This is a genomic window from Janthinobacterium sp. LPB2021202312-11-4 (assembly GCF_037049705.1).
Lineage (GTDB): Bacteria > Pseudomonadota > Gammaproteobacteria > Pseudomonadales > Pseudomonadaceae > Aquipseudomonas.
This window is the reverse complement of the sequence record NZ_JBAGKV010000017.1, coordinates 1-114475: the sequence shown is the minus strand read 5'-3', so window position 1 is coordinate 114475 and position 114475 is coordinate 1. Positions and strand designations below refer to the sequence as shown.

106 protein-coding genes (1 of these 106 cut by a window edge) are annotated in these 114475 nt (G+C 60.0%); 53 read left to right on the top strand and 53 right to left on the bottom strand.

Annotated elements, in window-relative coordinates; all coding sequences use genetic code 11:
* On the bottom strand, positions 1-8993 hold the 5' portion of the coding sequence (locus tag V5E99_RS18935; protein WP_499803801.1) for a non-ribosomal peptide synthetase. Its footprint begins 3991 nt before the window's first position; only the first 8993 of its 12984 coding nucleotides appear in the window; it begins with the start codon at positions 8991-8993; its stop codon lies beyond the left edge, outside the window.
* A 370-nt stretch (positions 8994-9363) separates the two neighbouring features.
* Between V5E99_RS18935 and V5E99_RS18930 the strand changes: the two genes are divergently transcribed.
* Positions 9364-9912, top strand: a complete 549-nt coding sequence (locus V5E99_RS18930) for an RNA polymerase factor sigma-70 (protein ID WP_149661803.1) — start codon at positions 9364-9366, stop codon at positions 9910-9912.
* Between the two features lie 134 nt (positions 9913-10046).
* Here V5E99_RS18930 and V5E99_RS18925 read toward each other — a convergent pair whose 3' ends face one another.
* The 3 genes from V5E99_RS18925 to V5E99_RS18915 all read right to left on the bottom strand — a co-directional run bounded on the left by V5E99_RS18925 (position 10047) and on the right by V5E99_RS18915 (position 12675).
* Entirely contained in the window at positions 10047-11060 is a 1014-nt protein-coding gene (locus V5E99_RS18925) for a GNAT family N-acetyltransferase (RefSeq protein WP_499803800.1), read from the bottom strand.
* Positions 11061-11160: 100 nt separating this feature from the next.
* Positions 11161-11955, bottom strand: a complete 795-nt coding sequence (locus V5E99_RS18920; protein ID WP_499803799.1) for a substrate-binding periplasmic protein — start codon at positions 11953-11955, stop codon at positions 11161-11163.
* A gap of 93 nt (positions 11956-12048) precedes the next feature.
* Positions 12049-12675 carry a TetR/AcrR family transcriptional regulator gene (locus V5E99_RS18915; protein WP_499803798.1) on the bottom strand — a complete coding sequence of 209 codons (627 nt, stop codon included), beginning with the start codon at positions 12673-12675 and terminating at the stop codon, positions 12049-12051.
* Positions 12676-12865: 190 nt separating this feature from the next.
* Here V5E99_RS18915 and V5E99_RS18910 point away from each other — a divergent pair, with 190 nt between their 5' ends.
* From V5E99_RS18910 to ppnP, 8 genes are all read left to right on the top strand, one after another.
* The gene (locus tag V5E99_RS18910) at positions 12866-14656 is read left to right on the top strand and encodes an acyclic terpene utilization AtuA family protein (RefSeq protein ID WP_499803797.1); all 1791 of its coding nucleotides are present in this window, start codon (positions 12866-12868) and stop codon (positions 14654-14656) included.
* 12 nt (positions 14657-14668) lie between these two features.
* Positions 14669-15538, top strand: coding sequence for an SDR family oxidoreductase (locus V5E99_RS18905; protein WP_499803796.1), 870 nt, complete (start codon positions 14669-14671; stop codon positions 15536-15538).
* A 3-nt stretch (positions 15539-15541) separates the two neighbouring features.
* Complete coding sequence (gene atuC, locus V5E99_RS18900) at positions 15542-17158, top strand: geranyl-CoA carboxylase subunit beta (protein ID WP_499803795.1); 1617 nt, start codon at positions 15542-15544, stop codon at positions 17156-17158.
* 22 nt (positions 17159-17180) lie between these two features.
* Positions 17181-18338 carry a citronellyl-CoA dehydrogenase gene (atuD, locus tag V5E99_RS18895; protein ID WP_499803794.1) on the top strand — a complete coding sequence of 386 codons (1158 nt, stop codon included), beginning with the start codon at positions 17181-17183 and terminating at the stop codon, positions 18336-18338.
* On the top strand, positions 18335-19132 hold the full coding sequence (locus V5E99_RS18890) for an enoyl-CoA hydratase/isomerase family protein (RefSeq protein WP_499803793.1): 798 nt from the start codon (positions 18335-18337) through the stop codon (positions 19130-19132). The genes atuD and V5E99_RS18890 overlap by 4 nt, the downstream gene beginning before the upstream one ends.
* A 109-nt stretch (positions 19133-19241) precedes the next feature.
* Positions 19242-21203 (top strand): acetyl/propionyl/methylcrotonyl-CoA carboxylase subunit alpha, encoded by a 1962-nt coding sequence (locus V5E99_RS18885; RefSeq protein WP_499803792.1) that lies wholly within the window; start codon positions 19242-19244, stop codon positions 21201-21203.
* 71 nt (positions 21204-21274) lie between these two features.
* Complete coding sequence (locus V5E99_RS18880; protein ID WP_499803791.1) at positions 21275-21817, top strand: 3'-5' exonuclease; 543 nt, start codon at positions 21275-21277, stop codon at positions 21815-21817.
* Between the two features lie 69 nt (positions 21818-21886).
* A complete protein-coding gene (ppnP, locus tag V5E99_RS18875) occupies positions 21887-22171 on the top strand; it encodes a pyrimidine/purine nucleoside phosphorylase (RefSeq protein WP_201191215.1) in 285 nt (94 codons plus the stop codon).
* 70 nt (positions 22172-22241) lie between these two features.
* Here ppnP and V5E99_RS18870 read toward each other — a convergent pair whose 3' ends face one another.
* A complete protein-coding gene (locus V5E99_RS18870; RefSeq protein WP_499803790.1) occupies positions 22242-23048 on the bottom strand; it encodes an MOSC domain-containing protein in 807 nt (268 codons plus the stop codon).
* Positions 23049-23233: 185 nt separating this feature from the next.
* Positions 23234-24169, bottom strand: coding sequence for a chemotaxis protein CheV (locus V5E99_RS18865; RefSeq protein ID WP_054052105.1), 936 nt, complete (start codon positions 24167-24169; stop codon positions 23234-23236).
* Positions 24170-24610: 441 nt separating this feature from the next.
* Here V5E99_RS18865 and V5E99_RS18860 point away from each other — a divergent pair, with 441 nt between their 5' ends.
* From V5E99_RS18860 to V5E99_RS18850, 3 genes are all read left to right on the top strand, one after another.
* Complete coding sequence (locus tag V5E99_RS18860) at positions 24611-25081, top strand: hypothetical protein (protein ID WP_499803789.1); 471 nt, start codon at positions 24611-24613, stop codon at positions 25079-25081.
* Positions 25082-25599: 518 nt separating this feature from the next.
* On the top strand, positions 25600-26424 hold the full coding sequence (locus V5E99_RS18855) for a sensor histidine kinase (RefSeq protein WP_499803788.1): 825 nt from the start codon (positions 25600-25602) through the stop codon (positions 26422-26424).
* Positions 26421-27080 (top strand): response regulator, encoded by a 660-nt coding sequence (locus V5E99_RS18850; RefSeq protein WP_499803787.1) that lies wholly within the window; start codon positions 26421-26423, stop codon positions 27078-27080. The genes V5E99_RS18855 and V5E99_RS18850 overlap by 4 nt, the downstream gene beginning before the upstream one ends.
* On the opposite strand, the gene yegS is transcribed toward V5E99_RS18850, so the two are convergent.
* On the bottom strand, positions 27064-27981 hold the full coding sequence (yegS, locus tag V5E99_RS18845; RefSeq protein ID WP_499803786.1) for a lipid kinase YegS: 918 nt from the start codon (positions 27979-27981) through the stop codon (positions 27064-27066). The two genes, V5E99_RS18850 and yegS, sit on opposite strands and share 17 nt — an antisense overlap.
* Before the next feature lie 307 nt (positions 27982-28288).
* Between yegS and V5E99_RS18840 the strand changes: the two genes are divergently transcribed.
* Positions 28289-28483, top strand: coding sequence for a hypothetical protein (locus V5E99_RS18840; RefSeq protein WP_499803785.1), 195 nt, complete (start codon positions 28289-28291; stop codon positions 28481-28483).
* 66 nt (positions 28484-28549) lie between these two features.
* Here V5E99_RS18840 and V5E99_RS18835 read toward each other — a convergent pair whose 3' ends face one another.
* Entirely contained in the window at positions 28550-29776 is a 1227-nt protein-coding gene (locus V5E99_RS18835; RefSeq protein WP_499803784.1) for a molybdopterin molybdotransferase MoeA, read from the bottom strand.
* Positions 29760-30299: a molybdenum cofactor biosynthesis protein B gene (gene moaB, locus V5E99_RS18830; RefSeq protein WP_092279602.1), complete on the bottom strand. Its 540-nt coding sequence runs from the start codon at positions 30297-30299 to the stop codon at positions 29760-29762. The genes V5E99_RS18835 and moaB overlap by 17 nt, the downstream gene beginning before the upstream one ends.
* 81 nt (positions 30300-30380) lie before the next feature.
* Between moaB and mobA the strand changes: the two genes are divergently transcribed.
* Complete coding sequence (mobA, locus tag V5E99_RS18825) at positions 30381-30983, top strand: molybdenum cofactor guanylyltransferase MobA (protein ID WP_499803783.1); 603 nt, start codon at positions 30381-30383, stop codon at positions 30981-30983.
* Between the two features lie 77 nt (positions 30984-31060).
* Complete coding sequence (locus V5E99_RS18820; protein ID WP_499803782.1) at positions 31061-31282, top strand: YgdI/YgdR family lipoprotein; 222 nt, start codon at positions 31061-31063, stop codon at positions 31280-31282.
* 77 nt (positions 31283-31359) lie between these two features.
* Here V5E99_RS18820 and V5E99_RS18815 read toward each other — a convergent pair whose 3' ends face one another.
* The 3 genes from V5E99_RS18815 to V5E99_RS18805 all read right to left on the bottom strand — a co-directional run bounded on the left by V5E99_RS18815 (position 31360) and on the right by V5E99_RS18805 (position 33030).
* On the bottom strand, positions 31360-32250 hold the full coding sequence (locus tag V5E99_RS18815) for a pseudouridine synthase (RefSeq protein ID WP_499803781.1): 891 nt from the start codon (positions 32248-32250) through the stop codon (positions 31360-31362).
* A gap of 71 nt (positions 32251-32321) precedes the next feature.
* Positions 32322-32642 (bottom strand): transcriptional regulator, encoded by a 321-nt coding sequence (locus tag V5E99_RS18810; RefSeq protein WP_192227859.1) that lies wholly within the window; start codon positions 32640-32642, stop codon positions 32322-32324.
* Between the two features lie 151 nt (positions 32643-32793).
* The gene (locus tag V5E99_RS18805) at positions 32794-33030 is read right to left on the bottom strand and encodes a glutaredoxin family protein (protein ID WP_499803780.1); all 237 of its coding nucleotides are present in this window, start codon (positions 33028-33030) and stop codon (positions 32794-32796) included.
* Positions 33031-33242: 212 nt separating this feature from the next.
* Between V5E99_RS18805 and V5E99_RS18800 the strand changes: the two genes are divergently transcribed.
* Positions 33243-34955: a cation:proton antiporter gene (locus V5E99_RS18800; protein WP_499803779.1), complete on the top strand. Its 1713-nt coding sequence runs from the start codon at positions 33243-33245 to the stop codon at positions 34953-34955.
* Here the strand turns inward: V5E99_RS18800 and V5E99_RS18795 are convergent.
* Positions 34952-36160 (bottom strand): ammonium transporter, encoded by a 1209-nt coding sequence (locus V5E99_RS18795; RefSeq protein ID WP_499803778.1) that lies wholly within the window; start codon positions 36158-36160, stop codon positions 34952-34954. The genes V5E99_RS18800 and V5E99_RS18795 overlap by 4 nt on opposite strands.
* A 306-nt stretch (positions 36161-36466) precedes the next feature.
* Between V5E99_RS18795 and V5E99_RS18790 the strand changes: the two genes are divergently transcribed.
* The 8 genes from V5E99_RS18790 (at position 36467) to V5E99_RS18755 (ending at position 47839) form a co-directional block, all read left to right on the top strand.
* On the top strand, positions 36467-36781 hold the full coding sequence (locus tag V5E99_RS18790) for an ElaB/YgaM/YqjD family protein (protein ID WP_201191240.1): 315 nt from the start codon (positions 36467-36469) through the stop codon (positions 36779-36781).
* 1 nt (position 36782) lies between these two features.
* Entirely contained in the window at positions 36783-37172 is a 390-nt protein-coding gene (locus V5E99_RS18785) for a phage holin family protein (protein ID WP_499803777.1), read from the top strand.
* The gene (locus V5E99_RS18780) at positions 37169-37510 is read left to right on the top strand and encodes a hypothetical protein (protein WP_499803776.1); all 342 of its coding nucleotides are present in this window, start codon (positions 37169-37171) and stop codon (positions 37508-37510) included. Before V5E99_RS18785 ends, V5E99_RS18780 begins: the two co-directional genes overlap by 4 nt.
* Positions 37511-37644: 134 nt before the next feature.
* On the top strand, positions 37645-38808 hold the full coding sequence (locus tag V5E99_RS18775; protein ID WP_499803775.1) for an EAL domain-containing protein: 1164 nt from the start codon (positions 37645-37647) through the stop codon (positions 38806-38808).
* Between the two features lie 70 nt (positions 38809-38878).
* Positions 38879-40210 carry a deoxyguanosinetriphosphate triphosphohydrolase gene (locus tag V5E99_RS18770; protein ID WP_499803774.1) on the top strand — a complete coding sequence of 444 codons (1332 nt, stop codon included), beginning with the start codon at positions 38879-38881 and terminating at the stop codon, positions 40208-40210.
* A gap of 354 nt (positions 40211-40564) precedes the next feature.
* On the top strand, positions 40565-41191 hold the full coding sequence (locus tag V5E99_RS18765; protein WP_499803773.1) for a response regulator: 627 nt from the start codon (positions 40565-40567) through the stop codon (positions 41189-41191).
* Positions 41192-41262: 71 nt separating this feature from the next.
* The gene (locus tag V5E99_RS18760; RefSeq protein WP_499803772.1) at positions 41263-44844 is read left to right on the top strand and encodes a transporter substrate-binding domain-containing protein; all 3582 of its coding nucleotides are present in this window, start codon (positions 41263-41265) and stop codon (positions 44842-44844) included.
* Positions 44845-44893: 49 nt separating this feature from the next.
* Positions 44894-47839: an HD domain-containing phosphohydrolase gene (locus V5E99_RS18755; RefSeq protein WP_499803771.1), complete on the top strand. Its 2946-nt coding sequence runs from the start codon at positions 44894-44896 to the stop codon at positions 47837-47839.
* Between the two features lie 135 nt (positions 47840-47974).
* Here V5E99_RS18755 and V5E99_RS18750 read toward each other — a convergent pair whose 3' ends face one another.
* Together V5E99_RS18750 and V5E99_RS18745 are read right to left on the bottom strand one after the other, a co-directional pair.
* A complete protein-coding gene (locus V5E99_RS18750; protein WP_499803770.1) occupies positions 47975-48457 on the bottom strand; it encodes a GAF domain-containing protein in 483 nt (160 codons plus the stop codon).
* Positions 48454-49344, bottom strand: coding sequence for an ATP-binding protein (locus tag V5E99_RS18745; protein ID WP_499803769.1), 891 nt, complete (start codon positions 49342-49344; stop codon positions 48454-48456). Before V5E99_RS18745 ends, V5E99_RS18750 begins: the two co-directional genes overlap by 4 nt.
* Before the next feature lie 153 nt (positions 49345-49497).
* Here V5E99_RS18745 and V5E99_RS18740 point away from each other — a divergent pair, with 153 nt between their 5' ends.
* Entirely contained in the window at positions 49498-51819 is a 2322-nt protein-coding gene (locus tag V5E99_RS18740; RefSeq protein ID WP_499803768.1) for a hybrid sensor histidine kinase/response regulator, read from the top strand.
* On the opposite strand, the gene V5E99_RS18735 is transcribed toward V5E99_RS18740, so the two are convergent.
* The 3 genes from V5E99_RS18735 to msrB form a co-directional block, all read right to left on the bottom strand.
* Positions 51803-52264: a MarR family winged helix-turn-helix transcriptional regulator gene (locus V5E99_RS18735; RefSeq protein WP_499803767.1), complete on the bottom strand. Its 462-nt coding sequence runs from the start codon at positions 52262-52264 to the stop codon at positions 51803-51805. The genes V5E99_RS18740 and V5E99_RS18735 overlap by 17 nt on opposite strands.
* Positions 52261-52746, bottom strand: coding sequence for a glutathione peroxidase (locus tag V5E99_RS18730; RefSeq protein ID WP_499803766.1), 486 nt, complete (start codon positions 52744-52746; stop codon positions 52261-52263). The genes V5E99_RS18735 and V5E99_RS18730 overlap by 4 nt, the downstream gene beginning before the upstream one ends.
* A 202-nt stretch (positions 52747-52948) precedes the next feature.
* Positions 52949-53344 (bottom strand): peptide-methionine (R)-S-oxide reductase MsrB, encoded by a 396-nt coding sequence (msrB, locus tag V5E99_RS18725; protein ID WP_499803765.1) that lies wholly within the window; start codon positions 53342-53344, stop codon positions 52949-52951.
* 226 nt (positions 53345-53570) lie between these two features.
* On the opposite strand from msrB, the gene V5E99_RS18720 reads away from it, so the two are divergent.
* A complete protein-coding gene (locus tag V5E99_RS18720; protein WP_054052048.1) occupies positions 53571-54782 on the top strand; it encodes a pyridoxal phosphate-dependent aminotransferase in 1212 nt (403 codons plus the stop codon).
* 316 nt (positions 54783-55098) lie between these two features.
* The gene (gene htpX / locus V5E99_RS18715; protein ID WP_059403635.1) at positions 55099-55986 is read left to right on the top strand and encodes a protease HtpX; all 888 of its coding nucleotides are present in this window, start codon (positions 55099-55101) and stop codon (positions 55984-55986) included.
* A 148-nt stretch (positions 55987-56134) separates the two neighbouring features.
* Here htpX and V5E99_RS18710 read toward each other — a convergent pair whose 3' ends face one another.
* Positions 56135-56788, bottom strand: coding sequence for a thiopurine S-methyltransferase (locus V5E99_RS18710; protein ID WP_499803764.1), 654 nt, complete (start codon positions 56786-56788; stop codon positions 56135-56137).
* A gap of 103 nt (positions 56789-56891) precedes the next feature.
* On the opposite strand from V5E99_RS18710, the gene V5E99_RS18705 reads away from it, so the two are divergent.
* Positions 56892-57659 (top strand): DODA-type extradiol aromatic ring-opening family dioxygenase, encoded by a 768-nt coding sequence (locus tag V5E99_RS18705; RefSeq protein ID WP_499803763.1) that lies wholly within the window; start codon positions 56892-56894, stop codon positions 57657-57659.
* 155 nt (positions 57660-57814) lie between these two features.
* Here the strand turns inward: V5E99_RS18705 and V5E99_RS18700 are convergent, their stop codons facing one another.
* Positions 57815-59488, bottom strand: a complete 1674-nt coding sequence (locus V5E99_RS18700) for a DEAD/DEAH box helicase (RefSeq protein ID WP_092279556.1) — start codon at positions 59486-59488, stop codon at positions 57815-57817.
* 421 nt (positions 59489-59909) lie between these two features.
* Between V5E99_RS18700 and V5E99_RS18695 the strand changes: the two genes are divergently transcribed.
* Positions 59910-60701 (top strand): crotonase/enoyl-CoA hydratase family protein, encoded by a 792-nt coding sequence (locus V5E99_RS18695; RefSeq protein ID WP_499803762.1) that lies wholly within the window; start codon positions 59910-59912, stop codon positions 60699-60701.
* Between the two features lie 111 nt (positions 60702-60812).
* On the opposite strand, the gene V5E99_RS18690 is transcribed toward V5E99_RS18695, so the two are convergent.
* The gene (locus tag V5E99_RS18690) at positions 60813-61568 is read right to left on the bottom strand and encodes a spermidine synthase (protein WP_475267990.1); all 756 of its coding nucleotides are present in this window, start codon (positions 61566-61568) and stop codon (positions 60813-60815) included.
* 161 nt (positions 61569-61729) lie between these two features.
* On the opposite strand from V5E99_RS18690, the gene V5E99_RS18685 reads away from it, so the two are divergent.
* The gene (locus V5E99_RS18685) at positions 61730-63076 is read left to right on the top strand and encodes a class II 3-deoxy-7-phosphoheptulonate synthase (protein ID WP_499803761.1); all 1347 of its coding nucleotides are present in this window, start codon (positions 61730-61732) and stop codon (positions 63074-63076) included.
* A 90-nt stretch (positions 63077-63166) separates the two neighbouring features.
* Here V5E99_RS18685 and V5E99_RS18680 read toward each other — a convergent pair whose 3' ends face one another.
* The gene (locus V5E99_RS18680) at positions 63167-64396 is read right to left on the bottom strand and encodes a winged helix-turn-helix domain-containing protein (RefSeq protein ID WP_499803760.1); all 1230 of its coding nucleotides are present in this window, start codon (positions 64394-64396) and stop codon (positions 63167-63169) included.
* Positions 64397-64460: 64 nt separating this feature from the next.
* Complete coding sequence (locus V5E99_RS18675) at positions 64461-64679, bottom strand: DUF1127 domain-containing protein (RefSeq protein WP_499803759.1); 219 nt, start codon at positions 64677-64679, stop codon at positions 64461-64463.
* Between the two features lie 93 nt (positions 64680-64772).
* Between V5E99_RS18675 and V5E99_RS18670 the strand changes: the two genes are divergently transcribed.
* Complete coding sequence (locus V5E99_RS18670) at positions 64773-65627, top strand: LysR substrate-binding domain-containing protein (RefSeq protein WP_499803758.1); 855 nt, start codon at positions 64773-64775, stop codon at positions 65625-65627.
* Here the strand turns inward: V5E99_RS18670 and V5E99_RS18665 are convergent.
* On the bottom strand, positions 65617-66366 hold the full coding sequence (locus tag V5E99_RS18665; RefSeq protein WP_499803757.1) for a sulfite exporter TauE/SafE family protein: 750 nt from the start codon (positions 66364-66366) through the stop codon (positions 65617-65619). The two genes, V5E99_RS18670 and V5E99_RS18665, sit on opposite strands and share 11 nt — an antisense overlap.
* A 110-nt stretch (positions 66367-66476) precedes the next feature.
* On the opposite strand from V5E99_RS18665, the gene V5E99_RS18660 reads away from it, so the two are divergent.
* The 4 genes from V5E99_RS18660 to V5E99_RS18645 all read left to right on the top strand — a co-directional run bounded on the left by V5E99_RS18660 (position 66477) and on the right by V5E99_RS18645 (position 69768).
* A complete protein-coding gene (locus tag V5E99_RS18660; RefSeq protein WP_499803756.1) occupies positions 66477-67433 on the top strand; it encodes a LysR family transcriptional regulator in 957 nt (318 codons plus the stop codon).
* Between the two features lie 69 nt (positions 67434-67502).
* On the top strand, positions 67503-67964 hold the full coding sequence (locus V5E99_RS18655) for a MarR family winged helix-turn-helix transcriptional regulator (protein ID WP_499803755.1): 462 nt from the start codon (positions 67503-67505) through the stop codon (positions 67962-67964).
* Positions 67965-68302: 338 nt separating this feature from the next.
* On the top strand, positions 68303-68722 hold the full coding sequence (locus V5E99_RS18650) for an organic hydroperoxide resistance protein (RefSeq protein WP_499803754.1): 420 nt from the start codon (positions 68303-68305) through the stop codon (positions 68720-68722).
* A 32-nt stretch (positions 68723-68754) separates the two neighbouring features.
* On the top strand, positions 68755-69768 hold the full coding sequence (locus V5E99_RS18645; protein ID WP_499803753.1) for an alpha/beta hydrolase: 1014 nt from the start codon (positions 68755-68757) through the stop codon (positions 69766-69768).
* A 158-nt stretch (positions 69769-69926) separates the two neighbouring features.
* On the opposite strand, the gene V5E99_RS18640 is transcribed toward V5E99_RS18645, so the two are convergent.
* Both V5E99_RS18640 and earP read right to left on the bottom strand, forming a co-directional pair.
* Entirely contained in the window at positions 69927-70496 is a 570-nt protein-coding gene (locus V5E99_RS18640) for an elongation factor P (RefSeq protein ID WP_032626910.1), read from the bottom strand.
* Between the two features lie 48 nt (positions 70497-70544).
* Complete coding sequence (gene earP / locus V5E99_RS18635; protein WP_499803752.1) at positions 70545-71687, bottom strand: elongation factor P maturation arginine rhamnosyltransferase EarP; 1143 nt, start codon at positions 71685-71687, stop codon at positions 70545-70547.
* A gap of 124 nt (positions 71688-71811) precedes the next feature.
* On the opposite strand from earP, the gene V5E99_RS18630 reads away from it, so the two are divergent.
* Both V5E99_RS18630 and V5E99_RS18625 read left to right on the top strand, forming a co-directional pair.
* A complete protein-coding gene (locus tag V5E99_RS18630; RefSeq protein ID WP_499803751.1) occupies positions 71812-72219 on the top strand; it encodes a hypothetical protein in 408 nt (135 codons plus the stop codon).
* Positions 72220-72221: 2 nt separating this feature from the next.
* Positions 72222-72704: a GreA/GreB family elongation factor gene (locus tag V5E99_RS18625; RefSeq protein WP_499803750.1), complete on the top strand. Its 483-nt coding sequence runs from the start codon at positions 72222-72224 to the stop codon at positions 72702-72704.
* A 9-nt stretch (positions 72705-72713) separates the two neighbouring features.
* Here the strand turns inward: V5E99_RS18625 and cysB are convergent, their stop codons facing one another.
* From cysB to V5E99_RS18600, 5 genes are all read right to left on the bottom strand, one after another.
* Complete coding sequence (cysB, locus tag V5E99_RS18620; protein ID WP_054052018.1) at positions 72714-73688, bottom strand: HTH-type transcriptional regulator CysB; 975 nt, start codon at positions 73686-73688, stop codon at positions 72714-72716.
* Positions 73689-73822: 134 nt separating this feature from the next.
* Positions 73823-74326, bottom strand: a complete 504-nt coding sequence (locus V5E99_RS18615; protein WP_499803749.1) for a universal stress protein — start codon at positions 74324-74326, stop codon at positions 73823-73825.
* A gap of 94 nt (positions 74327-74420) precedes the next feature.
* Positions 74421-75326: a 5'-nucleotidase gene (locus V5E99_RS18610; RefSeq protein ID WP_499803748.1), complete on the bottom strand. Its 906-nt coding sequence runs from the start codon at positions 75324-75326 to the stop codon at positions 74421-74423.
* A gap of 24 nt (positions 75327-75350) precedes the next feature.
* Entirely contained in the window at positions 75351-76304 is a 954-nt protein-coding gene (locus V5E99_RS18605; RefSeq protein WP_499803747.1) for a putative 2-dehydropantoate 2-reductase, read from the bottom strand.
* On the bottom strand, positions 76301-76687 hold the full coding sequence (locus tag V5E99_RS18600) for a thioredoxin family protein (protein ID WP_499803746.1): 387 nt from the start codon (positions 76685-76687) through the stop codon (positions 76301-76303). Before V5E99_RS18600 ends, V5E99_RS18605 begins: the two co-directional genes overlap by 4 nt.
* Here V5E99_RS18600 and V5E99_RS18595 point away from each other — a divergent pair.
* Together V5E99_RS18595 and V5E99_RS18590 are read left to right on the top strand one after the other, a co-directional pair.
* Positions 76686-77129: a PilZ domain-containing protein gene (locus V5E99_RS18595; protein ID WP_499803745.1), complete on the top strand. Its 444-nt coding sequence runs from the start codon at positions 76686-76688 to the stop codon at positions 77127-77129. The two genes, V5E99_RS18600 and V5E99_RS18595, sit on opposite strands and share 2 nt — an antisense overlap.
* Positions 77130-77257: 128 nt before the next feature.
* Positions 77258-78334 (top strand): 3-deoxy-7-phosphoheptulonate synthase, encoded by a 1077-nt coding sequence (locus tag V5E99_RS18590; RefSeq protein WP_499803744.1) that lies wholly within the window; start codon positions 77258-77260, stop codon positions 78332-78334.
* Positions 78335-78394: 60 nt separating this feature from the next.
* Here V5E99_RS18590 and V5E99_RS18585 read toward each other — a convergent pair whose 3' ends face one another.
* Positions 78395-78682 (bottom strand): GNAT family N-acetyltransferase, encoded by a 288-nt coding sequence (locus V5E99_RS18585; RefSeq protein ID WP_020800382.1) that lies wholly within the window; start codon positions 78680-78682, stop codon positions 78395-78397.
* A gap of 86 nt (positions 78683-78768) precedes the next feature.
* Here V5E99_RS18585 and V5E99_RS18580 point away from each other — a divergent pair, with 86 nt between their 5' ends.
* Together V5E99_RS18580 and oprI are read left to right on the top strand one after the other, a co-directional pair.
* Entirely contained in the window at positions 78769-78957 is a 189-nt protein-coding gene (locus tag V5E99_RS18580) for a hypothetical protein (protein ID WP_499803743.1), read from the top strand.
* A gap of 365 nt (positions 78958-79322) precedes the next feature.
* Positions 79323-79574, top strand: coding sequence for an outer membrane lipoprotei OprI (gene oprI, locus V5E99_RS18575; protein WP_002553018.1), 252 nt, complete (start codon positions 79323-79325; stop codon positions 79572-79574).
* A 126-nt stretch (positions 79575-79700) separates the two neighbouring features.
* Here oprI and V5E99_RS18570 read toward each other — a convergent pair whose 3' ends face one another.
* From V5E99_RS18570 to V5E99_RS18560, 3 genes are all read right to left on the bottom strand, one after another.
* Entirely contained in the window at positions 79701-80597 is an 897-nt protein-coding gene (locus V5E99_RS18570) for a L,D-transpeptidase family protein (RefSeq protein WP_499803742.1), read from the bottom strand.
* A gap of 243 nt (positions 80598-80840) precedes the next feature.
* Positions 80841-81134 (bottom strand): hypothetical protein, encoded by a 294-nt coding sequence (locus V5E99_RS18565; protein ID WP_003226812.1) that lies wholly within the window; start codon positions 81132-81134, stop codon positions 80841-80843.
* A gap of 56 nt (positions 81135-81190) precedes the next feature.
* Positions 81191-81796: an arylesterase gene (locus V5E99_RS18560; protein ID WP_499803741.1), complete on the bottom strand. Its 606-nt coding sequence runs from the start codon at positions 81794-81796 to the stop codon at positions 81191-81193.
* Positions 81797-81806: 10 nt separating this feature from the next.
* Between V5E99_RS18560 and V5E99_RS18555 the strand changes: the two genes are divergently transcribed.
* The 4 genes from V5E99_RS18555 to V5E99_RS18540 all read left to right on the top strand — a co-directional run bounded on the left by V5E99_RS18555 (position 81807) and on the right by V5E99_RS18540 (position 86548).
* A complete protein-coding gene (locus tag V5E99_RS18555) occupies positions 81807-82490 on the top strand; it encodes an ABC transporter ATP-binding protein (RefSeq protein ID WP_213940745.1) in 684 nt (227 codons plus the stop codon).
* Positions 82490-84994 carry an ABC transporter permease gene (locus V5E99_RS18550; RefSeq protein WP_499803740.1) on the top strand — a complete coding sequence of 835 codons (2505 nt, stop codon included), beginning with the start codon at positions 82490-82492 and terminating at the stop codon, positions 84992-84994. The genes V5E99_RS18555 and V5E99_RS18550 overlap by 1 nt, the downstream gene beginning before the upstream one ends.
* Positions 84995-85028: 34 nt before the next feature.
* The gene (gene greB / locus V5E99_RS18545; RefSeq protein ID WP_499803739.1) at positions 85029-85526 is read left to right on the top strand and encodes a transcription elongation factor GreB; all 498 of its coding nucleotides are present in this window, start codon (positions 85029-85031) and stop codon (positions 85524-85526) included.
* Positions 85527-85678: 152 nt separating this feature from the next.
* The gene (locus V5E99_RS18540; protein WP_499803738.1) at positions 85679-86548 is read left to right on the top strand and encodes a PI-PLC domain-containing protein; all 870 of its coding nucleotides are present in this window, start codon (positions 85679-85681) and stop codon (positions 86546-86548) included.
* A 7-nt stretch (positions 86549-86555) separates the two neighbouring features.
* Here V5E99_RS18540 and V5E99_RS18535 read toward each other — a convergent pair whose 3' ends face one another.
* From V5E99_RS18535 to V5E99_RS18525, 3 genes are all read right to left on the bottom strand, one after another.
* Positions 86556-86864, bottom strand: coding sequence for a hypothetical protein (locus tag V5E99_RS18535; protein WP_499803737.1), 309 nt, complete (start codon positions 86862-86864; stop codon positions 86556-86558).
* 248 nt (positions 86865-87112) lie between these two features.
* A complete protein-coding gene (locus tag V5E99_RS18530) occupies positions 87113-87547 on the bottom strand; it encodes a DoxX family protein (RefSeq protein WP_499803736.1) in 435 nt (144 codons plus the stop codon).
* Positions 87548-87652: 105 nt separating this feature from the next.
* Entirely contained in the window at positions 87653-89074 is a 1422-nt protein-coding gene (locus tag V5E99_RS18525) for an MltF family protein (protein ID WP_499803735.1), read from the bottom strand.
* Between the two features lie 237 nt (positions 89075-89311).
* Between V5E99_RS18525 and V5E99_RS18520 the strand changes: the two genes are divergently transcribed.
* The 3 genes from V5E99_RS18520 (at position 89312) to V5E99_RS18510 (ending at position 92386) form a co-directional block, all read left to right on the top strand.
* Positions 89312-90121 (top strand): TatD family hydrolase, encoded by an 810-nt coding sequence (locus V5E99_RS18520; protein WP_499803734.1) that lies wholly within the window; start codon positions 89312-89314, stop codon positions 90119-90121.
* Between the two features lie 230 nt (positions 90122-90351).
* On the top strand, positions 90352-91836 hold the full coding sequence (locus tag V5E99_RS18515) for a methyl-accepting chemotaxis protein (RefSeq protein WP_499803733.1): 1485 nt from the start codon (positions 90352-90354) through the stop codon (positions 91834-91836).
* Positions 91837-92023: 187 nt separating this feature from the next.
* A complete protein-coding gene (locus V5E99_RS18510) occupies positions 92024-92386 on the top strand; it encodes an Mpo1-like protein (RefSeq protein WP_499803732.1) in 363 nt (120 codons plus the stop codon).
* A gap of 1 nt (position 92387) precedes the next feature.
* Here V5E99_RS18510 and V5E99_RS18505 read toward each other — a convergent pair whose 3' ends face one another.
* From V5E99_RS18505 to V5E99_RS18495, 3 genes are all read right to left on the bottom strand, one after another.
* Positions 92388-93185, bottom strand: a complete 798-nt coding sequence (locus tag V5E99_RS18505) for an acyl-CoA thioesterase (protein ID WP_499803731.1) — start codon at positions 93183-93185, stop codon at positions 92388-92390.
* Positions 93186-93397: 212 nt separating this feature from the next.
* The gene (locus V5E99_RS18500; protein WP_499803730.1) at positions 93398-94165 is read right to left on the bottom strand and encodes a CHAD domain-containing protein; all 768 of its coding nucleotides are present in this window, start codon (positions 94163-94165) and stop codon (positions 93398-93400) included.
* An 89-nt stretch (positions 94166-94254) separates the two neighbouring features.
* Complete coding sequence (locus V5E99_RS18495; RefSeq protein ID WP_054051974.1) at positions 94255-94533, bottom strand: hypothetical protein; 279 nt, start codon at positions 94531-94533, stop codon at positions 94255-94257.
* Between the two features lie 222 nt (positions 94534-94755).
* On the opposite strand from V5E99_RS18495, the gene V5E99_RS18490 reads away from it, so the two are divergent.
* Entirely contained in the window at positions 94756-95793 is a 1038-nt protein-coding gene (locus tag V5E99_RS18490) for a patatin-like phospholipase family protein (protein WP_499803729.1), read from the top strand.
* A gap of 81 nt (positions 95794-95874) precedes the next feature.
* On the opposite strand, the gene V5E99_RS18485 is transcribed toward V5E99_RS18490, so the two are convergent.
* The 6 genes from V5E99_RS18485 to kdpF form a co-directional block, all read right to left on the bottom strand.
* Positions 95875-96570: a response regulator gene (locus V5E99_RS18485; RefSeq protein ID WP_499803728.1), complete on the bottom strand. Its 696-nt coding sequence runs from the start codon at positions 96568-96570 to the stop codon at positions 95875-95877.
* A 48-nt stretch (positions 96571-96618) separates the two neighbouring features.
* A complete protein-coding gene (locus V5E99_RS18480) occupies positions 96619-99270 on the bottom strand; it encodes a DUF4118 domain-containing protein (RefSeq protein ID WP_499803727.1) in 2652 nt (883 codons plus the stop codon).
* Between the two features lie 163 nt (positions 99271-99433).
* A complete protein-coding gene (kdpC, locus tag V5E99_RS18475) occupies positions 99434-99979 on the bottom strand; it encodes a potassium-transporting ATPase subunit KdpC (protein WP_499803726.1) in 546 nt (181 codons plus the stop codon).
* A gap of 156 nt (positions 99980-100135) precedes the next feature.
* Positions 100136-102187, bottom strand: a complete 2052-nt coding sequence (kdpB, locus tag V5E99_RS18470; RefSeq protein WP_499803840.1) for a potassium-transporting ATPase subunit KdpB — start codon at positions 102185-102187, stop codon at positions 100136-100138.
* 16 nt (positions 102188-102203) lie between these two features.
* Complete coding sequence (gene kdpA / locus V5E99_RS18465; RefSeq protein WP_499803725.1) at positions 102204-103898, bottom strand: potassium-transporting ATPase subunit KdpA; 1695 nt, start codon at positions 103896-103898, stop codon at positions 102204-102206.
* A gap of 8 nt (positions 103899-103906) precedes the next feature.
* On the bottom strand, positions 103907-103996 hold the full coding sequence (gene kdpF, locus V5E99_RS18460) for a K(+)-transporting ATPase subunit F (protein ID WP_007899818.1): 90 nt from the start codon (positions 103994-103996) through the stop codon (positions 103907-103909).
* 396 nt (positions 103997-104392) lie between these two features.
* Here kdpF and eat point away from each other — a divergent pair, with 396 nt between their 5' ends.
* Positions 104393-105757, top strand: a complete 1365-nt coding sequence (gene eat / locus V5E99_RS18455; RefSeq protein WP_499803724.1) for an ethanolamine permease — start codon at positions 104393-104395, stop codon at positions 105755-105757.
* Positions 105758-106005: 248 nt separating this feature from the next.
* Positions 106006-106173, top strand: a complete 168-nt coding sequence (locus V5E99_RS18450) for a DUF2897 family protein (protein ID WP_123406749.1) — start codon at positions 106006-106008, stop codon at positions 106171-106173.
* Between the two features lie 97 nt (positions 106174-106270).
* On the opposite strand, the gene V5E99_RS18445 is transcribed toward V5E99_RS18450, so the two are convergent.
* Together V5E99_RS18445 and V5E99_RS18440 are read right to left on the bottom strand one after the other, a co-directional pair.
* Positions 106271-107122, bottom strand: a complete 852-nt coding sequence (locus V5E99_RS18445) for an urea carboxylase-associated family protein (protein WP_499803723.1) — start codon at positions 107120-107122, stop codon at positions 106271-106273.
* 15 nt (positions 107123-107137) lie between these two features.
* Positions 107138-107791 carry a GntR family transcriptional regulator gene (locus V5E99_RS18440; RefSeq protein ID WP_499803721.1) on the bottom strand — a complete coding sequence of 218 codons (654 nt, stop codon included), beginning with the start codon at positions 107789-107791 and terminating at the stop codon, positions 107138-107140.
* A 175-nt stretch (positions 107792-107966) separates the two neighbouring features.
* Between V5E99_RS18440 and V5E99_RS18435 the strand changes: the two genes are divergently transcribed.
* Positions 107967-108524, top strand: a complete 558-nt coding sequence (locus tag V5E99_RS18435; RefSeq protein ID WP_499803719.1) for a TetR/AcrR family transcriptional regulator — start codon at positions 107967-107969, stop codon at positions 108522-108524.
* Here V5E99_RS18435 and fabF read toward each other — a convergent pair.
* Positions 108521-109795 carry a beta-ketoacyl-ACP synthase II gene (gene fabF, locus V5E99_RS18430; RefSeq protein WP_499803718.1) on the bottom strand — a complete coding sequence of 425 codons (1275 nt, stop codon included), beginning with the start codon at positions 109793-109795 and terminating at the stop codon, positions 108521-108523. The genes V5E99_RS18435 and fabF overlap by 4 nt on opposite strands.
* 32 nt (positions 109796-109827) lie before the next feature.
* Positions 109828-110622, bottom strand: coding sequence for an SDR family NAD(P)-dependent oxidoreductase (locus V5E99_RS18425; RefSeq protein ID WP_499803717.1), 795 nt, complete (start codon positions 110620-110622; stop codon positions 109828-109830).
* A 393-nt stretch (positions 110623-111015) separates the two neighbouring features.
* On the opposite strand from V5E99_RS18425, the gene V5E99_RS18420 reads away from it, so the two are divergent.
* Positions 111016-112290 (top strand): Wzz/FepE/Etk N-terminal domain-containing protein, encoded by a 1275-nt coding sequence (locus V5E99_RS18420; RefSeq protein ID WP_499803716.1) that lies wholly within the window; start codon positions 111016-111018, stop codon positions 112288-112290.
* Between the two features lie 265 nt (positions 112291-112555).
* Here V5E99_RS18420 and V5E99_RS18415 read toward each other — a convergent pair whose 3' ends face one another.
* Positions 112556-112891: a ComEA family DNA-binding protein gene (locus tag V5E99_RS18415; RefSeq protein ID WP_499803715.1), complete on the bottom strand. Its 336-nt coding sequence runs from the start codon at positions 112889-112891 to the stop codon at positions 112556-112558.
* A gap of 203 nt (positions 112892-113094) precedes the next feature.
* Entirely contained in the window at positions 113095-114135 is a 1041-nt protein-coding gene (locus tag V5E99_RS18410; RefSeq protein WP_499803714.1) for an MraY family glycosyltransferase, read from the bottom strand.
* Positions 114136-114475: the final 340 nt, after the last annotated feature.

Sequence of the window (114475 nt, the reverse complement as noted above, 5' to 3'; positions counted from 1 at the left end):
TGGCGATTCTGCTGGCCGCCCTGGGGACGATCACACGGCAACTCGGCACTTGGCCCGGCCAATTGCGCCTGCCACCAGCTCAATTCTTCACGCAAGGATTCGCTGCCGGCATAGGCCTGCAAACGTCCCGCCCAGTCCTTGAAGGCACTGGTTTTCGCCGGCAGGTTCACCGACTGTTGCGCGTCGAGCTGGCGATAAACCGTTTGCAGATCGTCCAGCAGCACCCGCCAGGAAACCCCGTCCACCACCAAGTGGTGAATGGCGATAAACAGCCGTTGCTGGCCTTCAGGACCATCAACCAACAAAGCGCGGACCAACGGCCCTTGTTCGAGGTCGAGGCTGCGTTGGGCATCGGCGAACAGCGCGGTGCACTTGTCCATCGAGGCGACGCGAACCTGCCACAACACCGGGATGTCATTTATCGCCTGGTGTTCGGCGTGCCATTGCCCGTCAACTTGGGTGAAGCGCAGACGCAAGGCGTCGTGTTGCTCGATCACCGCCAGCAGCGCTTGCTCCAGGCGATGGGGGTCCAGGGCCACGCTCGGTTCCAGCAGCAACGCCTGGTTCCAGTGCTGACGCTCGGGGATGTCGGTGTCGAAGAACCAGTGCTGGATCGGCGTCAAACCGGATTCGCCAGTGAGCAAGCCTTGCTCGGCGCTGACCTGCTCGGTGCGGGTTGCGACGGCGGCGAGGGTCTGCACGGTCTGGTGCTGAAACAGATCACGGGGACTGAAATGAATGCCCTGCTGCCGTGCGCGGCTGACCACTTGAATGGACAGGATTGAGTCGCCGCCCAGTTCAAAGAAGTTATCGTTGAGCCCGACCTGCGCGACGTTCAGTACTTCGCACCAGATGCCGGCCAGGGTCAGCTCCAGTTCATTGCTCGGCGCCACGTAGTGTTGGCGGTTCAGCTCCGGGTCTGGCGCCGGCAGTGCGCGGCGGTCGAGTTTGCCGTTGGCGGTCAGCGGCATGCTCGCCAACAGGATCAGGTGCGTCGGCACCATGTAGTCCGGCAGTTGGGATTTGAGGTGCGATTTCAACGCTTCGCGCAGGGCCGCTTGTTGTGCTTCGTCCTGCTCGGCGATGTCCGTGACGAGGTAGCCAACCAGTTGTTTGCCGCTGGGGGCATCGAGGGCCAGCACCACCGCTTCACGGATGGATTCATGCTCCAGCAGACGGGTTTCGATCTCGCCCAGTTCAATGCGGAAACCCCGGATTTTCACCTGATGGTCGATACGCCCAAGGTACTCCACCAAGCCGTCGGCACGCTGACGCACCAGGTCGCCGGTGCGATAGATACGCCCGCCATTGACGGCAAACGGGTCCGCGACAAAACGCTCGGCGGTCATGCCTGCTCGTGCGTGATAACCCTGGGCCAGGCCAGCACCGCCAACATACAACTCACCGGTCGCACCTTGGGGCACCAAGGCCAGATCGGCGTCGAGGATATACGCCACCCGCGCACCGATCACGCTGCCGATGGGCACGCTGCCCAAACCTTCTTCCAATTGCTCCGGCGCCAGACTGGCCAATGGCATGACCACGGTTTCGGTCGGGCCGTAAGCGTTGAAGAACAGGCTCGGTTTGAACGCCGCACGAATCCGCGACAGGTGCTCGCCAGTCAGGGCCTCGCCGCCGGTGATGATCATGCGCACCGGCAGAATTTCGCCCTGGGTCGCCAGCCATTGCGCCAACTGGCTGCCGTAGCTCGGGGTGAAGCCGAGGATGTTGATCTGGTGCTGACGAATCAGGCCGCAGATTTCTTCGGCATCCCACTGGCCCTGGGCACGCAACACAACCTGCGCACCACTCAACAGCGGCACCAGCAGACGCTCGGTGGCGGCATCGAAGTTGATCGAGTAGAAGTGCAGTTCGCAGTCGTCCGGGCGCATACCAAAGCGCTCGATTACCGCTTGGCAATGCATGGCGATTTCACCGTGGGACACCACCACGCCTTTCGGTTTGCCGGTGGAGCCGGAGGTGTAAATCAGGTACGCCTGATGTTGCGGCAGGCTGATAAACGGCAACTCGCTGGCCGGGTAGTTGACCAGTTCGGCGGCGTCCTCTTCCAGGCACCAGCGGGCCACGGTCGAGGGCAATTCGCCGAGGGCGGTGAACATCGCCTGGTCACTGAGCAGCAGACCGATGCCGCTGTCTTCAATCATGTAGTGCAGGCGATCGAGGGGGTATTCCGGGTCCAGCGGCACGTAGGCGCCGCCGGCCTTGAGGATCGCCAGCAGGCCGACGACCATCTCCAGGGAACGCTCCAGCGCCAGGCCAACGCGAACCTGCGGGCCGACGCCGCGCTCGCGCAGCATCCAGGCCAGGCGATTGGCGCGGCTGTCGAGTTCGGCGTAGCTCAGGGTTTGCCCGACGAAGGTCAGGGCCGGCGCGTCTTTTCGGGCCAGGGCTTGCTCGCTGAACAGGTGATGAATGCACTGGTCGAGGCGATGCTCGCCGGGCTCGATGCCGAGGCTTTCGAGCAGGTTCTTTTGCTCCGTGGCTTCTAGCAACGGCAACTCGCTGAGGCGTTGCTGCGGATCGGCCAGCAGCGCTTCCAACAGATTGCGCCAGTGCCCGGCCATCCGGGCAATGCGTGGTTCATCGAACAAATCGGTGCTGTAAGTCAGGCAGCAACCGAGGCGATGATCGAGGTCGGTGACTTCCAGGTTGAGGTCGAACTTGGTCGCCCGGGCATCGTTGGCCAGGTATTCGACGGTCATGCCGGCCAGGGTGCGGCTCTGCTGGAACTCCCAACGCTGCACGTTGCACATCACCTGGAACAACGGGTTGTACGCGGCGCTGCGCGGAGGTTGCAAGGCTTCGACCAAGTGATCGAACGGCAAGTCCTGATGGGACTGGCCTTCGATCACGGTGTGGCGAACCTGCTCAAACAGTTCGCCGACGGACATCTGCCCATCGAGCTGGCAACGCAGCACTTGCGTATTGAGGAACGCGCCGATCAGGCCTTCGCTTTCCGGACGAATGCGGTTGGCCACCGGGGCGCCGATGCGCAAATCCGTCTGGCCGCTGTAGCGGTAAAGCAGTACGGCCAGAGCGGCGGTCATGGTCATGAACAAGGTCAGACCGTTTTGCGCATTAAAGGCGCGGACGCGGGCGGCGAGGTCATCGCTCAGGTCGAACCGGAACAGCTCGCCCCGGTGGCTTTGCACTGGCGGACGTGGACGGTCGGCGGGCAATTCCAGCAGCGGGTGTTCGCGGCCCAGTTGCGCGGTCCAGTAGTCGAGTTGACGCTGACGCTCGCCGGATTCCAGCCACTGACGCTGCCAGACGCTGTAATCCAGGTACTGCACCGGCAGCGGTTGCAGCGGCGATTCGCGGTCATCGACGAAGGCTTCGTAGAGTGCGCTCAGTTCCCGGGCAAAGATGTCCATCGCCCAGCCTTCGGTGACGATGTGGTGCAGGGTCAGCACCAGGTAGTGTTCTTGCTCATCGGTCTTGACCAGGCAGGCGCGCAGCAACGGGCCGGTTTCCAGATCGAACGGCTTGTGCGCCTCGTCGTCCGCCAGTTGCTGGACCTGCCACTCGCGGCCATCGGCATCGAGCGCGGTGAAATCCTTCCAGTCCATGCGCATACCGGTGTCGGCATGCACCTGTTGCCGGGCCACGCCATCGACGCTCGGGAACGTGGTGCGCAGGGTTTCGTGGCGGATGATCAGCGCTTGCAGCGCCGCCTCGAAACGCCCGACATCCAGCACCCCGCGCAACCGCGCCATGCCGCCGACGTTGTAGGCCGGGCTGTCCGGCTCCATTTGCCAGAGGAACCACATGCGCTGCTGGGAATAAGACAACGGCACCGCTTGGCTGCGGTCGACTTTCTCGATCGGCGGCTGCTGGTTGGTTTTGCCGCTGGCCTGGATCAAGCGGACCTGTTCGGCGAAGGCGCCCAACTCACTGTGTTCGAACAGCGCACGCAGGGGCAATTCGACGTCGCAGGCCTGACGGGTGCGGGAAATGATTTGCGTGGCCAACAGCGAATGACCGCCGAGGGCGAAGAAATCGTCGCGCAGGCCGATTTGCTTCAGGCCCAACACTTCACGCCAGATGCCGGCGATTTGTTGCTCAAGGGTGGAAACCGGTTCGACGTGTTCGCGAACCTGCCACTGCGGTTCCGGCAAGGCACGGCGGTCGAGTTTGCCGCTGGGGCTCAGGGGCATTTCATCCAGGCGCATCAGTTGCGTCGGGACCATGTACTCCGGTAGTTCAGCGGCCAGCGCGGTTTTCAGGCGCTGATTTTGCGCATCGAGATCTTCGGAAGAATCGGTGGATGTGTAGTAACCAATCAACTGGCCGCCAGCGGCGGTTTCACGCACCAGCACCACGGCTTGGGCGACGCCATCCTGGGCCAGCAAACGGGCTTCGATCTCTTCCGGTTCAACCCGGAAGCCGCGCAGTTTGACCTGCTGATCGAGACGTCCGAGGTATTCGATCACGCCATCAGCGGTCCAGCGCGCACGGTCGCCAGTGCGGTACAGCCGCGCGCCCGGCTCGCCCAGTGGATCGACGACAAAGCGTTCGGCAGTCAGGGACGGACGCCCGAGGTAACCCCGGGCCAAGCCGATGCCGCCGATGCACAGTTCACCCGGCACCCCGGCCGGTACGGGATTGAGGTCGCTGTCGAGCACGCGGCAAATCACGTTGCCCAATGGCCGGCCAATCGGCGAACGCTCGCCATCGGCCGTGGTGCAATGCCAATGGGTGACGTTGATCGCGGTTTCGGTCGGGCCGTAGCGGTTGTGCAGTTGCACGGCGGGCAGTTGTTCCAGCACGCGGTTGCGCAGTTCGGCGGGCAAGGCTTCGCCACCGGAGAACACCCGGCGCAGGCTGGTGCATTCAGCGGTCAGCGGTTCTTCGATAAACAGCGCCAACAGCGGCGGCACGAAGTGCAGCGTGGTCACGCCATATTCCTGAACCCGTTGCGCAATGCGATGGGGATCGCGGTGCTCACCCGGCCCGGCAATCAGCAACCGTGCGCCGGTGATCAGTGGCCAGAAACATTCCCACACCGACACGTCGAAACTGATCGGCGCTTTTTGCATCAGCACGTCGGTTTCGTTCAGTTGATAAGTGTTCTGCATCCATTGCAGCCGTTCGGCGAGGGCGGCGTGGGTGTTGCCGACGCCTTTGGGCTGGCCGGTGGAACCGGAGGTGTAAATCACGTAGGCCAGGTTGTCGCCGTGCAGGTGCAGACCCGGTGCCTGGCTCGGCCAGTTTTCCAGGTGCAACGCATCCATGGCGATCACGCTGACGCCGTCGGTGGCCGGCAAACGGTCGAGCAATTCGGTCTGGGTCAGCAGTAATTCGACGCCGCTGTCGCTGAGCATGTAGGCCAGGCGATCAGCCGGATATTCCGGGTCCAGCGGCACATAGGCGCCGCCGGCCTTGAGGATCGCCAGCAGGCCGATCAGCAGTTGCGGCGATCGCTCGGCAGCGATGGCCACGCACACGTCCGGGCCGACGCCTTTGTCGCGCAGGTAATGGGCCAAGCGATTGGCCTGGGCGTGCAGTTCGGCGAAGTCCAGTTGCCCGCCGTCCCAAATCAGCGCGGTGCGTTCCGGGGTCTGGCGCAGTTGTTCATTGAGCCGTTCTGGCAGCCATTGGCCGGCCGGTGTGCAGGGTGCCGCGCCCCACGAGGTGTGCTGATCGCGCTCGGTCGAGGTCAGCAGTTGCAGATCGCCGATGGCTTGCTGTGGACGCTCGCAGACCTCGCGCAGCAGATGGCTGAAGTGCTCGGCCAGGCGTTCGATGGTCGCGGCGTCGAACAGTTCGTCGGCGTAGTCGAAGGACAGGCTCAAGCGACCATTTCGGTCTTCTTCACTGTGCAGTTGCAGGTCGAACTTGGCTTCGCGGCTGTGCCACGGCAGCTCTTCGGCCAGCAGCCCCGGCAAGCGGCGCAGTGCGCTCAAATCCCGTTGCTGGTGGTTGAACATGACCTGGAACAGACCCGACTCGCGGGCCTGGGGAAAGGCTTCGAGCAATTGCTCGAACGGCAGATCCTGATGGGCCTGGGCGCCCAACGCGGCTTGGCGGGTTTGCGCCAGCAGCTCAACGAATGGCAAGCGTGAATCGATGTCGGCGCGCAGCACCTGGGTGTTGATGAAGAAGCCGATCAGCCCCTGGGTTTCCAGGCGCGGACGGTTGGCGTTCGGCACGCCGATGCGGATATCGCGCTGACCGCTGTAGCGGTGCAACAGACTCTGGAACGCGCTCAGCAACAACATGAACGACGTGGCTTCGTGAGCCTGGGCCGTCTGGCGGATCGCTTCGCTCAGGCTCACGCCCAACCGTACGGTGTGCCGGGCGGCGCTGTGGGTGTATTGCGCGGAACGCGGGTGATCGGTGGCCAGGCTCAACACCGGATGCTCATCGCCCAACTGGTTTTTCCAGTAGGCCAGTTGCCGCTCACCCTCGCCTTGCGCCAGCCATTGGCGCTGCCAACTGCCGTAATCGGCGTACTGGGTCGGCAATGCCGACAGCGTGGTTTTCTCGCCTTGAGACGCCGCCGCGTACAGCCGCGAGAACTCGTCGATCAACACGTTCAGCGACCAGCCGTCCGCGATGATGTGGTGCATCGTCACCAGCAGTTGATGCTCTTCATCGTCGAGGCGCACCAGGGTCACCCACAGCAGCGGGCCTTTTTCCAGATCGAACTGGGTGCGGGCTTCGTCCTCGCGGATTTGCTGCGCACGGGCTTCGCGCTCGGTGGCGGGCAAGTCACTGATGTCGATCCGTTGCAGGTTGAATTCACCGGCGGCATCGACTTGCTGCAGGGCCACGCCGTCACGCTCGAAGAAACGCGTACGCAGGGATTCATGGCGTTCGATCAACTGCTGGAAACTGGCGCGCAACGCGTCTTCGTCCAGTTCGCCGCGCAAGCGCAAGGCACCGGGAATGTTGTAGGCGCTGCTGTACGGGTCGAGTTGCCAAGTGATCCACAAACGGTTTTGCGCCAGGGACTGCGGCATCGCTTCGCTGCGTGACAGCGCGGTGATTGAGCCTTGGGCGAGGCCGCCGTCCTGTTGCTGTTGCGCGACGGCGCTGGCGAATGCGCCAAGGGTCGGCGCTTCGAACAACAGGCGCAGGTTCAACTCCAGACCGAGTTCTTCACGCAGGCGCGCGACCACCTGAGTGGCGGCGATGGAGTTGCCGCCGAGCAGGAAAAAGTGATCGTCAGCGTTGACCTGTTTGACGTTGAGTTGCTCGCTCCAAATTGTGGCGATCAGGGTTTGCAGTTCGGAAGCGGATGGCGTGCCGGTTGCGTGTTCGACGTCTGCCGACGGGAACAGCGCATAGCTGTCGAGGCTGCCGTCCGCCAGGCGATTGCGGCACGCCGAGCGTTGCAACTTGCCGCTGGAGGTCTTCGGCAGCGCGCCCGGATTGAGCAATACCACTACGCTCGGTGCTTGCTGATACGCCTCGGCCACCGCTTGGCGAATGGCTTTGATCAGCGCCTCGGGGGGGAGGATTTTCTGCACGCTGCGGCTGATTTCCGCCGCAATGCCAATGCCTTCCTGACCGTCGATATTCACCGCGAACGCCGCGACCCGACCTTTGCGCACCACTTCCACTTCGCGCTCGACGGTTTGCTCAAGGTCCTGCGGATAGAGGTTGTGGCCGCGCACGATCAGCATGTCTTTCAGGCGCCCGGTGATGAACAACTCACCGTCGCGCATAAAGCCCAGGTCACCGGTGCGCAACCAAGTACGACCGGCGTGCTGGACGAAGGTCTTGGCGCTGGCCTCGGGGTTGCGCCAATAGCCATGGGCGATGCTCGGCCCGGCGGCCCAGACTTCGCCGACGGCGTTATCCGTCAGTTCGGTGAGCGCGACCGGGTCGACAATCAGCACTGCATGATCGGGCTGGCTGATGCCGCAACTCATGATCGCCGCGCCCTCGCCCGCTTCGGCTCGGTTTTGTGCCAACGCCTGATCGTCCACGCGCAAGTTGTTGATGCCTTGACCCCGTGGCGTGCCGGCAACGAACAACGTGGCTTCCGCCAGACCATAGGACGCCATAAAGCTGTCCGGGGTGAAGCCGCACGTTGCGAACTTCTCGGCGAAGCGCTCCAGGGTGTCGAGACGAATCGGCTCGGAGCCGGAATACGCCACGCGCCAGCCGCTCAAATCGAGACGCTCCAGCGCCGATTCGCTGACCCGTTCGCTGCACAAGCGATAAGCAAAGTCCGGCCCGCCGCTGATGGTGCCGCCGTATTCGCTGATCGCTTCGAGCCAGCGCAATGGCCGGCCGAGGAAGTATGCCGGCGACATCAACACGCAGGGCACGCCGCTGAAAATCGGCTGCAACAGACCGCCGATCAGGCCCATGTCGTGGTACAGCGGCAACCAACTGACGATCACGTCGTCCGGGTTCAGATCAATGCCGAAGCCGTGGCGGATCAGCAGTTCGTTGGCCACCAGGTTGCCGTGGCTGACTTGCACACCTTTAGGCAATGCCGTCGAACCGGAGGTGTATTGCAGGAAGGCGATGTGGTCGTGCTCAAGGGCCGGCGTAACCCAGCCATCGGCCAGCGCCGTGTCGAGGGTATCGACACAAAGCAGCGGCGGCGCACCGTCGATGTGCTGCAAGGCGTCGCGCAGGCCGGCGCTGGTCAGCAGCAGACGCGGTTCGGCGTCGCTGATGATCGACAACAGCCGTTCCTGGTGATGACGTTTGGCCGACTCCGGCGGATAGGCCGGCACCGCGATCACCCCGGCATACAGGCAACCAAAAAATGCCGCGACGTAATCCGGGCCGCTGGGAAACAGCAGCACCGCGCGATCGCCAAACGCCGCTTCGGCCTGCAACGCACCGGCAATGGTCCGCGCCCGCAGATCCAGTTCGCGATAACTGAGTACCACCGCTTGATCCGGGGTTTCGGCGAGAAACCGCAAAGCAACGCGGTCCGGCGTCAGGGCCGCGCGGCGCTGGAGGGCTTGGACCAGTGTGCTGGGGAGTTCGAACGCGTCGGTCATGAGGTTTCCTGCCTGAATTCGGCTTACAAGTTGGAATCGGTTTTCCTACGTCACGCTCATACAAATCGCGTGCAGGGCGCGGTCTTCGCCGACCGCGCAAGGCTTGGGAATGCTGTTTTGGCCGGATCGTGTCCGGAACCATTCACCAATGAGAACGATTGATGTCTTGAAATAATTAGTCGGCAGGCTCCAACCCCAACAGGGCCAGCCGCGTCAGCGTGTCGCAGTTCGCACTCTGCACTTTTGTGGAGCATTAATTCTCTTTCTCAATTGACAATCATTATCATTCAACATAATTTGTCGCTCGATGTGTAGGACGGCTCCGATGGGCCTGTCGTCCCACAACCCTATTTGCAGCAAGGTGATTTCCATGACGGAACAAGTATCCACAAGCAGGTGCGATTCACCGCTACTTCAGGCATTCGTCGACAATCGACTGATTCTGGTCAAGATTGCAGCCCGCATTACCGGCTGCCGGTCGCGTGCTGAAGACGTGGTGCAAGATGCGTTTTTCCGGCTGCAATCGGCGCCGCAGATCACGTCTTCGATCAAGGCACAGCTCAGTTACCTGTTCCAGATCGTGCGCAACCTGGCGATCGACCACTACCGCAAGCAGGCGCTGGAGCTGAAGTATTCGGGCCCTGAAGAAGAGGGTTTGAACGTGGTGATCCAGGGCGCGTCGCCGGAAACCTCGCACATCAACTTCTCGACCCTGGAACACATCGCCGACGCGCTGACCGAGCTGCCCAGCCGTACCCGCTACGCGTTCGAGATGTACCGCTTGCACGGCGTGCCGCAAAAGGACATCGCCAAGGAACTCGGCGTCTCGCCGACCTTGGTGAACTTCATGATTCGCGATGCGCTGGTGCATTGCCGCAAGGTGTCGGGCAGTCGCGCGGATACGTTTGCCCGTCGTTAAAAGCTTCGCGGGCAAGCCTCGCTCCTACAGGTTTAGTGCCAACCGTGCCATTGCGGCTCGACGCAAAACCTGTAGGAGCGAGGCTTGCCCGCGAAGGCTGACTCAAGACCGCAACGGATCTTGAGCCTCAAGCATCAAGCCAACCTGCACCGATCAAAAAACCGCTCACGCCCCAACATCATCAGCGCGGCGCGTTTGTGCGGGAAGTCGAACTCTTTCTCACAGTGGAAACACTGATTGTGCATATGCCCGATCATCTTCGCGTTGTCGGCGCGAGGCTCGGCGACCACGCGCTGGGTGCGCGGATCATCGAGAAACAGGTAATGCACCAGCGCCGATAACCAGCTCGCCACTTTGTGCGGGCCGCGATGCGCCTCCTCCCCGACCAGCATGTGAATGCCGCGGTCGTAATCGCCGGCGTCATAGAATGGCGCGATGCGATCCTCCTTGGCCCAGTAGGCTTCAAAGTACGCAAACGGCTGATCATCGAAACAGCCGATCAGCGTCAAGGTGTGCGGGTCGGCGTCGAGTTTGCTCAGGTACTCGCGATGTTTCTCGAGGCTGCCCTCCTCCTGCCAGAAACTGGCTACCCGCGGGCTGTTCTGCCAGCGATTGAAACGGGTCAGGTCCTGCTCGATTTCCAGCGTGCGCAATGAAACCCAGGCCCCGAGCCGTGCATCGAAACGCCGATAGACTTCGCCGCGCGGTTTGACCGGGCGCAGCGGATGACGCTTGGCGTTGCTGATGACCATCTGCTGCGGGTAGCTGCCGGTCAGCGACTCGCCAAGCCACGGCTGCGGCAACTGCCAGAACAGCGTGCGTTCACAACGGTACTCACCCACGGTTTCAGTCGCGATCAGCAAACCACTGAGCAAGGCCTCGGTCGGTGCTTCGCCCAGACGCCAGGTCAGGCGTTGGCAGGCCGGGTCGCGGGCGAACAGCCAATAACACGCCGCCCAGAACGCCTGACTGGCGGGCAGGCCGAAGCGTTCTTCGACTTCCAGGTGCAACTCGGGCTCGCGGGTCAGGCGCAAACGGATCAGCGATTGCCCTTCCAGGCTCAAGCTCAGGCGTGTTTCGGTTTCATCGGCTACAAGACTGCGCCCTGACGGCAAGGCCAGGGCAGTCAGGTCATTCAGATTGGACATGGGTCGGGCTCACAGTAATCGTCGACAGTTCAACGATGTGACGTGAGCCGGGGCGGGAAATTTAAGCGAAGGGGTTAAATCCGCGACCTGCGGCACCTTTTCAGGGTTTGGGCACCGGTACCACGGCGATTTTGTACGGCTCGAAAATCTTCAGCATCTGGCCGTTATCGCGCAGGCCTTGCAGCAACTTGCTGAAAGCGGGGCCGCTGATCGGTGCCGCCGGGCTGAGCAGTGCGTAGTGGTGATAAACCTGATCGATACGTTGGGACACCAGCAACTGATCGGCGACTTTCTCGTTGCGCAGCAGGTAATCACTCAAGTAGGAACGCGTGACCAGGGCAATGTCCGCCCGCCCGCGCAGCACCATCAGCAGGTTGCTGTCATGGGAATAAGTCAGCGTGGCGTTGTAGTTTTGCGCGAGGAATTTCGGGTCGGCGTTGAAGTTGGCGAACTCATAGTGATAACCGCTGAACAGCGCCAGACGCTTGCCGGTGAGGTCGGCAAAGTAACTCTCGCGACGTTCAGGCTCACGTTGCGCGACAAAAATCTCGGCGTCTTCCAGGCCCATGTCGACGGTGGTGTGCGGAATGTCCTTCCAGCCCCAGTCCGGGTTTTCGAAGATCGCCATGTCGATGCGACCTTGCTTGAAATCACCGAAACGCCGGGGAATCGAGGTTGGCACCAGCACAAACTGGTAATCGGTTTGCAACTGGTTCAGCGCTTCGACCAACTGCGGCAGCAAACCGGTGTCGGCGCCGGACTCCGGGCGCACCGTGTAAGGAGGGAAATGCGCGGCACCGACCCGCACCTGTTGCGCGGCCTGGGACGGCAATATCCAGAGTACTGTCAGTGCCGCCAGCAAAATCCGCGAGACCGTCCACTTTGGCGAAGACATCAAAACAACCTACTCCCCGAAAAAAATACCCATCATTGCATTCAAGCTAGGCGGTTTCGCCTACTTAGCCAGTTTATTGTCGAGATAGACACATCACGGCTTCTCTTCGAGCACCAGAATCAGTGCCTCTTCGGCCAATTGATCGAGGCTCATGCTGCCACCGGCACGAAACCAGGTGGTGGTCCAGGACAACGCTCCCGTCAAAAACCGCCGGGTGATGAACACATCGCCGCGAATAAACCCGGCGTCCTTGGCCTCACCGAGCACCTGCAGCCAGAGGTCTTCATAAATGTCACGCAGCGCCAGTACCTGGGCCTGCCCTTCATCAGACAGCGAGCGCCATTCGTAGACCAGCACCGCCATCGCCTCGCCGCTGCCGCCCATGATCGACTGCAATTCGCAGCGGATCAGCGCCAGCACCCGTTCGCGCACATCAGCGGCCTCGGCCAGTGCTGCGTGCATCAGCGCAGTGTTGTAGCGAATGGTTTCTTCCATCACGGCGCGCAGGATCTCGTCCTTGCTTTTGAAGTGATGAAAAATACTGCCCGACTGAATGCCCACGGCACTGGCCAGATCGCGCACCGTGGTGCGTTCGTAGCCTTTATTGCGGAACAGGTGAGCCGCCACTTGCAGCAGTTTGCCGCGGGCGCTGTCCGGGTCGGTCAACTGGCCGTTGTCGACCAATTCGCGCATCACCCTCAGGGCTTTTTGCTCGTCCACCCGTTCTCTCCTACAGTCGATCAGTCAAATGCGCCGCTCGCCGCTAAAACAGCGGGGTTGCGCGGGCAATTTAAGCTGGCGAGGGCGACCAAGCAAGCGCTTGGGAAGAAGATATTTCAGACGTTTACAAACCAAGCGCTTGCTTGGTAGTCTCAAGCCACTTCCGTCTGACCTGACCATGGAGTTGACCGTGCCAAAAACAATCCGCATCGGTTGTGCCAGTGCCTTCTGGGGCGACACCTCGACCGCCGCCGCGCAACTGGTGCAGGGCGGGCACCTGGACTATCTGGTGTTCGACTATTTGGCCGAAATCACAATGTCGATCATGGCCGGCGCGCGGATGAAAGATCCCCAGGCCGGCTATGCCAGCGACTTCATCGAAGTCCTCGCCCCGCTGCTTCCTCAACTCGCCGAACACCAGATCCGCGTCATCAGCAATGCCGGCGGCGTCAACCCGCAGGCCTGCGCGGCGGCCCTGCAAGCGGCGTGCGACAAGGCCGGGGTGGCGCTGAAGATCGCCGTGCTGCTGGGCGATGACCTGCAACCGCAGTTCAAACAGCTGAGCAGCCAGGGTCTGCGCGAAATGTTCAGCGGCGCGCCGTTGCCTCCCATGTGCGTGTCCACCAATGCGTACCTCGGCGCGCCAGGCATTGTCGAAGCCCTGCGCCTGGGCGCCGACATCGTGATCACCGGGCGGGTGGTCGACAGCGCCGTGGTCAGCGCCGCGCTGGTGCATGAATTCGGCTGGTCGTGGCACGACTACGACAAACTGGCCCAAGCGGCGCTGGCCGGGCACCTCATCGAATGCGGCGCCCAATGCACCGGCGGCAACTTCACCGACTGGCGCGAGGTGCCCGACTACGAGCACATCGGTTTCCCCATCGTCGAAGTCAGCGCCGACAGCCAGTTCATCGTCAGCAAACCCGAAGGCTCCGGCGGACTGGTCACGCCGCTGACCGTTGGCGAACAAATGCTGTATGAAATTGGCGACCCGCAGGCCTATCTGCTGCCGGACGTGGTCTGCGATTTCAGCCAGGTCAAACTTCAACAACAAGGCAAGAACGCGGTTCAGGTGCACGGTGCCAAAGGCCTGCCGCCCACCGACCAATACAAGGTCAGCGCCACTTACCCGGACGGTTTCCGCTGCACCGCCAGTTGCCTGATCGCCGGTATCGATGCAGTGGACAAGGCGCGGCGGGTCAGCGAAGCGATCATCAACAAGACGTCGGAGATTTTCAGCCAGCGCGGCTGGGCGCCCTACAGCGAAGTGAATATCGAACTGCTCGGCAGCGAGGCCACCTATGGCCCCCACGGCCAGCGCCAGGACAGCCGCGAAGTGGTGATCAAACTCGCCGTGCGCCATCCGGGCAAACAGGCCTTGATCGTGTTCTCCCGGGAAATCGCCCAGGCCGCCACCGGCATGGCGCCGGGGCTGACCGGGATCGTCGGCGGCCGGCCGACGGTGTATCCGCTGATCCGGCTGTTCTCGTTCCTGATCGACAAAAATGCCTGTTCGCTGGAAATTGATCTCAACGGTCAGCGCCACCCCTGCGCCCTGCCCACCCTCGATGCACTCGACCCGGCGGATTTGCCCGTGCCGTTCGATCCCCCCAAACCCACCGAGCGGGCCGATGCCAGCGTGGCATTGGTCAAACTCGCCGTCGCCCGTTCCGGCGACAAGGGCAATCACAGCAACATCGGAGTCATGGCGCGGCAGCCACAGTTCCTGCCATGGATCGCCGAAGCGCTGACCCCGGAGGTGATGGTCGACTGGATGAGCCACATACTTGATCCGGTCCACGGCCGGGTCGAGCGCTGGTACTTGCCCGGCACCCACAGCTTGAATTTTCTGCTGGAAAACGCCCTTGGCGGTGGCGGCGTGGCCAGCCTGCGGATCGATCCGCAAGGCAAGGCCTTCGCCCAGCAACTGCTGGAGATCCAGATTCCGGTGCCTCAGTGCATCGCCGACCAGGTCAACTAGAGGACCGCTGCCATGGCTTACGACTCGATTTTCAAACCCGACCTGTTCGCCGGCCAAACCATTATTGTCACCGGCGGCGGCAGCGGCATCGGTCGCTGCACCGCCCACGAACTGGCGGCCCTCGGTGCCCATGTGCTGCTGGTCGGACGCAAGGCCGACAAACTGAAAGCCGTCGCCGCCGAAATTGCAGAAGACGGTGGCAAGGCTGACTGGAAGACCTGCGACATTCGCGAGGAAGAAGCGGTCAAGCACCTGGTCAGCGAGTTGATCCGCCTGTACGGGCCGATTCACGGCCTGGTCAACAATGCCGGCGGGCAGTTCCCGTCGGCATTGGCCTCGATCAATCAGAAGGGTTTCGAAACCGTGATGCGCACCAATCTGGTCGGCGGTTTCCTGATGGCCCGGGAAGTCTTCAACCAGTCCATGAGCAAGCATGGCGGCAGCATCGTCAACATGCTCGCCGACATGTGGGGCGGGATGCCCGGCATGGGCCACTCGGGGGCCGCACGCTCGGGCATGGACAACCTGACCAAGACTGCGGCGTTCGAATGGGGTTACGCCGGGGTGCGGATCAATGCCGTAGCGCCGGGCTGGATTGCGTCCAGCGGCATGGACACCTACGAAGGCGCGTTCAAGGCTGTGATTCCAACCCTGCGCGAGCATGTACCACTCAAGCGTATCGGCACCGAATCGGAAGTCAGCGCGGCGATTGTTTTCCTGCTGAGCCCGGCGGCGGCGTTTGTCAGCGGCAGTACTTTGCGCATCGACGGCGCGGCGAGCCTGGGCGGTCGGGCGTGGCCGATCCATAAAGCGCAGAACAGCGAGTCCTATAACGGCTTCCACCGTGCCTATTTGCCCGATGTACTCAAGGACAAGGAATAAGCCATGCCGGTGATCCAGTCCCAGGTAGACCCGTTCAGCGAACAGTTCGCCCGCAATCGCGCGGCGATGCTGGTGGCTATCGAGCATGTCCGCCAACTCGAACAAAACCTGCTGAACAAGGCTGCCGAAGCCAAGGAGAAATTTGACAAGCGCGGCCAGTTGCTACCCCGTGAACGTCTTAACCTGCTGCTCGACCCTGGCGCACCGTTCCTCGAACTGGCGAGCCTGGCCGGTTACAAGTTGCACGACGACAAGGATGGCAGTTCCGCCGGCGGCGGATTGATTGCCGGCATTGGTTATGTCTCTGGAGTACGAGTGCTGGTGGTGGCGAACAACAGCGCGATCAAGGGCGGGACCATTTCCCCCAGCGGTCTGAAGAAATCCCTGCGCCTGCAACAGATCGCCATGGAAAACAAACTGCCGGTGATCACCCTCGCCGAGAGCGGCGGCGCCAACCTCAATTACGCCGCCGAAATTTTCGTCGAAGGTGCCCGCAGCTTTGCCAATCAGGCGCGAATGTCGGCCATGGGCTTGCCGCAAATCACCGTGGTCCACGGCTCGGCCACGGCGGGTGGCGCTTATCAGCCAGGGTTGTCGGATTACGTGGTGGTGGTACGCGGCAAGGCCAAGCTGTTTCTCGCCGGCCCGCCGTTGCTCAAGGCTGCCACCGGCGAAATCGCCACCGATGAAGAACTGGGCGGCGCCGAGATGCATGCACAAACCGCCGGCACCGCCGAGTACCTGGCCGAAAACGATGCCGATGGCGTGCGTCTGGTGCGCGAGATCGTCAGCCTGTTGGCTTGGAACGAGCAGTTGCCGTGGCTGCCCGAACCGCAGTGGAAGGAACCGCTTTACCCCATCGACGAACTCTTGGGCCTGATCCCGGACGATCCGAAAAAACCCTACGACGTGCGCGAAATCATCGCCCGGATTGCCGACAGCTCGAACTTCCTTGAATTCAAGAGCGAGTTCGATCAGCAGACAGTCTGCGGCCACCTGAAAATCCAGGGTCGTGCCTGCGGCTTTATCGGCAACAACGGCCCGATCACGCCCAAAGGCGCGAGCAAAGCGGCGCAGTTCATTCAGCTCTGCGACCAGAGCCAGACGCCGCTGCTGTTTTTCCACAACACCACCGGGTTCATGGTCGGCACCGAATCGGAACAGCAAGGCGTGATCAAGCACGGCGCGAAGATGATTCAAGCGGTGGCCAATGCCCGGGTGCCGAAACTGACCATTGTCGTCGGTGGCTCCTACGGTGCCGGCAATTACGCGATGTGCGGCCGTGGCCTCGACCCGCGTTTCATCTTCGCCTGGCCCAACAGCCGCACTGCCGTGATGGGTGGCGCCCAGGCCGGCAAGGTGCTGCGGATCGTCACTGAGGCCAAGCAACTCAAGGACGGCCTGGTGCCGGACCCGAAAATGCTCGACATGCTGGAGCAGGTCACCGCGCAGAAACTCGACAGCCAGTCCACTGCGCTCTACGGCAGCGCCAGTTTGTGGGATGACGGGCTGATCGATCCCCGGGATACCCGCACCTTGCTCGGGTATTTGCTGGATATCTGCCACGAGGCCGAGATTCGACCGCTGCAACCCAACAGTTTTGGTGTAGCCCGCTTCTAGGGCGTTCAGGAGAACAATAAAAATGATCTTCACCCAGGAACACGAAGCACTGCGCCGCACCGTTCGCCAATTCGTCGATCACGAGATCAACCCGCACGTCGAGGAATGGGAAAAGGCTGGACGCTTTCCGATCCATGACATTTTCCGCAAGGCCGGCGATCTCGGTCTGCTGGGGATTTCCAAACCGGAAAAATTCGGTGGCATGGCCCTCGACTACAGCTATTCGATCGTCGCCGCCGAAGAGTTCGGCACCATCCATTGCGGCGGGATTCCCATGTCCATCGGCGTACAGACCGACATGTGCACCCCGGCCCTCGCCCGGTTCGGCTCCGATGAACTGCGTGAAGAGTTCCTGCGTCCCGCGATCACCGGCGAGCAAGTCGGTTGCATTGGCGTCTCGGAAGTCGGCGCCGGTTCCGATGTCGCCGGGCTGAAAACCACCGCCCGCAAGGATGGCGACGACTACGTGATCAACGGCAGCAAGATGTGGATCACCAACTCGCCGAGCGCCGACTTCATCTGTTTGCTGGCCAATACTTCGGACGACAAACCGCACATCAACAAGTCGCTGATCATGGTGCCAATGAATACACCCGGCATCAGCCTGAGTTCGCACCTGGACAAACTCGGCATGCGCAGCTCGGAAACCGCCCAGGTGTTTTTCGACAATGTGCGGGTGCCACAGCGCAACCGTATCGGCCACGAAGGCGCGGGGTTCATGATGCAGATGTTGCAGTTCCAGGAGGAGCGGCTGTTCGGCGCGGCCAACATGATCAAGGGCCTGGAATACTGCATCGACAGCACCATCGAGTACTGCAAGGAACGCAAGACCTTCGGCAATGCGCTGATCGACAACCAGGTGATTCACTTTCGCCTGGCCGAATTGCAGACCGAAATCGAATGCCTGCGGGCGCTGGTCTACCAGGCCACCGAGCAGTACATCAAAGGCCAGGACGTCACGCGTCTGGCGTCGATGGCCAAACTCAAGGCCGGACGCCTGGGCCGGGAAGTCAGCGACAGTTGCCTGCAATACTGGGGCGGCATGGGTTTCATGTGGGACAACCCGGTGGCCCGGGCCTACCGCGATGTTCGGCTGGTGTCGATCGGCGGTGGCGCCGACGAAATCATGCTGGGGATCATCTGCAAACTCATGGGCACCCTGCCGGGGAAAAAGAAATGAACAGCCTGCCGGATTGCCAGACGCTGTTGCTTGAACCCCACAACGGCGTGCTGCACATCACCCTTAACCGCCCGCAAAGCCGCAACGCCATGAGCTTGCAGATGGTTGCCGAACTGCGCGCGGTGCTGGCGGCGGTGCGCGATGACCGAGCCGTTCGGGCCTTGGTGATTGGCGGTGCCGATGGGCATTTCTGTGCCGGCGGCGACATCAAAGACATGGCCAACGCCCGCGCTCAAGGCCCGGAGGCCTATCGCGATTTGAACCGGGCGTTCGGCACGCTGTTGCAAGAGGTGCAACACGCGCCGCAAGTGGTGATCACGATTTTGCAGGGCGCGGTACTGGGCGGTGGTTTTGGACTGGCCTGCGTCAGCGACGTGGCGCTGGCCGATCATCAGGCGCAGTTCGGTTTGCCGGAAACCAGCCTCGGCCTGTTGCCGGCGCAGATCGCACCGTTCGTGGTCCAGCGCATCGGCCTGACCCAGGCCCGCAGACTGGCGCTGACGGCGGCGCGGTTCGATGGCATCCAGGCCAAGCGGATCGGCCTGGTGCATTTCGTCGAGCACGACCCGCAAGCCCTCGCCGAGCGCCTCGAGGAGGTGTTGGCCCATGTGTTGTGCTGCGCACCGGGAGCCAATGCGCAGACTAAAAAACTCTTGCTGGCGAGTGCCGGGCAGCCGTCCGAGGCGCTGCTGGATCAAGCGGCCCAGTGGTTCAGCGAAGCGGTGACCGGGGCCGAGGGCGTTGAGGGGACGATGGCCTTCGTGCAAAAACGCAAACCGGGGTGGGCGCCCTAAAAGCATCGCGGGCAAGCCTTGCTCCTATAGGGCATTGCGCAAACCTGTAGGAGCAAGGCTTGCCCGCGAAGAGGCCATCACCTTCACCGCACAACTTGAGAGACGACCCATGCCCGGACTCAACAAAATCCTGATCGCCAACCGTGGTGAAATTGCCTGCCGCATCCAGCGCACTGCCCAGGCCTTGGGCTACCGCACGGTCGCAGTCTTCAGTGACGCCGACGCCGATGCCCTGCACGTGCAAATGGCCGACGAAGCCGTAAACATCGGCCCGGCCCCGGTGCAGCAGTCCTACTTGAACATCCCGGCGATCATCGAGGCCGCCCGGCGCACCGGGGCCGACGCCATCCATCCCGGCTATGGCTTCCTCTCGGAAAACGCCGCGTTCGCCCTTGCCTGCCAACAGGCCAGCCTCACCTTTATCGGCCCCAGCCCCGAAGCCATCGAACTGATGGGCAGCAAACGCCTGTCAAAAATCGCCATGCTCGCGGCGGGCGTGCCCTGCATCGACGGCTATCAGGGCGCCGGACAGGACGACGCGACCCTGAGTCGCGAGGCTGAACGCATTGGCTACCCGCTAATGATCAAGGCCAGCGCTGGCGGCGGCGGGCGGGGTATGCGCCTGGTGCACAACGCCAGTGATTTGCTGGAGCAACTGCGCACCGCCCGCTCTGAAGCGCTGAACGGGTTTGGCAGCGATGAACTGATCCTCGAACAGGCACTGATTGACCCGCGCCATGTTGAGGTTCAAGTGTTCGGCGACCAACACGGCAACCTGATCTACCTCGGCGAGCGCGACTGTTCGATCCAGCGTCGACATCAGAAAATCATCGAGGAAGCGCCCTGCCCGGTGATGACCGCCGAACTGCGCCGGGCCATGGGCGAAGCGGCGCTCAAAGCCGGGCGAGCGGTGAATTACGTCGGTGCCGGCACGGTGGAATTCCTGCTGGATGCCCGTGGGCAGTTTTATTTTCTGGAGATTAACACCCGGTTGCAGGTGGAACATCCGGTGACCGAGCTGATCACCGGCCTGGATCTGGTGGCCTGGCAACTGCACGTTGCCGAAGGCCTGCCGCTGCCGTTGCGCCAGGATCAAGTGCAACTCAACGGGCATGCCATCGAGGTGCGCCTGTACGCCGAAGACCCGGCCCAGGGCTTCCTGCCGCAGACCGGGCGGATCAGCGCTTGGGCGCCGGCCTTGCAAAACGGCGTGCGCATCGACCATGGCCTGATCGAAGGCCAACACGTCAGCCCGTTCTACGACCCGATGCTCGGCAAGCTCATCGCCCACGGCGCCACCCGCGAAGAGGCCCGGCGCAAGTTGCTGCGGGCGGTGCAGGACAGCGTGTTGCTGGGTGTGCAAAGCAATCAGCGGCTGCTCGCCAGCCTGTTGGAACATCCGCAATTCATTCGCGGCGAGTTCAGCACCGGGTTTATCCCAACGCACTTTGCGGAGCATCCTTGCCTGCATGCCCATATCCCCAGCGCCGAAGAGTTGGCCATCGCCGCAGCGCTGATGTATCGAGCCTCCGCGCACCAACACTCGGCCCCATTGGCCGGTTGGCGCAACAACGCCAGCGTGCCGCTGCACTACCGCATCGGCGTGGAAGACTCTGACTGGATCGTGGAACTGAACGCAGTGCCTGGCGAACCTTACCGGTTACAGATCGACGGGCGCACGCTTGAACTGAAGATCATCCACTGCGACGCCCACCACGCCACCCTGGAAATCGACGGCATCCGCCAGCGCCAGGCCTATCGCTTCGACGCCGGGCAACTCTGGCTATTCACCCGCCCCGGCAGCCTGCAGTTGGAGGACCGCACCCAAACCCCGGTCAACAGCCAGATCAGTGTCAGCTCCGGCACGCTCAAGGCGCCGATGGACGGGGCGATTGTCGACGTGCTGGTCCGTGAGGGCAGTACCGTTAGCAAAGGCCAACTGCTGGTGGTGCTGGAAGCCATGAAAATGGAGCATCCGCTCAAATCCGGCATCGACGGCGTGCTGAAACGCTTGCAAGTCAGGGTTGGCGACCAAGTCAAAAATCGTCAGATTTTGTTGGAGGTCGAATAAGACGCTAGGCGTATCCGCCGGGTTTGGCTACGCTCAAGCCCTATCAGGACGCGGATACCAGGAACCTTGCGATGCCTCACTGGTTGGTCATTGATCTGGAAGCCACCACCGATGAGGGCGGCTGGCCAGTCACGGAAATGGAAATCATCGAAATCGGTGCCACCCTGGTGGACCGAAAAGGTCGAGAAGTGGATCAGTTCCAGCGCTTCGTGCGCCCGACGCGCCGGCCCTTGCTGACGCCGTTTTGTCGGGAACTGACCCACATCACCCAGGCCAATATCGATGCGGCGCAACCGCTGACCGAGGTCTGGGCGGCATTCGAGCATTGGCTCACCCAGCACCACTCGGTTCTGGAAGGTTGGGCCAGTTGGGGGGATTACGACCGCCAACAATTGGTGCAGGAATGGCAGCGCCTGCAACTCGACAGCGTGTTGAGCCGGGTGCCGCACATGAACCTCAAACAGCGCTTCGCCAAGACCCGGCGGCTTGAACGTCCCCTGGGGCTTAACGCCGCGCTGCAATTGGCCGGCATGCAGTTCAACGGCCAGCAACACCGGGCGCTGGAAGATGCACGTAATACCGCGCGGTTGTTACCGCTGGTTCTGCCCATCTAGAGAGGTGACGGCGCCAAGGGCCTTGTGCATACTGGCCGGCCCTTTTAAGCCCTTTTCGAGGAATCGCCCATGTTTAAAGTCAACGAGTACTTCGACGGCACCGTCAAGTCGATCGCTTTCGGCACCGCTGAAGGTCCGGCGACTATCGGCGTCATGGCCCCGGGCGAATACGAATTCGGCACCAGCCAGCGTGAAATCATGCACGTGGTGACCGGCGCCCTGACCGTCAAACTGCCAGATGCCAATGACTGGGAAACCTTCGCTGCCGGCAGCCAGTTCAACGTGCCCGCCAACAGCAAGTTCCAGTTGAAAGTGGCCGTCGACACTGCTTACCTGTGCGAATACCGCGGCTAAAACCCTGGGTTTCACAGTGACAAAAAAATGCCCGTGTCCTTGGACACGGGCATTTTTCATTCCTCGGAGACTATTCGAGAATCGTCACTGGCATGCCCACTTCCAGTCGGCCATTGCTGTCGTTGACCAGGTTCTGGCCAAACATCGCGCCATCTTCCTCGGCCCGGTACTTCTGCAACGTGGCCAGCGGCTCGCGATCATCGCTGCGCTCACCGGTCTGCGGATCGATGGTGGTCAGGATGCACCGCGAGCAGGACTTGACCACCCGGAACTCAACGTCGCCGATGCGAATGCGCTTCCAGCCATCCTCGGCATACGCGTCACTGCCCTCGATCACCAGGTTCGGGCGAAAGCGCAGCATTTCCAGCGAACGGCCGACCTTGCTCGACAAGTCTTCCAGCGACGCCTGGCCAATCAGCAGCAACGGAAAGCCATCGGCGAACGCCACCTGATCGTCATCCTTGCCATAACCGGCCTGGGTGGTGCGTGCACGGTCCAGTGGCACTTGCACCAGCCGCGTCGGTTTACCGATGAATTGGCTGACCCAGGCCCCTGCCGCATCGCCGGCATCGGGCACGCGCAGGGTGTCGCGCCAAATGGTTACACCGCGTAATTCCGCGTCGCTGCCGGGCAAGGCAATATCGATGGGGGAATGGCCAGGCGCGCTGAGGGTCAAGCCACCGTCGGCATTCCACAGCGCTGACAACTGGCTCATCTGCGCCACGGCGCGCTGGGTCAGGAAGCGCCCGCTGGCCTCGTCCACCAGCATCCAGCGTCGATCCCCGTCCAGGCCAAGTTTGTCGAGGCTGACGTGTTGCAGGGTCTCGCCCTTGCCGGATTTCAACGGATAACGATAAAGCGCGCTCAGACGCAGCATGGCCAGCTCCCTGGTGGGCAAAAAACGCCACCCTATACGAGCTTGATCGCTGAATCAAAGACTGAGATCACTACAGCCCCTGTGGGAGCGGGCTTGCTCGCGAAAGCGGTACATCAGTCACCAATCATGTCGACTGACACGACCTCTTCGCGAGCGAGCCCGCTCCCACAGTAGGCCAGGCGTTATCAGGCCGGTACTTCGTCGAGCATCAGGCGCTGGCGCACCACGTCGACAAGTTTGTCCGGCTGGAACTTGGACAGGAAGTTGTCGCAGCCGACCTTCTTGACCATCGAGTCGTTGAAGCTGCCGGACAACGACGTGTGCAAGACCACATAGAGGCCACGCAGACGCGGGTCATTACGGATTTCGGTGGTCAGGCGATAACCGTCCATTTCCGGCATTTCGGCGTCGGTGAAGATCATCAGCAGCTTGTCGGTCATGACCACACCGGTATCGGCCCAGGCCTTGAGCATGTTCAGCGCCTTCAAACCATCGCTGGCGATGTGCATTTTCACGCCCAACTGGCCGAGGGTGTCGCGCAATTGCGAGAGCGCCACGTTGGAGTCGTCCACCAGCAGCACTTCGCGGCCACGGGCGCGCTCCAGCACCGGGTCATCCAATTTGTCCTTGGAGACCTTGGCGTTGTACGGGACGATTTCGGCGAGGACTTTTTCCACGTCGATGATTTCCACCAACTGATCATCGACCTTGCTGATGGCCGTCAGGTAATGCTGGCGGCCGGCGCTGGTCGGCGGCGGCAGAATGGCTTCCCAGTTCATGTTGACGATGCGGTCCACGCCACCGACCAGGAACGCCTGCACCGAGCGGTTGTACTCGGTAACAATAATGGTGCTGGTAGGGCTTGGCACCAGCGGACGCATGCCGATGGCCTGGGACAGGTCGATCACCGGCAGCGTCTGGCCGCGCAGGTTGACCACGCCACAGACAAACGGATGGCGCTGGGGCATCAGGGTCAGTTTTGGCAGTTGCAGCACTTCCTGCACTTTGAAGACGTTGATCGCGAACAATTGCCGCCCGGCCAGCCGGAACATGAGAATTTCCAGGCGATTCTCACCCACCAGTTGCGTGCGTTGGTCTACCGTGTCGAGAATGCCGGCCATCAATGACTCCTGGGCTTGTTCTAATGAATTCACTAAAGGGTGTTATCGGCTGTTATTGCCGGAGCTTGACCCCTGCACAAAATGCCACGCTCAAGCATTGATGTCACATTAACATCATGCTTTACTGGCCCCGCAATTTCATCTGCTTCATTCCCTGCCGCGCGACCTCGGTTTGCACGTTAGGTTCCCCTGCGTAAGGGATTCCCCTAGCAACAATCAGGTCCAACCTGATATTCGCGATATCCAATAGCCATTAATGTGACGCCATTCTCATTGCATGAACGGAGTCAGGCTTTTGTGTGCGATCGCAGGTCAGTGGCCCTCCACCCTCTCGAGTTCTCTAGCGTGCGCACAAGCCAGCCGATGCGCGCTTGTACGACAACTCGTGATCATCGACACACACGACATTCCCTCATCTGACATGACGTGGTGGAGATAAGCATGGCGAACGACCATAAAGAGGGGCCTCTGCGGCTTCCGGAGTTTCTCGTCGAGGCTGACACACTCCTGGCCAAATCCGAGGAGTGCCTCAGTCATTTACAGCTGATCAGCAATGACACGGACGCCATCGACTGCATGCTCAGCACGCTCCTCAAACTGGCAAACGGGGCCGATGCCCTGGCGCTGGAGGCGGTTTCGGAGTTCTCGCTGCATATTCATGGCCTGTTGAACCATGCCCAACATCACAGTGCCCTCAATGACCAGGCGCTGGCCGCGTTGAAGGACTGCTTCACCCTGCTGGCCTGGCAACTTGAACTTATTGATCCGAAAACCGGCCAGTTGAGCCTTGATGACAGCGAGCAAGTCTCGCTGATCGAAGCCTTTGCCTTTCAGGTCGGTCAAAGCCGGTTTCAGCCCCCCGCCCATGCCAAACCGCTGACCCTGGTATCGTTCTCGGAACGGCAAGCTTAAATGTGCCAGGCAACTTAGCACTGCCTGGTTTTTGCTTATTGCATGAAACGAGTTCAATAACTTGACCGTGCATGTCGCAATTGAATACCGCATACCGGCCAACGACAACTCCACAGCCTTAATTATTTATCCGACCATTTTGCTGCGACAAACCCAAACTTTTTCCATTATGGAACTAACGTCCAGAAGTGATTAATCCTGACCGCATGGACATATATACCAAACGCGACCAACGGTATGTTAAGTGGTATTATGCCGCCCATTAGTTGGCTTCAATTAATAGCAGTGTGCTTCCAGACGTGCGCGGCCCAACAAACTTGAAGGCCGGATGTGGTGCATTGATTTGACCCGTTGAAGTCGGTTTTTTACCTGATCGTTTTTTCAGACAGAGACCCGTCAGCCACCATGACCGGTCTACCCGCAGCGAACATCCATTGGCTCCATCCGCTATGTACGCCAGCCTCAAGTCACTCACCACATGGCCCCCCTCCCGAGAAAACGCGCGCCGGTTCACGCTGTTGCTGTGTACCTGCTCGGCGCTTGGCAGCCTGCTGGTCTATGGCCTGTCCGCGCACCTGCCACTGGGTTTGCTGCTACTGAATCTGGCTGCGCTGGCTTGTGTCTGGGTGGGGCATCGCCTCTCGCGAAAATCGATCAAGTTTCAGCCCCAGGAGTTGGCCGACCGACTTCTGGAAGTCCAGGAAAACGAACGCCATCGACTGAGCCGGGAGTTGCACGACGACATCGGCCAGTTGCTGACGGCAGCAAAACTTCAAAGTGAATGGCTCAAACGCCGACTGCCCGAAGACCTGCAAGGCCAGTGCTCGGTGCTCTGCGACACCTTGGAAGAAACCCTGACCAAGGTGCGCGACGTCTCGGCCATCCTCAATCCGCGGCAACTGACCAGTCTCGGGCTGGAAGCCAGTCTGCGGGCACATTTGCTCAAGACCCTGGCCAACACCCCGGTGCACTGGAGCCTCGACTGCCATCAGCGATTGACCGGCATTCCGGAAGAAATGGCCGTGGCAGCCTTCCGCATTACCCAGGAAGCCGTGACCAACATACTGCGCCATGCCGAGGCCCGGAACTTGCTGGTGCGCGTGCAACGTCAACCGCAAGGCCTGACGCTGCTGATCAGCGATGATGGCCAGGGCTTTGCGCCTGCGGCAAACCCTGGGCGTGAGGGACAACGCGGTATGGCCGGGATGTCGGAACGGATCGAGCAATTGGGCGGTACATTGACCGTGACCAGCGAGCCGGGCAACGGCACCCGAATCGAAGCACTTTTCCCCTGGGCGCCCCGCGCGCTCGAACGGGCCAGCACGAATAAGGTTCTGCGTTGACTTGTAACTTACTTCTGGTGGATGACCACTCGCTTATCCGGGCAGGCGTGCGCGCCCTGGTGCTGGATATTCCCGGCTACGCGGTAGTGGGCGAGGCCAACGACGGCTCGCAACTGCTGGAGATGGTCGAGCAACTGTCGCCGGACATTGTCCTGCTGGATATTTCCATGAAGGAAACCAGTGGCCTTGAAGCCTTGCAGCGCCTCAAAAAGGTTCGCCCGCAAAGCAAAGTGCTGATCCTGTCGATGCACACCGACCCGACGCTGATCATGCAGGCGCTGGAATCCGGCGCCCATGGCTATTTGCTCAAGGACACCACGGCCACCGAGCTCGAACACGCCCTGGATGCCTTGCGCAACAACGAACGCTACTTGAGCCCGGCCATCGCCCACACGGTGATCAACCAGGCGCTGACCCGCACCCAGAAGAACCAGCCGGACATTTCGGATTCCCACAACCTGACGGCGCGCCAGCTGGAAATCCTGCGCCTGATCGTTCGCGGCAAATCCACCCGGGAAATCGCCAATGGCCTGGGCCTGAGTATCAAGACCGTCGAGACCCACCGCTCGCAGATCATGAAACGCTTGCAGATCTACGATGTGGCGGGCCTGGTGCTGTTCGCCGTGCGCGAACAGATCATCAGCCTGGACGATTGACCGCACCCGAGCCGCCCAACAGCGGCGAGTTCGTCGGCAAATGCACCCGCAACGCCGCCGGACGCGCCTCGAAACGCAGGCTGTCGCCTTCCAGCGGTTCACCATCGAGGTTGATATGCAGGCCTTCCGAGACCTTGATCTCGACCCACGGCAAGCGCGCTCGCACAAACATGTTGTCGATACCGAAGCCATCGGCCAGCAAGCTTTTCAAGGTGCCGACCACTTCCTGAGGGGCGGGCAGAATGCTGATATCCAATAGGCCATCGTCAACCAGGGCCTCGGGGCACAGCGCACGACCGCCGCCAGCCTGACGGCCATTGCCGATCCCCAGCGCCAGCAGCTCGCCACGCCAATGAAAATCCGGCCCCTGCAATTCGCCATAAGCCGCGTGCAACTCACTGAAGCGCGATAAACCGGTAAACAGATAGGCCGCGCCGCCAAGGACTTTTTTCAGGTCCTCCGACGTGTTGGCCGTGACGTGACTGCCAAAACCGCCGGTGGCCATATTCAGAAAAACTTGCCCGCCGACCTCGCCCAAATCGATGGCGATCGGGGAACAGTCCAGCAACTCCAAGGCCTGTGCAGGCTCCAGCGGCACGCCGGCCGCGCGAGCAAAATCGTTGGCGGTGCCCAGAGGCAGCAGCACCAGGCTGGCCTCGGTGGAATGCGCCGCCATGGCTTCCGCGATGTCGCGCAAGGTGCCATCACCACCGCCGGCAATCAATTGCGTGTAACCCGCCGCCAACGCCTCCTCCACCAGACGCCGGGCGTCGCCAGCCTCCCAGGTCAGCCGAACGGCCAGTTCCCAGCCCTGATTGCGCTTGGCTTCGACGGCCGCGCGCACCTCCTCGTTGAGTGCCTGCTTACCATGCAGAATCAACAGCGCCTTGCGCTCACTCATTGCGATCACTCCCATGATTGGCATTCGTATGGGAGATGTTGACCCCTCAGACACCGAAAAAAGTCGGCAAAATTTGAATTAATTCAAAGTCACGACAACCCGGCGTCCTACAGGGCGGTATTTTTTCTTACAACACATACGGAATCGGCTCAATTGACCGAGTCGGGCGATTGAGACACCTTGGAGGCCTGCGGCTTCAATCACCTAAAAACCCACACACAAGGATGTGCACGCAATGAATGGAAACGCCTTAAGGGCTCATCAGACTGACTTCAAAAACAGCACCAAACCCACTGGAGAAGTTGATATGGAACCTCGCGTCATTGAACTGGAGACCCACCTCAAGTACATCCGCCGAGACATGGATGAAGTGCGCGGCGACGTCAAATCCATCAAGCACCGACTGGCCTACTCGGCCGGTGCCACCGCCGTGGTGCTGGGACTTCTGGGATGGGTCGCCAACAGCCGGTTCGAGCAAGTCGTGACACTGCTGACCCATTGAGCGCAATGGCCGAATGCAAGACCCGGCTCGATCAACCGGGCTTGCGTGGCCTGCCGATGACAGATTTCAGCCCAAGACTTCACTCAACGGGATGAAGTGGACGTTATCGCCCTCGATCAGCGTGCGGTCTTCCAGCACTTCAACCAGGCCTTCGGCCCAGGCAGCGCTGCGCAGGACGCCAGAACTCTGATTCCGGTAGATGATGGCCCGCCCATTCTCGAGACGACCGCGCAGGTACTCTCGTCGATTGCCGGCCTTGGGCCAGACAAATCCTGCCGGCACCTGGAATTTCAGCGGTTCGACGTCTTTGACGCCCTGGCGGCGCAAAAGATAGGGGCGAGTCAGCAACGCAAAGGTCACCAGCGTTGAGGCCGGATTCCCCGGCAAGCCAATCACCGGCACGCCGCGAAAATGTCCGAACGTCAGCGGTTTGCCGGGCTTGATGGCGAGCTTCCACAGTGCCAGTTCGCCCTCTTCGCGCAAGGCAATCCCCAGGAAATCGGCTTCGCCCACGGACACCCCGCCGGTAGACAGGATCAGGTCGACATCCGACAGCTCGCCCAGACGAGCGCGGGTCGTCGCCAGATCATCCACCAGAATGCCGGCATCAATCACCTCGCAACCCAAACGCTGCAACCAGCTGCAAAGCAACACCCGGTTGCTGTTGTAGATCTGCCCTGGCCCCAATGTCAGGCCCGGCTCGACCAGTTCATCACCCGTCGACAGGACTGCGACACGAACCTTGCGCACCACGTCCAGCTCGGCGCATCCCAGTGATGCTGCCAGCCCCTGTTCGATGGGGCCAAGGCGCGTGCCCGCCGACAAGACCAACTCACCGACCGTGGTTTCCTGGCCTTGGGGGCGAATGTTCATGCCAGGGGTCATGGTCTCGATGAAACTTACGCGCTCATCCGGCTGGACTTCGGCGTTCTCCTGCATCTCGACGCAGTCGGCTCCGGCAGGCACCGGCGCACCGGTGAAGATTCGTGCACAAGTCCCTGGCTGCAACGGCTGCGGCGCCTGGCCAGCGAAAATCTTCTGACTGACCACCAAGGGTTCCCCGGTCCAGTCGGACAGGCGCAACGCATAACCGTCCATGGCACTGTTGGGCCAGGGCGGCAGATCCAATGTCGAGATCAGATCGTCTGCCAGCACACGGCCCTGAACCTGCGCCAGCGGCAAGCGCTCTCGTTCGCGAATCGGCGCAGCTTCGGCCATTTCCAGCAAGCGTGCCAGCGCCACTTCGACAGGCATCAAGCTACCGGTCTTGCCGGGCTTACCCGCGGGATTCACAGGGTGCCGCCTGTTTCAGATGAGGGACGAAATTGCACGGACGGTGCCGCGAATCCAGCTGCTCGGCGAGAATGCCATCCCAACCGGTGCGTACGGCATTGGTCGAACCCGGCAAGCAGCAGACCAGCGTGCCGTTAGCCAAACCGGCCAGCGCCCGGGACTGCACGGTGGAGGTGCCGATGTCCGCTACGGAAATCTGCCGGAACAACTCACCAAAACCATCCACCTGTTTATCCAGCAGGCAACTCACCGCTTCCGGCGTGCTGTCACGGCCGGTGAACCCGGTGCCGCCAGTAATCAACACCACCTGCACCACATCGTCGGCAATCCAGGTGGCGACTTGCGCGCGTATTTTGTACAGGTCATCTTTAAGCAGCACCCGTGCCGCAAGGTTATGACCGGCAGCGCTCAAACGATCAACGAAGACCTGGCCGGAGGTATCGGTTTCCAGGGTACGGGTATCGCTGACAGTCAGCACCGCGATGTTGAGCGGCGCGAAAGGTACATCAGCCTTGGCTTTCATAGGCTCGTCCAGTTGTAGGGGAAACAGCCCGGTGTTATATCACAGCGCCTCATTTTTTCGCCGCCCCCATGGAGAGCTGCCATGACTTCAACGACATCTTTGCCGCCCTGTTCAATTCTGCTCCTGGCGGGTGGGCGCGGCCAACGCATGGGGGGCCAGGACAAGGGCTTGATCGAGTGGCACGGCGAACCGTTGATTGCGTACCTTCATCGCAAGACCCGTGCGCTGAGCGATGACCTGATCATCTCCTGCAACAGAAATCAGGAACACTACGCGCCTTACGCCGATCAACTGGTGGTTGATGATCACGCTGGCTTTCCCGGGCCGCTGGCCGGTATTCGCGCCGGTCTGAAGGCCGCACGGCATGCCCATCTGCTGGTGTTGCCCTGCGATGTGCCGCGTATCGATGCCGCCCTGCTTCAAGACATGCGCGAAACTGCCGCCCAGCACCCGGATAAACCCCTGATGCTGCGCCACGGCGACCATTGGGAACCGTTGCTATGTGTCATCCCTGTCGCCCTTTCACCCGCGTTCGAAAACGCCTGGAACGAGGGTGAACGCAGCCCCGGTCGAATCATGCGGCAGCTAGGCGCCACGGCCCTGCAATGCCCCGACAACGATCCGCGCCTGGCCAACCTGAACACGCCCGAACTGTTAAGTGCGCACAACAGTGTGTCAGACTGACACGAGAAGGAACTTGCGCGCGTCGCATACGTCTACAAGCTCAGTAACCAAAAGAATTCATATTCGGAGACACACTCATGACTCAACGGACCCTCGCCACTTTCATGCTCGCACTGGGCCTCGCTACCCTCGCCGGTTGCGCATCGCCGACAGTGATCACCTTGAATGACGGTCGTGAAATCCAGGCCGTCGACGCGCCTAAATTCGATTCCGAGTCGGGTTTCTACGAGTTCGAACAACTGGACGGCAAGCACACCCGCGTCAACAAGGATCAGGTTCGTACCGTTAAAGAGTTGTAATCTTTACGGCACCAACCGGATACAGAAAAGCCCGCATTGCGGGCTTTTTCGTGTCCGGAGGAACGTGTCGCGGCTGATCACCACTGCAAGGTGATGCTACTTTCGAAGCTGCGCTCCTGACCGGTGACCGGGTCGACAAACCGCAGCCCCTGAGCCAGCAGTTTCAAAGGATTGGCGTAATCATCCTCGACGTCCTTGAGCACATGCGGGTAGAACGGATCATTGCAGATACTGGCGCCCAACGCGGTCATGTGTACCCGCAACTGGTGCTTCTTGCCCGTCACCGGGTAGAGCCCGTAACGCCAGAGCTCGCCATTTTTCTCCCGGACCTCGACGGCCGTTTCGGTATTGCTGACACCAGGTCCTTCCTGCATGCGGAAAAACGGTTCGCCATCGACCAGCCGACTTTTATGGACCAGCGGAAACGCCAACCCAGGCAATTCCCGGGCAATGGCTTCGTAGCGTTTTTCAATCTGCCGCGTCGGAAACAACGACTGATAGGCCGAACGCGTCTGGGGGTTCGCCGAAAACAGCACCAGCCCCGCCGTATGCCGGTCGATGCGATGCAATGGCACCAAGTGCGGGTTATCCAGGCGCCGGATCAGCCGGCGCAGCAGGGTTTGCTCAACGTATTCGCCTGCCGGGGTCACGGGCAGGAAGTGCGGCTTGTCGGCCACCACCAGATGCTCGTCGGCGTACAGGATCGACTCGAGCACCGGGATTGGCTTTTCGTCCGGCACTTCGCGGAAGTAATGAATCCGCAGGCCTTCCTTGTAGGGCAGGTCGAGGGTAATCGGCAGGCCCTGGCCATCAAGGACGCGACCGCGAGCGATCCGGTCCAGCCATTGTTCACGATCGATGGCTCTGAAATGCTCGCACAGGCAATCGAGCACGGTCTGCCACGGGCCAGGTGGCAAGTAGAGGGTGCTGGCCTGGCTGTGTGCGGCGGAAAAAGATGAAGTGGACATACGAAAGCTCTAACCCTCAATGCAGGGCGGCATTATCCAACAGCGACCGAAACGAACCTAGCAGAGAATCCTCAGGCGGGGATCGATTGAGTCCGCGCAGCGGCTTCGGTGAATTCCTTGAGCCAGCGCAGCACATCCACCGCCTCCCAGCGACCCGGATCATAAAGCGCATACAACAGGCCCTGATAACCCACGACATCCAGCTGCCGGTGATAACCCGCACGCTGGAACAAGGCTTCTATTTCGGCGAAACAGGTATTGAAATGCAGCTTGTTGAAGGGCGTCTTGCCTTCCGTGACCAGGCCATCGAGACGCAGTTCGAGGACCGCCTCGCGTACCACGTCGACCGACATCCGGTTCACACTGTTCTTCAATTGTTCGACATTGACCATGGTTTATCCCCCTGACTAGCGGGATCACCTGCCCAAACCCGGAATAGGCGGACACATGGCAGGCAATCCGAATAACTGTACGGACATACAGTAACCGAATAACCCGCTTTTCGCCAATGGCGGAACACAACACCGCGACGGATGGGGGCACTTAGCGCAAGAACGCCACGACCTGCTCGGCATCAAAAGGCCAATCGAGTTCAGCGCCGTTATCCAGACGCCGCAGCACCGGGATGCGCAGGCCGTAGTCCTCGACCCACCTCTCGTTTTCCGCGATATCGACCAATTCCACCAACAAACCGTGCTCGACCAAAGGCATCAGTTCTTCTTCGGCAACTTCACACAGATGGCAACCCAGGGTGCCAAACAGCTGACATTCAGGAGGCATGACAACAGACCTTTCAAAGTAGGCGTCCATTCTAGGCCCACAAAAGCGGTCGGGCCAATGAGCGCCGGCCTGGAGGCGTCGCCCCGACCGATTTCAAAAGGTTTCGGCAATTTCCTGACGTATATCATTTGCCCCGATTGCCCTTTACGCGATGCTCTGGACTTTTTTTGCCTCTACGCTTGAGTAGCTCGAACCTGTGACCGGAGTTTTTTGTGTTTGCCAACCTGTTGATCATCCTCGCCTCCTCCCTGGTGGTGATTGCCCTGTTCCGGCGCCTGCGCTTGCCGCCGGTGCTGGGCTACCTCTGCGTGGGGCTGATGGTCGGGCCTACCGCGCTCGACTGGGTGAATGAAAGTGAAGAACTGCCAGACCTCGCTGAACTGGGCGTGGTGTTCCTGCTGTTCTCCCTGGGGCTGGAGTTTTCCCTGTCGAAGATGCTCACATTGCGGCGGGTGGTGTTTGGCCTCGGCAGCTTGCAGGTGTTGGTTTCCGGGATGTTGCTGGGGTCGTTGTTGATGTTGTTTGGCATGTCGACGACTCCAGCATTGTTGCTCGGCGCCGGTCTGGCGTTGTCGTCCACGGCAATCGTCAGCAAGGAGTTGGGCAGCCTCGGGGAGATTTTCAGCAGTCACGGCCAGAATGCCATCGGCGTGTTGCTGTTCCAGGATGTGGTCGCGGTGTTGCTGTTGACTCTGGTGCCGGTGTTCGCCGGCAGCAGTGATCAAGCCTGGTATTGGGCGTTACCGCTGACACTGGGCAAAACCGTGCTGCTGTTTGTCGGTCTGCTGCTGGCCAGTCGCTGGTTGCTGCCCCGGTTGTTCCAGGAAGTGGCCGCGTCCCGTTCTGCGGAGCTTTTTGTGCTGCTGGCCCTGGTGATTGTGCTGCTGACCGCCTGGTTGACCCATCTGCTCGGCCTCTCCCCCGCCCTCGGTGCCTTCCTGGCCGGCATGCTGCTGGGGGAAAGCCATTATCGGCATCAGATCGAGGCCGATATCCGCCCATTCCGCGACATTCTGCTTGGACTGTTTTTTGTCAGCATCGGCATGCTGATCGACTTGCAGCTATTTGCCAGCCACGGCCTGCTGATCCTCGGTTTGACCCTCGGGTTGCTCTTGATCAAAGGCAGCGTCGTGGCGCTGCTGGTCAAATGGCGCGGCAGCGATGGCGAAACAGCCTGGCGCAGCGGCTTGGCTCTGGCCCAGGGCGGCGAGTTCTGCTTTGCCTTGATGGCGCAAATGCAGCAACACAAACTCATGCCTGCCGATCTCGGCGGCCTGCTGCTGGCAGCGACATTCTGCTCGATGCTGGTCACGCCATTGTTGCTGCGTGCCGCGCCGCGCATCGCTGCCCGCCTGCATCGCAAACCCAACGAAGAAGCGAAACTCGAGGAAATCAGTGCGCTCAACGCCGGGCTGCAAGGTCATGTGGTGATTTGCGGTTACGGTCGTGTGGGGCAATCCATCGGGCGGTTTCTGCACAACGCACAACAAACCTACATCGCTCTGGATAACGATCCCGTTCGGGTTCAAGAAGCCGCTGCGGGTGAAAGCAGCGTGCACTACGGCGACTCACGCCGTGGCGAACTGTTGGTCGCCGTCGGGTTGGAGCGAGCCCGGTTACTGGTGATCGCCGTGGACAATACCGACATCGCACTACTGATCCTGAAAGAAGCACGCCGATTCAACCCGAGCGTGCCGATTCTGGTGCGTACCCGGGATGACAGTCAGTGGGCCGAACTGAAAGCGGCCGGCGCCAGTGAAGTGGTGCCGGAATTGCTGGAGTCGAGCCTGATGCTCGCCTCCCATGCGCTGATCATGCTCGGCTTGCCGGCGCATCAGGTTCAGGAACGGGTCGATCAGGTTCGACACGACCGCTACAGCCTGCTGCACCGGTTTTATCCCGGCGCCGAAGATGAGGAAAACTAGTCCTGGCTCACGGCGCCGATCTTGTGCACCGACAGGTCCGCGCCGTAATACTCTTCTTCCTGACTCAGGCGCAAACCATGGAAGGCCTTGATCGTGCCATACACCGCAAAGCCACCGGCCAATGCCACGACCACACCCAGCGAGGTGCCGATCAACTGGCTGATCAGGCTCACCCCGCCCAGGCCACCCAACGCCGTCTGGCCAAAGATGCCGCAAGCGATCCCGCCCCACACGCCGCACAGACCATGCAACGGCCAGACACCCAGCACATCGTCGATACGCCATTTGCCCTGAGCGGCGGTGAAGCACCAGACAAACAATGCCCCGGCAATCCCCCCGGTCACCAAAGCACCCACCGGATGCATCAGGTCGGAACCGGCGCAGATCGCCACCAGCCCGGCCAGCGGGCCGTTATGCAGAAAGCCCGGGTCATTGCGCCCGACGATCAACGCCGCCACGGTGCCGCCGACCATGGCCATCAACGAGTTGACCGCCACCAGCCCGCTGACGCCTTGCAAGGTCTGCGCGCTCATGACGTTGAAGCCGAACCAGCCGACAATCAAAATCCACGAGCCCAACGCCAGGAACGGAATACTCGACGGCGCAAACGCGACCAGTCGGCCGTCGCGATAACGCCCTTGCCGTGGCCCCAGCAGCAACACCGCCGCCAGCGCCAGCCAGCCGCCCATGGCGTGGACCACCACCGAGCCGGCGAAATCATGGAAACTGGCGCCAAAGCGCTCCAGCAACCAGGCTTGCAAACCAAAGTTGCCGTTCCAGATCATGCCCTCGAAAAACGGGTAGATGAACGCCACAATCAGCGCCGTCGCGCACAATTGCGGAACGAACCGTGCACGCTCGGCAATGCCACCGGAAATGATCGCCGGGATCGCCGCCGCGAAAGTCAGCAGAAAGAAGAACTTCACCAACGCGTAACCGTGATCGGCGTTAATGACCGCCGCTGGTTGCATGAAAGTGACGCCGTAGGAAATCCAGTAGCCTATAAAGAAGTAAGCCAGGGTCGAAATGGCGAAATCGCTGAGGATCTTCGACAAGGCATTGACCTGGTTCTTTTGGCGAACCGTACCGACTTCCAGAAACGCAAAACCGGCGTGCATGGCCAAGACCATGACCGCGCCGATCAAAATGAACAACGTATTGGAGCTATGGACCAGACTGTCCACAGCGCTTTGCAGATTTTCCATGGGGTTGGCAGACCTGAAGGCTAAAAAAGCACCAAAGCAGTTCGCGCAGATAATCCATGCACCAAGTTGCGGCTTGCCGGACCCAAGACATCGATCCTGATGAACCGCTTTGGCGCACAAGGCCGGAACCTTTGCGCGGGTTTTGATTGTTTGAGTTATGGTTTCGCTCAAATCATGCCCAGCAACAGCGCAACCGCGCTGGCTGACGCACCACGACATAGCAAAAGTTGTACCAGTCATTTGTACTGAACCTTCGCCCAAGGCTCATACTCGAACGCATCAGAAGCCACTTACGGAGATCCACCCATGGCCAGCATCAAGGCAAAGACTGCTCAAGAAATCCTGATGAACGACTTTCAGACCCTGGTCAGCGACACCGAACGGTTGCTGGAACACACCGCCTCCCTGGCCGGCGATCAGGCCGATGAGTTGCGCGACCAGATCCACGACAGCCTGTTGCGCGCCCGCGAAACCTTAAAGCTGACCGAGGAATCCTTGCGTGATCGCGGTCAGGCAGCGGTCACCGCCACCGAGGATTACGTTCAGGCCAACCCATGGCAATCGGTCGGCATTGCCGCCGGCGTGGGTTTCCTCATCGGCCTGCTAGCCACGCGTCGCTGATATGTCTATCGGCGAATCCGGCTCGTCCGCGACGGGCACCAGCGCTACAACGCGGCGCCTGGGTGCCGCATTTTTAGGGTTGCTGCACAGCCATGTCGAACTGTTCGGCATCGAATTGCAGGAACAGAAAGCACGCACCGTCAGCCTGCTGCTCTTTGCAGGCCTGGCGCTGGTCTTTGCCCTGCTGTTGCTGGTGGGGTTATCGACACTGGTGATGATCGTGTTTTGGGACACCTATCGCCTGGCAGCGATTATCGGGCTTTGCGTGTTCTACACACTGGCCGCGATTTTCTGCGGGATGCGGCTTAAAGCCGCTGTGTTCGATGAGTCCTCGCCCTTCCACGGCACCCTTGAAGAATTGGCCAATGATCGGGAGCGCCTGCTGCCATGAGCCTGCCTGAACTGCCTCACAACAGCACCCGCGCCGAAATGCGCAAGGCATTGATCCGTCTGCGCATGGAAATGCATCGCCAGGAAATCCGCCAGGAATCCCGGCAACTGCTGCAACCTCTGGAGCGCGTGCGCGGGATGACGCAAAACCTGCAGGACGGCTTCGGCATCAAGCATGCACCGCTCTGGGGCATGGCCGCCGTCACCCTGCTCGGTTTTCTGACCGGCAAGGGTGCAAAGAGCGGCGGCGTCAGCAGTATCACTCGCCTGGTTCAGCTCGGCACCAGTCTGGGGCCGCTGATCAAACTGGTGATGCAAGGCTCTGCGCGCAAACCGTAAACACTGACCGGTCATTATCTGGCTGCATTCTTGCAATACCACCGGGATGAACCTCTTTATCGAGAGGTTCGATCCTGCGTACGTACCCGGCGACAGGCTTTATCCAAAAAACAAGACCTTACTAAGGAGGCCTCGTGATCGACGGGCAACCGCTCGCCTGCTTTCAGCCGTTCATCGATACCGCCACTGGCCGTATCGCCGGCGTCGAGGCATTGGGTCGACTGCGTCAGGCCGATGGTCAATTGACCTCCGTGGGGCCTTTGTTCGCCGACCCGCGTACACCCGCCATCGCCCTGCGTCGTCTTGACCGGCAAATCCGCGATAACGCCCTCAGCCGTTTCCACGAAGCCCCGGCGGACTGGTTTCTGAGCCTGAACATGTCGCCGCGCTGGATCAGCCGCTTACGCCCGGACCAGGCCCTGCCGAGCCTCAAGCAGTTACTCAAGCATGGTGTCGACCCGCAACGCATCGTTTTCGAAATCACCGAGCTGGGTGGCGACAGCCAACGCCTGGCCGAGGTGGTGGCACGCTACCGTCAGGCCGGCGCGCGGATTGCCATCGATGACTTCGGGGCCGGTTACTCGCAACTCGATCGCGTTCTGGCCCTGCAACCGGACATTCTCAAACTCGACATGCGCCTGTTTCAGGCCGCCGCCCTCGGCGGGCCGAGCAGCGAAGTGGTCAAGGCCCTGGCGCAAATGGCCGAGAAAACCGGCTGCTGGATCATCGCCGAAGGGGTGGAAACCGAGGCCCAGCTGAATTTCGCCTTGGAGTGCGGTTCACGCTACGTGCAGGGCTTTCTGTTCGCCCGGGCACAAACCGAGTTCTTCGCCAGCGATGCCTTTGTCGAACAGTTCGCGCAACTGCGCCAACGCTATGTCCAGCGCAAGCTCATCGAGCGCGGTCAACTGATGGTCATGCGTCGGCAACTCAGTGAGTTGATGGCGATCCTGCAAGACTGGGCCCAGGCCCGCGCGCCCCTCAGCGCTTTGCCGCAACTGGATGCGTTTCCCTGGCTGTTACGCTTCTACCAGTGCGACCGTCACGGCACGCAACTGACGCCAAACCTGGAATGGCGCAATAACCGTTGGGAGGCCGACAACCGCTATCTGGGCCACAACTGGTCCTGGCGCCCGTACTTCTATCACTTGCTGGCCGAGGGCTGGGACGAGCGACGGCTGACCCTGTCCAACACCTACCGCGATGCCACCAGCAACCAGTACTGCCTGACGGCCGGGCAGTTTTTCGACAATGGCGAACGGCTGCTGCTCATCGATATCGACGCCGCCGGGCTGTAGTTGTGCTTGCAGGCACTGAGGCGAACCGGGAAGCTAGGCCCCATCAGTCACTTGACGGAGAGAACCAGCCTTGGATTGGCAAACCCTGCTTACCCGCGAACGCCTCGGAAAGCCTCTGCACAGCCCGGAAGAACTCGGCCGCAGCCCTTTCCACAAAGACCACGACCGCATCATTTTCTCCGGAGCGTTCCGCCGCCTGGGGCGCAAGACCCAGGTCCATCCGGTCTCCAGCAACGATCACATCCACACGCGCCTGACCCACTCGCTGGAAGTCAGTTGCGTCGGCCGTTCCCTGGGGATGCGCGTCGGCGAAACCATCCGCAGTGCCCTGCCCGACTGGTGCGATCCGAGTGACTTGGGGATGGTTGTGCAGTCGGCGTGCCTGGCCCATGACATCGGCAATCCGCCGTTCGGTCACTCTGGCGAAGACGCGATCCGTCACTGGTTCCAGCAAGCCGCCGGGCGCGGCTGGCTGGATGCAATGAGTGAGGTCGAGCGCAATGACTTCCTCAATTTCGAAGGCAACGCCCAAGGCTTTCGCGTGCTCACCCAGCTGGAATATCACCAGTTCGACGGCGGCACCCGACTGACCTACGCCACCCTCGGCACGTACCTGAAATACCCGTGGACGGCCAAGCACGCCGATTCTTTGGGCTACAAAAAGCACAAGTTCGGCTGCTATCAGAGCGAACTGCCGCTGCTGGAACAGATCGCCCACAAACTCGGCCTGCCGCAACTGGAAGAACAGCGCTGGGCCCGGCATCCGCTGGTGTACTTGATGGAAGCCGCCGATGACATCTGCTACGCGCTGATCGATCTGGAAGACGGCCTGGAGATGGACCTGCTGGAATACGCCGAAGTCGAATCCCTGCTGCTGGACCTGGTGGGCGACGATATTCCGCAAACCTATCGCCTGCTCGGCCCGCAGGACTCGCGCCGACGCAAACTGGCGATCCTGCGGGGCAAAGCCATCGAACACCTGACCAACGCTGCCGCCCGGGCGTTTGTCGAGCAACAGGACGCGTTGCTGGCCGGCACCTTGCCCGGCGACCTGGTGGAGCACATGCACGGCCCGGCCAAGCGCTGCGTACTCAATGCCAAGGACATGGCGCGTAAAAAGATCTTCCAGGACAAACGCAAAACCCTGCATGAGATCGGCGCCTACACCACCCTGGAAATCCTGCTCAACGCTTTCTGCGGCGCGGCGCTGGAACAGCACAACGGCCGCACACCGTCGTTCAAGAGCCGCCGGGTCCTGGACCTGTTGGGCAACAACGCGCCCGATCCCCACGGCCCTTTGCATACCTCGTTCCTGCGCATGATTGATTTCATCGCCGGCATGACCGACAGCTATGCCAGCGAAATGGCCCAGGAAATGACCGGTCGTTCGGTCCACGGCTAAAAACCAGCGGATCAGCCGTGTCAGGCTCTCCTGAGCGGCTGATCTACAGGTTCCCAACGGCGCACACCGGCACAACTAACGCGCGCCGCCCCCTACAAACGCCAACAAACTTCCGACACGTTTGAAACAACCTCATTTACAGCGTGTAACTTGCGATGTAAACCTCATCCTTCTCCGAGTTCACCATCAGAACTTTCACATTTCTTTATCCAAAACCCAGTTGATACGTAGTCCTTTTCTTTTTCTATTGTAGGAATCGTCTTGTATTGCTGCTGCGACCCCGTCAGTTCATACGCCCTCTCAACTAACTGAGCTAAGGTGCGCGCTTTATTCGTGCTTGTATGGGACTTGATTATGAACTCCGTTTTTATTGTCGACGATCACCCCGTCATTCGCCTGGCTGTCCGGATGCTGCTGGAGCATGAGGGTTATAAGGTCGTGGGCGAAACCGATAATGGGGTCGACGCCATGCAGATGGTCCGTGAGTGCATGCCCGACTTGATCATTCTCGACATCAGCATTCCAAAACTCGATGGACTGGAAGTTCTCGCTCGTTTCAATGCCATGACCATCCCCCTGAAAACACTGGTGCTTACAGCGCAATGCCCGACATTGTTCGGCATCCGCTGCATGCAATCCGGCGCATCAGGGTATGTATGCAAACAGGAAGACCTGAGTGAACTGGTCAGCGCCATCAAGGCCGTTCTTTCCGGTTACAACTATTTCCCGAGCCAGGCCTTGAACCCCGTGCGCCCGGACGACGAGCGCTACGCGGAACTTGAACTGTTCAAGTCCGTCAACGACCGAGAATTGATGGTATTGCAACTGTTTGCCCAAGGTCGCACCAACAAGGAAATTGCCAAGGGTATGTTTCTGAGTAACAAGACCGTCAGCACTTATAAGAAACGACTCATGCAAAAACTCAAGGCCAAATCCCTGGTAGCGCTTATCGAGATGGCAAAACGTAACGCGTTAGTGTGAGAGACAGGATGCCCCGTCGCATAAAGGACTATCTAATAACATTGAGCGCAGGCTTGTGCCTGAGCACTTCAGTGTCCGCAGCCCACGCTGGCGCCGACAACTTCAGCCTGCTCAGCCGCGCCACGGTCGGGCACCTGGAAGTCCAACTGGATAAATCACAACGCCAGTGGGCGAATAACAAACGGGAACTGATTCTCGGCACTTCCGCCCCGGACTACCCACCGTTCGACCTGACCGTCAGTGGCCATGACTACGAAGGCTTCACGGCGGACTACGCCGGGATTCTCGGTCAGGTCATCGGATTGCCCATCAAGGTCCAGCGCTTCACGTCACGCAATGCCGCCATCGAAGCGCTGGAAAAAGGCGAAGTCGACCTGCTCGGCACCTCCAATGGTTTCGAAGCCCATCATCCCGACATCGAGCTGTCTGCGCCCTATGCGGCGGATCAACCGGTACTGGTGACGCGCGAGGGCGAAACCCGCTCGCTTGCCGATGGCCTCGCCGGGCTGCGGCTGAGCATGGTCTATCACTATTTGCCGCTGGACGAGGTGAAGGCGCTGTATCCGCAGGCGATCATCACTCCCTACCCGTCCTACCAGAATGCCCTCAACGCGGTGGCCTTCGACCAGGCCGATGTCTTTCTCGGCGACACCATCTCCACCCATTACATGATCAACAAGGGTTATCTGAACAACGTTCGCATGGCCAATTTCGGTAAACACGAGGCCCACGGCTTCAGTTTTGCCGTGCACAAGGACAACCCGGCCCTGCTGCAGATCATCAATGCGACACTCAAGGCCATCCCCGCCAGCGAGCGCGAAAACATCGCCAAGCGCTGGAGCGCCGGCAGCGACATCCTGCTCACCGATCACAAGCTGCAACTGACGGAACGCGAGCAACGCTGGCTCGCGCAACACCCGGTGGTGAAAGTGGTGGTCAACGAAGCCTTTGCGCCGCTGACGTTTTTCGACAGCGACGGCAACTTTCGCGGCGTCACTGCCGACCTGCTTGAACTGATCCGGTTGCGCACCGGTTTGCGTTTCGATGTGCAACGCAGCCGTGGCGACAATCAAATGATCGCGCTGGTCAAAGACCATCAGGCCGACTTGATCGCCGCACTGCTGCCCAGCCCCCAACGGGAGACCCAGCTGAATTTCAGTCGTCCCTACCTGGAAAACTCCTTCGTGCTGCTGACGCGCAAGTCCGCCGACAGCCCCGCCAACCTTGAACAACTGCAAGACAAACGCCTGGCCATCGCCCAGGGCAATCCGCTGGTGGACTACTTGCGCCAGACATTTCCGCGAATCCAATTGATTGAAACTCCCGACACCTTTCATGCCGTAGAGCGGCTTGCCGAAGGGCAGGTAGAGGGCGCGGTGAATTCGCTGGTGATCGCCAACTACTTTATTTCGTCGCGAATTTTTGAGCACAAACTGCAAATCAGCACCACCATCGGCACCCAGCAAGCGGCGTTTTCCATGGCCACGGCCCGGGGCGCGACGGAGCTGAGTTCGATCCTCGACAAAGCACTGCTGAGCATTGCCCCCGAAGAGTTGGGGGTAATCAACAGCCGCTGGCGGGGCTACTCGGCGGCCTCGGAAAAGACCTGGAACAACTTTCACCGGGTGTTCTATCAAATCGTGATCGGCGCCAGCGTGTTGCTGCTGATTTCCATGGCCTGGAACGCCTGGATGCGGCGCCAGATCAAACAGCGTCAGGCCGCCGAGCGGGCGTTGAACGATCAGTTCGAATTCATGCGTTCGCTGGTCAACGGTACGCCCCACCCGATTTATGTGCGTGATCGCCAGGGCCTGCTGCAAAGCTGCAACGACAGTTACCTGGAGGCTTTCCAGGCGAAACGTGAAGACGTGATCGGCAAAAGCATCATGCAAGGCAAGATGAACAACGCCTTCGAAGCCCGGGAATATCAGGCGGACTATCAACGGGTCGTGGCCGAGGGCACCCCGCTGATCCTCGACCGCCCGCTGCACATCGGTGGCCGGCGGCTGACGATTTACCACTGGATTCTCCCTTACCGCGATTCCAGCGGTGAAGTGCAAGGCATCATTGGCGGCTGGATCGACATCAGCGAACGGCGACAACTGTTCGACAAGCTGCGGGCCGCCAAAGAGCAAGCCGATGAAGCGAACCGGGCCAAAAGCACGTTCCTGGCGACCATGAGCCATGAAATCCGCACCCCGATGAATGCAGTGATCGGCATGCTTGAACTGAGCCTCAAGCGCCTGGACCAGGGTCATCTGGATCGTTCGTCCATCGAGACCGCCTACAGCTCGGCGAAAGACCTGCTGGAGCTGATCGGCGACATTCTCGATATCGCCCGGATCGAATCCGGGCACCTGAGCCTGAGCCCCGAGCGGGTCAACCCCGGGGACATCGTCGCGTCGGTGGTGCGGATTTTCGACGGGCTGGCCCGGCAGAAAAACCTTCGGCTGCTGCTGACATTCAACCCGCCCCCGTCCCCCGTCGATGTAGTGCTGGACCCGCTGCGCTTCAAGCAGGTGCTGTCCAATCTGGTCAGCAATGCGATCAAATTTACCGAGCAAGGCGAAGTCAGGATCACCGTCGATTTGTTCCCCGCCGATGAAGCCGGGCAGGCGCAGATGCAAGTGCAAGTCCAGGACAGCGGCGTCGGCATCAGCGCACAGGATCAACAGCGTCTGTTCCAGCCGTTCGCCCAGGCCGACAATACTTGCCAACTGGCCAGGGGCGGCGCCGGGTTGGGGCTGGTGATCAGTCGCAGCCTGTGCGAAATGATGGGCGGCCACCTGCAACTGAGCAGTCAACCGGGCGTCGGCACCCTGGTCAGTGTTTCCCTGCAACTGGCCACGCTGCCACCCGAGCAGGCCCGGGAACTGAGCGAGCCGCGCATCCTGACCGGCGCCCCGCCGCTGAGCGTTCTGGTGGTCGATGACCATCCCGCCAATCGATTGCTGATGTGCCAGCAACTGGAATACCTGGGGCACCGGTTTACCGGCGCCGATGATGGCCGCGCCGGGCTGAAAGCCTGGAAAAATGGCGCGTTTGACCTGGTGGTCGTTGATTGCAACATGCCGATCATGAACGGCTACGACCTGGCCCGCGCCATTCGCCAGCATGAACAGCAACATCAACAGCCGCCCTGCACGGTCCTGGGATTTACCGCCAACGCACAGCCGGAAGAAGTACAGCGCTGCAAACTCGCCGGGATGAATGATTGCCTGTTCAAACCCCTGAGCCTGACGGTGTTGAGCCAATGGGTCGAAGGGCTCGGCCCGCCCCTGCGTCAGCCGCCCTTCAATCTGGAAGGGCTGGACCTGTTGACCGGTGGCAACCCGGAGCTGGCTGGACGCCTGATGGCCGAGTTGCTGAGCAGCAGTCGCCTGGATCGCCAGGAGTTGCTGGCGTTATCCGCCGATGAAGATCCACAGGCCCTGATCGATGTCGCACATAAAATCAAAGGCGCGGCCCGAATTGCCCAGGCCAGCCGATTGATCGAATGCTGCGAGGCCCTTGAAAAAGCCTGCCATGACTCAGCCCCCACGCGGGTCGTCACCCGCTGCAAAAACGCCATGGATCAGGCCATGCTCGAACTGGAGCAGGCGTTGATGCAACAAATTGGTCTCAACGACGACAGCAGAATGACCGAGCCTTAACTATGCTTGGACGCTGAGCAGTGTGTTTACCACTATGGAGAGACCCGTAATGCCCAGCCCACTGCGCCCGGATCAACGCCGTTTCCCCCTGCACGTCCATATCAGCGTCATGTTCACTTTCCTGCTGTTGCTGACCGGCGTGGTCCTGGGCCTTTTCAATTACCGGCAAACTACGCAGATCATCCTGACCAGCAGTGAAAAACTCTTCAATCGCATAGAGCAGGATGTGCGCCTGGACTTGCAGTCCACCTACGAGCCGATTCGTCACCTGCTGAGCCTGCTGGCCGACACCCCGGCCACCCAGGCCCCGACACTTGAGCAGCGACTGGCGCTGCTCAAGCCGTTCAGCCAGTCGCTCAAGGACAACCCCAACCTCGCCTCGTTGTACCTGGGCTACGGCAATGGCGACTTTTTCATGGTCCGACCGTTGCGCACCGCTGAGCTCAAGGCACTGCTCAAGGCCCCGGACACCGCGGCTTATCAGGTGTGGAGCATCGAACACCACGACGGCGGCACGCCAGTCGTCTCCCAATCGTTGTTTTATGACCAGGCCCTGAACCTCATCAGCCGTCAGGCCATCACCGACGAAACCTACGATCCCCGGACCCGCGCCTGGTTCACCAGCGCTCGGGCGGATGCAGACCAGATCACCACCGAACCCTACATTTTTTTCTCCACCCATAACGTCGGCACCACCCTGGCCCGGCGCAGTGGCGATGGCGCGGTGATGGGCGCCGACCTGACCCTGGCCGAACTTTCCGCGACCCTGGCCAAACACGTGGTCAGCCCGAGCACCGAGATCGTGCTATTCGATGCTGAAGGCAATGCCATTGCCTACCCCGACAGCCGCAAATTGATCATCGATGACCAGACCGCGCGCCTGAGCAAAGCCGCCGACTTGAGTCCGGCCCTCGGCGCCCTGCTCTCCCGGCCGCCCGAAGGCAATCGTCTGGACGTCGGCGGTCGTCAGTGGATCGTCGCCCTCAGCCGTATGCAGGAAGGAGGACCGCAGGGGCTGCAATTGGCGTTGTTGGTGCCTGAGGATGAACTGCTCGTCGACGCCTACCGCATGCGCTGGCAAGGGGCGCTGATTACCCTGGCCACCTTGCTGCTGTGCCTGCCGCTGGGTTGGCTGACGTCGCGAATCCTGGTCAAGCCGCTGCATGCCCTGGTGAAGGAAGCCGATGCGATTCGCAGTTTCGATTTTAATTTCCCGGTCAGCCGTCGCTCGCCCGTGCTGGAGGTCGATCAGCTCAGCGTATCGATGGCGCGGATGAAGGACACCCTGGGGAGTTTCTTCCAGATCACCGACAGCCTGTGCGCTGAAACACGCTTCGTCCCGTTGCTGCAACGGGTGCTGTTCGAAACCGTGAAAATCGCCCAGGCCCAGGCCGGGCTGATTTACTTGCGCGAAGGTGACGGCGAGCGCATGGAACCCCACGGTCTGGTCATCAACGGTACGTCCCAGGCCTTGTCGTCGTTCGACATTAAAGGCCACGCCTGTCAGGACCCGCAGAGCCCGCAGTGGTTAACGCAACTGGTAAATGCCGACAACGTAGTCAACAGCCTCGGTTTTGAACAGGCAGGAGACTTGCAACGGGTCTTTATCGCCATGGAGAGCCCACGGGTGCACCTGATCGGCATACGGCTGCGCAACCGCCATAACGAAACCGTGGGCCTGTTGATCCTGCTGCTGGCGGACAGTGGCAACCAGAGCGACCTGGAAAAACTGCGCCCGGATCGCATCGCGTTTCTTCAAGCGGTGTCCGGTGCAGCGGCGGTGAGCATTGAAAGCCAACGGCTGCAGGCCAAGCAAAAACAACTGCTCGATTCGTTCATTCAATTGCTGGCCGGCGCGATCGACGCCAAAAGCCCTTACACCGGCGGCCATTGCCAGCGGGTGCCGGCCCTGACGCTGATGCTCGCCCAGGCGGCCGCCACCAGTCAGGACCCGGCGTTCAGCGGCTACCACCCCACCGAAGATGAGTGGGAAGCCCTGCACATTGCGGCCTGGCTTCACGATTGCGGCAAAGTCACCACACCGGAATACGTGGTTGATAAAGCCACCAAACTGGAAACCCTGAACGACCGCCTCCACGAAATCCGCACCCGTTTTGAAGTGCTCAAGCGCGATGCCTGGATCAACTATTGGCAGGCCATTGCCCTCGGGGGCGACGAGCAGCACCTGGCCGAACTGCGCAATGCGGTGCTGGCAGGACTGGACGATGACTTTGCGTTTGTCGCCCGTTGCAACCTGGGGGGCGAGGCCATGGCCGAGGCCGACCTCACGCGTCTGAACACCATCGCCCAACGCACCTGGACTCGGACCCTGGATGATCGATTGGGGGTCTCCTGGGAAGAAAATCGCCGTCAGGCCCGCACTCCGGCGCCGACGCTGCCGGTCAGTGAACCGCTGCTGGCGGACAAGCCCGAACACCTGTTCGAACGCGCCGAGGCGGAGCTGATCCCGGCCGACAATCCCTGGGGCTTCAAACTCGACGTACCGCCGCACAAATACAACCGTGGCGAGCTCTACAACCTGAGTATTCCCCGGGGCACCCTGACGCGCGAAGAACGCTACATCATCAATCACCACATGGTGCAGACAATTCTGATGCTCAGTCACCTGCCCTTCCCCGGGCACCTCAATAACGTCGCGGAAATCGCCGGCGGCCACCACGAAAAAATGGACGGTACCGGGTATCCCAAGCAGTTGAAGCGCGACGACATGAGCCTGCCAGCGCGGATGATGGCGATTGCCGATATTTTCGAGGCGCTGACCGCAGCGGATCGGCCTTACAAGAAAGCCAAATCGTTAAGTGAAGCGCTGGGCATCATGGCGACGATGTGCCGTGACGCCCATATCGACCCCGAGCTATTCGGGCTGTTTATCAACGAGCAGATTTACCGGCAATACGCCGAGCAATTCCTCGATCCGAAACAGATCGATGCCGTGGACCCGGCGAGCCTGCTGGTGAAGGCAGGCTTGCGCTGATCCCACGCAAGCCATGTGGGAGCGGGCTTGCTCGCGAAGGCTGACTGACATTCAACATTGAGGTTGGCTGATACATCGCTTTCGCGAGCAAGCCCGCTCCCACAGGTTGCTCACTTCACTGATGGGCAGACCTGATCAGCAATCGGTCAGGCGCAGGAAAATCGCGGCCAGTTGTTCGATGCCGGCCTGATCGTCCTGGGTAAAACGCGCCAGCTTCGGGCTGTCCAGATCCAGCACGCCGATCAATCGGCCGTCCTTGACCAATGGCACTACAAGTTCGCTGTTCGAAGCGCTGTCGCAGGCGATGTGGCCAGGGAACGCGTGAACGTCCTCGACCAATTGCGTCTGCAACGTCGCCGCCGCTGCGCCACACACGCCGCGACCAAACGGAATCCGCACGCAGGCGATCTGCCCCTGGAACGGGCCCAGCACCAGCTCTTCATTACGATTGAGGTAAAAACCCGCCCAGTTCAGGTCATCGAGCTGGTTGTACAGAAATGCCGAAAACTGCGCAGCGTTGGCGATGAAGTCGCGCTCATCCGCCAGCAGCGATTCCAACTGTGCCCATAGCATGCCGTAGCCTTCGAGACCCTGGCCGCTCTGTTTTAAATCGATCATGCCTTGTGCTCCAACAGCTTGAGTCCAACCCAATAGCGTGCAAATTGATAGGCGCAACGCCCATTGCGATTGCCCCGACCGGTCGCCCAACGGACGGCCAGGATGTCCAGTTCTTCAGTGCGCTGCCAAGTGAGGCCAGCCTTGTCGGCCAGTTGCCCGATCCAGTGTTCGACCACGTTGAGGAAGTGTTCCTGAGTAAACGGATAGAACGACAGCCACAGGCCGAAACGGTCCGACAGTGCGATCTTGTCTTCCACTGCTTCGCTGGGATGCAGTTCGCCGTCCACGCGTTTCCAGTTCTCGTTGTCGCTTTCCTTTTCCGGCACCAAATGGCGACGGTTGGACGTGGCGTACAGCAGAACGTTGTCCGGCGCCTGTTCCAGCGAGCCGTCGAGCACGCTCTTGAGTACGCGGTAATCGCCTTCGCCCGACTCGAACGACAAGTCATCACAGAACAACACGAAGCGCTGAGGCAACTTGGCGATTTGTTCAACGATGCGCGGCAAGTCCGCCAGGTGATCCCGTTCGATCTCGATCAAGCGCAAACCGACCGCAGCGTGTTCGGACAGCAACGCGCGCACCAGCGAGGATTTGCCGGTGCCACGGGAGCCCCAGAGCAGCGCGTGGTTGGCCGGCAGGCCGTCGATGAATTGCTGGGTATTGCGGCCCAGTTGTTCCACTTGGCGGTCGACACCGATCAGGTCGGTCAGGCGCGTGTCGAGGCTGACTTGCAGCGGCAGCAGAAAACCGCTGCGGCCCTCACGCTGCCAGCGCGCGGCCAGGCAATGCTTCCAGTCGATGGTTTGCCGAGGGGCCGGCAACAGGGGTTCGATACGGGCCAGAACGGCATCGGCGCGTTCAAGAAAAGCATTCAATCGGGAATCCACGTCTTCTCCTCGGGCACGTTTCACAGTAATGATGACGATACGGCAACTTACAACCACCGGCGCCCCTCAATCGGGGCGCGCGGGAACATCGGTATCCATGCATGATCGACTATGCTTGAGCAGCGAAGGGAAACGGAAGTGGTTCAACACCCCATGGATATCAAGTTCACCCACCGGCTGTCGTACAAGCAAGCCCGGCTCACCGTGCTGGTCGGTTTCATACTGGGCACCCTGCTCAGTCTGGTGCAAATAGGCATCGATTATGCCAGCGAAGACGCCTCCATCAACCGGGAAATACTGTCGTTGCTGGAAATCAGCCATAACCCGGCCTCCCGCATCGCCTACAACATCGACGCCGAGCTCGCCCAGGAACTGACCATGGGCCTGTTGCGCTCGCCGGCGATCATCCGCGCGCAGTTGACTGACAACAACAATACCGTGCTGGCCAGCGTCAAGCGTCAGGGCCAGCAAGACGGGTATCGGGTGATCAGCGACTTCCTGTTCGGCGCCAACCGGCAGTTCGAAGACCGACTGTTCCTCGACCACTTGCCCGACGAATCCCTCGGCACCTTGCAACTGGAGGTCGACACCTACGCCTTTGGCAGTCGCTTCCTGCGCCGGGCCGAAGTCACCTTGCTCAACGGCTTCGCCCGCAGCCTGATCCTGACCGGCATCCTGCTGGCGCTGTTCTACGTGATGCTGACCAAGCCGCTGGTGCGGGTCATCCGCGAACTCAGCGGTCGCGATCCGCGCAGCGCCGAACCGACATGGCTGGAATACCCCGCCGGGCACGAAAACGATGAGATCGGTGTGCTGGTCAAAGTGGCCAATCAACAGTTCGAAAACATCGCCACCGAAATCCAGCAACGACGCAACGCCGAAAACCGCCTGACCGACTACCTCGGGCAACTGGAAAACATCGTCTCGGCGCGCACCGCCGAACTCAAGGCCATCAACACCCGGCTTAGCCAATCCAATCAGGAACTGGAAGTGGCCCGCAGCACGGCCCTGGACATGGCCGAAGCACGCTCGGCATTCCTGGCCAACATGAGCCATGAAATCCGCACGCCGCTCAACGGTTTGCTGGGGATGATTGCGCTGTCGCTCGACGGGCCGCTCAACGCCGAGCAACAGCAACAACTGTCCATCGCCCATGACTCGGGCAAAGTCCTGGTGGAATTGCTAAACGATATTCTCGATTTGTCGAAATTCGACGCCGGCCAACTGGAGCTCGAACACATTCCGTTCGACCTCGGCTCGCTGATTGAAGACACCGCCAACCTGCTGTCGCAAAACGCCGCGCCCAGCGTCGAACTGGCCTGCCTGATCAATCCGCAGTTTCCGGCGCTGGTGCTGGGCGACGCGACGCGGGTCCGGCAGATTGTCAGTAACTTGCTGTCCAACGCGCTCAAATTCACCCGTTTCGGCCGGGTCGATGTGCGCCTTTCGACGTTTGAGGATGGCGTGCGGATCGAGGTGTGCGACACCGGGATCGGAATTGCCCAGGACGCCCAGGTCAAGATTTTCCAGCCGTTCACCCAGGCCGGCGCCGGGATTACCCGGCAATTCGGTGGTACCGGGCTGGGACTGGCGCTGACGTATAACCTCTGCGAGGCGATGCAGGGACGGCTGACGATCAGTTCGGAAGTCGGTTTCGGTAGCCAGTTCTGCGCCGACCTGCCGCTGCCCGCCCACACCCGCGCAATCGCCGTGAAGCCATTACAAGGCAAGGTCATCGCCATTACCGCAGCCAGCAGCGGCCTGGCGGAACTGTTGAAAGGCCTGCTGCCCGGTTGGGGGCTTGAGTATGAGCAGCGCTCCATCGAGGATTCGATTCTCGGCCTGACCCCCGACGTGGTGATTACCGACTGCCCGGAATGCCTGTTCGGCCTGCGCCCGACGTTGACGGCGCCGATCCTGCTGGTGACCGCCTACGGCAGTTTCATGCCCACAGAAGAAGCCGCAGCCCTGGCGCCGTTACAACAACAGGCGCGGCCATTGGCCCGTAACGCGCTGTACCAGACGCTGCGACGGATCTTGCAGCCGGACGTCACCACGATCAACGACGCCCGCCTCGAAGCCCTCACCCCGCAACGCCGTGGTCGCGTGTTACTGGTGGAGGACAACCCGGTCAATCAATTGGTGGCCAAAGGCATGCTCGGCAAACTCGGGTGCGAGGTCGTGGTCGCCGCCCACGGTGCCGAAGCCCTGGATCAACTGGAGTTGGGGGAGTTCGATCTGGTGCTGATGGACTGCAACATGCCGGTGATGGACGGTTACGAAGCGAGTCGGCACATTCGCCGCAGCGGGCGCTGGCCACAGTTGCCGATTGTCGCCCTGACCGCCAACGCCATGTCCGAAGAACGCGAACGCTGTCGTGTGGCGGGCATGAGCGACTACCTGGCCAAACCCTTTCGCCGGGAAGAACTGGCCGCCCTGCTCGACTTGTGGATACCGACTACGACAACGCTTTGATCTGGCCCAGCAACTGATCGAGGCCATTGCGCAGCTCGTTCAGACGATTGAGGTCCACGCCGCTGTCGCACAACAGGCGCGCCTTGAGCGGCCCGACCTGCTCGCGCAAGTCGTTGCCGGCGGGCGTCAAGCTCAAATGCACCTCACGTTCATCCCGCGCCGAACGCTGGCGCTGGACCAGTTGCAGTTGCTCGAGCCGCTTGAGCAACGGCGTGAGCGTGCCGGAATCCAGCGCCAGGCGTTCGCCCAAGGCCTTGACGGTCGGCTGCTCCGGGGCCGCTTCCTGCCACTCCCACAACACCAGCATCACCAGGTATTGCGGGTAAGTCAGGCCGAGCTGATCGAGCATCGGCTTGTAGCCACGAATCACCGCCCGGGAAGCGGCATACAGCTTGAAGCAGAGCTGACTGTCGAGTTTCAGGGAATCGGCGGACACGCTGTTCATTTCAGCAGGGCTTCGATCTCGGCGCTCAGGTCCTGCGGCTTGGTGGCCGGCGCGAAGCGCTTGACCAACTGGCCGTCCTTGCCGATCAGGAACTTGGTGAAGTTCCACTTGATGCCTTGGGAGCCCAGCAGTCCCGGTGCGCGTTTTTTCAACTGAACGAACAGCGGATGGGCGTCGGAACCGTTGACGTCGATCTTCTTGAACAACGGGAAGCTGACACCGAAGTTCAATTCGCAAAACTCGGAAATCGCCCCTTCGTTGCCGGGCTCTTGCTTGCCGAACTGGTTGCAGGGGAAGCCGAGCACCACCAGTCCTTGATCCTTGTAGGTCTGCCACAGCTCTTCAAGGCCTTTGTACTGCGGGGTGAAGCCACATTTGCTGGCGGTATTGACCACCAGCACGGCTTTGCCGGCGAAGTCGGACAAGGTTTTTTGTTCACCCTTGATGGTGGTGACCGGGATGTTCAGCAGGTTGTCACTCATGGTTTGGCGTTCCAATAGCAGGAAGAAGGGACAAACATAGCGAGCAATTAAATTGTGTGCAATTTAAATTATCGAACACTACCCCCCGTAGGAGCTGCCGAAGGCTGCGATCTTTTGATCTTGTCTTTGGCGTCTTCAGATACGCTGAAAAACAAGATCAAAAGATCGCAGCCTGCGGCAGCTCCTACCGGGGGGGGCCGGGTTATTCGCGGGGCACGAGATCCAGGCACACCGAGTTGATGCAGTAACGCAGACCGGTAGGTGGCGGGCCGTCCGGGAACACGTGCCCCAGGTGGGCATCGCATTTGCCGCAAACCACTTCGGTACGGATCATGCCGTGGCTGACGTCACGAATCTCGACCATCGCACTGTCGCCGATCGGCGCGTAGAAACTCGGCCAGCCGCAGCCGGAATCAAACTTGGTCCTGGAATCGAACAACGGCTCGTTGCAGCAGATGCAGTGGTACACGCCGTCAGTCTTGGTGCCGTTGTACTTGCCGGAGAACGGTCGTTCGGTGCCCTTGAGGCGACAAACGTTGTACTGCTCCGGATCGAGCATGGCTTTCCATTCTTCCAGGGTTTTTTCCAACTTTTCCATCGTCACACCTCAGCAGCTGAAAAAGCCCGATCTGTACCTTTTCCACGGATCGGGCGGCACGTATGATTGCGCCTCGTCAAACGCCAGTCTGGCAGCCAGACCACGCGCATTCAAACGGATTTATGGGTGCTGCCTTTCGAGGCGCCAGGCCTGTGTGAATACGCAGGATTCCCAGTACGGTAGTTCATACGCCGCCTGGATCGTTCATTTTCGGGAACACATCGCCATGCAGGTCAGCAAATCGAACAAGCTCGCCAACGTCTGCTACGACATTCGCGGCCCAGTGCTCAAGCACGCCAAACGCCTGGAAGAGGAAGGTCATCGCATCCTCAAGCTGAACATCGGCAACCCGGCGCCCTTTGGTTTCGAAGCGCCGGATGAAATCCTCCAGGACGTGATCCGCAACCTGCCGACCGCCCAGGGCTACAGCGACTCCAAAGGCCTGTTCAGCGCGCGCAAAGCGGTGATGCAGTACTACCAGCAGAAGCAGGTCGAAGGCGTCGGCATCGAAGACATCTACCTGGGCAATGGCGTATCCGAGCTGATCGTGATGTCGATGCAAGCGCTGCTGAACAACGGCGACGAAGTGCTGGTCCCGGCCCCGGACTATCCGCTGTGGACCGCCGCAGTAAGCCTGGCCGGCGGCAACCCGGTGCATTACCTGTGCGATGAAGGCGCCGACTGGTTCCCGGACCTGGCCGACATCAAGGCCAAGATCACCCCGAACACCAAGGCCCTGGTGATCATCAACCCGAACAACCCGACCGGCGCGGTGTATTCGAAGGAAGTGCTGCTGGGCATGCTCGAACTGGCCCGCTCGCACAACCTGGTGGTGTTCTCGGACGAAATCTACGACAAGATCCTCTACGACGACGCCGTGCATATCTGCACCGCGTCCCTGGCCCCGGACTTGCTGTGCCTGACCTTCAACGGCCTGTCCAAGTCTTATCGCGTGGCCGGTTTCCGTTCCGGCTGGATCGCCATTTCCGGGCCGAAACACCACGCCCAGAGCTACATCGAAGGCATCGACATGCTGGCGAACATGCGCCTGTGTGCCAACGTGCCGAGCCAGCACGCGATCCAGACCGCACTCGGCGGCTATCAGAGCATCAACGATCTGGTGCTGCCCCAGGGTCGTCTGCTGGAACAACGCAACCGCACCTGGGAATTGCTCAACGACATTCCAGGCGTGAGCTGCGTCAAACCGATGGGCGCGCTGTATGCGTTCCCGCGGATCGATCCGAAGGTCTGCCCGATTCACAACGACGAAAAGTTCGTGCTCGACCTGCTGCTCTCCGAGAAGCTGCTGGTGGTGCAAGGCACGGCGTTCAACTGGCCGTGGCCGGATCACTTCCGCGTCGTCACCCTGCCCCGGGTCGATGAGCTGGATCAGGCCATCGGCCGGATCGGCAACTTCCTCAAAACCTACCGTCAGTAAACTGACGATCACCGTGCGTCGCCTGTTCTGGTCGCACGGTGATTAATTCAGCAACACATCTCTGCGCTTCACCGCCTATCCTGGCTGCCATCGCTGCCTGATGAAGGGTTGTGTGCCCGCGTCTAACAAAGACGGGGGTTGTGCGGTGTGTCGGCTGACAAACCCTTCCTGCACCCGCGTCGGAAATGCCCTGCAAAGCGCTAAGATGTTGCCGTAGGACACAGTTTGAAATAGTCACCCAGTTGAATAGCCCGGTGCAGCACCTTATATACCCCGCAGTACGCTACATCTTTAGCATGAGGAGATTTCTACAACCATGATGCGCATCCTGCTGTTTTTGGCCACTAACCTGGCGGTCGTGCTGATTGCCAGCATCACCCTGAGCCTTTTCGGCTTCAACGGGTTCATGGCGGCCAACGGGGTTGATCTCAACCTCAATCAGCTGCTGATTTTCTGTGCGGTCTTTGGTTTCGCCGGTTCCCTGTTCTCGCTGTTCATCTCCAAGTGGATGGCGAAGATGAGCACCAGCACCCAAATCATCAGCCAGCCGCGCACCCGTCATGAACAATGGCTGTTGCAAACCGTCGAGCAGCTATCTCGCGAAGCCGGGATCAAGATGCCCGAGGTCGGGATTTTCCCGGCCTACGAGGCCAACGCCTTCGCCACCGGCTGGAACAAAAACGACGCACTGGTCGCGGTCAGCCAGGGCCTTCTGGAGCGGTTCTCGCCAGATGAAGTGAAAGCCGTGCTGGCCCACGAAATCGGCCACGTCGCCAACGGCGACATGGTCACCCTGGCCCTGATCCAGGGCGTGGTGAACACCTTCGTGATGTTCTTCGCCCGGATCATCGGCAACTTTGTCGACAAGGTGATTTTCAAGAACGAAGAAGGCCAGGGTATCGCCTACTACGTAGCGACCATCTTCGCCGAACTGGTGCTGGGCATCCTGGCCAGCTCGATCGTCATGTGGTTTTCGCGCAAACGCGAATTCCGCGCCGACGAAGCCGGCGCACGCCTGGCCGGTACCAGCGCGATGATCGGAGCATTGCAACGTCTGCGCGCCGAACAAGGGCTGCCGGTACACATGCCGGACACCTTGAACGCCTTCGGCATCAACGGCGGCATCAAACAAGGGTTCGCTCGCATGTTCATGAGCCACCCGCCGCTGGAAGAGCGGATTGACGCATTGCGTCGCCGGGGCTGATAGCCCGGTTCAGAAACACAAAGGGGCGATCAAATGATCGCCCCTTTTTTTGCGGCTTGAAGATCAAAAGATCGCAGCCTCCGGCAGCTCCTACCTTGGAATGCATCAGCTGTAGGAGCTGGCGAAGCCTGCGATCTTTGCTTTTGAATCAGCTCATCAAGCGATAAACCCGCTCTTCCAGCCGCGTAACACCGCTCTCGACAAACTTCCAGCTCTCACCCAGCACGTCCTGGTCTTCCAGAATCTTCAGCTCCCACGACGCCCCGAACAACCGTTGCACTTCGTCATCAAGCACAGCGAACGGCGGACCGTCCTTTTGCGTCTGGTCATAATCCAGAGTAATCAGCAGCCCAAGAGAGTCCTTCGGCAGAATCCGCTTCAGATGCTCGGCGTATTGCTCACGCATCTTCGGCGGCAAGGCAATCAGCGCCGCGCGGTCGTACAGCGCACTGCAATCGGCAACATCGCCTGCGGTCAACGCGAAGAAATCACCACACCAAATCTCGATGGAACCGGCCCGATAGACAGTGAAGGGGCCTTGGTCGCTGACGTCCGGATCGAATTGATGCTCGTGGAAAAAGTCTTCGACTGCTTTTTCCGACAACTCGATACCCAACACTTCGTGACCGCATTTTGCCAGCCATAACAGGTCCAGGCTTTTGCCGCATAACGGCACCAGCACCCGCGCGCCCTCTTCCAGGCCCAGTTGCGGCCAGTACCGTTGCAGATATGGATTCACTTGCGGCAGGTGGAAGCCGATCTGATTCGTCGTCCACCGCTTGTGCCAAAACTCCGGCTGCATAATTAATCCCGAAAATTCGATCAAAAGACCCTAAAACTTATATTAGATTTAGATCAATGATCTGACTGAAGATGACGCCATCTTACCCCTCAGGAGCTCGTTCATGTTCCCCAGCCTCTACATATCCCATGGCTCGCCGATGTTGGCACTGGAACCCGGTGCCAGCGGCCCCGCCCTGGCGCGCCTGGCGGCTGAAATGCCCAAGCCCGAGGCCATCGTGATTGTGTCTGCGCACTGGGAAAGTAACGAGCTGCTGGTCAGCGGCAACCCCCGGCCTGAAACCTGGCATGACTTCGGCGGCTTCCCAAAGGCCTTGTTCGAAGTGCAATACCCGGCGCCGGGCGACTCACAACTGGCGGCTGAGGTGGTCGAGTTGCTCAAGGCCAATAACCTGCCGGCGCGTATCGACCCCAAACGGCCGTTCGATCATGGCGTCTGGGTGCCGTTGTCGCTGATGTATCCGCAGGCCGATATTCCGGTGGTGCAGGTCTCACTGCCGACCTGTGGCGGCCCGGCGCTGCAAACCCGTGTCGGCCATGCGCTGGCCAGCCTGCGCCAGCACGGCGTGTTGTTGATCGGCTCCGGCAGCATCACCCACAACCTGCGTGAACTGGACTGGCATGCCGGACCGGAAAGTGTCGAACCATGGGCCAAGGCGTTCCGCGACTGGATGATTGAAAAACTCGCCGCCAACGACGAAGCCGCGCTGCATGATTATCGTCAGCAGGCGCCGAATGCCGTGCGCAACCATCCGAGTGATGAGCATTTGTTGCCGTTGTACTTTGCTCGCGGGGCTGGGGGTGAGTTCGGGATTGCGCACCAGGGGTTCACCATGGGTGCGCTGGGCATGGATATTTATCGTTTCGGATAACGTTAAGATTAAAAGATCGCAGCCTTCGGCAGCTCCTACATGAGCGCGCATTCCCCTGTAGGAGCTGCCGAAGGCTGCGATCTTTTCTTCAGGCAAAAAAAATCCCCGAACCAGTCGGGGATTTTTTATGTTCGATCAATCAGCCCAAGGGCGGATTAATCTTCGCGGTAGCGACGCAGTTTCAACTGCTTGCCAGCAACGCGAGTGTCCTTCAGTTTGGTCAGGAGTTTTTCCAGACCATCTTCCGGCAGCTCAACGAGGCTGAAGCTGTCACGCACCTGGATGCGACCGATTGCTTCGCGAGCCAGACCACCTTCGTTGAGGATGGCGCCCAGCAGGTTTTTGGCAGCGATACCATCACGCGCACCCAGCGCGGTACGGCAACGAGCACGGCCTTCAGCCAGTGCAACCGGAGCACGACGCTCACGATCACCACGGTCCGGACGATCACCGGTACGCTCTGGACGATCGCCACGCGGTGCGTTGTTCGGCACCAGTGGACGTTCTTTCTCGATGGCAGCCAGGGTCAACGCCTGAGCATTGGTAGCCTTGCGCAGCAGAGCAGCGGCCAGTGCACGCGGCGTGCAACCGATGTCAGCGGTCAGGCGATCCAGCAGATCACCGTGAGTCGATTCGGCATCAGCCACCAGCGGCGACAGGCTGTTGGTCAACTTCTTGATGCGAGCATCGAGAACAGCTTGGGCGTCCGGCAGGCGAACTTCGGCAACTTTCTGACCGGTTACACGCTCGATCACTTGCAGCATGCGGCGCTCGCGTGGAGTCACCAGCAGCAGTGCACGACCTTCGCGACCGGCACGGCCGGTACGGCCGATACGGTGAACGTAGGATTCCGGGTCGTACGGCATATCAACGTTGAACACGTGAGTGATACGCGGAACGTCCAGACCACGAGCAGCTACGTCGGTCGCCACAACGATGTCCAGACGGCCATCCTTGAGGGATTCGATCACGCGCTCACGTTGGTTCTGAGCAATGTCACCGTTCAGCGCAGCGGCTTTGTAGCCTTTGGCTTCCAGGGCACTGGCCAGGTCCAGGGTCGCTTGCTTGGTGCGCACGAACATGATCAGGGCGTCGAAGTCTTCGACTTCCAGCAGGCTCAATACAGCCGAGGTCTTCTGGTCAGCGTGAACCAACAGGTGAGCCTGTTCGATCGCGGTAACGGTCTGAGTCTTGGTCTGGATCTTCACGTGCTGCGGATCACGCAGGTGACGCTCGGCGATTGCACGGATCGACTGCGGCAGGGTAGCCGAGAACAATACGGTCTGACGGGTTGCAGGCAACGACTTGAAGATAACTTCGAGGTCGTCCATGAAACCGAGTTTGAGCATTTCGTCCGCTTCGTCGAGAACCAGGTGGTTCACGGTAGCCAGGACTTTTTCGTCACGACGCAGGTGGTCGCACAGACGACCCGGAGTGGCGACAACGATCTGTGCGCCATTACGGATTGCTTTCAGTTGTGGACCCATAGGGGCGCCGCCGTAAACGGCCACAACGGTAACGCCCGGCATTTGCTTGGCGTAGGTTTCGAAAGCGGTTGCTACTTGCAGCGCCAACTCACGGGTTGGCGCCAGGATCAGGGCTTGCGGCTCGCGCTTAGCAGGATCGATGCGATGCAGGATTGGCAGAGCGAACGCGGCGGTTTTACCGGTACCGGTTTGCGCCTGGCCAATCATGTCGTGGCCGGCCATGATGATCGGGATCGATTGCTGCTGAATAGCCGAAGGCTCTTCGTAGCCAGTCGCGATGACGGCTGCAAGAATATTCGGATTAAGATTAAAAGCGGCGAAGCCGCCGGTTTCCTGGGTCATGGGTCTGCCTCTAAGTGCATCCGCAAAGACCCATGCTCCAAAGCTGCGCATGCCGTGTAAGACTCAAGAGTCGCCCTGGCTGCTTTGTCGGCGGGGATTTGCGAAAACGAATGAATGAAAAAGATTCGTCAAGGAAGAGTCCGCTGTGCGGACGTGCAGCCGAAGCTGACTTCGGGGAATTGCGCTACCTAAACGCGGCCCGGTTAAAGGCCGGCGCGCACTATACCGGAATTCGCCCAAAAAGGGAGCATTATTTGTCGGAAAACTGACGTATATACCGTTCTGTCACAGGCTTTGCGGATAATCGTGCAACAGTCTATTTTTCAAAGGCCCGGCCCTGCTGGCGATGGCGCTAAAACGGTTCACCCTTGCGACGCAGACCTTCGGTCTGACACCCCCTTCCCGCCCGAGGAAATACCCGATGAATCAGCCCGTTCCCAGTCGTGTCAGCCGCGAACGACGCGGCCATGTCCTGTTGATCGGCCTGGACCGGGTCGCCAAGCGCAACGCTTTTGATCTCGACCTGCTCAACGCCCTGAGCCTGGCCTACGGCGAATTCGAGGCCGACAACGAGGCACGGGTGGCGGTGGTATTCGGCCACGGCGAACATTTCACCGCCGGGCTCGACCTGATCAACGCCAGCGCCGCCCTCGCCGAAGGCTGGCAGGCACCGCCCGGCGGTTGTGATCCGTGGGGCGTGTTTGCAGGTCCCAGGGTCAGCAAACCGGTGATCGTTGCCGCCCAGGGTTATTGCCTGACCATTGGCATCGAATTGATGCTGGCAGCGGACATCAACCTGTGCGCCAGCAATACCCGTTTTGCCCAGAAAGAAGTGCAGCGCGGGATTTCCCCGTTCGGCGGCGCCACGCTGCGCCTGCACCAAGTAGCTGGCTGGGGCAATGCGATGCGCTGGTTGCTGACCGGCGATGAGTTCGATGCCCATGACGCCTTGCACCTGGGTTTGGTCCAGGAAGTCATGGCCAGCGAGGATTTGTTGCCACGGGCGATTGAACTGGCCGAACGCATTGCCCGACAAGCGCCGCTGGGGGTTCAGGCGACGTTGATGTCGGCCAGGCAGGCGCGTTATGAAGGGGAAACAGCGGCGGCGCAGGCGTTGCCGGCGATGGTGAAGACGCTGCTCAACAGTGAGGACGCCAAGGAAGGTGTGCGGTCGATGGTCGAGAAACGGGCCGGAGTGTTCAAAGGGGTTTGAAATTTGTGTTGAAGCGAATAATGCCTTCGCGGGCAAGCCATGCTCCTACAGGTTACGCGTCCCCCTGTAGGAGCAAGGCTTGCCCGCGATGAGGCCATTGCAGACAACAAATTACGTCGCCGGGCGAATCGCCTTGATCAACGATTGCAACGAATACCCCAACCGCGGCGCCAGCCCTTCGGCCCGGGCGATCAAGCCGTCCATATCCAGTTCCTGATCCAGCTCCGACGGCACGATCAAAATCACGTTGCCCTCCTTCACCGGCAGCTCCCAGTAATGCCGATGATAGAGCCCACGAAACAACGCCGCCCCCAGCGGTTTGCCGTCGTCGGTGGCCCATTGGTTGATCACCAGCCAACCACCCGGATTCAGGCGTTTCTGACAGTTTTCCAGAAAGCTCCAGGCCAGATGCCCCACACCCGGCCCGACGTCGGTATAAAGGTCGACGAAAATCAGATCGGCCGGTTCCGCCGTTTCCAGCAACTCCAGCGCATCCCCCACCCGGATATACAGCCGGGGATCGTCATCCAGCCCAAGGTATTCGATGGCCAGGCGCGGTACGTCGGGGCGCAATTCAATAGCCTCGACGTCTTCCAGCGGCAGGAACTTGAGACAAGCCTGGGTCAGCGTGCCGGCACCAAGGCCGAGGAACAGCGCGCTTTCCGGCTGTTCATGGCACAACGCGCCGATCAGCATGGCGCGGGTGTAGTCGTACTCCAGCCAACTCGGGTCGGCGGTGAACACGCAGCTTTGTTCGATGGCATCGCCGAATTCGAGAAAGCGGTAATCGGCCACTTCCAGCACGCGAATCACGCCGAATTCATCTTGTACCTCGGCGAGCAAATGCTCGACGCGCTCCTCAGTCATCTCGTCTCCTGAACGTCACCGGGCCTGCCACAGGGCAAACAGCAACGCAACACACCGCAACATGAAGCGGCAAAGGCGCGATTGTCCGCGAAGCGACGGGAACAGGTCACGCACTAATTGCTGATAACATGAGCGCCCGTGCGTAAACACTAGAGACCGTGATGAGCCAACCCTGGAGCCCTGACAGCTGGCGTGCCTTGCCGATCCAGCAACAACCCCAATACCCCGACGCCGCGCATTTGCTGCAGGTCGAGCAAACCCTGGCCAGCTATCCGCCGCTGGTGTTTGCCGGTGAGGCCCGGGAGTTGCGCCGTCAGTTTTCCGAAGTGACCCAGGGCCGCGCGTTTCTGTTGCAGGGCGGCGACTGCGCCGAAAGCTTCGCCGAATTCTCCGCCGCGAAAATCCGCGACACCTTTAAAGTGTTGCTGCAAATGGCGATCGTCATGACCTTCGCCGCCGGTTGCCCGGTGGTCAAGGTCGGACGCATGGCTGGCCAGTTCGCCAAACCCCGTTCGGCCAACGACGAAACCATCGACGGCGTGACCCTGCCCGCCTACCGTGGCGACATCGTCAACGGCATCGGCTTCGACGAAAAAAGCCGCGTGCCGGACCCAGAACGCCTGCTGCAGTCCTATCACCAGTCCACCGCGACCCTGAACCTGCTGCGTGCCTTCGCCCAAGGCGGGTTTGCCGACCTGCACCAAGTGCACAAGTGGAACCTGGATTTCATCGCCAACTCGGCCCTGGCCGAGAAGTATAGCCATCTGGCCGATCGCATCGATGAAACCCTGGCGTTCATGCGCGCCTGCGGCATGGACACCTCGCCGCAACTGCGCGAAACCAGTTTCTTCACCGCCCACGAAGCGCTGCTGCTGAACTACGAACAAGCCTTCGTCCGTCGCGACAGCCTGACCAATGATTACTACGACTGCTCGGCCCACATGCTGTGGATTGGCGACCGCACCCGTCAGCTCGACGGCGCACATGTCGAGTTCCTGCGCGGGGTGAACAACCCGATCGGGGTGAAAGTCGGCCCGAGCATGAACCCCGAAGACCTGATTCGCCTGATCGACGTGCTCAACCCGGACAACGACCCGGGCCGCTTGAACCTGATCGCGCGGATGGGCGCGAACAAGGTCGGCGATCATCTGCCGCAGCTGATCCGCGCCGTGGAGCGTGAAGGCAAGAAAGTGCTGTGGAGTTCCGACCCGATGCACGGCAACACCATCAAGGCCAGCAGCGGTTACAAGACCCGCGACTTCGCGCAGATCCTCGGCGAAGTGAAGCAGTTCTTCCAGGTCCACGAAGCGGAAGGCACCTACGCCGGCGGTATTCACATCGAAATGACCGGGCAGAATGTCACCGAGTGCATTGGTGGGGCGCGACCGATTACTGAAGACGGCTTGTCGGACCGCTACCACACCCATTGCGATCCGCGAATGAATGCTGATCAGTCGCTGGAATTGGCGTTTTTGATTGCTGAGACGTTGAAACAGGTTCGGCGCTAAATCGCGCCGTACCCATCGCGGGCAAGCCTTGCTCCTACAGGTTTCACACCGTTCCCTGTAGGAGCAAGGCTTGCCCGCGATGAGGCCCGCTCAATCACCGCCAATGCAGGCCAATGCCACCCGCAACCGCCCCGCACTCACCCGCTGACAATTCAATTGCACCTGCGCCAGCCCCAACCAATCCGCCATCTGCCGCAAATTAACCGCCAACGCCAGCATCCCCGCGTCATCCAGCCCCGGCGCTTCCTCATGCACCGCATGCACCGCCAACCGGCCCAGCGCCCGTTCAGCCCTTAGATCCACCCGCGCGGCGATCCGTTCGTTGTGCAAAAACGGCAATACGTAATAGCCGTAGACCCGTTTCTCCTTAGGCGTATAAATCTCCAGCCGATAGCGGAAATCAAACAACCGCTCGGTGCGGCTGCGCTCCCAGATCAGCGAATCAAACGGCGACAGCAAGGCGCTGCTCTCGACCTTGCGCGGCACCTTCGGCCCAGGCAAGGAATAGGCCGGTTGTCGCCAGCCTTGCACTTCGCAGGTCAGCAGTTCACCACCCTCGACCAGTTCAGCCAGACGCGCACGGCTATCCGCCGGGTTAAGGCGAAAATAGTCCCGCAGGTCCTTTTCCGTGGCCACGCCCAAAGCGTTCGCGGCGTGCAGCAACAGACCGCGTTGGGCTTCGGCCTCTGTGAGCAAAGGTTGCTGGAGAATCGCCGAGGGAATCACCCGCTCCGGCAAATCGTAAAGCCGCTCAAACCCACGCCGGCCAGCGACGGTGACCTCACCCGCGGCAAACAGCCATTCCAGCGCATGCTTTTCGGCGCTCCAGTCCCACCACGGGCCGGCGCGTTCCTGGCGGGTCGACAAACTGCCAGCCCCCAGCGCGCCCAATTCTTGAACCGAACCCAGCACACGGCGAATCGTGTCCTGTTGCTCACGACCAAACAGCGCCAGTTGTTGATAAATGTCTTCGCCGCGAGTCGCCCGGGACATGCGCCAGCGCATCAACGGATACATGGATAACGGCAATAACGAGGCTTCATGGCCCCAATATTCAAACAACGTGCGCCGCCGCCCCTGACTCCAGGCAGCCTGGTCGAGCAAGTCGGATGAGTAATTGCCGAGACGGGAAAACAAGGGGAGGTAGTGCGAGCGCACCAACGCATTGACTGAATCGATCTGCAAAATGCCCAGGCGTTCGATCAGTCGATTGAGCTGAACCGGTTTGATCGCCGCTGGCGCCTGGCGCCCGTTGAACCCTTGGGCAGCCAGTGCCAGACGTCGAGCCTGTTTGTTGGAAAAGGACAGCGTTGCGGGCATGAGCATCTCCTTGTCTGCTCGCAACCTACCTCACCAGAGAGGGGTTTGTGTATAGGTGCAATCATCATTTATGCATCGGATCGTCCCAGAACGGCCGGATGGATTCGTGCTCGACATCCGCACGGCTCACGCCGATGTCCTTCAGGGCTTCATCGCTCAAACTCGCCAATAACTCACGTTCGCGGTGAAGTTCGTACCAGCGGCTAAACTTGTGCAGCAAATCGGAAACCATGTGGGTGGAAAATTTTTCTGCCATTACTTGCTCGTGTTGACCTTTCATCATGTCGCCCTCCTTTAGGGATGGCTCAAGTCTCGCGCCGCAGCTAAGATCAATCCAACGAATGTTTCTGATGGTATGCATCTCGGAGATTGATGAATGTCGGCGTACCCAAGTATCGATACCGATGTGCTGCGCACCTTTGTTGCCATTGCCGACCAAGGCGGTTTTACCCGTGCCGGTGAAATGGTCAACCGTACGCAATCAGCTGTAAGCATGCAGATGAAGCGTCTGGAAGAAGACGTGTTGCAGCGCCAGTTGTTCGAACGGGATGGACGCCAGGTCAAGCTGACCGCCGAAGGCCAGGTGCTGCTGGGTTATGCCCGGCGCATCCTCAAACTCCACAGCGAAGTCTTCAATACCCTGCGCGAACCGCACATGGTTGGCACAGTGCGCATTGGCACACCGGATGATTACGTGATGCGTTTTTTGCCGGGCATCCTGTCGCGCTTCGCGCAGTTCTACCCGCTGATCCAGATCGAAGTGCATTGCGAATCGACCAAGCAACTGTTGCAGCGCCAGGACCTGGATTTGTCGATCGTCACCCGCGAGCCGGGCACCGAGATTGGCCAGTTGCTGCGCAAGGAGCGTTTTGTCTGGGCCGAAGCGCAGTGCTTCAGCGCCCACGAGCAAACACCGTTGCCACTGGCAATGTTCAACAGTGATTGTTTCTGCCGGTTGTGGGCGTGCAATGCCCTCGACGCGATGGGCCGCGATTACCGCATTGCCTACAACAGCTCAAGCCTGTCGGCATTGATGGCGGTAGTCAGCGCCGGGCTGGCGGTGACCGCGCAACTGGAAAGCCTGATTACCCCGGACATGCGCATTCTCGGTGCGGCCGAGGATCTGCCGCTGCTGCCTGAAGCCAGCATCATGCTGGTTCGCAATCTGAACAACCCGTCACCGATCACCGAGTGCCTGGCCGAGCACATCGTCGAAGGCTTCAAACTTTAAAGGCGAGTATCACGGCACAGAACACAAGGTAGCCGCAGAACAGCCCGCGCAGCAGTCGTTCAGACAGGGCGTGGGCGATCTTCACCCCCCAACTGATACTCATCAGCCCGCCGGCCGCCAAGGGTAAACCGATCATCCAGTTCACCTCATAGTGCGCCGCGTAAGTCACCAAGGTGACCGCAGTACTCGGTAACGCGAGGGCCAGCGACAGGCCTTGGGCCACCACTTGGGTGGTGCCGAACAGGCTGGTCAACACCGGCGTTGCCACCACTGCTCCGCCCACACCAAAAAAACCGCCAATGGTACCGGACGCCGTGCCTAGCACGCCCAGCCACGGCCACGAGTAATGCATTTGCGACGACGCTTGCACACTGGCGGTGAACATTCGCACAAGGTTGTAGGTCGACAGCGCCACCAGGAACACGACAAATCCTACGCGCAGGCTCTGAGGATCAATGCCCACGGCCCAGATCGAACCGATCCAGGCGAAACAGAACCCCATCGAAGCCAATGGCAATGCATGGCGCAAGTCGATGCGATTGCGCTGGTGATAACGCCACAGCGCCAGCATCACGTTCGGCACCACCATCACCAACGCGGTGCCTTGGGCGAGTTGCTGGTCGAGGCCGCACAGCACACCTAGCAGCGGAATGGCCACCAGGCCACCCCCAATGCCAAACAAACCACCCAAGGTGCCCAAGGCCACGCCAAAGATCAGGTACATCAAAAATTCAAGCACAGGCCACTTCCCTCTTGTCAGGCGTTTCATCCTACGCAGTCGGACCTAGCGGGGAAACGCACAGCAACGCACAATGGCTATGCCAATTTCGCACAAGCGTTGATGAAACCATGAACCCCAATCAATTGACCGACCAACTCGGACTGTTCCTCGACGTGCTGGAAACCGGGAGCTTTTCCGCTGCGTCGCGACGCCATCCGCTAACCCCTTCAGCGGTGGCCCGGCGCATCGACAGCCTGGAAAACGCCGTGGGCAGTCAGTTATTCCTGCGCAGCACCCACGCTGTGCGGGCGACTCCAGCCGGTTTGGCGTTTGCCGAGCGCGCGCGAAGGATCGTCGCCGAGCTGCGCCTGGCCCGGGCGGAAGCGGTGTCCCTGAGCAGTGCGCCGGAAGGCTTGATTCGAGTGGATGCCCCCGCCGCGTTCGGCCGCCGGCATTTGGCACCGGTCATTGCCGATTTTCTGATGTTGTATCCCGGCCTCGACGTGCAATTGCACCTGATCGACAGCTTCGTCGATATGCAGGGCTTAAACCTGGGCAAAGTCGACCTGGTGTTGCGCGCTGGGCAAATGGCCGATACCCGGCTGGTGGCCACGCCGCTGGCGAACATGGTGCGCGTCGCCTGCGCCAGCCCCGACTATTTGAAACGGCGCGGCGTGCCGACCGATCCGTCGCAACTGAGCGAACACGATGGCCTGGACTGGGACGGCCTGGCCCCGCCCTTCGCCTGGCGCTTCGAGCTGGACGGCCAAATGCAACTGCACCGCCCGGCGCGCATTCGCATGAGGGCCAACAATGCCGAGGCGCTGGTCTGTGGCGCGCTGGCCGGGTTGGGAATCGCCCATTTGCCGACGTGGCTGGCCAGCGAATACCTGCTGCGCGGCGAATTGCTGCCGCTGTTCTGCGAAAACGGTCTGCCGAAACCGGAAACGTCGGGGATTTACGCCTTGCGCCTGGAGCAACAGGCCAGCTCCCGCAGTCGTTTGCTGCTGGAATACCTCAAGACCCGCTTCAGCCCGATCGCGCCGTGGGACCTGGCGCTGCAAAGCGACCTGGGCCGGCACTAGCGCATAATTATCTGGCGCATTAAAGATTCGCCCGCTAGATTCATCACGATCACCGATCAAGGCTTTGACATGACCACCGAACGCAACACCCCGGACAACTGCGACGACCTGCTGCTGGACAACCAGGTCTGCTTCGCCCTGCATTCCACTTCGCTGCTGATGACCAAGGTCTACAAACCCTTGCTGCAAGCACTCGGCCTGACCTATCCGCAGTACTTGGCGATGATGGTGTTGTGGGAACGGGATGGTTTGACCGTAGGTGAAATCAGCACACGACTGCTGACCGATCCCGGATCGTTGACGCCGCTGCTAAAACGCCTGGAAGTCGAAGGCTTGCTCAGCCGTACCCGCAGCCGTGAAGATGAACGGGTGGTGATTGTCGAGCTGACGGAACAGGGCCGCGCCTTGCGAGACAAGGCTCGGGACATTCCGCAGTGCATCCTTGGTGCCAGTGGGCAAACCCTGGAGCAGTTGAAAAAGCTGCAAAACGATCTGCAAGACCTGCGTAGCCACCTTCAAGACAGCCTCTAATCCCCCTGCCAGAAAAAATCCCTCTGTGGGAGCGGGTTTGCTCGCGAATGCGGTGTGTCAGTCGGCATCAATGCTGATTGATACACCGCATTCGCGAGCAAGCCCGCTCCCAAAGGTGTTTTGCGCCCTCTTCAAAAAATTTTACGCCCTGAAAAATCAGAATAAGTCGTTCTAATTCAATTGCCTGCATAGCAATCAACGACCCGTCCGCTCATTTCCATCGATCTTTTTCAAAATTTATCTTGTGCGCTAAATATTAGCGCGATACATTCACTTCGCACTTACTTAGCGCGCAAACATTTAGCGCAAAACACCCAAACCCGAATGAGGCTCACACCATGCAAACTCTCTACACCGCAATCGCAACTTCCACCGGTGGCCGTGACGGTCGTGCGGTTTCCAGCGACAACATCCTCGACGTCAAACTTGCTACTCCGAAAGAACTCGGTGGTGCCGGCGGCGCGGCGACCAACCCTGAGCAACTGTTCGCAGCCGGCTACTCCGCCTGCTTCATCGGCGCCCTGAAATTCGTCGCCAGCCAGACCAAACGCAGCATCCCGAACGACGCCTCGATCACTGCCCACGTCGGTATCGGTCAGATCCCCGGCGGTTTCGGTCTGGACATCGACCTGCACATCAGCCTGCCGGGTCTGGAACAAGCCGACGCGCAAACCCTGGTTGATGCTGCCCACAAGGTCTGCCCTTACTCCAACGCCACCCGTGGCAACGTCGATGTGCGCCTGCACGTTACCGTCTAATCACTGACTCCCGGCCCGAACAGGAAATGACCATGAACACGTTCAGCAAAGTCTTGACCGGCACCCTTCTCGCCCTGTCCATCCACAGCGCCTTTGCAGGCGACGGGGTTGAACACAACACCCAGGCGTTCCTCGATGTTCTGAATGCCGGCACCGGTAAACCGATGGAACAGCTCACGCCCAAAGAAGCCCGCGCAGTGCTGGTGGGTGCGCAAGCCGGGGTGAAACTGACGCTGCCAAAAGCCGATGTCAGCCAGAAGACCATTCAAGTCGATGGCCAACCGCTCAGCCTGACCATCGTCCGGCCGGCCGGGGTCAAGGGCGAGCTGCCGGTGTTCATGTTCTTCCACGGCGGCGGTTGGGTATTGGGGGATTTCCCGACTCACGAACGACTGGTTCGGGACTTGGTGGTGGGTTCAGGGGCGGCGGCGGTGTTCGTCAATTACACCCCGTCCCCGGAAGCGCATTACCCGGTGGCGATCAACCAGGCCTACGCCGCCACGAAGTGGGTGGCCGAGCACGGGAAAGAGATCAACGTCGACGGCAAACGCCTGGCGGTGGCCGGCAACAGCGTCGGTGGCAACATGGCTGCCGTGGTCGCACTGATGGCCAAAGACAAAGGCACGCCGGCAATCAAATTCCAGGTGCTGCTGTGGCCGGTGACGGACGCCAGTTTCGAAACCGCGTCCTACAACCAGTTTGCCGAGGGGCACTTCCTCACCAAAAACATGATGAAGTGGTTCTGGGACAACTACACCACCGACGCCAATCAACGCAGCGAGATCTACGCGTCACCGCTGCGGGCCACCACCGCCCAGCTCAAAGGCCTGCCACCCGCACTGGTGCAGACCGCAGGCGCCGACGTGTTGCGTGATGAAGGCGAGGCCTATGCGCGCAAACTCGACGAGGCTGGCGTGCCGGTCACGGCGGTTCGCTACAACGGCATGATCCACGACTACGGTTTGCTTAACGTAGTGAGTCAAGTGCCTGAGGTGCGTTCGGCGCTGCTGCAAGCGTCCGAAGAGCTCAAGCAACATTTGAAATAACGTAATAGATCGCAGCCTCGTTTCACTCGACAGCTCCTACAGGGAAATGCAAATCCCTTGTAGGAGCTGTCGAGTGAAACGAGGCTGCGATCTTTTAATATTGATGGCACAAAAAAGCCCGACTCAATGGTCGGGCTTTTTCATTACTCAAGCGGTGCTTATTTAGCACGGCCTTTGTAGGAACCGCCTTCACGGGTATCGATTTCGATGCGGTCACCGATTTCGATGAAGTCAGCAACTTGCAACTCAGTACCGTTGCTCAGCTTGGCAGGCTTCATGACTTTGCCGGAAGTGTCACCGCGAGCGGAACCTTCGGTGTAGTCAACTACGCGCACGATAGTGGTCGGCAGCTCTACGGAAACCAGACGCTCTTCGAAGAAGATCGCTTCGCAAACATCGGTCATGCCTTCTTCAACGAAAGGCAGAACGGCTTCGATGTCTTCAGCGTTCAGCTCGTACATGGTGTAGTCGGTGGTGTCCATGAACGTGTAGGTGTCGCCGCTGATGAAGGACAGGGTCGCTTCTTTGCGGTCGAGGATTACGTCGTCCAGTTTGTCGTCGGCGCTGTAAACGATCTCGGTCTTGTAACCGGTCAGCAGGTTCTTCAGCTTGGTCTTCATGATCGCGCTGTTACGACCGGACTTGGTGAATTCAGCTTTCTGAACCAGCCAAGGATCGTTTTCGAGACGGATCACGGTACCGGGTTTCAGTTCTTTACCAGTTTTCATTGCGAATATCCGAATTTGGATGGGATTTACAAAAATCTAGGCCGCGTATCATATCCAATTTAGGTAAAACTGTACCAGCGCCGTGGCAAGATCCGCCTGCAAGGCTTGTTCCAGACACCACGCCTCGGCATGTTTTTCCAGCTCCGGCCAGTGTTTGCGGGTCGCCAGCCACTGGTCGGCCATGTCCTGGCCGGCATTCCAGGCCCGCCAAAGACCGCTGATCGCCTCGCTGGCAGGCGCTGACAAGCCTTTTGTATAGAGCGTGAGGAAGGCTTCGAGCTTCTCCAGGTGCACATCTTCTTCCTGCTGATAAATGTGCCAAAGCATCGGCCGACCCGCCCATTGGGCCCGGACAAACGAGTCTTCACCGCGCACGGCGTTGAAATCGCAGCACCAGAGCAACTGATCATATTGATCCTGCCGGACGAACGGCAGCACCTGAACAGTCACTGCATCGCGCACATGCAGCGCACCGGCGACCAGGCCGCTGACCCCGAGCCAGCGCTCGACATCACCGAGAATCCGCCCCTCGGGCACCAGCAGATGGGTGGGCGTCGGCGCGCCCGACAACGTATCGAGCCAGCTCGCCAGCCCGGTATTTTCGTAGGCAAACAACGAGATCAACTGCGCACCAGGCGCCCGATCGATCCCCAAACCCAGCAGGAATTTTCGCTGGGCCTCGGGGCTTTGCTGAAATTGCCGACGCCGCTCCAGCAATCCGCTTTCACGCAGCAAACCGCCGGTGCCCTTCTGGAATCCAGGAAAGAAGAAGTACTTCTGCACGCTCTTGTACTTCACCGACGGTAAACCGTGGCAACCGATGACCCAATCTTCGGCGCTCAGATAATCCAGGTTTACCCACAGTGGCGGTTTTTCCCGCTCGACCATGGCGTCCATGTAGGCACCGGGAAGTTGGCAGGCGAACGCGGCGATCACCACATCAGCGGCAGCCACCGGTTGCCACTCGATGGGCCAGTGACAGACCTCGACACCCTGCTGCCATTGCTGCGACGCGTGAATGTCGATCTCCGGGCACAGCCGTTCAAAAGCGCGCAGGTCGTCGACCCACAAACGCACGGCGACGGCATGTTCGGCCACCAGTTGCCGGGCCAGGCGCCAGGTCACGCCGATGTCGCCGAAGTTGTCGACCACGGTGCAGAAAATATCCCAGCGGGTTTTCAGTTCAGGCATTCCAGGCTCCCGTTGGCAAAGGCGCCGATTGTCCGCATAAATTACCCCGCGCAGAAGAGCCGACGACGATTAATCTTCGTGCGACAATCGCCATCCGCCCGCGACCACCCGCCAGGAGGCAGCCATGCCCTACCGTCCCAACCCGCGCCGCCCGTTGCCGATCCGACTCAACGCCATGCATCTGACCGCCAGCATTGCCTTGGGTCTTTGGCTGGGATTCATGGCCATCGCGCTGACCTGCTGGCTCGCCTCGCACTTTTTGTTTACCGAACAACTGGCCCCGGTGGCCCAGGCCGTGCAACAACTGGCGAAACCGCCCGTTGAGCAGCCGAGGCCGGACATTCCGCCGCAGAGCCCGTTGTTCGAACAATACAAAGAAAACCTGCGCAAGAACGAGCAGCAGCAAACCCTGGATCAGGCCCGCACCAACAACCGAAATTTGTCGAACCCCAAATGCCAGTTCTGGCTGCAACAGGACCAGACCGCGCCTAACGAAAAAAGCCGCGCCAACGTCCTGCAATTCTGCGATTGATCATGAATAAACCTATCGTTCACCAACTGATTCTCGACAAGCTGCGCATTGATCTCGACATCGCCGAACGCGCGGCGCAAACCGCCTACGAAACCGCGACCCACGAAGAAAACATTGCCGAAAACAAGTACGACACCCTGGGGCTGGAGGCGTCTTACCTGGCGGCCGGGCAGGCGAAACGGGTCGAGGAAATCCGTCATTCACTGACGCTGTGCCAAAACCTGGCGTTGCGTCCGTATGATGATCAGCGCGGTATCGAGGTCGGCGCCCTGCTCGGTCTGGAGGACGAAAAGGGTCGTGAACAATGGCTGTTTCTGGCCCCCGACGCGGCGGGTTTGAAGGTCGATCTGGTGGGACAGATGATCACCGTCATCACCCCCCGCTCGCCGCTGGGCAAAAGCCTGCTGGGCAAGTTCGAAGGGGACGAGGTGGAGATTCTGGTGGCGGGCGCTCGGCAACAGTTCTCTGTCACCGAGGTGGTTTAAGCGCAGAGATTAATGGACTGGCAGTTCGACGCCGTCGAACAGCTCTTCCAGTTCCTGCTTGTTGTGGCACTGAATGGCCTTGGCCATCACTTCGCGAGTCAGGTGCGGGGCAAACTTCTCGATGAAGTCGCACATGAAACCACGCAGGAACGTGCCGCGACGGAAGCCGATCTTGGTAATGCTGGATTCGAACAAGTCACTGGCATCGAGCATCACCAGGTCGCTGTCGAGCTTGGCATCCACCGCCATTTTGGCGACGATGCCCACGCCCAGGCCCAGGCGCACGTAAGTCTTGATCACGTCGGCGTCGGCGGCGGTGAACACCACTTTCGGTGTCAGGCCGCGATGGCTGAAGGCCTCGTCGAGTTTCGAACGACCGGTGAAACCGAACACGTAGGTCACGATCGGGTATTCGGCCAGGGCTTCGAGGGTCAGCTTCGGCAGCTTGGTCAGCGGGTGGCCCTGAGGCACCACCACGCAACGGTTCCAGCGGTAGCACGGCATCATCACCAGGTCACCGAATAGCTCCAGGGCTTCGGTGGCGATGGCGAAATCCACGGTGCCGTCAGCGGCCATTTCGGCGATCTGCATCGGCGAACCCTGGTGCATGTGCAGGGCAACGTCCGGGTATTGCTTGATGAAATTGCTGATCACCGGCGGCAACGCATAACGCGCCTGGGTGTGGGTGGTGGCGATCGACAGGGTGCCTTTCTTCTCGTTGGAGAATTCCTGGGCGATCTGCTTGATGCTTTCAACCTTGCGCAGGATTTCGCCGGCGGTGGTGATGATGCGTTCGCCGGCCGGGGTGACGCGGGTCAGGTGCTTGCCGCTGCGGGCGAAGACCTCGACGCCCAATTCGTCTTCCAGCAGACGGATCTGCTTACTGATGCCCGGCTGCGAGGTGTAGAGACTTTGGGCGGTAGCGGAGACGTTGAGGTCGTGGTGCGCCACTTCCCAGATGTAGCGCAATTGTTGAAGCTTCATATGAATCCCTCAAAGCAGGTAGACGCCACGGGCATCAGCGACGGTATATAACTATATTAATGGTTTGAAGAATAAATCTAGAACTTTTTTATCAAAACGCCATTATTCGTGTTCTGTTGTCCTGCTTCGTGACACTAACGATCCCCTTGACGCCGACGCTCCACCAGCGGCACCAGATAGACCGGCACCCGAGCCAACTGCAACACCCGCGCCGCCGTGCGCCCCAACGGTGTTTCCGCCCCCGCGCGATGGCTATGACTACCTACGATCAACAAATCCACGGAGAGTTTCTGTGCCTGCTCAAGAATCACCTGCGCCGGATCGCCCTGAAGCACGCGCACTGCTTTGATCCGCTCCAGATCCTGCTCGCCTTCATCCCCCAGTTCTTCACGAAAACTTTCGAGCACCCGTTGCTCGATATTGGCGATCACCGTGTTCAGGCCCTGGCTGTGAAACTCGTTCAACGCCTGCTCATCGAGGTAGCTCTGCAGCACCGACTCGGCGAACAGCCCCATGGGTTCCACTGCGTGCACCACGTACAAGTCGGCATTGAAGGTTCGCGCCAGCGCCAAGGCGTGCTGCATCACTAAAGGTGCGTACAGGCCGAGGTCGGTGGCATACAGCATGGAACGAATCATATGACCTCCTCGCGTGCCAACATGGCGGAGATGGATTCAGCTTAGCAGTGCCTTGCCGAGTACGACGTGCCGCGTAACACCTTGAAGCAAGGGCTTAAACTTTCTGTTCGTTGCTTATGCCGTGGGGCACATGACCGGTGGCGACCACTTCCCGAGCCAGCTCGCAATGGCCAGCCTGGTCATCGAAAAACACATCGGCGGCGAAGGCTTCCAGAAACGCCGATTTGGTCAGGCCGCCGAGGAACAGCGATTCATCCAGACGAATGTCCCACTCGCGCAAGGTGCGGATCACCCGCTCGTGAGCCGGCGCTGAACGTGCTGTCACCAGCGCCGTGCGGATCGGGCAGGCGTCGTCGGGGAACTCGCGCTGCAACAGATTGAGCGCCGCGAGGAAGCCTTTGAACGGCCCGCCACGCAACGGCTCCCGGGCCGATTCTCGTTCGCTGGCCTGAAAGGCTTCCAGCCCACCGGACTGATAAACCCGCTCCGACTCATCGGAAAACAGCACCGCGTCACCGTCGAAAGCAATGCGCAATTCGTCACTGGCCGCCCGACTCGCGCCGCCCGACAAAATGGTCGCTGCGGCGAACCCGGCCTCCAGCGCGCTGCGCACATCGTCGGCATGGGTCGAGAGAAACAGGTCGCAACCAAACGCCTTGAGGTACGGATAAGGGCTACGCCCGCCGACAAACGCCGCGCGGGAAATTGCCAGGCCATAGTGGTGAATCGAGTTGAACACCCGCAGCCCGGTGTCGGCACTGTTGCGCGACACCAGGATCACTTCGACCCGGGCCCGGCCGAGACTGGCATTAAGGTTCAGCAGTTTTTCCACCAGCGGGAAGGCATCGCCGGGCTCGAGGATTTCGTCTTCATGCTCGATCTGATATTGCCGGTAGGCTTCGACACCACTGGCCAGATACACCTTATGGCTCTCGCTCAAGTCAAACAGTGCCCGCGAAGAAATCGCCAGCACCAACTTGTCATCTATGTCCTTGGCCATGGCCTTCCCCTCCGGTGGATCGACTTAAACGTTACGTCGATCGATAAAACCGAGCGCCCGGTACAGGGCCTCGATGCGCGGCAAGTCACAACCTGCCGCTTTCGCCGCCGCCAGGGGCCGGGCGTAAATAGCCTCCAGCTCCAGCGCTCGTTTGTGCTGGAAATCGTGGTACATGCTCGGCCAATAGTCGGGCATTTTCTCGGTCATCATAAACAGGTAGTCAGCGTAGCCGGGCGGCATGTCGTGACCGCAAGCCTTGGCGCCCTGCACCACTTCGGCCATCAACGCCTGGATCAGCGCGCGGCTGTCGGCATCGGCCATCAACGGCGTGGTGCTCGCCCCGAGCAACACCGACAGACCGTTGTAAGGGATATTCCAGACCAGTTTCTGCCAGCGCGCCTGATGCAAGTTCGGCATGGCCTGGGAATCGATCCCGGCGCTGCGGAACAGCCCGGCGCCCGCTTCGACAATCGCCATGCGCGCCGCGTCATCGCTGGCCGGACCGCTGTGGTAGCCGACGTTCACCGCGCCCAACGCTTGGTGGATAATCACGCCCGGGCCTTCCCGATGGACGCAAATCAGACAGAGGCCGCCGAGCAGGTGCAGCGAATCGGGCAGCCATTCGCGCAGGCTGTCTTCGACGTCCAGGCCATTTTGCAGCAGCAACACTTTGGCGCCGGGGGCGGCGGCTTGAATGATGATCGGCGCCAGGCCCGAACTGGTGCTCTTCGCCGCCACCAGCAACCAGTCGCACGGCGGCATGTCTTCGGCCGATGAATAGGCCTGGACCGGATGAAGGCTCAGCGCGCCATGCACCGCACTGTTGACTTGCAACCCGCGCTCGGCGACGGCTGAAAACTCGCTGCGCAACAGAAAGTGCACATCGAACCCGGCTCGCGCCAGCATCAAGCCGTAGAAACCACCGATCGCGCCGGTCCCGATAATGCCGATGCTCGGCTTGGCAACTGCTCCCATCATGGCAACTCCTCAGCAATTCGATTCAGCGCCTGGTCCACCGCCTCGTTGAGTTCGGTGCGGGTCAGGCGCGACTGTACCGCCCCAAAGAACTCACCGTCGCGCACCACAAACAGCGCCGGCAAATGAAAGACCTCGTAACGTTCCACCAACCCGCCATTGTCGGCAGCGTCGATCCAGCACAGTCGATCAACCGTCAGATCGAGCCCTGGCAACTGCTCCCGGGCAAAGCGGCAACTGGCACAGCCGACACTGGTAAAAATCACCAGCGACACACCGCTCATCGCCAGCAGCCGTTGGTCGGCGTCAAAATCGGTCAGTTGCGATTCGACCACTATACTGGGGGAAACAATGTCAAATGGGCGACACAGGGAGTCCGTGTTCATGGGACGTTTTCTTCCTCATCCTGACGATGTGCCCGTGGAACTTACGCTGCTCAAACATGAGTGCATTTCACGGCAACGGCTGCACACTATCAGCCTCGGCGGCATGGCTTGCAATTACCACCGCGCCTGGCGCCACGGTACGGCGCTGGAAGTGCGCATGCCGACCTTGAACCCCGACTTGCGTTATCTGGGCTACGTGGCCTGGTGCCTGCGGCGAAAGCGCGGCTATCTGGTGGGCATTGCGTTTGTCGACGAACAAATGCTGTTCAGTGCCCGGATGGGCGAACAGGTGTGCCAGATCGAACGCTATTGCCGCCTGCATGACGCGCACGAAGACTTACAGGATATTCAGGCGTTGGCGCTGGAATGGGTCCAGGAACATGCCGACGAGTTCTCCCACGATACGGTTCGCAAGGCATTTGCTCAGCCAGTGCTGGATTAAACCAGCCTTTGCCCATTGTCGAGCCACGGTGTAACGCGCTAAGGTTCCGCTCCCCGACGCGCTTAATTTGCTGTGCTCCGCCGCGCGGGTTCGCTGGCGGCCGGCACCCGTGACCTGACGAGTAAACGATGGCTGATTTACCGATCAACGACCTAAACGTCGCTTCCAACGAGACGCTGATCACCCCTGATCAGCTCAAGCGTGATATCCCTTTGAGCGACGCTGCCCTGCGCACCGTGACCAAGGGCCGCGAAGTCATTCGCAACATTCTTGATGGCACCGACCACCGCCTGTTCGTCGTCATCGGGCCTTGCTCGATCCACGACATCAAGGCTGCCCACGAATACGCCGAGCGCCTGAAAACCCTGGCCGCCGAAGTGTCCGATACCTTGTATCTGGTCATGCGCGTGTATTTCGAGAAGCCACGTACTACCGTCGGCTGGAAAGGCTTGATCAACGACCCGTATCTGGACGACTCGTTCAAGATTCAGGATGGTCTGCACATCGGTCGCAAGTTGCTGCTGGACCTGGCCGAGATGGGCCTGCCGACCGCCACCGAAGCCCTCGACCCGATCTCCCCGCAGTACTTGCAGGATCTGATCAGTTGGTCGGCCATCGGCGCGCGCACCACCGAATCCCAGACTCACCGTGAAATGGCTTCGGGCCTGTCCTCGGCCGTCGGCTTCAAGAACGGCACCGACGGCGGCCTGACCGTGGCGATCAACGCCTTGCAATCGGTTTCCAGCCCGCACCGTTTCCTCGGTATCAACCAGGAAGGTGGCGTGTCGATCGTCACCACCAAAGGCAACGCCTATGGCCACGTCGTATTGCGCGGTGGCAACGGCAAGCCGAACTACGATTCGGTCAGCGTCGCCCTGTGCGAGCAAGCGCTGAACAAAGCCAAGATCAAGCCAAACATCATGGTCGATTGCAGCCACGCCAACTCCAACAAGGACCCGGCCCTGCAACCGCTGGTGATGGAGAACGTCGCCAACCAGATCCTCGAAGGCAACCAGTCGATCATCGGCCTGATGGTTGAGAGTCACCTGAACTGGGGCTGCCAGGCGATCCCGAAAGACCTCGCCGACCTGCAATACGGCGTGTCGATCACCGATGCCTGTATCGACTGGGCCGCCACCGAAAACACCTTGCGCAGCATGCACGCCAAGCTCAAGGATGTGCTGCCGAAACGCGATCGCAGCTGATCTGCCGTTTAGCGCACACAAAAACGCCGGGCTAACCCGGCGTTTTTTTATGAGTTACGTTTACTGGCTCAGCTTGGCGGCATGCCGCTGATGACGCTCCATGTAGCGCTCCACGTAGGAGCACGACGGAATCACCGTGTAGCCCATTTCTTCAGCGTATTGCAGCGCCTGCTCGGTCAATGCCGCCGCAATGCCACGACCACGCAATGCGTTGGGCACGAAGGTGCGATAGATATCCAGGGTCTGTTTCCCCAGATCCATATAGGTCAGGTAGGCACGATGACCGTCCACATTGGTCTCGAACTGATGACCAGCCTGGTCATGGTGGATGGACAACGCCTCGCTCATCACTACTCCTCGCGGGTCTTGGATTCTGACCCCTACCTTACCGATGTTTTTCCGGCGAAGGAACATCTACGCCACCCTGTGCCTGAATGGACACCGAGAAGAGCCGCACCTATCTCGCGCAACCTGGCACGTATCAAATAGTAGGCACCATTGGCAAAAATGCTCAAGGTACGCTCGTCATCACGCAGGGGTGGCCGATGCTGCTCCGGGTGACGCAGGGACAGCTCGACCAAAGATCTTTGCAGGTCGAAAGCCTGAACATTGCCGGATATTGAGACTTAAGACGAGCGCCCGTTGTTAAAGTCACCTCAACTTGGAGAAAGATATGAGAGGCGCTGCGCAGAATCCGAACAAAAGTGTAGACGAATCCATCTAGGTCGACTCTAGCCAAGACCGTAAAAACAGCTCGGGGCACCAGGAACTTTTCATCAGCGGCTCGCTCAGGCTCGGGCCTTGCAGCTGAGTATTTTTTAAACAGCGCAGTTAAAAGTTGCTCGAAAAAGAATCAACGCCTACAATTTTTTTGCTTCTTGCTTTACGTCAGTTTACTTACGACAAGTAATGGGTAGTATGTACGCCGGCTATTTCCTCACTCTGAGGAGACAGCCACTTAAATAGAAAGTCCTTGAAGGGGAACACGATGAACAACGTTCTGAAATTCTCTGCTCTGGCTCTGGCCGCAGTTCTGGCTACCGGTTGCAGCAGCGTATCGAAAGAAACCGAAGCACGTCTGACCGCTACTGAAGACGCAGCTGCTCGCTCCCAGGCTCGTGCAGACGAAGCTTACCGTAAAGCTGATGAAGCTCTGGCTGCTGCTCAAAAAGCACAACAGACTGCTGACGAAGCTAACGAGCGTGCTCTGCGCATGCTGGACAAAGCTAGCCGCAAGTAATAGTCCTTCGGGATTGTTATCAAGCCGATCCATTTATGGATCGGCTTTTTTGTGCCCGGTATTTAGTACCGGCCATAAAAAACCCGCCGACGCGGCCAGCGTCGGCGGGTTCGGTTTTCCGGGTGCTTACTGCTGCAGATCGACCGGTGCGCTCGACACCATCGGTGCGGAGGTATTCGGCACGGCGATTTCCACCGGCAGGCCATCTTCGGCTGCAACTACGTCGCGTACTACATCCCAGTTCATGCGCAGGTTGTTGGTGATGTCTTCACGCTTGAGCATCGCGTTGATCACCGCCGTGTGCTTGTCGACCACCGACGGGTTGCCGTTGTCGTCCAGCGGTGTGTGCGCTTCCAGGTAAACCTTGCCGCCACTCACGCCAAATTTGTACGGGTCGTTGATGATCCGCACCGACGTACCGACCGGCACCATGCTCGCCATTTCCAGTACGTTGTTGTTGAACATGCGGAAGCAACCGTGGCTGGTGCGCATGCCGATGCCGAATTTCTTGTTCGAGCCGTGGATCAGGTAGCCCGGAGTGCCGAGGCTGAACTTGAACGGCCCCAACGGGTTGTCCGGGCCGGCCGGTACCACATTCGGCAACGGATCACCGTCAGCAGCGTGCTCGGCCTTGATCGACGCTGGAGGGGTCCAGGTCGGGTTCGGCGTTTTCGCGGTGATGGTGGTATGCGCGATCGGCGAACCCCAGCCTTCACGACCGATACCCAGCGGGAAGGTGTACACCACGTTCCGGCCTTTCGGGTAGTAGTAGAGGCGGTATTCAGCCAGGTTGATCACGATGCCTTCGCGCGGGCCCGGCGGCAGGATGAAACGCGTCGGCAGAATGATTTCAGTCCCGGCGCCCGGCAGCCAGGCGTCGACGCCAGGGTTAGCCGCGACCATTTCCGAATAGCCCAGGTCGTAAGTGGTACCAAGGTCGGCGAAGGTGTCTTCGTACTTGGCCTTGATCACTTGCACCTGGCCGATGATGTCTTCACCGGGTGGCGGTAGAGGCAGCTCCAATGCTGCGACGGGACCTGCCACACAGAGGGCGGCAAGTGACAGGCAGCGGGTGACGGCAGGAAAGCGCGGCAACATCCGGAAAATCCTTCGCGTGATCGACAAGAGGTATAAGACGGCGATTGTACACCGACGCCCGAAAATTCGGGGAGGCCGAGCACATTGCAGGCGATACATGACGTTTTTTTCATGTAAGGGGTGTGCCGCTGGAATAGTTGTTGTGGCGAGGGGACTTGCGACACAGGCCTAAAGCTCGAAACGCAACTCAGGCCAGATCGGCGAAGTACCGCGCTTTTGCGATTCCAGAATCGCCCGGCACAGCGAACACAAACGCTGGTCCTGGAACACCCTGCGATCCACGCTCGACCAGCGCGGTTGCGCCGGCAACAGGCTGCCGCACAGGGTTCGGTCGGCCGAGCCACCGAGTTCCAGCTGACGCGTCACCAGATGCACCCGCACTTCCTGGCAGGCGAACAGATCCAGCTGTTCGTCAGGCTCGATCAGTTGGTAGGCAAAAAGGGACCAGGCGGGACGCGGCATCGGGGGCTCCAAATCGGGGGCGCCACCTTAGCCGAAACACCGCGACTAGAAAAGCGTCAAAGCAGCGGTTTCAGCGTCGGCCAGACATTTTCCAGCAACTTGTCCTGAGCCCCCGCCGCCGGGTGCAGGCCATCGGCTTGCATCAGCTCTGGATGACCGCCGATTCCGTCGAGGAAAAACGGCACCAGCGGGATTTTTTTCTCGTTGGCGAGGTTGCCGTAGACCTCGGCAAACGCCTCGGTGTAGCGCTTGCCGTAGTTGGGCGGCAGTTGCATGCCCAGCAACAAGACCTTGGCACCGCTGGCGCGGGAGCTGTCGATCATCGCAGCAAGGTTTTGTTGCAATTGCGTTGGGAGCATTCCGCGCAAGCCGTCGTTACCGCCCAACTCGAGGATGACCAGCTCCGGTTTATGCTCTGCAAGCAGCGCCGGCAGGCGTGCCTGGCCTCCGGCACTGGTGTCGCCGCTGATGGACGCATTGATCACTTTATCGTCGAAACCTTCGCGCTTGAGCCGTTGCTCAAGCAGCGATACCCATCCCAAGCGGGTATCCAGTCCGAAACCGGCGCTGATACTATCGCCAACGATCAGGACTGTACCCGCCGCTGCGTTCTGGGCCATGCACATCAAGGCCAGGCCAGCACTCAAAAACCAAACACGCATCGGATTCTCCATGGGCGCAAGCATTCTCACCGCGAAGAACCTCAGCAAAGTGGTTCCCAGCGCGGAAGGTGAACTGACTATCCTGCACGAACTCAGCCTGGAACTGAACAAGGGCGACAGCCTGGCCATCGTTGGCGCGTCCGGTTCCGGCAAATCCACCCTCCTGGGCCTGCTGGCCGGCCTCGACCTGCCGAGCAGCGGCGAAGTCACCCTCGCCGGGCAAGCCCTGAGCAATCTCGATGAAGATCAGCGGGCGCGCATCCGCGCCGAGCATGTGGGTTTTGTGTTTCAGTCCTTTCAACTGCTCGACAGCCTCAACGCCTTGGAAAACGTCATGCTGCCCCTGGAACTCGACGGCCGCAAAGACGCCCGGGCGCGTGCCACCGAGTTGCTGCAACGGGTTGGTCTCGGCCAGCGCCTGACCCACTCACCGCGCCAACTCTCCGGCGGCGAACAGCAGCGCGTGGCAATTGCCCGGGCGTTTGCCGCCGAACCTGATGTGCTGTTCGCCGATGAACCCACCGGCAACCTCGACAGCCACACCGGCGAGCGCATCAGCGATCTGTTATTCGAACTGAACAAGGAACGCGGCACGACCCTGGTGCTGGTGACCCACGACGAACGCCTGGCACACCGCTGCCGGCGCCTGATCCGCCTTGAAGCCGGCCTGCTGGTCGCCCCTCTGGAGCCTTGATGGCACGCTTGCCGCTATTGCGCCTGTTCAGCCTCGCCCTCCGCCAACTGCTGCGCGACGCCCGCGCCGGAGAGCTGCGGGTATTGTTTTTTGCCTTGCTGGTGGCCGTGGCCGCGAGTACCGCCATCGGCTATTTCGGCGCCCGCCTCAACGGCGCCATGATGCTGCGCGCCACCGAGTTTCTCGGCGCAGACCTGTTGCTCGAAGGCAGTTCACCGGCGCGCCCCGAACAGATCAAGAGCGGCACGGAGCTGGGTCTGGAACACGCGCAAGTCGTCGAGTTCTCCAGCGTCATCGCCACCGACAATGGCATTCAGTTGTCCAGCATCAAAGCCGCCGACTCTGTCTATCCACTGCGCGGCGAACTGAAAAGCGCCCCCGCCCCCTTCGCTCCGGAAGTCGCCGGTGGCGGACCGAAACCCGGTGAAGCCTGGGTCGAGGCACGCCTACTGACGGCGCTGGATCTGAAGATCGGCGACGACATCGACGTCGGCATGAAAACCCTGAAGCTGACGCGGGTGCTGACATACGAACCGGACCGCGCCGGCAACTTCTACAGCCTGACACCGCGAGTATTGATCAACCTCGACGACCTCACGGCAACCGGCGTGGTCCAGCCCGGCAGTCGGGTCAGCTACCGCGAACTCTGGCGCGGCAGTGCCCAGGCGCTGAAAACCTATCGGCAACTGGTCAAACCGGGGCTCGCCGCGAACCAACGCCTGCAGGATGCCCGGGACGGCAACCGGCAAATCGGCGGTGCGCTGGGCAAGGCCGAGCGTTACTTGAACATGGCCAGTCTGGTGGCGGTGTTGCTGTCGGGTGTGGCGGTGGCGCTGTCGGCGACACGTTTCGCCACGCGCCGCTTCGATGCCAGCGCCCTGCTGCGCTGCCTCGGTTTGTCCCGTCGGGAAACCATGCTGCTGTTCAGTGTGCAGTTGACGGTACTCGGTCTGCTTGCCGCCCTCAGCGGCGCCCTGATCGGCTGGCTCGCGCAACTCGGACTGTTTGCGCTGCTGCATGACTTGTTGCCCACTGACGTTCCACCGGGCGGCCTACTGCCGGCCATTGCCGGGATCGGCACCGGGTTGGTGGCGCTGGCCGGTTTCGCCCTGCCACCCTTGGCCGCTCTCGGTCGGGTTCCGCCATTGCGTGTATTACGTCGAGACATGCTGCCGATTCCGTCCAGTACCTGGATGGTCTACGGCGCTGCGCTGGGTGCGCTCGGGCTGATCATGTGGCGCCTGAGCCTCGATCTGGTCCTGACCTTTGCCCTGCTCGGCGGTGGTGTGATCGCGGCGGTGGTACTCGGCGGCTTGCTGCTGTTACTGCTCAAAAGCCTGCGCCGGATGTTGGCCCGTGCCTCTCTGCCATGGCGTCTGGGCCTGGGTCAGTTGCTGCGCCATCCGTTGGCGGCGGCCGGGCAATCCCTGGCCTTCGGTTTGATTCTGCTGTCCATGGCCCTGATCGCGTTGCTGCGCGGCGAGTTGCTGGACACCTGGCAGAACCAGTTGCCGAAAAACGCCCCCAACTATTTCGCCCTGAACATTCTGCCGGCGGACAAACAAGCCTTCACCGATCGCCTGATCGAACTGCAAGCGCAGTCGGCGCCGCTCTACCCAGTGGTGCCAGGCCGACTGATCAGCATCAACGGCGAAGCGGTGCAAGACATCGTCAGCAAGGATTCGGCCGGTGACCGGGCGATCCAGCGCGACCTGAGCCTGACCTGGGCGGCGGACTTGCCGACCGGCAACAAACTCACTTCGGGGACCTGGTGGGCCGAACAAACGCCGGATGACATTCCCGGTGTGTCGGTGGAAGGCAAGGTCGCCGAGAGCCTGAAACTCAAGCTGGGCGATCACTTGGTGTTTAGCGTCGGTGGGGTCAATCGCGAAGCGAAAGTCACCAGCCTGCGGGAGATCAACTGGGACAACTTCCAGCCGAATTTCTTCATGATCTTCCAGCCCGGCACCCTGAAGGACCTGCCCGCGACCTACCTGACCAGTTTCTATCTGGCGGCCGGCCACGATCAGCAGATTGTAGATCTGTCCCGGGCCTTCCCGGCGGTAACCATTTTGCAGGTCGAAGCCTTGCTGGAACAGCTGCGCAGCATCCTCGCCCAGGTCACCCTGGCGGTGGAGTACGTGTTGTTATTCGTGCTGGCGGCGGGGATGGCGGTGCTGTTCTCCGGGTTGCAGGCGACCCTGGATGAACGGATTCGCCAAGGTGCGCTGTTGCGTGCCCTGGGGGCCGAACGGCAGTTGCTGGTCAAGGCCCGGCGCATCGAGTTCGGTTTGCTCGGCGCGGTCAGCGGCTTGCTCGCGGCACTGGGTTCGGAGCTGGTCAGCCTGGTGCTTTACCGCTACGCCTTCGACCTGCCCTGGCATCCGCATCCGTGGCTGCTGGTGCTGCCGCTGATTGGCGCCTTGTTGATTGGTGGCGCCGGTGTGTTCGGCACCCGTCGCGCCTTGAACGCCAGCCCCCTGACAGTGTTGCGCGAGGGTTGATAGACTCCAGCACTCTCAACCACAAGAAGTTGCCATGAGCCGTTATCGCCCTCCCCGCACCGCCGGCACCGCGCTGATCACCCCCGAAGGTGAAGCGCGGATGCGTGCCGAGTTTCACGAACTCTGGCACGTGCGCCGGCCGCAGGTGACGCAGTCGGTCAGCGAAGCGGCGGCCCAGGGTGATCGCTCGGAAAACGCCGAGTACACCTACGGCAAAAAGATGTTGCGCGAGATCGACAGCCGCGTGCGGTTTCTCACCAAGCGCCTGGAAGCCCTGAAGGTCGTCAGCGAAAAACCCAGCGATCCGAACAAGGTGTATTTCGGCGCGTGGGTCACTATTGAAGATGAAGAAGGCAAGGAATCCCGTTACCGCATCGTCGGGCCGGATGAACTGGATTTGAAATCAGGGCTGATCAGCATCGATTCCCCGCTGGCACGCGCATTGATCGGCAAGGCGCTGGACGCTGAAGTTCGAGTCCAGACGCCCACGGGCGAGCAACTTGTTTACATCGTAGACATTACCTACCCATAAACAATCAACTTATAAAATCCATTCATCCTGCAATATCTAGCGAAAGTTATAACCCGCGCAAGCTTTGACAACTTTCGAAGTTTGCGCGAAATTAGTAGCGCGCCACAACCGGCGCATAACTTCTGACTAAACTTATTCAAGGATGAATAAACATGACAACTAATATTGAAGGCCTCGATCGCTGGATGGCGAATACCGCCGGTATTCATAAACTGCGCATTGATGAACTTGTTCTGCCAGGCACTCACGACTCCGGCGCTGACAAAAAGGCATCGATCCTCAACTTCCCCCAGAAAATCACCCAGGACGTACCGCCAGCCGAGCAAATCAAGGCGGGCTTCCGGGTGCTGGACCTGCGTGTAAGGTTTCTGCCCGGTAAGCAAACCAACGATCCCAAGCGCTTCCAGCTGTATCACTGGCACGACCTGAACCGCTTCGTCAGCACCGATATTCTCGACATGCTGAATACCTTTTATGACGCCCCTTCAACCAAGGCTGCCCGAGCCAAAGAACTGATCATCCTGAACTTCCATCAGCTTGATAACTTCACCGATGCGGCCCATGAAGAGTTGCGTTTACTGATTAACGAAAAAATCGGCAAACGGATTATCCCCGAAAGCTACAAGTATTCGACCATTGATGACCTCTGGAACAACACTCCGGGCCGGACCGTGGTGATCTCTTACAACAAATACACTAATAACTCTGACTACTGGAGCGGCGTCCAACAACAATGGATCGGGGAAAATTACATTTCCACCGACAAATTGAAGAAGTTCATGGATCAAGCGTCTCTTGAAAGCAAAAGAGCGTATTCGCTGCGCTCTATTCAGTGTGCCAAATACACCGGGCTCTTTGTACCGGACGACTTCAGCGACAAAGTCGATGAATGGTTCCATTCAAAGGACCGCAACAGCTACATCCAACGCTTCCACATCATCAACACCGACTGGTCGACACGCAGCCGCATCGTGCACAACTGCAAACATGCCAACCAGATCCGGGCGCAAGCCAAAGGCTGATGCGGCTTCAGCGGCGAGTAATCAACCCTTGGCGCGCGACGCGGGTCAATTGCTTGATCACTTCAGGTGCGTCTTCAAGGCTCGGGGACTGAATCACCGCCAGATCAAAGCTGTCGCTGGCAAAACGCGCCAAGGACTCGCCGTCTTCGACAAATTGAATCAGGAAAGCCGCAGGGCCGCCGTTGCGACGTGGCCAGCCATCGAGATAACGCAGGAGTGTCGGCTGATGTTTGCCGCCAAGCAGGATTTTTGGATTGCGCTGGGTGAGGTGTGCCGTGATCGGCGCAGGGCGTACAACGGGGCTTAGTGCATTCATTGGGTCGTGTCTCTGCCTCAAAAGTCTGCATGGCAGGTGAGAGGCAACACCGAACCAGCGCTTTAGCGGTATTTCGAAGCCTGTTTCAAGCTTCTATCGGCAACTGAATGAGTCACCTGGCGCCCCGCAAGTAGCTGTTTAAATCGGCGCATGGGCAGCATCCTAGAGAACGTGACCGGACAGTGTCAAGAATCCCGAGCAACAAAAAAGGCCCGCGCAATGCGGGCCATTTCGTTGAGCCAGAGCGGTCAGCCAGCGATGGCGCGGTCTACCGAGAGTTTGCCGGCGCCTTCGATCAGCACCGCGATGCTGCCACCGAGCAGGGCCAGGGCGAACTCATAACCGTTGTTGGACATGAACAACCCGTTGTGGATGTGCACCGAGAGGATCGCCACCAGGGAGAGGAAGGTCAACCCCAGTGCCGCCGGGCGCACCAGCAGGCCGATGATCAAAGCCAGACCGGCAAAAAATTCAGTACCGCCAGCCAGGATCGCCATCAGGTGACCCGGCGCCAGACCCAGGCTTTCCATGTATTGCGCGGTCCCGGCGATGCCGTAGCCACCGAACATTCCGAAGAGTTTCTGCGAGCCGTGGGCGGCGAAGATGATGCCGACGAAAATCCGCAGGACAGTCAGGCCGTAGCCAGCGCGGGTAAACAGAACCTTGTTGATCAGAGTGCTCATGCTGTGTCATCCATTGTGAGTATGTGTGTTGGTTGGCCGCCATATTAATCGGTAAATTAAATGTTAAAAGCGGAAATATTCCACCATAACAATCAATTTATTCGATCACTTCCGTGAGGCGACTTTTTGCCCCTGGGGCTCCAACGACTCCCGCTCCCGATCGAACGCCAAGTAATACTTGTTCACGCTATTAACATAGCTGACGGCACTCATTCCCACCTGTTCCATGGCAATGCGCTCGACCTGGAAGAACCACTGATTCGGGTTCAAGCCCCGGCGCCGGGCCTCGGCGCGCATGGCCTGGACCCGCTCCGGCCCCATGTTGTACGCCGCCAGCACGAACGCCATGCGCTCGCGCTCGTTGAGTTTGGGACTGGAGAAAAATTTGCGACGGATCATCGCCAGGTACTTGGCGCCGGCCTGAACATTGGCGTCGAGGTTTTGAATATTGTTGACCCCGACTCGCTGGGCCGCGGACGGGGTGATCTGCATCAGCCCGGTCGGGCCGCCGCCGCTGCCAGTCTCGGGCTGCAAGGCTGACTCCTTGAACGCCAGCGCCGCCAGGTTCAGCCAGTCCATGCCTTGGGCGTCAGCGTGTTTCTGCAGCACTGGCCGGAGTTTTTCCAGGCGCTGTCGGTCCGCCTTGGCCAGTGGATAGTGCACTTGATACAGCCGTCGGTAGATACGCAGGAACGCCACGTCTTCATCCGACGGCTTTTTGTAGGTGCTCAGGAACCGGTCGATGCTCGCCCGCAACATCGAAGCATCGCGACGTACAAACCAATATTCCTCGCCCGGCTCGCTGATCAGCACCTGCCGGTCGAAACGCAACTTGGGCAGGATCTTGCCCCAGCGCTCGGCAATCGGTTGTTCGACGATGGTCAGATGAAAGATGCCGCCCTGGACCATCTCCAGCACATCCTCGACCGCCAGGCTCGGGTCAACCCACTCGACTTTCACTGGCGCCAGTTTATGCAGGGCGAGTTTTTGATTGATTTGGCTGATCGCATCCCCCGCCGCACTGCCGGTGGGTAAGGCCAGGGTTTTGCCGGAAAGTTGTTCGAGTTTCGTGTAACGGCGCTCGCCCTTGATGCCGACCAGGATCAGCGGGATGTTGCTGGCAATCGGTTCGCTGGTACTGACAGCGTGACCGGATTGCAGGTCGAGCAATTCTCCCGGCGCCACCAGATCGCCCTCCCCGCGCTGCAACGCGCCGAGCAGTTGGTCCTTTGCTTTGGGAATGATCTTGAGGGTGATTTCCTGGCCGTCGCGGGCGTGGCCGTTGAGGTATTGCTCGAAAGCGCGCAGGCGATGGTATTCGACGCCGATGGCCTGCCCCTGGACTTCGCCGGAGCTGTTGCGGCTCTGATTGACCAGGACCTTCAGCACACGGCTGCTGCGGATGGCTGCCAGATCGCGGACCTGGGTCGTCGGCACGGCTTGCAGAGGCCCAGCCAAACGCGCGAGCGCCGGCATTGGCAGCAACAACGAACAACACAGCAGTAGCAAAACCGAGGGACGTGTCATCCACTCTCCGGAAAGAATACTGGTCCGGCTTCAGGGTAAATTCCATGAAGCAAAACATCAGAAACAGAGCGCCTGGAGCGCTGGCAAAGTGCGAAAGACTGGCACAGTGATGGCAGTTTCACCAACCCGACCTGTCTCGCGGCATCAAAAGACAGCTTTAACTCGTTGTAGTTCTTGGTTTTTCTTATAAATCTACAGCTCTGATATGCTTTCCGGCCTTTGGTCCGAGGTAGCACCATGCAACTCATCGATATCGGCGTCAACCTGACCAACCCCAGTTTTGCCGAAAAACACCAGGCAGTACTCGACCGTGCATACGCAGCCGGGGTCTGCCAATTGGTGCTCACCGGTACCAGCGTCGAAGGCAGCGAACAGGCCCTGGAGCTGTGCCGGCAACTGGACGAAAGTGCGCAACGGCTGTTCGCCACCGCCGGTATTCACCCCCACAGCGCCAGCGACTGGAACGCAGATAGCGAGCGAAGCCTGCGCAGTTTGCTCAAGGAGCCGAACATGGTGGCCGTGGGCGAATGCGGGCTGGATTTCAATCGCGACTTCTCGCCGCGTCCGCAGCAGGAAAAAGTCCTGGAAAACCATCTGGCGATGGCGGTCGAACTGCAATTGCCGGTGTTCCTCCACGAACGCGATGCCAGTCAACGCTTGCTGGAAATCCTGCGCGACTACCGTGATCAGTTGCCGGCCGCCGTGGTGCATTGCTTCACCGGCGAAAAGAAAGCGCTGTTCAGTTACCTCGACCTGGATCTGCACATCGGCATCACCGGCTGGATCTGTGACGAGCGCCGGGGCACGCACCTGCATCCGTTGGTCAAAGAGATCAAGCGCGGCCGACTGATGCTCGAGAGCGATGCGCCGTACCTGCTGCCGCGAAGCCTGCGGCCGAAGCCAAAGAATGGTCGTAACGAACCGGCGTACCTGACCGAAGTGTTGCGCGAAGTGGCGCTGCACCGAGGCGAGAGCGAAGAAGACCTGGGGGCGCACACCACCGCTTGTGCGCGAGCATTCTTCGCCCTGCCCACAATCGCTGAGTAACCACACACCCCCTGTGGGAGCGGGCTTGCTCGCGAAAGCGGTGTATCAGTCAGTACATAGGGCGACTGGAAAACCGCTTTCGCGAGCAAGCCCGCTCCCACATTTGACTGGTGCTGTCCCACACTATCTCTGCGGTGGTTGTTGACCTGTATCAAGATCGAAACCCCTGCATGGCGCCACAATACTGGCACCTTGCCAATGCTGTTTCCGCTATCAGAGAAGACCTTCCTATGGGTGCCTGGCTTAGCAATATCTCGCTGAAATATAAATTCTGGGCGGTCAATGCGGTCGCCTTCGTCACCACCCTGCTGTTGGTGCTGTACGCCGTGCAGCTTGAACAACAGGCTCGCACTCACGCGTCCCAAGCGTCGGCCCAGGCCCAGGCGCGGTTGCTCAACGCCTGGCCCGCCGGGCAACCGCTGCCCAAGGCCGACAACGTGCTGACGTTCAGCCACGGGCAGGCGCCACGGCTGAATGAACAACCGGTGCTGGAACTGACCGACACCCACGACGGTTGGGTCGATATCAACGTCATGCCATTGTTCGGCGACAACACACTGATGGGCGCCGAAGTGTTCAGCCGCGCCGACGGCCAGCAAGTCGCGGTAATCGCTTACGGCCCGAGCCTGAGCCAGGTGTTCGGCGAACGCTTCTTCAACTATGCGATGGCCGTTGCGGTCCTGATGCTGGCGATGCTCGGCGCCTCGCAGTTGCTGATCCGCTTCCTGCTCAGTCAGCTCAACACGTTGAAAGACGTGATGCTGCATGTGGAAAAAACCGGCGACTTGTCGGCCCGCGTTCCGCTGGCGTGCAAGGATGAAGTCGGGCAGATGGCCAGTGCCTTCAACGCCATGCAGGCCGGTTATCAGCGGGTGGTCAACACCGTCGCCAACACCGCCCGGCAACTGGATGTGGGCGCGGCGCGGCTGGCGGCGAGCATGAATGATGTGCGCCACGGCATGCTCGGCCAGCAAAGCGAAACCGATCAAGCTGCGACCGCGATCAACGAAATGACTGCCACGGTCTACCACATCGCCCAACATGCCGGCGCCACCCGCGACCTGTCGCAAACCGCCGACACCCTGGCCGGCAGCGGCCAGGAAGTGGTCAGCCGGGTGCAGAAGTCGATTGCCGGGTTGTCCAGCGGCGTGCAGCAGACTGCCGAGATGATCCAGCGCCTGGCCGAGGACAGTCAAAAGATCAACGGCGTGGTCAGTGTGATTCACAGCATTGCCGAGCAAACCAACCTGCTGGCGCTCAATGCCGCGATCGAGGCGGCGCGAGCCGGGGAAATGGGGCGCGGTTTTGCCGTGGTGGCCGACGAAGTGCGCAACCTGGCCAAGCGCGTGCAAGCCTCGACCGACGAAATCACGCTAATGGTTTCCGCGTTGCAGGCCGGCACCCGGGACGCCGTGGATTTCATGCAGGAAAGCTCGTTCAAGGCCGACGACTGCGTGCAGCAAGCCCAGGAAGCCGGGGCCGCCCTGGCGGAAATCACCAGCGCCGTGGCGCAGATGCGCGAAAGCAATACACAGATCGCCGTGGCGGCCGAGCAGCAGAGCCATGTGGCCGAGGAAATGAATCGCTCGGTGGTGAGTATTCGCGACGTGACTGAGAACACCGTGCAACAGACCGTGGATTCGGCGACCACCAGCAATGAATTGGCGACGCTGGCCGGGGAGCTGAGCAAGGCGATCGGGCAGCTCAAGCTTTAATGTCAAAAGATCGCAGCCTTCGGCAGCTCCTACATTGGATCGGCGTTCACCTGTAGGAGCTGCCGAAGGCTGCGATCTTTTTTGCCCATTACACCTATCACTCCGATAGCCAACCTCGATTCGCCGCCCACCACCACCGCGCCTATTCTTCAATCATTGTGTTCAACATGGATTGAGGAGTTTCAACATGGGCAAACGTCACCCTAACCTTCCGGCCTGGCAATGGAAGTCGTACCCACAGAATCACCAGCACCCCACCAACCTGGCGTTGCACCTGATCGCGGTACCGCTGTTCATCATCGGCTTTCTGCTGATTGTTTCCGGGGTGTTCAGCCTGAGTCTGCTGAATGTCGTGATTGGCGTCATCGGTCTGCTCGCCGCACTGGGCTTGCAGCGCCATGGTCACAGCCTGGAGGCGCAAGCCTCCGAGCCGTTCGCTGATCGCAAAGATGCCATGTCACGCTTGCTGGTCGAGCAGTTCCTGACCTTCCCGAGATTTTTCCTCAGCGGTGGCTGGTGGCGCGCCTGGCGCAAGCGCCACCGTCACTGAGTCAGGCGAAGATCGTCACGGTCTGGCGACTCATGGCAATCAACTGACCGTCAGCGCTCCACAGCTTCGCCGCCGCGTGACCGTAGCCGTCCGCCGCATGTTCGATGTCCACCAGGTACTTGCACCAGTCCAGGGTGCTCAGCGCCAGCAACGGCTGGACGAATTCGATGGTCCAGGTCAGCGTGCTGCCCGCCGCCGGTTTGTTCAGGTGCGGCAACAGGGCCGGCGGCCAGGCGTCGACCAGGGCCAGGATGTACGCCTCGCTGAGCGGCTCTTCCTTCACATCCCCGCGCAAACGCACCCAACCGCCCATGTCCCGGGATTTGTTGCCGGTGAACGGCAGCCCGCCGACGCTCCAGCGCATGGCCAGATGCTTCATGAATTCAGGGGTCACGCCTTTGATGTAAGGCAATTCCTGGCAGTCGTCCCAGTGTTTCATCTCGGGCGCAGGGAGTGCCGCGACGGCCACTTCGGACGGTCGCGAGGCGCCGAAGCTGCCCTGGATTAATGTCACCACCTGGCCTTTCTGCAGCACCCGCCCCAACACCTGGCTGACCGCTTTGCCTTCGCGCAAGACATCAACTTCGAAACTGATCGGCACATCGGGTTCGACCGGGCCGACAAAGGTGATCGCCAGCGAACGCACCGGACGATCCGCCGGGACTTTTACGCGCATGGCTTCGTACTGCAACGCGGCGACCAGGCCACCGAAACTGGCCCGCCCCTGGCCCCACTCGGCCGGAATAGACAATGCCTGCGGTTGGCTGCGGACAGCGTCGATCAGATCGGAAAAGCGCATGGAAACCTCAAGGCAGGAAAAGATTGAAGGGATCTTAACCAGCCTGCGAGGGTGATACAGCGCTTATTCCGGCCAAAGAGACTGACAGAAAGGACGCCGCGCCCCCCGTAGGAGCTGCCGAAGGCTGCGATCTTTTGATTTTGGCGTCATTGAGGACGCCGAAGATCAAAAGATCGCAGCCTTCGGCAGCTCCTACGGGGGCGGCGGTGTTCTCAGGATTTGAAGCAGGCGGCGCTGAGTTTATCGAGCACCCGGTCCGCACGCCCTTCGGCCTTGGCCATGGTGGTTTTCCACACCGTCACGCAAGGCTGCAAATCCGCTTCCTGCTCGGCCCGCAGCAGCCATTGCCAGCAATCGTGCCAATCGCCCAGTGCAGCCTGGGCCGATTTGAGTCGAGGCAGCGCCTGTTTGGGCAAACGGTCCAGCTCGGGATAGGCCTCGATGCCATAGCGCACTCGCTTGATCAGCAAGCGCAACAAATGACGATCATGAGCCGGGTCGTGCAGGGTCTGGTCGAGTTTCTTCCATTGCTTGGCCAGGCCTTTGTCGATGCGTTTGCGCAAGCCCTTGAGCAACCCCTGACGCTGGGACGCGCGCAGGAAACGCGGAAACGCGTCGAGGATCATCAGCAAGTGGATGACTTCAGGGCTGGTCGCGACCGTCGGATAGGCCTCGTCCATTTGCGCCATGCGCCGCCGTGCGGCTTCGGGTTGACCGTGCTGGAGCAAGTACGCTGCCAGCACTTCGCGATCACGCAGCGGCGTGGTCAATTGGCCGACGCCGGAGGCGGCCACTTCCAATTGCTCCACCCCCGGCAAACCACGTAACGGGCGCAACAGGCTGCGCAAACGCCGAACCGTGGTGCGCAACTCGTGCAGCGCTTCCGGGTCAGTGCGGGCACTCAAGCGAGCCTGACAGGCCAGCAAACGGACTTCCAGGCTCAAAACCTGAGCCACTAACCGGTCAACCAAGGCAGACATCACTTGCTCCCTGAATCGAATGTGCGTTATCCCGCTCAATATCATCCTGCCTGCGGCGAAACCCGCAGGCATTGAGCTACATCATAGGCTTAGCGACCGGCCCGCGACTCGCGAATATAGAAACGCGCCTTCTCGGCTTTGCTGGTGCAGCCTTCGTAGGCTTCGAATTGCTGCTGGGTCTTGGCACCGGTCAACAACGACAGGGCCTTGGAATAACTGACAGTACCGGCGAAACCTTCGGCCTTGGCCAAATCCAGCTCATGCCACGCGGCGTCAATCTGGGTGCCGCAGCTGTCACGGTAAGCAGTTTTCCCGGCACAACCGGCCAGCGCCAGGGCAATCAAAGGCACACAGATCCAGGCTTTCATCGATAACACCTCAAAGGTAGGTAAACAGTCGTGCAGGTAAGACGGTGCGGCGCGCAAAAAGTGCCTTGCCTCGCCTGCACAAACTATAGCGCTCGCGAGCATACCCATCTGTCGCCATGCAGTGTCGAAAAAACGACGCCCCTGCCCCGGCAAACGACCTTAACGATTGAAGCACGCCCCACGATGGGTGCATTGTTGAACCTTGTCAGACGAGGGCGATTCATGAAAAAGCGTGTCGCATTGGTGCTGGGCTCAGGTGGAGCCCGGGGCTATGCCCATATCGGTGTCATTGAGGAGATCGAGCGGCGTGGCTACGACATCGCCTGCATCGCCGGTTGCTCCATGGGTGCGGTGGTGGGCGGGATTTATGCCGCCGGCAAACTCAATGAGTATCGCAACTGGATCGAAAGCCTGGATTACCTAGATGTGTTGCGCCTGGTGGACGTCAGTTTTCGGCTCGGCGCGATTCGCGGCGAGAAAGTTTTCGGCCAGATCCGCAAGATCGTCGGCGAAATCAATATCGAAGACCTGCGCATTCCCTACACGGCAGTGGCCACCGACCTGACAAACCAGCAGGAAATCTGGTTCCAGGCCGGCTGCCTGCACCAGGCCATCCGCGCCTCGGCGGCGATCCCCAGCTTGTTCACGCCGGTGATGCAGGGCAATCGCATGTTGGTCGATGGCGGTTTGCTCAACCCGTTGCCCATCGTGCCGGTGGTGTCGAGCCATTGTGATTTGATCATCGCGGTCAACCTCAACTCGACCAACCAGCGGCACTATCAATTGCCGGTGATCCAGCGCCCGGCAGCGTTCAAAACGCGCTTCGACAGCCTGATCAACTCCCTTGGCTCGAAGATGCCGTTCCGGCGCAAACAGGCCGAGCAATTGTTGTTGCTGGAACAGGAAGCGCTGAAAGCCGAGGCGGCGGAAATCAATCCGTGGATCGAGTCCGCCGAACCCCAGGCCCAGCAACCGGCAGCCGCTCCGGAAAGTGATGGCGCGCCGAAATCCGCCACCGGTTCATTCATCATCGACAACGTCGGGCCGGCGTCTTTGCTGGACTTGATCAACCAGAGTTTCGAGGTGATGCAGACGTCGTTGGCGCAGTACAAGATTGCCGGGTATCCGCCGGATGTGTTGATCAACGTGCCGAAGCGCGTGTGCCGTTTTTTCGAGTTCTACAAGGCGCCGGAGTTGATCGCCCTGGGCCGGGAAATTGCGCGGGATACGATGGATCGGTATGAGAATGAGCAGAATTGAAGAGCGGAGATCAAAAGATCGCAGCCTTCGGCAGCTCCTACATTGGAATGACGTACACCCCGCAGGCTGCGATCTTTTCGGTTATCCCTGAGACTCAATCAACCGATACCCCACCCCCGCCTCGGTCACGATAAACCGTGGCTGGGTCGGATCGTCCGCCAGTTTCTGGCGCAAATGCCCGACCACAATCCGCAGGTAATGACTGTCCTCGGTGTGGGTCGGCCCCCAGATATCCTTGAGCAATTGCTGCTGGGTGATGACCCGCCCCGGATGCCGCGCCAGTTGCGCCAGTACTGCGTATTCCTTACGGGTCAGCGCAACTTCAACGCCATCCAGCAGCACCCGGCGATAGGCCAGATCCACCGTCAACGGGCCGAACGTCAACGCCGCTTGCTGGGCTTCACCGGCCGGTGCCTGGCGCAACAGAGCGCGCACCCGCGCGAGGAACTCCTGAATGCCGAACGGCTTGGTCACGTAATCATTGGCGCCGCCATCCAGGGCTTCGACTTTCTGCCCTTCGCTGGCGCGCACCGACAGCACCAGCACCGGCACGGTCGACCATTCGCGAAACTCGCGAAGTACTTGCTGGCCGTCCATGTCCGGCAAACCGAGGTCGAGCACCAGCAGGTCGGGTTTGTTCAGCGCGGCTTGCGCCAGGCCTTCGGTGCCGGTGCCGGCCTCCAGCACTTTGTAGCCCTGGGAGACGAGACTGATGCGCAGGAACTTGCGGATCTGCGGTTCGTCGTCGATGACCAAAATGGTCGCGGTCTGGCTCATGAATTCACATCAACAAATAGAAGTGGCAAGAGAGTAGCGCAAGCGCGATCAGGCTTCACTTTCGTAGCCTGGTTGCGCCTGCAACGGCAGGTGCAGGGTGATGCAGGTGCCACGCCCTTCAATGCCATCGGCGACGCTGATGCGCCCGCCGTGGGCGCCAACCATGCCCTGACAGATCGCCAACCCGAGCCCGGTGCCCTGCCCGCCCCGATCACCGCGAGCGGCGGTGTAGAACATGTCGAAAATCTTCGCCCGCTCGTCCTCGGGAATCCCCGGCCCCTCATCGCTGACCGAGAAAAACAGTTCGCTGTCATCGGCTCCGGCGCGCACTTGCAGACGCCCGTGAACCGGTGAAAACCGCGCGGCGTTTTCAATCACATTGACCAGCGCCTGCTCGATCAGCGCCGCATGCACGTAGAGCAGCGGCAACTCGGCGGGCACTTCGGTGCTGACCTGCAACGGTGCCAGCACGGCGCGCAGACGATTGAGCGAACTGCCAACAATATCGGCGGGCGACACCCAGTCCCGGGCCAGCTTCAGCGCACCGTGACCGAGGCGGGTCATGTCCAGCAGGTTCTGGATATAACGGTCGAGGCGTTCGGCTTCATCGCGGGTGCCTTCGAGTAGCTCGCGGCGATCCTCCAGCGGAATCGCTTCGCCGAGGGCCAGCAGGCTGTCGATGCTGCCGCGCATGGAGGTCAGCGGCGTGCGCAAATCGTGGGACACCGAGGCCAGTAGCGCGCTGCGCAGTTGCTCGGTTTCGCCGTGCAGCCGCGCCGCTTCCAGGTCTTCGGCCAATTGCGCACGGGCCAGGGCCTGGGCCAGGGGTTGACTCAGGGCCGTGAGCAAACGCCGACGCTGGCCACTCAAGGTCTGGCCTTCTTTGGCGCACACACCGAGCAACCCCAGCGGCCCGTCTTCGACCGACAACGGCCACCACCACCAACGCCCGAACGGCAAGGTGCCGGTGCCGGCGCCCGCCTGTTGATCGTGTTGCCAAGCCCAATCGGCGGCGGCGCGTTCGGCTTCGGAGAATTCCAGTGGGCCACCGGTTTCGACTTTCCAGCCGCCCTGCCCGTCGCGATTGAGCAGGCACAGTTGCAGATCGCTCCAACCGTTCAAATGCTGAGCGGCGGCGCTGACCACGGCTTGGCGGTCGGTGGCGGCGGTGAGTTTGCGCGAGAGGTCGAGCAGTTCGGTGGTTTCTTCCTGGGTGTCGCGCAGGGCCTGCAATTGCCGGCGTTGGCGGGCCGCGAGGTTACCGGTGAGGGCCGCCATCAGCAGGAAGAACAGCAAGGTCAGCACGTCTTCTTCGCGTTGGATGGCGAACGAGAAATTCGGCGGAATGAACAGAAAGTCGTAAGTCAGAAACGACAGTGCCGCACAGGCCAGCGCCGGGCCGAGGCTGCTGCGCACCGCCACCAGCAACACGGCGGCGAGGAACACCAGGGAAATATTTGGCAGCGGCAACACACTCGCCACGGCCCAGGCCAACGCACTGGCCAAAACCGTAGCCACCAAGGCCAGAACATAGTCGAACCAGACCAACGAATGCGCCGAACGCTGACGGGGCGCGTGCGCTTCGTGATCGCTGTCGAGGACGTTGATTTCCAGCCCACGGGCATCGCGCAGCAAGCGCGACGCCAGACCGCCGCCGAACAAGCGCCGACGTAAACGCTGGCGGGACTGGCCGACCAACACCAGGCTGGCGCGGCGCTCGGCGGCGTGCTGGATCAAGGTTTTCGACACTTCACCAGCGCGCAGCAGCACAACTTCGCCACCAAGGCGTTCGGCCAGTTGCTGGGCGCTTTGCAGGCGCAGACGCGATTGCTCGTCGCGTACGCTGCCGTTGTCCACATGCACCAGGCTCCAGGGCAAATGCCGACGCTGGGCGACGCGGCTGGCGTGACGCACCAGGCGTTCGGCCTGCGCATCGCCATCGACGCCGACCAACAAACGACCGCGCACGGCCGGCGCCGCTTGGCCTAGCTGGCGATACCCCTGGGCCAGGTCATCATCGACCTGGGCCGCCGCCGTTTGCATGGCCATTTCCCGCAGGGCGGTGAGGTTGGTCTGGGTGAAAAACGCATCGATGGCCGCCCGCGCCTGCTCCGGCACGTAGACCTTGCCGTCGCGTAGACGCTCAAGCAATTCCCGGGGTGGCAGGTCGATCAGCAGCAGTTCGTAGGCTTCTTGCAGGACCCAGTCCGGCAGGGTTTCGCGAACCTGCACGCCAGTGATGCCGCGCACCTGATCGTTGAGACTTTCCAGGTGCTGGACGTTGACCGTGGTGAACACGTCGATGCCGGCGGCGAGCAGTTCCTGGATGTCTTGCCAGCGTTTGGCGTGACGACTGCCGGGGGCGTTGCTGTGGGCCAGTTCATCGACCAGCACCAGTTTCGGTTTGGCGGCGAGCAAACCGTCGAGGTCCATTTCTTCGAGCATCACGCCACGGTATTCCGAGCGCACCAGCGGTTGTTGCGGCAGGCCGCCGAGCAGGGCTTCGGTTTCGGCACGGCCATGGGTTTCGACCACGCCGGCCAGGACTTTCACGCCCTGGCGCAGTTGGGTGTGGGCCGCTTGCAGCATGGCGTAGGTCTTGCCGACGCCGGGCGCGGCACCGAGGAACACCTTGAGCCGGCCACGGCCATCCCGAGGCAGGTCTGCTAACAACGCGTCGGCGCGGCCGGAGTCACTCATCTGTCATTGCCTTGTTCGACTTGGAATTGGGGTGTTGCGTTAAAAGATCGCAGCCTTCGGCAGCTCCTACAGGGATTGCGGTGTCGACACGGTCTGCGTAGGAGCTGCCGCAGGCTGCGATCTTTTGATCTGTAGGAGCTGCCGCAGGCTGCGATCTTTTGATCTATAGCTTCTCAAGCGCCACATTCAACTCAAACACATTCACCACCGGCGGCCCCACCAACGGCTGCTCAATGTGAGCATTCATCAACTGTTCAACCTTCGCCACCGGGAGATTACGCGCCGCTGCAACACGCGCCAGTTGATAGGCAATCGCCGCCGGTGGCAAGTGTGGATCGAGGCCGCTGCCGGAGGTGGTCAGCATCGCCAAGGGCACCGGGCCCTGGCCTGGCACCATCAGTTTATTGGCGTCGTCGATCACCCGCGTGGCCAGCGCCGGATTGCTCGGCGACAGGTTGCTCGCGCTGCTCGACACCGTGGCAAACGCCCCCGCCGATGGCCGTGGATGGAACCAGGCATCACCGACGAAATCCTGGGCAATCAGCGACGAGCCACGGACCTTGCCATCGACGTCGCGCACCAGGCTGCCATTGGCCTGGTCCGGGAAGGCAACCTGGGCCACGCCGGTGACCACCAAGGGGTAGGCGACGCCGGTGATCAGCGTCATCAGGACCAGCAGGCTCAAGGCCGGACGTATCATTGTGGACATTTCAAAATCCTCGAATTCAGAGAGTAAATACAGCGTTCAGTCAGGTGGACCGTGGTGCATTCATCGCGAGCAAGCTTTGCTCCTACGGTTTCGCGCGACCTGTAGGAGCAAGGCTTGCCCGCGATGGCGGCGCATCTGACACGCCGCCTCGGGGGGTCAGACCAAATGCAACGCCGTCAGCAGCATGTCGATCGCCTTGATGCCCACGAACGGCACCACAATCCCGCCCAACCCGTAGATCAGCAGGTTGCGACGCAGCAACGCCGCCGCACTCGCCGCTTGCACCCGCACACCGCGCAGGGCCAACGGGATCAGCACCACGATGATCAAGGCGTTGAACACAATCGCCGAGAGAATCGCGCTCTGCGGGCTGGTCAAATGCATGACGTTCAGCACGCCGAGTTGCGGGTAGATCGAGGCGAACAGCGCCGGCAGGATGGCGAAGTATTTGGCCACGTCGTTGGCGATGGAAAAGGTCGTCAGCGCACCGCGGGTGACCAGCAATTCCTTGCCGATCTGCACCACGTCCAGCAACTTGGTCGGGTCGCTATCGAGATCGACCATGTTCGCCGCCTCCCGCGCCGCTTGCGTGCCGTCGTTCATCGCCATGCCGACGTCTGCCTGGGCCAGGGCCGGGGCATCGTTGGCGCCGTCGCCGCACATCGCGACCAGCCGACCGTCGTTCTGCTCGTGACGAATGCGCGCCAGTTTTTTCTCCGGGGTGGCTTCGGCCAGTACGTCATCGACCCCCGCTTCAGCGGCAATCGCCGCAGCGGTCAACGGGTTGTCGCCAGTCACCATGACGGTGCGAATCCCCAGTTTGCGCAGCTCGGCGAAACGTTCGCGGATGCCGGGCTTGACCACGTCCTTGAGGTGGATCGCACCGAGCAACTTACCGTCGGCGCAGACCAGCAACGGGGTGCCGCCGCTCTGGGCGATCTTGTCGATTTCCCGAGAGAGGGACGGCGCCAGATCAGCACGTTTCAGGCCGACGAAGGCCAGCAGCGAATCCACCGCGCCTTTGCGATACACGCGGCCCTGATAGTCCACACCGGACAGGCGAGTCTCGGCGCTGAACGGCACGGCAGTCAGCAGCTCGGCGCTTGGCTCAGGCTGCGGATGCAGACCGCGCAGGTACTCAACAATGGATTTGCCTTCAGCCGTGTCATCCGCCAGCGAAGCGAACAACGCGCCTTCGGCCAGTTCCTTGGCGCTGACGCCCGGTGCCGCATACACGGCGGTGCAACGACGGTTACCGAAGGTGATAGTGCCAGTCTTGTCCAGCAGCAGGACGTGCACGTCCCCCGCCGCTTCCACGGCACGCCCGGATTTGGCGATCACGTTCAGGCGAACCAGACGATCCATCCCGGCAATACCGATGGCCGACAACAGGCCGCCGATGGTGGTCGGAATCAGCGTGACCAATAACGCCACCAGGAACACCAGCGGCAGGCTGCCGTTGGCAAAGTGGGCGAACGGTTGCAGAGTCACAACCACCAGCAGGAAGATCAGCGTCAGGCCGATCAGCAGGATGTCCAACGCCACTTCGTTCGGAGTTTTCTGCCGTTTGGCGCCTTCGACCAGGGCGATCATGCGATCGAGGGTCGATTCGCCAGGGTTGGCGGTGATGCGCACCAGCAGCCAGTCGGAGACCAGCCGCGTGTTGCCGGTAACGGCTGAACGGTCGCCGCCGGACTCGCGAATCACGGGCGCGGATTCACCGGTAATCGCCGCTTCGTTGACCGCCGCGATGCCTTCAATCACCTCGCCGTCACCGGGGATCATTTCCCCGGCTTCGACGCGCACCACGTCGTCCTTGCGCAGGCTGGTGGCGGGCACGACCTGGAAGGTGCCGTTAGAGGTTTTGCGCCGGGCGCTCAAGCCTTCGCTGCCGGCCTTGAGGCTGTCGGCGCGGGCCTTGCCGCGACCTTCGGCCAGGGCTTCGGCGAAGTTGGCGAACAGCACGGTGAACCACAGCCACAGGGCGATTTGCGCCGCGACGAAGGTCGGCACGCTGCCGTCGGGAATGAAGCAGAGCACGGTGGTCAGGATCGCGGTCAGTTCGACCACCAGCATCACCGGCGCACGCTGCAATTGCCGTGGGTCAAGTTTGACGAAGGCTTGCACCAGCGCCGGACGCCACAGGGCCGAGATCGCGGTTTTCGGTTGTTCCGGCGCTTTGGCGGCGACGGGTTTAGTTGCGGGCATATTCATCATCTAGTCCTCAGAAGCCCATGCTCAGGTGTTCGGCAATCGGACCCAGTGCCAGCGTCGGCAAGAAGGTCAAACCACCCACCAGCAAAATGGTCACGGTCAGCAGGGTCACGAACAGCGGGCCATGGGTCGGGAAGCTGTTTTGGCCAATCGGCGCGGTTTTCTTCATCGCCAGGCTGCCGGCCAACGCCAGAACCGGGAGGATGTAACCGAAGCGACCGATCAACATGCCCAGCCCCAGCATCAGGTTGTGGAACGGGGTGTTGGCGCTCAGGCCACCAAACGCCGAACCGTTGTTGGCACTGGCCGAGGTGTAGGCGTACAGCAACTGGCTGAAACCGTGGGGGCCGGGGTTACTAATCGTCGCGGCGGGGCCCGGCAGGCTGGCCGCGATGGCGCCCAGCACCAGCACGCCAACCGGCATCACCAGCAAGGTCACGACCAACAGTTGCACTTCCTTGGCCTGCAGTTTTTTGCCGAGGTATTCCGGGGTGCGGCCAATCATCAGGCCGGCGAGGAACACCGCGATCAACACGTTCAGCAACATGCCGTAGAGGCCCGCACCGACGCCGCCGAAAATCACTTCGCCGACCATCATGTTGACCAGCGCGACCATGCCGCTCAGCGGGTTAAGGCTGTCGTGCATGCCGTTGACCGAACCGTTGGACGCCGCAGTAGTCGTCACCGACCAGAGCACGGTGGCCGTGGTGCCGAAACGCGCTTCCTTGCCTTCCAGCGGCGCGGTCTGTTCGACGGCAGCGTTGGCCAGCATCGGGTTGGGTTGGTACTCGGCCCACATCGATGTCGCGCCGCCGATCAGGAATAGCGCCAGCATGCAGGCGATGATCGCGCGGCTCTGACGCAGGTCTTTGACGTAGTGGCCGAAGGTGAACACCAAAGCGACCGGGATCAGGATGATCGAACTGACTTCGAAGAGGTTGCTCCAGGCAGTCGGGTTCTCGAACGGATGCGCCGAGTTCACGCCGAAGAAGCCACCACCGTTGGTGCCGAGCTGCTTGATCGCAATCTGGCTGGCCGCCGGCCCCAGCGGGATCACTTGATCGACGCCTTGCATCGTCACGGCATTCACGTATTGCGCGAAGGTTTGCGGCACGCCCTGCCAGACCAGGTACAGCGCCAGCAGCAAACACAGGGGCAGCAGGCCATAGAGGGTGGCGCGGGTCATGTCGACCCAGAAGTTGCCCAGGGTCTTGGTGGACTTGCGACCGATACCCCGGCACAACGCGACCAATACCGCGAGGCCGGTGGCAGCGCTGACGAAGTTCTGCACGGTGAGGCCGGCCATCTGACTCAGGTAGCTCAGGGACGCTTCACCGCTGTAGGCCTGCCAGTTGGTGTTGGTCATGAAGCTGATGGCGGTGTTGAACGCCAGCGTCCACTCCTGACCCGGCAGGTTTTGCGGATTGAGCGGCAAGTGGTCCTGGAACAGCAGGATCGCGAACAACAGCAGGAAACCCGCAAGGTTGAAGGCGAGCAAGGCCAGGGTGTATTTCTGCCAGCTCTGTTCATCCTGCGGATTGACGCCCGCCACGCGGTAACAGCCGCGCTCGACCGGGCCAAGGATCGGCGACAGCCAAGTGCGCTGCCCTTCCATCACCTTGTAATAAAAGCGCCCCAGGAACGGTGCCGGAATCAGCACCAGGGCGAAGAAGGCCAGAATCAGCCAATAGTCATAACTGTGCATAGCCGCTCCTAGTTCCGGTCCGCGCGCAACAGCGCAACCAACAGATAAATGAACAGCCCCACTGCCAACAGCAGTGACACCCCGTCCAGAACGCTCATGGAAATTCTCCGTGTTACGGCGTATTGCCGCGTGTGGAGTCATTGTCGGAAGGAAGGCTGTAAAGGAACGAGAGCGAGGGGTGTGGCGGGGCATAAAGAATGTGTAAAGAGTGGGTTTATAGCTTCGTTACAGGCTGGTTTTGTGGGGGCCGGGCGGGCCTCTTCGCGGGCAAGCCTCGCTCCTACAGGCTTGCATTGACCTTGTAGGAGCGAGGCTTGCCCGCGAAGGCGGCATAACGGGCGACGCTGCTCCCAACTGGCGCACAAAAAGCGCACATCCCGCAGCGATCATCCCCGATACGACAGCTTTCGCCGCTTTACGACGCGCAAATACAAAATGGCACGCCCACTGCAACACCCTGCCCCGAGCTTTCCAAACCGTTCAGGGAGCAACGCATGAACACACAACTCAAACCCACGCTGGGCACGCTGCACTTGTGGGGCATCGCGGTCGGGCTGGTGATTTCCGGTGAGTACTTCGGATGGAGTTACGGCTGGGGCGTGGCCGGGACGCTGGGCTTTCTGGTGACCTCCTTTATGGTGGCCACCATGTACACCTGCTTCATCTTCAGCTTCACCGAACTGACCACCGCGATTCCCCACGCCGGCGGGCCCTTTGCCTACAGCCGCCGGGCCTTTGGCGAGAAAGGTGGGCTGATTGCCGGGCTGGCGACGCTGATCGAATTCGTCTTCGCCCCGCCCGCGATTGCCCTGGCGATTGGCGCGTACCTGAATGTGCAGTTTCCGGCGCTTGATCCGAAGCACGCGGCGGTCGGCGCGTACATCGTGTTCATGGGCCTGAACATCCTCGGGGTGAAACTGGCGGCGACGTTCGAACTGGTGGTCTGCGTACTGGCAGTCGCCGAGTTGCTGGTGTTCATGGACGTGGTCGCCCCGGCGTTCAGCTTCAGCAATTTCGCCCTTAATGGCTGGGCCGGTTCCGATGTATTCAGCCTGCCGGCGGTTGCCGGGATGTTCGCGGCGATCCCGTTTGCGATCTGGTTCTTCCTGGCCATCGAAGGCGCGGCCATGGCCGCCGAAGAAGCCAAGGACCCGAAACGCACGATTCCGAAAGCCTACATCAGCGGCATCCTGACGTTGGTGCTGCTGGCCATGGGCGTGATGTTCTTTGCCGGTGGCGTCGGCGACTGGCGCACCCTGTCGAACATCAACGACCCGCTGCCACAAGCGATGAAAGCCGTGGTCGGCGAAAGCTCCGGCTGGTTGCACATGCTGGTGTGGATTGGCCTGTTCGGTCTGGTGGCGAGTTTCCACGGGATCATCCTCGGCTACTCGCGGCAGTTCTTCGCCCTGGCCCGGGCCGGTTACTTGCCCAAATCCCTGGCCAAGTTGTCGCGCTTCCAGACGCCGCACAGGGCAATCATTGCTGGCGGATTGATCGGCATCGCGGCGATCTACAGTGACGGCTTGATCAACCTCGGCGGCATGACACTGACGGCGGCGATGATCACCATGGCGGTGTTCGGCGCCATCGTGATGTACATCATGAGCATGCTCAGCCTGTTCAAGCTGCGTAAAACCGAGCCGAACCTGGAGCGGACGTTCCGTGCGCCGTGCTATCCACTGGTGCCGATGATTGCGCTGGTGCTGGCGGTGGTGTGCCTGGTGGCGATGGCGTGGTTCAACGCGTTGATCGGCGTGATTTTCCTCGGTTTCATGGCGGAGGGGTTCGTGTACTTCATGCTGACCGCGCAACTGCGGGCCGATGCGCCGGCGGATGCGATGCTGACCGGGCTCTGACAGCCGAGCCACCCCGCAATAAGGGTGGCAATACAATCCCCGTAGGAGCTGCCGAAGGCTGCGATCTTTTGATCTTGCTTTTTAAAAGATCAAGATCAAAAGATCGCAGCCTTCGGCAGCTCCTACGGGGGTATGTGCAAGTCGTAACAGGCATAGAATGGAACCACTGCGATTTCCCATCGCTCAAAGTGGTATGCACGATCGGTTGGCGAACTCCGTCAATCGGCCTGCCCTTCAAGGAGAGCCTTATGCCCTGGTATGCCTGGTTGATTCTGGTCGTTGCAATCGGCTCGATCGTTGGTGGTTTGATGATGTTGCGCGACACCGCCACCAAGGTCGACATGACCGAAGAGCAACGTAAACGCGTCGCCGAACGCAATGCGGAAATGGATGCCAAGGAAGCGCAGGACCGCTAGATCACAAAAGATCAAAAGATCGCAGCCTTCGGCGGCTCCTACAGGGTGAACACCAAACCCATGTAGGCGCTGCCGAAGGCTGCGATCTTTTTTGCTATTACTGCTCCCATTCAGCCTTGGCAATGTGCAAGCCATGCTGGCCTTTATACGCCGCACGTTCCGGCTGGCTCCAGCCTTCGAGCAACGACTCCTCCAGACGATAAATCTCCACCCCAAGCGGACGACACACGCTCAACGGGTCCTGCGCGTCCGGCCCCCACATGGCCAACGACAGATCGCCACCGGGGCAGGTCGATAGCGCGCACAACAGATCGATTTCAGCAAAAAACTCCAGGTAATCACCCTTCTGCGCCGGGCACGCCTTCATGAAATACATGTCGTCATGATTGAGGCCGGTGCACTGGAAAATGTTCAGCACGTCATGCACGTCGAACTCGGTCAGGCCATGGGGCAGTACCGCGCGGGTCAGGTTTGAGTGGCAGTGATGATGGAAATCCTCGCCGGTGAGCATTTTGTTCACATACGGATCGCAGCGCGTGCCAAGCAAATCGTGCAAGCGACCGCCGTGCTCGTCGATGCCGTAACCGGCCAGGCTGTCATCGGTGATGGTCACCAACGGGCGCAAAAACGGCAGGTTCGACCAGAGCCGGTCGTGGGTGCTGACGTGGGCGCCTTGCAACTGACGGGTGCGAGCGGCCCACAAACGCTCGCGAGGATCATGGGCATTCCAGACATTGAAATCGCCCACCTGCGGCCCGACCGGGGTGGTGACTCGAAAGACGTGACCGGCCGGCACATGCCAGGCGCGGCCGGTGCGGATCGGCACCTCGAACTGCTCGATCAGCGTGCGCCCGTCCTTCGCCTCGCGGACCCGTTCATAAAAGGCTTTATCCACCTGCAGGGCCGAGCCTTTGCTGACTTGATAAGCGGCCGGATAGTCTTTGTACATGGCACGAATCCTCGATCAGTGATGGGAAACAGGGGACAACATCTGCAACAACAGTTGCTCGGAATCATCGAGATACCGGCTCATCGCATCCAGGGCCGCCGACTTGTTACCGTCGGCCAGCAGGTCATGGATCAACCGGTCGCGAGCCAGCCACGGCGCCTGAAAACGTGACTCATCGGGGGCGCTGCAAAACACCAGGCGCAGTTGCGCGACGACATTGGTAAAGAACTCATCGAACAACGGGCTGCGCAGCAACCCGACGATGTGTTGATGGAAGGCCAGGCTGTGGGTGCCGACGGCGCGCCAGTCTTCGCGATCCCGCGCCAGATCCGAGGCCTCCAGGGCTTCGAGCATCCGGTCGGACTGGTACTCACGCAACGGCTGGCTGGCGCCGATGGCTTGCAATTCCAGGGTGCGGCGCACATTGAACAAGTCGCGCACATCATCGACACCGACCCGGCGCACCATCACGCCTTTGTTACGCACATAGCGGGTCAGGCCCTCCTGGCCCAGCCGATGCAGCGCTTCGCGAATGGTATTGCGCGAGGCGTTGTAGGCGGCCACCAGATCGTTTTCCACCAGGGCCATGCCTGGCAGTAATCGACCGCCGATGATATCGGCGCGCAACTCCAATGTGATGTGGTCGGCCAGGGACAGTCCGCTGCTCATACTCATCGCCTCATGATTGTTCAACAATCGTCCATGGATGAGTAATCACTATTCATGCCAACCCTTGAGCCCGTCGCGACCGAGTTGGACGCATCTGCATGCTTTTTAGAAGTAGAAGTACAGTCACCATCCAATGTTCATTGGTTAAGATGGCGCATTGTTGCGGAGAATAAAGATGCGTTACTCGCAGGACCACAAAGCCCAGACCCACCAACGCATCATCAAGGAAGCTTCAGCACGTTTTCGCCGCGACGGTATCGGTGCAACCGGTCTGCAACCGTTGATGAAAGCGCTGGGGCTTACCCACGGCGGCTTTTATTCGCACTTCAAGTCCAAGGATGAACTGGTCGAAAAGGCCCTGATAGCCGCTGGCGAAGAAGTCGACGGGTTGTGTGCCGAACTGTTCGCCCAGGAACGTCCGCTGGACGCGTTTATCGACACCTATTTGTCCGCATGGCACCAGACATCGCCCCATGAAGGCTGCCCACTGCCGACCATGTCGTCGGAACTCGGATTGCGCGGACAACCGAGCACCACCAGTGATGCGGTGCTCAATGCGCGGCTGGAACAAGTCAAAAGCACCCTGGTGGGCGAAGACGCCGCCGAGCGCAGCATCGTCATCATGTCGACGCTGGTCGGGGCATTGCTGCTATCACGCAGTGTCGAGAACGCCGAGCTGGCTCAGCAGATTCTCGACGTCACTCGCAATCACCTCAAGCAATTCAAAGCTTAACCCTGCCAACGCTTGAACAGCACACTGGCGTTGACGCCGCCAAACCCGAAGCCGTTCGACAGCGCATACTCGATGGGCATCGGCCGCGCCTGGCCATGGACGATATCCACCCCTTGCGCCGTCGGGTCCGGATTATCGAAATTGAGGGTCGCGGGCACGATCTGATCGCGGATGGCCAACAGGGTGAAGATCGCTTCGATCCCGCCCGCCGCGCCGAGCAGATGCCCGGTGGCCGATTTGGTCGAGGTCACAGCAATCGCGTTGTCCGTCCCGAACAACGACTTGATCGCCGCCAGCTCACCCAGGTCCCCCACCGGTGTTGAAGTGGCATGCGCGTTGAGATGCTGGACTTGCGCTGCCGAAATCCCCGCTTGCGCCAACGCCAGCGACATTGCCCGTCGCGCACCGCTGCCATCCTCGGGGCCGGCGGTCAGGTGATAGGCATCGGCACTGGTGCCGTAGCCGACCAGCTCCGCGATGGGTTGAGCACCACGGGCCAACGCGTGTTCAAGGGACTCGATCACCAGCAAACCGGCGCCCTCCCCCATTACAAACCCATCGCGGCCACTGTCGAACGGTCGCGAGGCACGCTCCGGCGTTTCGTTGTAACCGCTGGACAAGGCACGGGCCGCCGCAAAACCGGCCAGGCTGACGCGATCGATGGCCGCCTCCGCTCCGCCACACACGGCAATATCGGCTTCGCCACAACGAATCAACCGCGCCGCATCGCCAATCGCCTGAACCCCGGCGGCACACGCCGTGACCGGTGCGCCCAAGGGGCCCTGGAATCCGTGCTGGATCGACACATGGCCCGCTGCAAGGTTGACCAGAAACGAAGGAATGGTGAAGGGCGATAAACGCCGAGGCCCGCGACTGTCGGTGGTGCGCACGGCATCGGCTATCGCGCCAAAACCACCGACGCCGGAACCGATGATGGTGGCCGTGCGCTCCCTGGCGTTGGCGTCCTGGGCTTGCCAACCGGCCTGCTCCAGCGCCTGACGCGCCGCTTCCATCGCAAACATGATGAAGCGGTCCATCTTCTTTTGCTCTTTGGGAGGCGTCGCCCGGTCGGGATCAAAACCCGCTTCGGGGTCTTCAGCCAGGGACTGCACCGCGCCACCGACCTTGGCCGGCAAATCGGCTACCACCTCATCCGGCAACGCCCTCAACCCCGAGCGCCCGGCGAGCAAACGCGCCCAGACCGCCTCGACGCCGCTACCCAGCGGCGACACGATGCCCATCCCTGTTACAACCACTCGACGATCACTCATACCGCTTTCACCTCAAGCCGATTCATGGCGCCTCACTTATAGCGTGCGGCGGCTTTGTCTCGGGACAAGTTCGGCGCCATCACATGACGGGCCGCAACGAAGGCTTCCCACTCGCTGGCCTGCGGCAGGGAAGGAATGGTGATCAACTCACCCTGGTCCAAACCGGACAACGCCGCATCGACCATCTCCCCGGCCTCCATCACCATTTGCGCCGGAATCTGCGAGGCGTCGATACCGGAACGCTCCCAGATCTCGGTGCGTGTTACCCCTGGCAACACGGCCTGAACCTGCACACCGGTCCCGTTGAGTTCAGCATTCAGCGACTGGGTCAGACTCAGAACATACGCCTTGCTGGCGCTGTAAGTCGCATTGAAACGCTCAGGGAACAGCGCCACCACCGACGCAATGTTGATAATCGTGCCGCGACCGGCCTTGGCAAAACTGGCGGCTGCGGCCGAGGCCAGACGCGTAACCGTGGTCACGTTGAGCTGAATCAGACGCTCCAGTTGCTCCATGTCGGCGTTGGCCAGCAACCCATCGGCGGCGACCCCGGCATTGTTGAGCAACAAACTGATACTCGAATCGCTGCGCAGACGCTGCTCGAGTTTCAACACGTCGTCTTTTTGTGTCAGGTCAGCCTTGAGCACCTCGACCCGTACGCCGTGCTCAGTGCGCAACTTGGTCGCGGCGGCCTCCAGACGCTGCTCGTCACGAGCGACCAACAACAAATCAAAACCCCGTGCTGCCAACCGTTCGGCGTAAATCGCGCCGATACCGGAGGAAGCACCGGTGACGAGGGCTGTACCTTGGGACTGGGTGGAATTCATGACGGTGCTCCAGGGGTGATGCAAGGAAAGGGATGACGAGCCTTATTATAGGCATAATAAAAACAATATATTACAATCGTAATTTTAATATTCGGACAAATGGACGCCATCGTCAAAAGGTCGGCGCTGTCCAGCCTCTATCGAGACGATGCCGACAATCCTTGTTACACAGCAATTGTGAAATTGCTCGAACCCATGGGTTCAGTGACCCTGTTAGGTACCGATACACAGAAAACTACGCAGAAATACCAAATTAAACTGTCAATATCTTGCCGTAAATATTTGGATACGCGAGAATACAAAACATTACTAAATGTTTTCAGTAGGATTGCCAGCGGACACCTGTAGAGACTTTCTCGACGGAAACTGGCTTCTAAAAGACTTGAGGGCCTCATGAACTTCCCTGCAAAAATACACCATGAAACAACGTATAAGGAAATCGATCTCGCAGAGTCTCTTCGGGTTTTATGGAAGCAAAGGGGGATCATTCTACTCTTTACCTCGCTCTCCACGGCAGCCGCAGTAACTTATGTACTAATGGCTCAACCGCAATATAAAGTACAAAACAATATCAGGCCTGTAGCCTCTGCAGACTTGGACATGCTAAACGAGTCGGGGCTTTACAAGATTCAACCTGAAGAAGCTTTAAAACGTATCGGCTCTTCCATGGAGTCTTATGACGTACGTTTAAAATTTTTCCAAGCCAATCCGCAATTACTCGCACCAGTACAAGACTCCGGGCAGTCTATTGATGAAGCACTCGAACGTTTCAACACAAATGCGTTCACTGTTGAACAAATCGACCCTAAGAAAACTGCTAATTTTTCGGAAGCACTCCAGTTTGGAATAACGTATCCGGCAGGAATGGATGGCGTTGCAATTATTAACAATTTTACTGATTTCGTGGTCAAGCGTGAAAAAGAGAAGGTCGAGTCGGACTTAAAAGTCCTTATTGCCAACCGGATAGCGCAAGCGGAGAGGAAACTTATCACAAAGAAGGCCGCTTACGAGGCTGAAAAGGACTCAAAAATTGCAGCGCTTCTTGAACATGACCAATTAAAAAAAGAAACACTTCAAGACGAATTGAAAGCGTTACGACAACAACTTAAAACTCGTAGACAAAATCGCATCATGCAACTGGATGAGGCAATAACGATTGCCAAGAAACTAGGCATTGTTGCTCCCACCACGCCATCTGCGCTTGGAGAATCAGGCCTGACAAGACAGGGCAACATGATTCGAACAGAGGTTAGCAACCAACAGATACCATTGTATTTTATGGGCCAGGCGGCGCTTGAAGCAGAACGCGCAACACTGGTGTCTCGAAGTTCTGATGACTTTACCGAACCTCGTATTGATGAAATTCAGAAAGAACTCAATCTCCTCGCCAACAACCGCGAGGTCGCCCTTCTGAAACAGCGTGACAATGAAGAACTGTTCTTAAAAGGTTTAGGTGAAATACGGGAAGAACTGGCACATCTAAACAACCTCAACACCAACTATAGTCAATTAAATCTGGTTGATATCGATAGAATTGCATCATCTCCTCTAGAACCCGTTAAACCGAGAAAAGCACTGATTGTTGGTTTAGGTTTGATGTTCGGATTATTCCTCGGAATAGTACTCGCCGCAGTCCGGACAATTACGCTCCCAAAAAAAGCAGACTGACGAGCACATAGCACGTAGCCGCCTTGTGAACCAGAGTCGCCGTAACTGTTATTCATTCACGAGCAATGGAAGTGACCAACCACTCCAGAGGTAAGAGCAACCGCTAAGTGAAATCCAAAACTACGCATAGATCCTGATCTAATGTGCATAAAAATCCGGAATCCTAATCAGATTCCGGATTTCGTGAAGCTTGATGGTTAATCAATAATTTTCAAGGACACAACATTACGGTCAATGACTCGATTCCGGCTCTCGCCTCAATGAATCAGTTCACCTCAACCTTGTTACGATTCTTGTCCAGAATCGCCTTCCCGATCCCTTTGACCTCCAACAACTCCTCCACCGACGCAAATGCCCCATTACTCTCGCGATACGCAACAATCGCCTCTGCTTTGGCCTTACCTATCCCAGCGAGCTCCCGCTGCAGTGTCGCCGCGTCCGCTGTATTAAGGTCCACTTTTGCAACCTCCCTGAAGGGTGCAACCTGCGATGCCAATGGCGCGGTCACAGCCTGTGGGTCGGTCACTGGTGCAGCGATAACAGCAATAGAAGCCGAGCTCAGAAGGGCAAAAACCAGGGAGTAGAAATAGCCTGTACGCATAAGTGAAGCTCCATGACATTGATAAGTAAGAAGCAGCTTTTCCAACGCTGCCGTCAAACATTAGGTCATGCTGTGGGGTTGTCAAAAATGTATAAGTTACAGGTTGTGTAACAATCGCAGCCCAAAGCAGTGTGCTGCATCACAACCATGCTTGACCCAGGCGACTAGGCCGGTAATCTGAGAACGAGAAATTTTTTACTTCACTAAACCTGATTGGTTTTTTCGGCCCCCCCTGCACGATATTTAATGGCAAGTATGACTAAAGGTGCATAAGCCAAAATGATACCGACCATTCCATCGAGATTTAACAGCGCAACACACAGGCTAATTGGTAACAACCAACAGACGTTTATAAATACAACCGCCATCGTTACAGAAGAGTGACTGCCCAGTTGGCGCGAAGCAAACTGATAACCATGACTACGGTGAGCCTCATATACCCGTTCTCCACGTAAAAAACGTCGTATCAAGGTAAATGTTGCATCGACGATAAAAACCCCAAGTAAAATCGCCCACACGAATAATAAATGGGAGTCATGCCAGGCAGCTTGAAGCGAAAGAACACCCAAAATGATACCCAAAAATCCACTGCCAACGTCCCCCATGAAAATTTTCGCGGACGGAAAATTCCAATATAAAAATCCAAGCGCGGACATGGCGAGTAGTAACGGAGGCCAGATAAGAAACTGATAATCCCGCAACCAATAGACAAGACATGCTCCGAAGCAAGAGGTAACGGCTTCAACACAGGCAATACCGTCAATACCGTCCATGAAGTTATATAGGTTCAACATCCAGACCAGATAGATTACAGCCAGAACATTTCCCGACCAACCAAGGTCCAGTGTGACACCCAATATATTGAGTGGAGGTAATCCATCAAGCCAGAGTACGGCCCAAATGGCTGCTACAAAATGCCCGAGTAAACGCCAGCGAGCAGGTATGTGTCGAGAGTCATCAAAAAAGCCCAGTAGCGCGATACCGGTCCCCGCACCGAGCAAGTTCCACACCATCGCCCAACTCACGCCACCAAAAAGCGCGAGTATCGGTAGCGCAGCAAGAAAACTGAATACGATTCCTACGCCGCCACTGCGTGGCGTGGGAATAGAGTGCGAGCTGCGGGCATTGGGAACTTCTACCATGCTACGGGCAAGAGCATAGCGAAGAAAAATACCGGTAAACGCCAGAGAAGTGACTGTAACCGCGGATGCCGACAACCAGGGACTTATCCAGGAAAACCACATGTGAAGAGATACTTGATGACTCAAAGTGTCAGCTCCAATAGGCGTTTCGTAGCAGCGAAACCCAGACTACTACGCAGCCTCGACTGACCACTTCAACGTTATTATTTTTATAGTTTCGAAGATGCAGGCCCACTGAAGTGAGCACACATCGCCTACCCGCAACCTATCATCTTCCCAGCAAAAAAACACCCAATCCTGTTCATCCAGAAAATTGAGGTCGCTGTTGGCACAGCGCGCAGGATCGGTCAAACATATGCGAAAAACCAGCACCTACAGCAGTCAAAACTCATTAAGCTAGGACTAGTTCAAGACGCTTTTTTTTACTTTTTAAGGCTCAAGT

Excerpts from the sequence above, each read along its gene's own strand:
- V5E99_RS18930 (WP_149661803.1), top strand. The coding sequence starts at position 9,364 with ATGACGGAACAAGTATCCACAAGCAGGTGCGATTCACCGCTACTTCAG.
- V5E99_RS18925 (WP_499803800.1), bottom strand. The coding sequence starts at position 11,060 with ATGTCCAATCTGAATGACCTGACTGCCCTGGCCTTGCCGTCAGGGCGC.
- V5E99_RS18920 (WP_499803799.1), bottom strand. The coding sequence starts at position 11,955 with ATGTCTTCGCCAAAGTGGACGGTCTCGCGGATTTTGCTGGCGGCACTG.
- V5E99_RS18905 (WP_499803796.1), top strand. The coding sequence starts at position 14,669 with ATGGCTTACGACTCGATTTTCAAACCCGACCTGTTCGCCGGCCAAACC.
- atuC (WP_499803795.1), top strand. The coding sequence starts at position 15,542 with ATGCCGGTGATCCAGTCCCAGGTAGACCCGTTCAGCGAACAGTTCGCC.
- atuD (WP_499803794.1), top strand. The coding sequence starts at position 17,181 with ATGATCTTCACCCAGGAACACGAAGCACTGCGCCGCACCGTTCGCCAA.
- V5E99_RS18890 (WP_499803793.1), top strand. The coding sequence starts at position 18,335 with ATGAACAGCCTGCCGGATTGCCAGACGCTGTTGCTTGAACCCCACAAC.
- V5E99_RS18885 (WP_499803792.1), top strand. The coding sequence starts at position 19,242 with ATGCCCGGACTCAACAAAATCCTGATCGCCAACCGTGGTGAAATTGCC.
- V5E99_RS18880 (WP_499803791.1), top strand. The coding sequence starts at position 21,275 with ATGCCTCACTGGTTGGTCATTGATCTGGAAGCCACCACCGATGAGGGC.
- ppnP (WP_201191215.1), top strand. The coding sequence starts at position 21,887 with ATGTTTAAAGTCAACGAGTACTTCGACGGCACCGTCAAGTCGATCGCT.
- V5E99_RS18870 (WP_499803790.1), bottom strand. The coding sequence starts at position 23,048 with ATGCTGCGTCTGAGCGCGCTTTATCGTTATCCGTTGAAATCCGGCAAG.
- V5E99_RS18865 (WP_054052105.1), bottom strand. The coding sequence starts at position 24,169 with ATGGCCGGCATTCTCGACACGGTAGACCAACGCACGCAACTGGTGGGT.
- V5E99_RS18860 (WP_499803789.1), top strand. The coding sequence starts at position 24,611 with ATGGCGAACGACCATAAAGAGGGGCCTCTGCGGCTTCCGGAGTTTCTC.
- yegS (WP_499803786.1), bottom strand. The coding sequence starts at position 27,981 with ATGAGTGAGCGCAAGGCGCTGTTGATTCTGCATGGTAAGCAGGCACTC.
- V5E99_RS18840 (WP_499803785.1), top strand. The coding sequence starts at position 28,289 with ATGGAACCTCGCGTCATTGAACTGGAGACCCACCTCAAGTACATCCGC.
- moaB (WP_092279602.1), bottom strand. The coding sequence starts at position 30,299 with ATGAAAGCCAAGGCTGATGTACCTTTCGCGCCGCTCAACATCGCGGTG.
- mobA (WP_499803783.1), top strand. The coding sequence starts at position 30,381 with ATGACTTCAACGACATCTTTGCCGCCCTGTTCAATTCTGCTCCTGGCG.
- V5E99_RS18820 (WP_499803782.1), top strand. The coding sequence starts at position 31,061 with ATGACTCAACGGACCCTCGCCACTTTCATGCTCGCACTGGGCCTCGCT.
- V5E99_RS18815 (WP_499803781.1), bottom strand. The coding sequence starts at position 32,250 with ATGTCCACTTCATCTTTTTCCGCCGCACACAGCCAGGCCAGCACCCTC.
- V5E99_RS18810 (WP_192227859.1), bottom strand. The coding sequence starts at position 32,642 with ATGGTCAATGTCGAACAATTGAAGAACAGTGTGAACCGGATGTCGGTC.
- V5E99_RS18805 (WP_499803780.1), bottom strand. The coding sequence starts at position 33,030 with ATGCCTCCTGAATGTCAGCTGTTTGGCACCCTGGGTTGCCATCTGTGT.
- V5E99_RS18795 (WP_499803778.1), bottom strand. The coding sequence starts at position 36,160 with ATGGAAAATCTGCAAAGCGCTGTGGACAGTCTGGTCCATAGCTCCAAT.
- V5E99_RS18790 (WP_201191240.1), top strand. The coding sequence starts at position 36,467 with ATGGCCAGCATCAAGGCAAAGACTGCTCAAGAAATCCTGATGAACGAC.
- V5E99_RS18785 (WP_499803777.1), top strand. The coding sequence starts at position 36,783 with ATGTCTATCGGCGAATCCGGCTCGTCCGCGACGGGCACCAGCGCTACA.
- V5E99_RS18780 (WP_499803776.1), top strand. The coding sequence starts at position 37,169 with ATGAGCCTGCCTGAACTGCCTCACAACAGCACCCGCGCCGAAATGCGC.
- V5E99_RS18765 (WP_499803773.1), top strand. The coding sequence starts at position 40,565 with ATGAACTCCGTTTTTATTGTCGACGATCACCCCGTCATTCGCCTGGCT.
- V5E99_RS18755 (WP_499803771.1), top strand. The coding sequence starts at position 44,894 with ATGCCCAGCCCACTGCGCCCGGATCAACGCCGTTTCCCCCTGCACGTC.
- V5E99_RS18750 (WP_499803770.1), bottom strand. The coding sequence starts at position 48,457 with ATGATCGATTTAAAACAGAGCGGCCAGGGTCTCGAAGGCTACGGCATG.
- V5E99_RS18740 (WP_499803768.1), top strand. The coding sequence starts at position 49,498 with ATGGATATCAAGTTCACCCACCGGCTGTCGTACAAGCAAGCCCGGCTC.
- V5E99_RS18735 (WP_499803767.1), bottom strand. The coding sequence starts at position 52,264 with ATGAACAGCGTGTCCGCCGATTCCCTGAAACTCGACAGTCAGCTCTGC.
- V5E99_RS18730 (WP_499803766.1), bottom strand. The coding sequence starts at position 52,746 with ATGAGTGACAACCTGCTGAACATCCCGGTCACCACCATCAAGGGTGAA.
- msrB (WP_499803765.1), bottom strand. The coding sequence starts at position 53,344 with ATGGAAAAGTTGGAAAAAACCCTGGAAGAATGGAAAGCCATGCTCGAT.
- V5E99_RS18720 (WP_054052048.1), top strand. The coding sequence starts at position 53,571 with ATGCAGGTCAGCAAATCGAACAAGCTCGCCAACGTCTGCTACGACATT.
- htpX (WP_059403635.1), top strand. The coding sequence starts at position 55,099 with ATGATGCGCATCCTGCTGTTTTTGGCCACTAACCTGGCGGTCGTGCTG.
- V5E99_RS18710 (WP_499803764.1), bottom strand. The coding sequence starts at position 56,788 with ATGCAGCCGGAGTTTTGGCACAAGCGGTGGACGACGAATCAGATCGGC.
- V5E99_RS18705 (WP_499803763.1), top strand. The coding sequence starts at position 56,892 with ATGTTCCCCAGCCTCTACATATCCCATGGCTCGCCGATGTTGGCACTG.
- V5E99_RS18700 (WP_092279556.1), bottom strand. The coding sequence starts at position 59,488 with ATGACCCAGGAAACCGGCGGCTTCGCCGCTTTTAATCTTAATCCGAAT.
- V5E99_RS18695 (WP_499803762.1), top strand. The coding sequence starts at position 59,910 with ATGAATCAGCCCGTTCCCAGTCGTGTCAGCCGCGAACGACGCGGCCAT.
- V5E99_RS18690 (WP_475267990.1), bottom strand. The coding sequence starts at position 61,568 with ATGACTGAGGAGCGCGTCGAGCATTTGCTCGCCGAGGTACAAGATGAA.
- V5E99_RS18685 (WP_499803761.1), top strand. The coding sequence starts at position 61,730 with ATGAGCCAACCCTGGAGCCCTGACAGCTGGCGTGCCTTGCCGATCCAG.
- V5E99_RS18680 (WP_499803760.1), bottom strand. The coding sequence starts at position 64,396 with ATGCCCGCAACGCTGTCCTTTTCCAACAAACAGGCTCGACGTCTGGCA.
- V5E99_RS18675 (WP_499803759.1), bottom strand. The coding sequence starts at position 64,679 with ATGATGAAAGGTCAACACGAGCAAGTAATGGCAGAAAAATTTTCCACC.
- V5E99_RS18670 (WP_499803758.1), top strand. The coding sequence starts at position 64,773 with ATGTCGGCGTACCCAAGTATCGATACCGATGTGCTGCGCACCTTTGTT.
- V5E99_RS18660 (WP_499803756.1), top strand. The coding sequence starts at position 66,477 with ATGAACCCCAATCAATTGACCGACCAACTCGGACTGTTCCTCGACGTG.
- V5E99_RS18655 (WP_499803755.1), top strand. The coding sequence starts at position 67,503 with ATGACCACCGAACGCAACACCCCGGACAACTGCGACGACCTGCTGCTG.
- V5E99_RS18650 (WP_499803754.1), top strand. The coding sequence starts at position 68,303 with ATGCAAACTCTCTACACCGCAATCGCAACTTCCACCGGTGGCCGTGAC.
- V5E99_RS18645 (WP_499803753.1), top strand. The coding sequence starts at position 68,755 with ATGAACACGTTCAGCAAAGTCTTGACCGGCACCCTTCTCGCCCTGTCC.
- V5E99_RS18640 (WP_032626910.1), bottom strand. The coding sequence starts at position 70,496 with ATGAAAACTGGTAAAGAACTGAAACCCGGTACCGTGATCCGTCTCGAA.
- earP (WP_499803752.1), bottom strand. The coding sequence starts at position 71,687 with ATGCCTGAACTGAAAACCCGCTGGGATATTTTCTGCACCGTGGTCGAC.
- V5E99_RS18630 (WP_499803751.1), top strand. The coding sequence starts at position 71,812 with ATGCCCTACCGTCCCAACCCGCGCCGCCCGTTGCCGATCCGACTCAAC.
- V5E99_RS18625 (WP_499803750.1), top strand. The coding sequence starts at position 72,222 with ATGAATAAACCTATCGTTCACCAACTGATTCTCGACAAGCTGCGCATT.
- cysB (WP_054052018.1), bottom strand. The coding sequence starts at position 73,688 with ATGAAGCTTCAACAATTGCGCTACATCTGGGAAGTGGCGCACCACGAC.
- V5E99_RS18615 (WP_499803749.1), bottom strand. The coding sequence starts at position 74,326 with ATGATTCGTTCCATGCTGTATGCCACCGACCTCGGCCTGTACGCACCT.
- V5E99_RS18610 (WP_499803748.1), bottom strand. The coding sequence starts at position 75,326 with ATGGCCAAGGACATAGATGACAAGTTGGTGCTGGCGATTTCTTCGCGG.
- V5E99_RS18605 (WP_499803747.1), bottom strand. The coding sequence starts at position 76,304 with ATGATGGGAGCAGTTGCCAAGCCGAGCATCGGCATTATCGGGACCGGC.
- V5E99_RS18595 (WP_499803745.1), top strand. The coding sequence starts at position 76,686 with ATGGGACGTTTTCTTCCTCATCCTGACGATGTGCCCGTGGAACTTACG.
- V5E99_RS18600 (WP_499803746.1), bottom strand. The coding sequence starts at position 76,687 with ATGAACACGGACTCCCTGTGTCGCCCATTTGACATTGTTTCCCCCAGT.
- V5E99_RS18590 (WP_499803744.1), top strand. The coding sequence starts at position 77,258 with ATGGCTGATTTACCGATCAACGACCTAAACGTCGCTTCCAACGAGACG.
- V5E99_RS18585 (WP_020800382.1), bottom strand. The coding sequence starts at position 78,682 with ATGAGCGAGGCGTTGTCCATCCACCATGACCAGGCTGGTCATCAGTTC.
- V5E99_RS18580 (WP_499803743.1), top strand. The coding sequence starts at position 78,769 with ATGGACACCGAGAAGAGCCGCACCTATCTCGCGCAACCTGGCACGTAT.
- oprI (WP_002553018.1), top strand. The coding sequence starts at position 79,323 with ATGAACAACGTTCTGAAATTCTCTGCTCTGGCTCTGGCCGCAGTTCTG.
- V5E99_RS18565 (WP_003226812.1), bottom strand. The coding sequence starts at position 81,134 with ATGCCGCGTCCCGCCTGGTCCCTTTTTGCCTACCAACTGATCGAGCCT.
- V5E99_RS18560 (WP_499803741.1), bottom strand. The coding sequence starts at position 81,796 with ATGCGTGTTTGGTTTTTGAGTGCTGGCCTGGCCTTGATGTGCATGGCC.
- V5E99_RS18555 (WP_213940745.1), top strand. The coding sequence starts at position 81,807 with ATGGGCGCAAGCATTCTCACCGCGAAGAACCTCAGCAAAGTGGTTCCC.
- V5E99_RS18550 (WP_499803740.1), top strand. The coding sequence starts at position 82,490 with ATGGCACGCTTGCCGCTATTGCGCCTGTTCAGCCTCGCCCTCCGCCAA.
- greB (WP_499803739.1), top strand. The coding sequence starts at position 85,029 with ATGAGCCGTTATCGCCCTCCCCGCACCGCCGGCACCGCGCTGATCACC.
- V5E99_RS18540 (WP_499803738.1), top strand. The coding sequence starts at position 85,679 with ATGACAACTAATATTGAAGGCCTCGATCGCTGGATGGCGAATACCGCC.
- V5E99_RS18535 (WP_499803737.1), bottom strand. The coding sequence starts at position 86,864 with ATGAATGCACTAAGCCCCGTTGTACGCCCTGCGCCGATCACGGCACAC.
- V5E99_RS18530 (WP_499803736.1), bottom strand. The coding sequence starts at position 87,547 with ATGAGCACTCTGATCAACAAGGTTCTGTTTACCCGCGCTGGCTACGGC.
- V5E99_RS18525 (WP_499803735.1), bottom strand. The coding sequence starts at position 89,074 with ATGACACGTCCCTCGGTTTTGCTACTGCTGTGTTGTTCGTTGTTGCTG.
- V5E99_RS18520 (WP_499803734.1), top strand. The coding sequence starts at position 89,312 with ATGCAACTCATCGATATCGGCGTCAACCTGACCAACCCCAGTTTTGCC.
- V5E99_RS18515 (WP_499803733.1), top strand. The coding sequence starts at position 90,352 with ATGGGTGCCTGGCTTAGCAATATCTCGCTGAAATATAAATTCTGGGCG.
- V5E99_RS18510 (WP_499803732.1), top strand. The coding sequence starts at position 92,024 with ATGGGCAAACGTCACCCTAACCTTCCGGCCTGGCAATGGAAGTCGTAC.
- V5E99_RS18505 (WP_499803731.1), bottom strand. The coding sequence starts at position 93,185 with ATGCGCTTTTCCGATCTGATCGACGCTGTCCGCAGCCAACCGCAGGCA.
- V5E99_RS18500 (WP_499803730.1), bottom strand. The coding sequence starts at position 94,165 with ATGTCTGCCTTGGTTGACCGGTTAGTGGCTCAGGTTTTGAGCCTGGAA.
- V5E99_RS18495 (WP_054051974.1), bottom strand. The coding sequence starts at position 94,533 with ATGAAAGCCTGGATCTGTGTGCCTTTGATTGCCCTGGCGCTGGCCGGT.
- V5E99_RS18490 (WP_499803729.1), top strand. The coding sequence starts at position 94,756 with ATGAAAAAGCGTGTCGCATTGGTGCTGGGCTCAGGTGGAGCCCGGGGC.
- V5E99_RS18485 (WP_499803728.1), bottom strand. The coding sequence starts at position 96,570 with ATGAGCCAGACCGCGACCATTTTGGTCATCGACGACGAACCGCAGATC.
- V5E99_RS18480 (WP_499803727.1), bottom strand. The coding sequence starts at position 99,270 with ATGAGTGACTCCGGCCGCGCCGACGCGTTGTTAGCAGACCTGCCTCGG.
- kdpC (WP_499803726.1), bottom strand. The coding sequence starts at position 99,979 with ATGTCCACAATGATACGTCCGGCCTTGAGCCTGCTGGTCCTGATGACG.
- kdpB (WP_499803840.1), bottom strand. The coding sequence starts at position 102,187 with ATGCCCGCAACTAAACCCGTCGCCGCCAAAGCGCCGGAACAACCGAAA.
- kdpA (WP_499803725.1), bottom strand. The coding sequence starts at position 103,898 with ATGCACAGTTATGACTATTGGCTGATTCTGGCCTTCTTCGCCCTGGTG.
- kdpF (WP_007899818.1), bottom strand. The coding sequence starts at position 103,996 with ATGAGCGTTCTGGACGGGGTGTCACTGCTGTTGGCAGTGGGGCTGTTC.
- eat (WP_499803724.1), top strand. The coding sequence starts at position 104,393 with ATGAACACACAACTCAAACCCACGCTGGGCACGCTGCACTTGTGGGGC.
- V5E99_RS18450 (WP_123406749.1), top strand. The coding sequence starts at position 106,006 with ATGCCCTGGTATGCCTGGTTGATTCTGGTCGTTGCAATCGGCTCGATC.
- V5E99_RS18445 (WP_499803723.1), bottom strand. The coding sequence starts at position 107,122 with ATGTACAAAGACTATCCGGCCGCTTATCAAGTCAGCAAAGGCTCGGCC.
- V5E99_RS18440 (WP_499803721.1), bottom strand. The coding sequence starts at position 107,791 with ATGAGCAGCGGACTGTCCCTGGCCGACCACATCACATTGGAGTTGCGC.
- V5E99_RS18435 (WP_499803719.1), top strand. The coding sequence starts at position 107,967 with ATGCGTTACTCGCAGGACCACAAAGCCCAGACCCACCAACGCATCATC.
- fabF (WP_499803718.1), bottom strand. The coding sequence starts at position 109,795 with ATGAGTGATCGTCGAGTGGTTGTAACAGGGATGGGCATCGTGTCGCCG.
- V5E99_RS18425 (WP_499803717.1), bottom strand. The coding sequence starts at position 110,622 with ATGAATTCCACCCAGTCCCAAGGTACAGCCCTCGTCACCGGTGCTTCC.
- V5E99_RS18420 (WP_499803716.1), top strand. The coding sequence starts at position 111,016 with ATGAACTTCCCTGCAAAAATACACCATGAAACAACGTATAAGGAAATC.
- V5E99_RS18415 (WP_499803715.1), bottom strand. The coding sequence starts at position 112,891 with ATGCGTACAGGCTATTTCTACTCCCTGGTTTTTGCCCTTCTGAGCTCG.
- V5E99_RS18410 (WP_499803714.1), bottom strand. The coding sequence starts at position 114,135 with ATGTGGTTTTCCTGGATAAGTCCCTGGTTGTCGGCATCCGCGGTTACA.